The organism is Flavobacterium sp. CECT 9288 (assembly GCF_918731615.1).
Classification (GTDB): Bacteria; Bacteroidota; Bacteroidia; order Flavobacteriales; family Flavobacteriaceae; genus Flavobacterium.
In genome coordinates this window covers 2,451,200-2,566,542 of sequence record NZ_OU957226.1, presented here as the reverse complement: position 1 = coordinate 2,566,542, position 115,343 = coordinate 2,451,200, and the positions used below count along the sequence as shown (strand labels likewise).

Annotated in this window: 90 protein-coding genes (2 of these 90 running past the window's edge); 70 read left to right on the top strand and 20 right to left on the bottom strand. The window is 31.5% G+C overall.

What is annotated here, in order from left to right; translation table 11 throughout:
• The 14 genes from LQ189_RS11265 to LQ189_RS11200 all read left to right on the top strand — a co-directional run.
• Positions 1–299, top strand: partial view of a glycosyl hydrolase family 8 gene (locus LQ189_RS11265; protein ID WP_230157106.1) — the final stretch only. The gene continues 1,111 nt to the left of window position 1, outside the view; 299 of the gene's 1,410 nt are visible here — the last part of the coding sequence; its start codon lies beyond the left edge, outside the window; the stop codon is at positions 297–299.
• A 74-nt stretch (positions 300–373) separates the two neighbouring features.
• Positions 374–1,717, top strand: coding sequence for a sigma-54 dependent transcriptional regulator (locus LQ189_RS11260; protein WP_230158664.1), 1,344 nt, complete (start codon positions 374–376; stop codon positions 1,715–1,717).
• Positions 1,718–1,963: 246 nt separating this feature from the next.
• Entirely contained in the window at positions 1,964–2,245 is a 282-nt protein-coding gene (locus tag LQ189_RS11255; protein WP_086455239.1) for a hypothetical protein, read from the top strand.
• Between the two features lie 156 nt (positions 2,246–2,401).
• Entirely contained in the window at positions 2,402–2,479 is a 78-nt protein-coding gene (gene kdpF / locus LQ189_RS11250) for a K(+)-transporting ATPase subunit F (RefSeq protein ID WP_230158663.1), read from the top strand.
• Between the two features lie 124 nt (positions 2,480–2,603).
• Positions 2,604–4,325, top strand: coding sequence for a potassium-transporting ATPase subunit KdpA (gene kdpA, locus LQ189_RS11245; protein WP_230157104.1), 1,722 nt, complete (start codon positions 2,604–2,606; stop codon positions 4,323–4,325).
• A gap of 8 nt (positions 4,326–4,333) precedes the next feature.
• Entirely contained in the window at positions 4,334–6,367 is a 2,034-nt protein-coding gene (kdpB, locus tag LQ189_RS11240; protein WP_230157102.1) for a potassium-transporting ATPase subunit KdpB, read from the top strand.
• Between the two features lie 347 nt (positions 6,368–6,714).
• Complete coding sequence (locus tag LQ189_RS11235) at positions 6,715–7,269, top strand: K(+)-transporting ATPase subunit C (protein WP_230157088.1); 555 nt, start codon at positions 6,715–6,717, stop codon at positions 7,267–7,269.
• A gap of 158 nt (positions 7,270–7,427) precedes the next feature.
• Complete coding sequence (locus LQ189_RS11230) at positions 7,428–8,510, top strand: porin (RefSeq protein WP_230157086.1); 1,083 nt, start codon at positions 7,428–7,430, stop codon at positions 8,508–8,510.
• A 34-nt stretch (positions 8,511–8,544) separates the two neighbouring features.
• Positions 8,545–9,672 carry a sensor protein KdpD gene (locus LQ189_RS11225; RefSeq protein ID WP_230157078.1) on the top strand — a complete coding sequence of 376 codons (1,128 nt, stop codon included), beginning with the start codon at positions 8,545–8,547 and terminating at the stop codon, positions 9,670–9,672.
• A gap of 2 nt (positions 9,673–9,674) precedes the next feature.
• Positions 9,675–11,405: an ATP-binding protein gene (locus LQ189_RS11220; protein ID WP_230157065.1), complete on the top strand. Its 1,731-nt coding sequence runs from the start codon at positions 9,675–9,677 to the stop codon at positions 11,403–11,405.
• 320 nt (positions 11,406–11,725) lie between these two features.
• The gene (locus tag LQ189_RS11215; protein WP_230157064.1) at positions 11,726–12,325 is read left to right on the top strand and encodes a hypothetical protein; all 600 of its coding nucleotides are present in this window, start codon (positions 11,726–11,728) and stop codon (positions 12,323–12,325) included.
• 176 nt (positions 12,326–12,501) lie between these two features.
• On the top strand, positions 12,502–13,752 hold the full coding sequence (locus LQ189_RS11210; protein WP_230157061.1) for a hypothetical protein: 1,251 nt from the start codon (positions 12,502–12,504) through the stop codon (positions 13,750–13,752).
• A gap of 212 nt (positions 13,753–13,964) precedes the next feature.
• Entirely contained in the window at positions 13,965–14,375 is a 411-nt protein-coding gene (locus LQ189_RS11205; RefSeq protein ID WP_230157059.1) for a hypothetical protein, read from the top strand.
• 368 nt (positions 14,376–14,743) lie between these two features.
• Positions 14,744–16,762 carry a M13 family metallopeptidase gene (locus tag LQ189_RS11200; protein ID WP_230157057.1) on the top strand — a complete coding sequence of 673 codons (2,019 nt, stop codon included), beginning with the start codon at positions 14,744–14,746 and terminating at the stop codon, positions 16,760–16,762.
• A gap of 149 nt (positions 16,763–16,911) precedes the next feature.
• Here LQ189_RS11200 and LQ189_RS16260 read toward each other — a convergent pair whose 3' ends face one another.
• The 3 genes from LQ189_RS16260 to LQ189_RS11190 all read right to left on the bottom strand — a co-directional run bounded on the left by LQ189_RS16260 (position 16,912) and on the right by LQ189_RS11190 (position 18,752).
• The gene (locus tag LQ189_RS16260; RefSeq protein WP_255667836.1) at positions 16,912–17,040 is read right to left on the bottom strand and encodes a hypothetical protein; all 129 of its coding nucleotides are present in this window, start codon (positions 17,038–17,040) and stop codon (positions 16,912–16,914) included.
• Between the two features lie 245 nt (positions 17,041–17,285).
• Positions 17,286–17,831, bottom strand: a complete 546-nt coding sequence (locus tag LQ189_RS11195) for a hypothetical protein (protein ID WP_230157055.1) — start codon at positions 17,829–17,831, stop codon at positions 17,286–17,288.
• A gap of 18 nt (positions 17,832–17,849) precedes the next feature.
• Positions 17,850–18,752 (bottom strand): OmpA family protein, encoded by a 903-nt coding sequence (locus LQ189_RS11190; RefSeq protein ID WP_230157052.1) that lies wholly within the window; start codon positions 18,750–18,752, stop codon positions 17,850–17,852.
• Between the two features lie 679 nt (positions 18,753–19,431).
• Here LQ189_RS11190 and LQ189_RS11185 point away from each other — a divergent pair.
• From LQ189_RS11185 to LQ189_RS11110, 17 genes are all read left to right on the top strand, one after another.
• Positions 19,432–19,761, top strand: a complete 330-nt coding sequence (locus tag LQ189_RS11185) for a hypothetical protein (protein WP_086455080.1) — start codon at positions 19,432–19,434, stop codon at positions 19,759–19,761.
• A gap of 92 nt (positions 19,762–19,853) precedes the next feature.
• On the top strand, positions 19,854–21,818 hold the full coding sequence (locus LQ189_RS11180) for an adenylate/guanylate cyclase domain-containing protein (protein WP_230157041.1): 1,965 nt from the start codon (positions 19,854–19,856) through the stop codon (positions 21,816–21,818).
• Positions 21,819–22,390: 572 nt separating this feature from the next.
• Positions 22,391–22,726 (top strand): NHLP leader peptide family RiPP precursor, encoded by a 336-nt coding sequence (locus tag LQ189_RS11175; protein WP_230157039.1) that lies wholly within the window; start codon positions 22,391–22,393, stop codon positions 22,724–22,726.
• A gap of 91 nt (positions 22,727–22,817) precedes the next feature.
• Complete coding sequence (locus LQ189_RS11170) at positions 22,818–23,150, top strand: NHLP leader peptide family RiPP precursor (RefSeq protein ID WP_255667835.1); 333 nt, start codon at positions 22,818–22,820, stop codon at positions 23,148–23,150.
• A gap of 48 nt (positions 23,151–23,198) precedes the next feature.
• On the top strand, positions 23,199–23,531 hold the full coding sequence (locus LQ189_RS11165; protein ID WP_230157033.1) for an NHLP leader peptide family RiPP precursor: 333 nt from the start codon (positions 23,199–23,201) through the stop codon (positions 23,529–23,531).
• Positions 23,532–23,610: 79 nt separating this feature from the next.
• Positions 23,611–25,500: a type 2 lanthipeptide synthetase LanM gene (gene lanM / locus LQ189_RS11160; protein WP_230156945.1), complete on the top strand. Its 1,890-nt coding sequence runs from the start codon at positions 23,611–23,613 to the stop codon at positions 25,498–25,500.
• An 8-nt stretch (positions 25,501–25,508) separates the two neighbouring features.
• On the top strand, positions 25,509–26,249 hold the full coding sequence (locus LQ189_RS16310) for a DUF3667 domain-containing protein (RefSeq protein ID WP_370634846.1): 741 nt from the start codon (positions 25,509–25,511) through the stop codon (positions 26,247–26,249).
• A gap of 1,134 nt (positions 26,250–27,383) precedes the next feature.
• On the top strand, positions 27,384–27,548 hold the full coding sequence (locus LQ189_RS11155; RefSeq protein ID WP_230156943.1) for a hypothetical protein: 165 nt from the start codon (positions 27,384–27,386) through the stop codon (positions 27,546–27,548).
• A 109-nt stretch (positions 27,549–27,657) separates the two neighbouring features.
• Positions 27,658–29,712 (top strand): sensor histidine kinase, encoded by a 2,055-nt coding sequence (locus tag LQ189_RS11150; protein WP_230156935.1) that lies wholly within the window; start codon positions 27,658–27,660, stop codon positions 29,710–29,712.
• Between the two features lie 5 nt (positions 29,713–29,717).
• Positions 29,718–30,380 (top strand): response regulator, encoded by a 663-nt coding sequence (locus LQ189_RS11145; RefSeq protein WP_230156933.1) that lies wholly within the window; start codon positions 29,718–29,720, stop codon positions 30,378–30,380.
• A 1,032-nt stretch (positions 30,381–31,412) separates the two neighbouring features.
• Entirely contained in the window at positions 31,413–32,066 is a 654-nt protein-coding gene (locus LQ189_RS11140; protein WP_144888997.1) for a helix-turn-helix transcriptional regulator, read from the top strand.
• A gap of 100 nt (positions 32,067–32,166) precedes the next feature.
• Positions 32,167–32,706 (top strand): cyclic nucleotide-binding domain-containing protein, encoded by a 540-nt coding sequence (locus LQ189_RS11135; RefSeq protein ID WP_086454579.1) that lies wholly within the window; start codon positions 32,167–32,169, stop codon positions 32,704–32,706.
• A gap of 7 nt (positions 32,707–32,713) precedes the next feature.
• The gene (locus LQ189_RS11130; protein WP_230156931.1) at positions 32,714–34,279 is read left to right on the top strand and encodes a TolC family protein; all 1,566 of its coding nucleotides are present in this window, start codon (positions 32,714–32,716) and stop codon (positions 34,277–34,279) included.
• A 13-nt stretch (positions 34,280–34,292) separates the two neighbouring features.
• Complete coding sequence (locus LQ189_RS11125) at positions 34,293–35,555, top strand: NHLP bacteriocin system secretion protein (protein ID WP_230156929.1); 1,263 nt, start codon at positions 34,293–34,295, stop codon at positions 35,553–35,555.
• A 9-nt stretch (positions 35,556–35,564) separates the two neighbouring features.
• Positions 35,565–37,763: an NHLP family bacteriocin export ABC transporter peptidase/permease/ATPase subunit gene (locus LQ189_RS11120; protein ID WP_230156927.1), complete on the top strand. Its 2,199-nt coding sequence runs from the start codon at positions 35,565–35,567 to the stop codon at positions 37,761–37,763.
• Positions 37,764–37,773: 10 nt separating this feature from the next.
• A complete protein-coding gene (locus LQ189_RS11115) occupies positions 37,774–40,680 on the top strand; it encodes an NHLP bacteriocin export ABC transporter permease/ATPase subunit (RefSeq protein WP_230156925.1) in 2,907 nt (968 codons plus the stop codon).
• Positions 40,681–40,702: 22 nt separating this feature from the next.
• Positions 40,703–41,827, top strand: a complete 1,125-nt coding sequence (locus tag LQ189_RS11110; RefSeq protein WP_230156923.1) for a hypothetical protein — start codon at positions 40,703–40,705, stop codon at positions 41,825–41,827.
• 1,015 nt (positions 41,828–42,842) lie between these two features.
• Here the strand turns inward: LQ189_RS11110 and LQ189_RS11105 are convergent.
• From LQ189_RS11105 to LQ189_RS11090, 4 genes are all read right to left on the bottom strand, one after another.
• Positions 42,843–43,247, bottom strand: coding sequence for a response regulator (locus LQ189_RS11105; protein ID WP_230156921.1), 405 nt, complete (start codon positions 43,245–43,247; stop codon positions 42,843–42,845).
• A gap of 67 nt (positions 43,248–43,314) precedes the next feature.
• Positions 43,315–44,880, bottom strand: a complete 1,566-nt coding sequence (locus tag LQ189_RS11100; protein WP_230156919.1) for an ATP-binding protein — start codon at positions 44,878–44,880, stop codon at positions 43,315–43,317.
• Between the two features lie 982 nt (positions 44,881–45,862).
• Complete coding sequence (locus tag LQ189_RS11095; RefSeq protein ID WP_230156917.1) at positions 45,863–46,276, bottom strand: response regulator; 414 nt, start codon at positions 46,274–46,276, stop codon at positions 45,863–45,865.
• Positions 46,269–50,315, bottom strand: a complete 4,047-nt coding sequence (locus tag LQ189_RS11090) for a PAS domain-containing sensor histidine kinase (protein ID WP_230156915.1) — start codon at positions 50,313–50,315, stop codon at positions 46,269–46,271. Before LQ189_RS11090 ends, LQ189_RS11095 begins: the two co-directional genes overlap by 8 nt.
• A 1,551-nt stretch (positions 50,316–51,866) precedes the next feature.
• Here LQ189_RS11090 and LQ189_RS11085 point away from each other — a divergent pair.
• From LQ189_RS11085 to LQ189_RS11055, 7 genes are all read left to right on the top strand, one after another.
• Entirely contained in the window at positions 51,867–52,796 is a 930-nt protein-coding gene (locus tag LQ189_RS11085; protein ID WP_230156893.1) for a 5'-nucleotidase, read from the top strand.
• Between the two features lie 76 nt (positions 52,797–52,872).
• Positions 52,873–54,486, top strand: coding sequence for an AAA family ATPase (locus tag LQ189_RS11080; RefSeq protein ID WP_230156885.1), 1,614 nt, complete (start codon positions 52,873–52,875; stop codon positions 54,484–54,486).
• Between the two features lie 2 nt (positions 54,487–54,488).
• A complete protein-coding gene (locus LQ189_RS11075; protein WP_230156883.1) occupies positions 54,489–55,529 on the top strand; it encodes a hypothetical protein in 1,041 nt (346 codons plus the stop codon).
• Between the two features lie 65 nt (positions 55,530–55,594).
• On the top strand, positions 55,595–57,334 hold the full coding sequence (locus LQ189_RS11070) for a class I SAM-dependent DNA methyltransferase (protein WP_230156882.1): 1,740 nt from the start codon (positions 55,595–55,597) through the stop codon (positions 57,332–57,334).
• Positions 57,334–58,677, top strand: a complete 1,344-nt coding sequence (locus LQ189_RS11065; protein ID WP_230156880.1) for a restriction endonuclease subunit S — start codon at positions 57,334–57,336, stop codon at positions 58,675–58,677. The genes LQ189_RS11070 and LQ189_RS11065 overlap by 1 nt, the downstream gene beginning before the upstream one ends.
• A 2-nt stretch (positions 58,678–58,679) precedes the next feature.
• Positions 58,680–61,658: a type I restriction endonuclease subunit R gene (locus tag LQ189_RS11060; RefSeq protein WP_230156878.1), complete on the top strand. Its 2,979-nt coding sequence runs from the start codon at positions 58,680–58,682 to the stop codon at positions 61,656–61,658.
• A 61-nt stretch (positions 61,659–61,719) separates the two neighbouring features.
• Positions 61,720–64,905, top strand: a complete 3,186-nt coding sequence (locus LQ189_RS11055) for a hypothetical protein (protein ID WP_230156876.1) — start codon at positions 61,720–61,722, stop codon at positions 64,903–64,905.
• Between the two features lie 115 nt (positions 64,906–65,020).
• Here the strand turns inward: LQ189_RS11055 and LQ189_RS11050 are convergent, their stop codons facing one another.
• Positions 65,021–66,031: a YafY family protein gene (locus LQ189_RS11050; protein ID WP_230156869.1), complete on the bottom strand. Its 1,011-nt coding sequence runs from the start codon at positions 66,029–66,031 to the stop codon at positions 65,021–65,023.
• A gap of 395 nt (positions 66,032–66,426) precedes the next feature.
• Here LQ189_RS11050 and LQ189_RS11045 point away from each other — a divergent pair, with 395 nt between their 5' ends.
• The 18 genes from LQ189_RS11045 (at position 66,427) to LQ189_RS10960 (ending at position 84,000) form a co-directional block, all read left to right on the top strand.
• Positions 66,427–67,785 (top strand): reverse transcriptase family protein, encoded by a 1,359-nt coding sequence (locus LQ189_RS11045; RefSeq protein WP_230156868.1) that lies wholly within the window; start codon positions 66,427–66,429, stop codon positions 67,783–67,785.
• A gap of 2 nt (positions 67,786–67,787) precedes the next feature.
• Positions 67,788–68,585, top strand: a complete 798-nt coding sequence (locus tag LQ189_RS11040; RefSeq protein ID WP_230156866.1) for a hypothetical protein — start codon at positions 67,788–67,790, stop codon at positions 68,583–68,585.
• Between the two features lie 554 nt (positions 68,586–69,139).
• Positions 69,140–69,586, top strand: coding sequence for a hypothetical protein (locus tag LQ189_RS11035; RefSeq protein ID WP_230156864.1), 447 nt, complete (start codon positions 69,140–69,142; stop codon positions 69,584–69,586).
• Positions 69,587–69,697: 111 nt separating this feature from the next.
• On the top strand, positions 69,698–71,047 hold the full coding sequence (locus LQ189_RS11030) for an ATP-dependent RecD-like DNA helicase (protein ID WP_230156862.1): 1,350 nt from the start codon (positions 69,698–69,700) through the stop codon (positions 71,045–71,047).
• Positions 71,048–71,107: 60 nt separating this feature from the next.
• Positions 71,108–71,452, top strand: a complete 345-nt coding sequence (locus LQ189_RS11025; RefSeq protein ID WP_230156860.1) for a DUF3127 domain-containing protein — start codon at positions 71,108–71,110, stop codon at positions 71,450–71,452.
• 48 nt (positions 71,453–71,500) lie between these two features.
• Entirely contained in the window at positions 71,501–72,382 is an 882-nt protein-coding gene (locus tag LQ189_RS11020; RefSeq protein ID WP_230156858.1) for a hypothetical protein, read from the top strand.
• Between the two features lie 553 nt (positions 72,383–72,935).
• Entirely contained in the window at positions 72,936–73,256 is a 321-nt protein-coding gene (locus LQ189_RS11015) for a hypothetical protein (RefSeq protein ID WP_230156856.1), read from the top strand.
• Between the two features lie 52 nt (positions 73,257–73,308).
• The gene (locus LQ189_RS11010) at positions 73,309–74,373 is read left to right on the top strand and encodes a hypothetical protein (protein ID WP_230156854.1); all 1,065 of its coding nucleotides are present in this window, start codon (positions 73,309–73,311) and stop codon (positions 74,371–74,373) included.
• 135 nt (positions 74,374–74,508) lie between these two features.
• Positions 74,509–75,267 carry a LytTR family DNA-binding domain-containing protein gene (locus tag LQ189_RS11005; RefSeq protein ID WP_230156852.1) on the top strand — a complete coding sequence of 253 codons (759 nt, stop codon included), beginning with the start codon at positions 74,509–74,511 and terminating at the stop codon, positions 75,265–75,267.
• Between the two features lie 156 nt (positions 75,268–75,423).
• On the top strand, positions 75,424–75,570 hold the full coding sequence (locus LQ189_RS11000) for a hypothetical protein (protein ID WP_230156839.1): 147 nt from the start codon (positions 75,424–75,426) through the stop codon (positions 75,568–75,570).
• Positions 75,571–75,600: 30 nt separating this feature from the next.
• Positions 75,601–75,753, top strand: coding sequence for a hypothetical protein (locus LQ189_RS10995; RefSeq protein WP_230156825.1), 153 nt, complete (start codon positions 75,601–75,603; stop codon positions 75,751–75,753).
• A 445-nt stretch (positions 75,754–76,198) separates the two neighbouring features.
• Positions 76,199–76,771, top strand: a complete 573-nt coding sequence (gene pnuC / locus LQ189_RS10990; protein ID WP_230156823.1) for a nicotinamide riboside transporter PnuC — start codon at positions 76,199–76,201, stop codon at positions 76,769–76,771.
• Positions 76,746–77,759 (top strand): AAA family ATPase, encoded by a 1,014-nt coding sequence (locus LQ189_RS10985; RefSeq protein WP_230156821.1) that lies wholly within the window; start codon positions 76,746–76,748, stop codon positions 77,757–77,759. Before pnuC ends, LQ189_RS10985 begins: the two co-directional genes overlap by 26 nt.
• A gap of 23 nt (positions 77,760–77,782) precedes the next feature.
• The gene (locus LQ189_RS10980) at positions 77,783–79,375 is read left to right on the top strand and encodes an AAA family ATPase (protein ID WP_230156819.1); all 1,593 of its coding nucleotides are present in this window, start codon (positions 77,783–77,785) and stop codon (positions 79,373–79,375) included.
• Entirely contained in the window at positions 79,363–80,334 is a 972-nt protein-coding gene (locus tag LQ189_RS10975) for a hypothetical protein (RefSeq protein WP_230156817.1), read from the top strand. Before LQ189_RS10980 ends, LQ189_RS10975 begins: the two co-directional genes overlap by 13 nt.
• Complete coding sequence (locus LQ189_RS10970) at positions 80,327–82,084, top strand: hypothetical protein (RefSeq protein ID WP_230156815.1); 1,758 nt, start codon at positions 80,327–80,329, stop codon at positions 82,082–82,084. The genes LQ189_RS10975 and LQ189_RS10970 overlap by 8 nt, the downstream gene beginning before the upstream one ends.
• Positions 82,077–82,658 (top strand): hypothetical protein, encoded by a 582-nt coding sequence (locus LQ189_RS10965; protein ID WP_230156813.1) that lies wholly within the window; start codon positions 82,077–82,079, stop codon positions 82,656–82,658. Before LQ189_RS10970 ends, LQ189_RS10965 begins: the two co-directional genes overlap by 8 nt.
• On the top strand, positions 82,645–84,000 hold the full coding sequence (locus LQ189_RS10960) for an AMP-binding protein (RefSeq protein ID WP_230156811.1): 1,356 nt from the start codon (positions 82,645–82,647) through the stop codon (positions 83,998–84,000). The genes LQ189_RS10965 and LQ189_RS10960 overlap by 14 nt, the downstream gene beginning before the upstream one ends.
• Positions 84,001–84,080: 80 nt before the next feature.
• Here LQ189_RS10960 and LQ189_RS10955 read toward each other — a convergent pair whose 3' ends face one another.
• Entirely contained in the window at positions 84,081–84,845 is a 765-nt protein-coding gene (locus LQ189_RS10955; RefSeq protein WP_230156803.1) for a LexA family transcriptional regulator, read from the bottom strand.
• Between the two features lie 89 nt (positions 84,846–84,934).
• Between LQ189_RS10955 and dinB the strand changes: the two genes are divergently transcribed.
• Together dinB and LQ189_RS10945 are read left to right on the top strand one after the other, a co-directional pair.
• On the top strand, positions 84,935–86,095 hold the full coding sequence (gene dinB / locus LQ189_RS10950; protein WP_182651288.1) for a DNA polymerase IV: 1,161 nt from the start codon (positions 84,935–84,937) through the stop codon (positions 86,093–86,095).
• 312 nt (positions 86,096–86,407) lie between these two features.
• Positions 86,408–89,467: a DNA polymerase III subunit alpha gene (locus LQ189_RS10945; RefSeq protein WP_230156801.1), complete on the top strand. Its 3,060-nt coding sequence runs from the start codon at positions 86,408–86,410 to the stop codon at positions 89,465–89,467.
• A 1,161-nt stretch (positions 89,468–90,628) separates the two neighbouring features.
• Here LQ189_RS10945 and LQ189_RS10940 read toward each other — a convergent pair.
• The 5 genes from LQ189_RS10940 to LQ189_RS10920 all read right to left on the bottom strand — a co-directional run bounded on the left by LQ189_RS10940 (position 90,629) and on the right by LQ189_RS10920 (position 98,485).
• Entirely contained in the window at positions 90,629–91,936 is a 1,308-nt protein-coding gene (locus LQ189_RS10940; RefSeq protein ID WP_230156793.1) for an HlyD family efflux transporter periplasmic adaptor subunit, read from the bottom strand.
• The gene (locus tag LQ189_RS10935) at positions 91,920–94,124 is read right to left on the bottom strand and encodes a peptidase domain-containing ABC transporter (protein ID WP_230156785.1); all 2,205 of its coding nucleotides are present in this window, start codon (positions 94,122–94,124) and stop codon (positions 91,920–91,922) included. The genes LQ189_RS10940 and LQ189_RS10935 overlap by 17 nt, the downstream gene beginning before the upstream one ends.
• Entirely contained in the window at positions 94,117–95,550 is a 1,434-nt protein-coding gene (locus LQ189_RS10930; RefSeq protein ID WP_230156783.1) for a hypothetical protein, read from the bottom strand. The genes LQ189_RS10935 and LQ189_RS10930 overlap by 8 nt, the downstream gene beginning before the upstream one ends.
• Before the next feature lie 746 nt (positions 95,551–96,296).
• The gene (locus LQ189_RS10925) at positions 96,297–97,091 is read right to left on the bottom strand and encodes a hypothetical protein (RefSeq protein WP_230156781.1); all 795 of its coding nucleotides are present in this window, start codon (positions 97,089–97,091) and stop codon (positions 96,297–96,299) included.
• A gap of 83 nt (positions 97,092–97,174) precedes the next feature.
• Positions 97,175–98,485, bottom strand: coding sequence for a TolC family protein (locus LQ189_RS10920; RefSeq protein WP_230156779.1), 1,311 nt, complete (start codon positions 98,483–98,485; stop codon positions 97,175–97,177).
• 675 nt (positions 98,486–99,160) lie between these two features.
• Here LQ189_RS10920 and xseA point away from each other — a divergent pair.
• From xseA to LQ189_RS10875, 9 genes are all read left to right on the top strand, one after another.
• Complete coding sequence (xseA, locus tag LQ189_RS10915) at positions 99,161–100,573, top strand: exodeoxyribonuclease VII large subunit (RefSeq protein WP_230156777.1); 1,413 nt, start codon at positions 99,161–99,163, stop codon at positions 100,571–100,573.
• A gap of 1 nt (position 100,574) precedes the next feature.
• Positions 100,575–100,772, top strand: a complete 198-nt coding sequence (xseB, locus tag LQ189_RS10910; protein WP_230156775.1) for an exodeoxyribonuclease VII small subunit — start codon at positions 100,575–100,577, stop codon at positions 100,770–100,772.
• A gap of 18 nt (positions 100,773–100,790) precedes the next feature.
• Entirely contained in the window at positions 100,791–101,426 is a 636-nt protein-coding gene (locus LQ189_RS10905) for an SOS response-associated peptidase (RefSeq protein WP_230156773.1), read from the top strand.
• 1,196 nt (positions 101,427–102,622) lie between these two features.
• Positions 102,623–103,381: a hypothetical protein gene (locus tag LQ189_RS10900; RefSeq protein ID WP_230156771.1), complete on the top strand. Its 759-nt coding sequence runs from the start codon at positions 102,623–102,625 to the stop codon at positions 103,379–103,381.
• The gene (locus LQ189_RS10895; protein WP_230156769.1) at positions 103,378–103,887 is read left to right on the top strand and encodes a hypothetical protein; all 510 of its coding nucleotides are present in this window, start codon (positions 103,378–103,380) and stop codon (positions 103,885–103,887) included. The genes LQ189_RS10900 and LQ189_RS10895 overlap by 4 nt, the downstream gene beginning before the upstream one ends.
• Positions 103,888–104,312: 425 nt before the next feature.
• Positions 104,313–104,651: a plasmid mobilization relaxosome protein MobC gene (gene mobC, locus LQ189_RS10890; RefSeq protein ID WP_230156767.1), complete on the top strand. Its 339-nt coding sequence runs from the start codon at positions 104,313–104,315 to the stop codon at positions 104,649–104,651.
• A gap of 1 nt (position 104,652) precedes the next feature.
• On the top strand, positions 104,653–105,603 hold the full coding sequence (locus tag LQ189_RS10885) for a relaxase/mobilization nuclease domain-containing protein (RefSeq protein WP_230156765.1): 951 nt from the start codon (positions 104,653–104,655) through the stop codon (positions 105,601–105,603).
• 5 nt (positions 105,604–105,608) lie between these two features.
• Positions 105,609–105,803: a hypothetical protein gene (locus tag LQ189_RS10880; RefSeq protein ID WP_230156763.1), complete on the top strand. Its 195-nt coding sequence runs from the start codon at positions 105,609–105,611 to the stop codon at positions 105,801–105,803.
• Positions 105,804–106,160: 357 nt separating this feature from the next.
• Positions 106,161–106,574, top strand: a complete 414-nt coding sequence (locus LQ189_RS10875) for a hypothetical protein (RefSeq protein WP_230156761.1) — start codon at positions 106,161–106,163, stop codon at positions 106,572–106,574.
• 282 nt (positions 106,575–106,856) lie between these two features.
• Here LQ189_RS10875 and LQ189_RS10870 read toward each other — a convergent pair whose 3' ends face one another.
• From LQ189_RS10870 to LQ189_RS10845, 6 genes are read right to left on the bottom strand one after another with little or no spacing between them, the layout of a single operon-like run.
• Complete coding sequence (locus LQ189_RS10870; protein WP_230156759.1) at positions 106,857–107,375, bottom strand: general secretion pathway protein; 519 nt, start codon at positions 107,373–107,375, stop codon at positions 106,857–106,859.
• A 1-nt stretch (position 107,376) separates the two neighbouring features.
• Positions 107,377–108,576, bottom strand: coding sequence for a general secretion pathway protein (locus LQ189_RS10865; protein WP_230156757.1), 1,200 nt, complete (start codon positions 108,574–108,576; stop codon positions 107,377–107,379).
• The gene (locus LQ189_RS10860) at positions 108,576–110,717 is read right to left on the bottom strand and encodes a type II secretion system protein GspD (protein ID WP_230156755.1); all 2,142 of its coding nucleotides are present in this window, start codon (positions 110,715–110,717) and stop codon (positions 108,576–108,578) included. Before LQ189_RS10860 ends, LQ189_RS10865 begins: the two co-directional genes overlap by 1 nt.
• 37 nt (positions 110,718–110,754) lie before the next feature.
• A complete protein-coding gene (locus LQ189_RS10855; protein ID WP_230156753.1) occupies positions 110,755–112,158 on the bottom strand; it encodes a GspE/PulE family protein in 1,404 nt (467 codons plus the stop codon).
• 2 nt (positions 112,159–112,160) lie between these two features.
• Positions 112,161–112,649, bottom strand: coding sequence for a general secretion pathway protein (locus LQ189_RS10850; protein WP_230156747.1), 489 nt, complete (start codon positions 112,647–112,649; stop codon positions 112,161–112,163).
• Complete coding sequence (locus LQ189_RS10845) at positions 112,649–113,059, bottom strand: prepilin-type N-terminal cleavage/methylation domain-containing protein (RefSeq protein ID WP_230156735.1); 411 nt, start codon at positions 113,057–113,059, stop codon at positions 112,649–112,651. The genes LQ189_RS10850 and LQ189_RS10845 overlap by 1 nt, the downstream gene beginning before the upstream one ends.
• A gap of 117 nt (positions 113,060–113,176) precedes the next feature.
• Here LQ189_RS10845 and LQ189_RS10840 point away from each other — a divergent pair, with 117 nt between their 5' ends.
• The 3 genes in view from LQ189_RS10840 to LQ189_RS10830 are tightly spaced (at most 6 nt apart) and all read left to right on the top strand, a layout consistent with a single transcriptional unit that may run on beyond the window.
• Positions 113,177–113,710, top strand: coding sequence for an OmpH family outer membrane protein (locus LQ189_RS10840; RefSeq protein WP_230156733.1), 534 nt, complete (start codon positions 113,177–113,179; stop codon positions 113,708–113,710).
• Entirely contained in the window at positions 113,697–114,299 is a 603-nt protein-coding gene (locus LQ189_RS10835) for a hypothetical protein (RefSeq protein ID WP_230156732.1), read from the top strand. Before LQ189_RS10840 ends, LQ189_RS10835 begins: the two co-directional genes overlap by 14 nt.
• A 6-nt stretch (positions 114,300–114,305) precedes the next feature.
• On the top strand, positions 114,306–115,343 hold the 5' end (the start) of the coding sequence (locus LQ189_RS10830; protein ID WP_230156730.1) for a hypothetical protein. The gene runs 4,065 nt beyond the window's last position; the window shows 1,038 of its 5,103 coding nt (coding positions 1–1,038); its start codon is at positions 114,306–114,308; its stop codon lies beyond the right edge, outside the window.

Genomic DNA, 115,343 nt, shown 5'->3' with positions numbered 1-115,343 from the left:
TATTTTTGCTAAGTGGTAATTTTTATTTACCGCCTCCAGTTTTACTGTCTACTGATGCAGTGCAGCTTGATAAAACTCAAATTAATTTATTTCCTAATCCAAATCTTGGGGAGTTTACAATTCAAGCTCCAATATTTTCAAAAATAAAGATAACCAGTTTGTTAGGTAAAGTAATATTAGAAAAAGAGACATTGACAGAAACAAGTCTTATCAACTTAAGTAACAACACTCCAGGGGTTTATTTGGTTCAAATTGAGAGTGATGGTAAAAAGGAAATAAAAAAAATAATTATCAATTGATTTTGAGCTTTAGAAAAAAATGTTCTCTTAATCTTCTAAAATAAATCTATTTTTGTTCTAAATTTATAAAGCTTATTTTGAAAAACATACTTATAATTGACGATGAAGAGAAACTTCGAGGATTGCTTGCTCGAATAGTAAAATCAGAAGGTTTTCATGTCATTGAAGCTCCCGATTTGAAATCAGGGTTTAAAAAATTAGAACACAACGATATTGATGTGGTACTCTGTGATGTTAAACTTCCAGATGGAAATGGTGTAGATTTTGTAACCAAGATTAAAGAATCCTTTCCCGTTGTTGAGGTTGTTTTATTAACCGCTTTTGGAAATATTTCAGATGGTGTTCAGGCCATGAAAAATGGGGCTTTTGATTATATTGTTAAAGGCGATGATAATGACAGAATACTACCTCTGCTATATAAAGCTCTTGAAAAATCAGAATTACAACGCAAAGTTGTGATACTCGAAAAACGAATTTCAGATAAATTTTCATTCCAAACTATAGTTGGAAAATCAAAAGCTTTGCAGCAAATAATAGAACTTGCAAAAAAAGTAGCCGTTACAGATTCAACAGTCTTATTAACAGGAGAAACAGGAACCGGAAAGGAAGTTTTTGCACAAGCCATTCACGAAAACAGCAATCGAGTAGGGAAGTCCTTTGTGGCTTTGAACTGTAGTACTTTTGGTAAGGAAATTTTAGAAAGTGAATTGTTTGGACACAAGCAAGGTGCTTTTACGGGAGCACTAAAAGATAAAAAAGGGTTTATTGAAGAAGCGCATGGCGGGACTTTGTTTTTGGATGAAATAGGAGAAATGCCTATTGATTTGCAAGCTAAATTGCTTCGCGTGTTAGAAACGAATGAATATATTCCTGTTGGAGGAACTACTGTAAAAAAATCTAACTTTCGTTTGATTGCAGCTACAAATCGGGATTTGAAGGCAGAAAGTGAAGCACATCGATTTCGTTCTGATCTTTATTTTAGGCTTAATATTTTCGAGATTAAAATTCCACCTTTGCGCGAAAGAATAAAGGATATAGCTCCATTAGCCCAAAGTTTTGCAATTCAATTCTCGGCTAAAACCAATAAAAAAACAGTTCAAATTGACGCCGATTTTCTTCATAAACTAGAGACGTACCACTGGCCAGGAAATGTAAGGGAACTTAAAAACGTGATTGAACGTTCTGTTATTTTGGTTACTAACGAGATTTTAACTCAAGATTTGCTGCCTTACGAAATACAACATCAAACTGCCAAAGACAATAAGATAGTCTCTGCTTTTTCTATAGGTAGCGTCGAAAAATTGCACATTCAAAAAGTTTTGAATTATACAAAAGGCAATAAAGCCGAAACGGCACGGTTACTCGAAATTGGTATTGCCACACTTTACAGAAAATTAGACGAATACAATATTCATTAAAATCGTATTATTTTGAGAAAAGCCTATCATTTTGATAGGCTTTTTTTATGCTTTTTTTTGGCATAAAAACTTCAAAACCTTAATTGATAAAGCTTTAAAGTGTGCTGTAGTTTTATGGAATGCATTTTGGCATAAGCGATGAAGAACATAATAAATCATTCTTATGAAATCGCCATGATTCGAATTAGAAATAAAATCGAAGAATGGCGATACCATATTCCTTAAAAAAACAAATATTAAATACATATGAAAAATCAAGTCACCACGATTTACAAACAAGCAGAACGCTTTGCCGAAATCACCAAGACTGCCATTATTACGGGAAATATTTCCAGAGCAAAAAAATGTTTAGCACTCGCTGAACGCTTATTGGCAACAGGAAGCAATGAAACAAAAATTGCTATTTCCAATGTCTATCTTTTTTCGGTTTCCTCTTTTATGGAAATGCGTCATTGCAATATTTCAAACCTTTTCCCAAAATCCTTGAAGGCGGAATACATCAAGCAAATAAATGCTTCGGGAGTATAACAAGTGTAGTCGATTGAATTATTTGATCGATTGTCTAAAAGTCTAATAATCCAATAATCTAAAATTATGATCATCACAATCCTTTTACTCGCACTAGCCGTTTTGTTGTTTGCGATTTGTTTTAAATCTGTCGAATTCTTTGAAAAAATCTAAATTATGACTGCACTATTTATTGTCGCACTGGCCGTTTTCGCCTATTTGGTTTACGTATTAATCAAGCCCGAAAAATTTTAAGCATGTGAAATGTAATCAGTGAGAAGTAAAAAGTTGAAAAAATCGCTTTGCAGTACAACCTACATCTCACGGATCACAACTTACATTTCACAACTCATGTTTCACCATTAACAAATTACATCTTATGAATACAGAATTATTTGGTGTCATCAGTATTTTTATCGTCTCTATAGTTTTGGCTATTCCTATTGGAAGGTATATCGCTAAAGTTTTTAAGGGAGATCAAACAGTACTGGACCCGATTTTTAATCCAATTGAGAAATTTATTTTCAAAATAAGTGGTATCAATTCCACCGAAGAAATGAACTGGAAACAACATTTGAAAGCGTTGTTAAGCGTGAATATGGTTTGGTTCTTTCTTTGCTTTTTTGTGTTGTTATTTCAAGGTTCAATGCCTTTGAATCCAGATAACAATCCAAACATGACTCCCGATTTGGCATTCAATACCGCTATTTCGTTTATGGTAAATTGTAATTTGCAGCATTACTCTGGCGAAACAGGCGTTTCTTATTTGTCACAAATGGTATTGATGTTCCTGCAATTTGTTTCTGCAGGTGTCGGGATGGCTGCCGCAGCAATGGTTTTTACTGCAATGAAAGATAGAACCACAGATAAATTGGGCAACTTCTATAATTTTTTTATCAAAAGCTGTACTCGAATTTTACTGCCTCTTTCTGCTCTTGTAGCCATCGCTTTGTTATTTAGCGGAACTCCAATGACTTTTGAAGGAAAAGATACAATTACCACTTTACAAGGGGATTCGGTAGCAGTTTCCCGTGGACCAGCTGCAGCATTTATCGGTATCAAACATATCGGTACCAATGGTGGAGGATTTTTTGGAGCCAATTCGGCGCATCCATTAGAGAATCCTACTTATTTTACCAATGCAGTTGAACTTTGGGCACAATTAATAATTCCGTTTGCTATGATTTTTGCTTTGGGTTTTTATCTAAAGAAAAGAAGGCTGTCCTACGTAGTTTTTGGCGTTATGACGGTTGGATTTTTACTTTTAGTTATTCCAACAGTTATAAGTGAACTCAACGGAAACCCAGCTATCGATAAAATGGGAATTGCCCAAACAACAGGAGCCATGGAAGGCAAAGAAGTTCGTTTTGGACCCGCCATTTCAGGATTTTGGAGCATTGCCACCACCGTGATTTCTACAGGCTCGGTGAATAGTATGCATGACAGCTCGATGCCGGTTTCTGGTTCGATGCAATTACTAGCGATGATGGTGAATGCCTTTTATGGTGGTTGCGGGGTAGGATTTTTGAACTTCTATATTTTTATCATTCTAGCGGTCTTTATTTCGGGATTAATGGTGGGACGAACACCAGAATTTTTAGGGAAGAAAATTGAAGCCCGAGAAGTCAAAATTGCTGCTTTCATTGCCATTCTTCACCCTTTATTGATATTGTCAGGCACCGCATTGGCATCTTATTTTGCTGCAAATGATACTGCAATGGGCTACTGGTTTAGCGGTAATGCCACTGGCTGGTTGAACAATCCTGGACATCACGGATTTTCGGAAATGTTATACGAATATACTTCGAGCGCTGCCAACAACGGTTCTGGATTTGAAGGTTTGGGCGACAATAATCCTTTTTGGAATATCACCACAGGAATCGTGTTGTTATTGAGTCGTTTCCTTCCTATCATTGGGCCATTGGCTATCGCAGGATTGTTGGCAAATAAAAAATATATTCCTGAAAGTGCTGGAACTTTAAAAACAGACACGACCATTTTTGGAGTTATGGTTTTTGCCGTAATCGCCATTATTGCAGCCTTATCTTTCTTCCCAGCATTGGCTTTAGGACCATTGGCAGAATATTTTACATTAAAATAATAATAAAAATGAATAACAATAAATCCAATTCATTATTCGAAAGTAAGCAAGTAAAAGATGCCTTAGTGCAGTCTTTTGTAAAGCTAAACCCGAAAATAATGTTCAAGAATCCGGTCATGTTCACCGTTGAAATTGGAACTGCCATTATGCTTGCTGTGTGTATTGCCATTTTATTTGGCGCACAAGACCAAGGCAGTTTTACTTACAATTTCATAGTATTTTTAATTTTGTTAGCAACGCTTTTGTTTGCCAATTTTGCCGAGGCTATTGCCGAAGCAAGGGGAAAAGCACAAGCGGATAGTTTGCGAAAAACTCGCGAAGAAACCCCGGCAAGACAAGTCTTAGCCAACGGCGAAATTAAGAATATCAGTTCTTCTGAATTAAAGAAAGGCGATATTTTTGTTTGTGAAGCTGGTGATTTAATTGCCACTGATGGTGAAATTATCGAAGGATTGGCCACTATAGATGAAAGTGCCATTACAGGAGAGAGCGCTCCTGTAATTCGGGAAGCGGGTGGAGATAAATCATCAGTTACCGGTGGAACTAAAGTATTGTCAGACAAAATCAAAGTCATTGTGACAAACGAACCTGGAGAGAGCTTTCTGGACAAAATGATAGCTTTAGTAGAAGGAGCAAGCCGCCAGAAAACACCTAATGAAATTGCCTTAACAATCTTGTTGGCAGCATTTACGCTAATCTTCGTGATCGTTTGTGTGACTTTAAAACCTTTTGCCGATTATGCCAATGCACCGATAACCATTGCTGCCTTCATCTCTCTATTTGTATGTTTGATTCCAACAACGATTGGCGGTTTGTTATCAGCGATTGGAATTGCAGGAATGGACAGAGCATTGCGGGCCAATGTGATTACTAAATCAGGAAAAGCGGTAGAAACTGCCGGAGATATTGATGTATTGCTTTTGGATAAAACCGGAACCATCACCATTGGAAATAGAAAAGCGACTCGTTTTTATGCTGCCAAAGGAATTTCACAAGACGATTTTATCAAATATGCAGTTTTGAGTTCGCTGGCTGATGACACGCCCGAAGGCAAAAGTATTGTGGAACTGGCAGGAATTGAAGTGGCAAACAAACTATCTATTGAAGGTGCTACTTTAATCAAATTTACTGCTGAAACCAGAACCAGTGGTGTTGTTTTAAAAGATGGAACCGATATTAGAAAAGGTGCTCAGGATGCAGCAAAAAATATTGCACTGAAAGCGGGAACTATTTTCCCCGAGGATATTGCACAAGCAGTGATTGCTATCTCATCACAAGGTGGAACGCCATTGGTGGTTGTAAAAAATGCTCAAGTTCAAGGGGTTATTGAATTGCAGGACATTATCAAAACGGGGATGAAAGAACGTTTTGAACGTTTGAGAAAAATGGGTGTAAAAACGGTGATGGTAACCGGAGATAATCCGTTGACAGCCAGGTTTATTGCCGAAGCGGCTGGTGTAGATGATTTTATTGCCGAAGCCAAACCTGAGGATAAGATGAATTACATCAAAAATGAACAAGAACAAGGCAAGCTCGTAGCGATGATGGGCGATGGAACTAATGATGCACCTGCTTTGGCACAAGCCAATGTTGGTGTGGCCATGAATAGCGGAACTCAAGCAGCTAAAGAAGCTGGAAACATGGTCGATCTGGACAATGATCCCACCAAGTTAATTGAAATCATTGAAATTGGAAAACAATTATTGATGACCAGAGGAACGCTTACTACTTTCTCTATTGCGAATGATGTGGCCAAATATTTTGCCATTGTTCCTGCGCTTTTCATTACGGCAATTCCTGCTCTTGAAGGATTAAATATTATGGGATTACACAGTCCAGAAAGTGCGATTTTATCTGCGGTTATTTTCAATGCGATTATCATTCCGATATTGATTCCGCTTGCGCTAAAAGGAGTTGATTATAAACCGATCGGGGCGAGTGCTATTTTAAAGAGAAATCTTTTGATTTATGGTCTTGGTGGCTTGATCATCCCATTTATTGGAATTAAAATAATTGACTTGGTTGTAGCATTATTTATGTAATTAGTGAAAAGTGATTTGTGAAAAGTGATTAGTAAGAAGTGATTAGTAAAAAGTAATCAGTAAAAAGTAATCAGTAAAAAGTAATCAGTAAAAAGTGATTAGTAAAAAGTAATCAGTAAAAATTGATTTGTGAAATGTAAAAAGTGAAATATTAAAAACAAAAAACACAGAAAACATTTTACATCTAACATTTTCACATCCAACTTTTCACATCCAACTTTTCACATCTAACATCTAACATTTCACATTTCACATCCAACTTTTCACATCTAACATCTAACATTTCACATTTCACATCCAACCTTTCACATCTAACATTTCACATCTAACATTTTACACAAAGAAAAATGAAAAATATATTTTCAATATTAAAATTCACCTTATTTATGGTGATATTGTTAGCGGTTATTTACCCAATGGCAATTTTTGGAATAGCACAATTGGCTCCCAATAAAGGAAAAGGAGAAACAATTACCGTAAACGGAAAAGTGGTGGGGTATCAAAAAATTGGGCAAAAATTCGATAAATCCAACTACTTTTGGGGAAGACCTTCAGCTGTGGATTATAACGCTGCAGGAAGTGGGGGAAGCAATAAAGGACCGAGTAATCCTGATTATTTAGCATTGGTGCAAAAAAGAATCGACACTTTTTTAATCGTGCATCCTTATCTTAAAAAATCAGATATTCCTGCGGATATGGTGACGGCTTCGGGAAGTGGGTTAGATCCTAATATTTCTCCGCAAGCAGCGCTGATTCAGGTAAAAAGGGTGGCGAAAGAGAGAAAATTATCAGAAAATAAAGTAAAAGCTTTGGTAAAAACTAAAATCAATACACCAGCAGTAATAGGAACTGCAACCGTAAATGTTCTAGAGTTGAATGTAGCCTTGGACGAATTGAAATAGGAATGATTTCAATAGAAAAGAGAATGACAAATAAAAAAAATAACGTCTTTAAAAACGAGATGCCCTAGCCCCGATAGAAGGGAAAATCCTTTTGTCTCGTTTTTTTACAAGACAAAAGATTGGAATGATAGCGGGATTAGCTTCTAAAAATAATAGAAATGAAAAAAATAATAAGTAGCGCTTTAATAGCTTTTGGGATAACAACAGTTAGTGCACAAGAAACTGAAAAAACACAAAGTCCTTTCACGTTTTCGGGTTATGTAGAAACGTATTACAGTTATGATTTTGGAGAGCCAGACAACCATGTAAGACCCGGATTTATTTACAGTCATAACAAACACAATGAGGTCAATTTAAATTTAGGATTGGCGAAGGTAAATTATGCTAAAGAGAATGTTCGCGGGAATTTTGCCTTAATGGCTGGAACGTATGCCCAGTACAATTTAGCAACAGAACAGGATTTACTAAAAAATGTGTATGAAGCGAATGTGGGTGTGAAAATTTCGTCGAAACACAATCTGTGGGTTGATGCGGGAATTATGCCGTCACATATTGGTTTTGAAAGCGCAATTGGTAAGGACTGCGCCACTTTGACTAGAAGTATTTTGGCTGATAATTCTCCGTATTATGAAGCGGGTGTGAAGATTGGATATACGTCAAAAAATGAAAAATGGTATTTGGCTGCGATGTATTTAAACGGTTGGCAACGCATCCAGAAAATTGATGGCAACCAAACACCGGCTTTTGGTACACAGGTAACCTATAAACCTACTGCCAAAACCACATTAAACTGGAGTACCTATGTGGGGAATGAACAACCAGATAATGTGAAAAAATGGCGTTATTTCAATAATTTTTACGGACAATTTAAAGTGTCTGAAAAAACAAGTTTAATTGCTGGTTTTGATATTGGAGCGCAACAAAAAGCAACAGAAAGTGACCAATATGATATTTGGTTTGCACCGATTTTAATAGCGCAATACAAACCGACAACTAAAATCCAATTGGCAGCAAGAGCGGAGTATTACGCCGATGAAAAAGGAGTAATAATAGCAACCGCATCACCAAACGGATTTAAAACATACGGATTCTCCACAAATTTTGATTATTTAGTTGCCGATAATGTGATGTTTAGAATAGAAGCAAGAACTTTGAATAGTAAAGACGATATCTTTTTGAAAAACACTGATCCTAGCAATCAAAATGTATTTTTAACTACAGCATTGGCTATTTCTTTTTAATTTTTTTTCTAAAATTTAAAATCCTAAAACCAAATTGGACAACGAAAAAGAAAATAATGTCAAACACTTTCTTGATTTAATTCAGAAATCACGCAAAGGAAAGTTTAAAGTCTACATCGGTATGAGTGCCGGTGTGGGCAAAACTTTCAGGATGTTACAGGAAGCACATACCTTGTTGAAAAACGGGATAGATGTAAAGATTGGGTTTATAGAAACGCACAATCGGAAAGAAACACACGAACTACTAGAGGGTTTACCAGTCATTCCAAGGCGAACCCTTTTTTATAAAGGGAAATTGCTTGAAGAAATGGATTTACAAGCAATTATCAATTTGCGTCCAGAAGTGGTTATTGTAGATGAATTAGCGCATACGAATATAGAAGGAAGCAAAAACGAAAAAAGGTGGCAGGATGTTTTGGAGATTTTAGAAGCAGGCATAAATGTGATTTCTGCAGTGAATATTCAGCACTTAGAAAGTTTAAATGCAGATGTAAAAAACATTACAAATATTGACGTTCAGGAACGCATTCCAGACAGTGTTTTGAAATTGGCGGATGAGGTGGTCAATATTGATTTGACTTCAGATGAGTTGATTACCCGTTTGAAAGAAGGTAAAATCTATACTTCAGATAAAATTCCTACGGCGCTGAATAATTTTTTTAAATCCGATCAAATTTTACAATTGCGGGAACTGGCCTTGAAGGAAGTAGCGAGTCAAGTCAATCGGAAAGTGGAAAGTGAAGTACCCAAAAACATTGCAGTAAAACATGAAAGATTGCTGGCTTGTATCAGTAGTAACGACAAAATCGCTAAGACAATCATAAGAAAAACGGCCCGATTAGCGAGTTATTACAACAGCAAATGGTGTGTTTTGTATGTAGAAACGCCCAAAGAAAGCAGCGACAAAATTGCACTTGACAAACAGCGGCATCTTATTAATAATTTCAAGTTGGCTACACAACTTGGTGCCGAAGTAATTAAAGTTCAGAATACTCATATAACAGATGCTATTTTAAATATGGTCGCGCAAAAACAAATCACCACCGTTTGCATCGGGAAACCGCATTTGAGTTTATTTAAAGTAATTTTATCGACAACTGTTTTCAATAAATTGTTGAACAACCTAACCTCATCCAATATTGATCTTATAATTCTATCTTAAAAATGAAAATTAAAACCAAATTAAACCTGGGTGTTGGATTGCTTTTTATAATGATAATCATACTTTCATTAGTAGCGGCATTTTATATTTTTTCGATAAAAAAAGACACCGAAAATATTCTGAAAGCCAATTACAACACGCTAGAATATTCGCGAAACATGCTTCTTTCGTTAGATGAAATTAATGGGAATGAAGAAAAGGCAGTTATTATTTTTGAAACCAATATTACCAAACAAATTGCCAATATTACAGAGGCTGGCGAAGACAAAGCGACCTATAACTTGCAGAAAAATTTCGATTTATTGAAAGATAGCAGAACTGATGAAACCTTGAAAAGCCAAATTCGTCAAGACATTTTCAAGATTATGAAATTGAATATGAATGCGATAAAAGAAAAAAGTGATATTGCAAAACACACAGCAGAGACTGCTAATTTTTGGATTGCAGTAACAGGAACACTTTGCTTTTTGATTGCGTTCAATTTATTAGTGAATTTGCCCAACAATATTGCCAATCCAATAAAAGAACTCACGGACAGTATCAAACAAATAGCCAATAAAAACTATTCGCAACGAGTGCATTTTATGAACCACAATGAATTTGGAGATTTGGCCAAATCATTCAACACCATGGCCGAAAAACTGCAGGAATACAACAATAGTAATTTGTATAAACTGTCATTTGAAAAGAAAAGACTAGAAACTTTAATCAACAACATGCATGACCCAATTATCGGGTTAGACAATCAGGGTTTGATTTTATTTGCAAATGATGAGGCTTTGAAAATAATTGGTTTAAAATCAGAGGACGTTATGGGTAAACTCGTAACAACTCTTGCTCTGACCAATGATTTGATGAAATCGTTAGTAATTAAAGATCTGTCAAACGAAAAACAAAAATCGCTTCCCATGAAAATTTTTGCTGATGGCAAAGAAAGTTACTTCGAAAAAGAAACCATAAACATTACCATTAAACCCACAGGAGAAGATCAAATTATTGACATTGGTAATGTTATTATTTTAAGAAATATTACTGTTTTTAAAGAACTGGATTTTGCTAAAACCAATTTTATTGCTACCGTTTCACATGAATTGAAAACCCCGATTTCATCCATAAAATTAAGTTTACAATTACTTGAAAAAGCAGAAACAGGCAACATTAATGAAGATCAAAAGCAATTAATAGAAAGCATTAAAGACGATAGTCAGCGGTTATTAAAAATTACTGGGGAACTATTGGAATTGTCGCAGTTAGAAACCGGGAATATAAAGCTGAATATGGAGAATAGTAATCCCTATGAAATTATGAACTACGCTGCCGAAGCCGTAAAAGTGCAAGCAGAACAAAAACAAATTGAACTAGTTGTCGAGACTGATCAAAATTTACCGGATATAAAAGCGGATAGTGAAAAAACTGCTTGGGTTTTGATTAATTTTTTAACCAATGCAATTACGTATTCAACAGAAAACAGTACGATAATTGTAAAGGTTATAAATGAAAACCATCAAGTTGTTTTTCAAGTGATTGATACTGGAAAAGGAATTGATACCCGTTATAAAACTAAAATTTTTGATAAATATTTCCAAGTTCCAGGTAGCCAAAAATCTGGAACGGGCCTTGGTTTAGCCATTAGCAAAGAATTTATTGAAGCACAAAACGGAATTATTGGAGTAGAAAGTGAATTAGGACTTGGTAGTACTTTTTATTTTAAGCTTCCTAGTAATGTTCATTAATGAGAATATCTCAAAGATCAAAGACGTTGAAAACATTGGTTATCGGATAATTATGAAAATGAAAGAGCTTGAGGAGATTTTCTTAAAAGGAACAAGGGTACAAACCATGTAAGATTAGATACTTAAAAATATTTTTATTTGTAATGTTTTAATTATAGATTAGCAAAAGCAAAATGATAACTTTAGTCAGACAAGCCAACCCGGTTTTGGTGTGATGTGTTTGATTTTGTGAGGCCTATTTACAAGCTAGGTGCAATTCACCCGCAGACGTTGAAAAAAAAATACTTTTTATATAAATCAAACTTAACATTTAAAACAGTATGTTAACAAACAAAGAAATCAAAGAACAATTAAAAATTGAACTTGAAAGAGTTATTTCAGAATTTAAAAAAACAAATAGAAACGAAAATTTAGCTTTATGTTTTGATAACCTTTTAAATTTCAACTTTGATTCATATAAAGAAAGTTTAAAAAAAGAAATTAAAACTAATCTAAAAAGCTATTGGACTAATATCGAGAATGGAATAAATTCTGAAGAAAAATTAGACGCAATATTATTAGAACATTATGTTCCAGATTCAATTAATTTAGAAGCATATGCTTATGGGATAATTGATTGGGAAGAAAAAAACTTTGAAAATATTAATATAAATATGGGTTTTGAATACGATTTTGCTGAAAATTTTGAACAAATAGACGGAATTACTCTTAATTTTTTCAATTCTTATGTTGACAATTGTGAAATTGATTTAACCTGTGAATTAGCTGATTGTTACAGAGTTAAAGGTGTAATTGCAATTCATGAAACTTTTTATGAATTACATCAAGAAAATGAGTTTGAATGCATAAATAAAAAGGATGAGTTTTACTTTATGGTAGGAGAACACGACTCTTTTTGTTACCCTGTTTTATCAATATAATGACCATAGAACTGCACACAATAGGCGTTTGGCAAGATTGCGAATCTTGTAGTAAATTCACGTTTACATTTCACAAGAAATTTTATCTTTAATAGAAAATAATCGGTTCCAAAGTTCGCAACCTCGTCAAGCGCCAGAAAGTTGTGCGACAGTTAATGAAAAACGAACATAATAGCATGAAAATTAAAACATTAGTATTGTTGGTTCTATTTATCCAATCAGCATTTTCCCAATCAAAAAACGAATATTTAAAAAATAATCGTTTCGACTTAATGAAATCAGATTTTGAATTTCCTCAAAAAAATTTTAAAATAATGGGTTTTGGTGCTTATCATGGAAGCCAGAAAATAGAAAATATAGAAAATATTTTACTTAAAAATCTCATCAAAAATAAAAAAATAAAATATTACTTGCCTGAAACCGATTTTGGAATTGCTCATTATTTTAACCAGTATTTAAAATCTGGTGACACAATTTTATTGAAAGACTTGGTAAAGCATTATGGAAATAGAGTTCCACAAGAAAAAACTATAGAAACTTATAATAAATGGAAAAATATCAAAAAAATTAATGATAATCAATTAGCAAAAGATAAAATTGAAGTTGTTGGAATTGACTTTATTGTAACATATAAATATACATCAAAACTTCTAATCGAGTTATTTCAAACAGAAAAAGGCAAATATGAATCGTATGATAATTTAGTCGCAATGGTGAAAATTGACACAACCGATTATTCGCCAAACTATGACAGCTATTCTAAAACTATTTTAAAAAACTTTTTGGCTGATTATGAAAATAACAAACCATATTTTCAATCTATTTCAAAAAATCAAAAAATCATCGATAACTTAATTGAAAACATAAATCTAACATTTAAAAAACGAGATAGAGAAAAAACAATTTATGATAATTATTTATTTTTAAATACTTTGTATGATTTTAAATCTAATCCTCATTTTGTAAGAATGGGATTTTTCCACATTGAAAAAGACAGAGAAAATAATTATCCATCATTGTTTACAAGGTTGATAGAAAACAGCATTTACAAAAAGGAAGAAATTATTTCAATTGCGGGATTTTTAACTAAAAGTAGAGTGCTTTGGGATTTAAAATATGACGAAAACAAGAAATATATTGGCTACACAACTGAAGGTGGTTTTGGCATTGGTGATTATTGGAAAGAATATTTCAAAGGAATAAATAAACTTAAAATCAACAGATTATCAAATTTAACACTTTATCGTTTGAATAATGAAAATTCACCTTACAAAAAAAATCAAACTGATTTAATGGAAATAAAATTATTTCTTAAAAAGTCAAACAAAAACGATTTGAAAGGTAAAACAACGACTGATTATTTTGATTATGCAATATTAATAAGTAATTCAAAAGCGAATAAACCAATAGAAGAATTAGACAAATAAATAACCGATCTCACAACAGCAGTTTGCAAAAATGGCAGGTTTTGGGCTTAATTTAAAGTTGGTTTTGTATTTGCAAAGTCAGTGAAAAACCGAAAATAATTTCTTTATTTACCCCGACCATCGCGTACTAGCAAGGTGTTGGATTTCAATATATTTATAGACCTAAAAGACAGTCGTTAACAAAATAAAGTAACTATTTAAAAAGTATAAAAATGAAATTTATAAGTTTAAAAGAGAGTAAATATGTTTGGCTAATTATTATTGCATTGACAATAATTGCAATCTTATTTAAATCTATTTATAGACAATATATAACAGAGAACCATATACAAGATTTTGGAATATCAGACACATCACCAAACTTTTTTGCGGGACTACTAATTATGTTTTTTTATTTCACTCAAAATTTCTATAACAAAAATAAATTCATAAAAAATGCTTTTTTTGCCTTAGTAGGTCTAATTGGTTACGAACTTGTACAAGGAAACGTTTTAACATACAGAACTTTTGATTTTAGTGATATTGTTGCGTCAATAATCGGAGTAATTTTCGGTTACTTTATATGTATAGAATTAAATAATAGATCAATATTGCTCCCGAAAGAAAAAAGCCTGAACCGCTAACCGCAGTATGGCAAAATAGCGGGTTTAGTGCTAAATTGAACATTAGGAATTCTAATAAACATTAGTGTTTAGTTGAAAGTAAGTGATTATAAATCTGCCACTTCGCCAAGCTGAAAAACATTAAAAAATGACTAACTAACTTAATCACAGCATTTTTGAAGTTTATAAAAATTGTTTATACCTCCAAATGTTTAAATGTTTAAAATTTTTAAAACCTTAGTTAAGATGATAGTCTCGAATAAAGTAAATCACTCATTAAATTCCATAAAAATACAATTACTACTTTTTAATGTAACAAATTGCTAAAAAAGCAACTAACTATTAAGAAAGTAAGAAAATATATTAAACCAACTAATAAAACTTCAACAATGAAAAACCTAAAAATTTCTTTGGTTGCTGCAGTCGTTCTTATGGCTTCGTGCAATAAAAAAGAAGAATTAATTTCGGGTGTTACCAAAAAAAATATGGACACGCTTGTGAATCCTGGTGACAACTTTGATGCCTATGTAAATGGAACCTGGGTAAAAAACAATAAAATTCCAGCAGATAAAACGTCTTACGGTGCTTTTGATATTTTGTATGATCAATCTCAAAAGGATGTAAAAGCAATTATCGAAGAAGCATCAAAAGGTACTTTTGCCGAAGGTTCAGACGAACAGAAAATTGGCGATTACTACAGCTCTTTCATGAACAGAAAAGACCGTGATGCCAAAGGAATTGCGCCAATTCAACCAGAATTGAAAAATATTGATGCTATTGCAAATTATACTGACTTGGCAGCTTATTTTGGAAAATCAAACAGAACAGGTGTCTCAATGCCGTTCTCTGTAGTGGTTACCGAAGATTTTAAAAACCCAAAACAATATACGTTAATGACTTGGCAAGGCGGATTAGGTCTTCCTGAAAGAGAATACTATTTGCAAGCCGATGCCAAAATGGTGGAAACACGTGCGAAATATGTAGCACATATCGAAAAAATGTTGCAGTTGGTGGGGCTTCCAAATGCAGCCGAAAGCGCTTCTAAAATCATGGCTTTGGAAACCGTATTGGCTACCAGCCACATGAAAAAAGAAGAAACCAGAAACACTGCAAAACTGTATAACAAATACAAGGTAGCCGATTTAAAAAAATTAATGGCTGATTTCGATTGGAATGCAATGCTTAAAAATGCAGGTATCGATAAAGAAAAAACAATTGTAATTTCTCAGGTGGAATATACCAAAAGCTTAAATACTATTATCAAAAACACGCCAATTGATACTTGGAAAACGTACCTTAAATGGAGTTTGATTAATAATACTGCCAATTATTTAACAACAGCTTTAGACAAACAAAATTTTGACTTTTACGGAAAAACACTTTACGGTACAGAAGCTCAGGAAGAAGATTGGAAAAGAGGTGTAAGCAGTGTTAACGGTGGTTTGGGAGAGATTGTGGGTAAAGTATATGTGAAAAAGCATTTCTCGCCAGAAGCTAAAGAACGCATGACCGGAATGGTTAAAAATCTTTTGAAAGCGTATGCCGAAAGTATCAAGAAGCTAGATTGGATGAGTGCAAACACCAAGAAAGAGGCGCTTGCCAAAGTAGATAAATTCATGATTAAAATTGGTTATCCAGACCAATGGAGAGATTATTCCGCTTTAAAAGTGGCTAAAAACGATTTGTATGGAAATGCAGAAAGAGCTAGAGTATTTGAATACAACAGAATGTTAAACAAGTTAGGAAAACCTGTTGATAGAACAGAGTGGGGAATGACACCGCAAACAGTAAACGCTTATTACAATCCTACCTTGAACGAGATTGTATTTCCTGCAGCTATTTTGCAACCGCCTTTCTTTAATTTAAAAGCAGAAGACGCCGTGAATTATGGCGGAATTGGAGCGGTAATTGGTCATGAAATAGGTCATGGTTTTGACGATCAAGGAAGTACTTTTGATGGTGAAGGTGTTATGAGAAACTGGTGGACACCACAAGATTTAACAGCTTTTAAAGCCAAAACAAAATCATTAGTAGATCAATACAGTGCTTTCAAAGTATTTCCAGATTTAAATCTTAACGGAGAGTTTACCCTTGGAGAAAATATTGGAGATTTGGGAGGATTAAGTATTGCAATTAAAGCTTACAAACTAAGCCTTAACGGAAAAGAAGCACCAGTAATGGATGGTTTCACAGGGATTCAGAGAGTGTTTTTAGGTTGGGGACAAGTATGGCTAGACAAAAGCCGTGAAAAAGCAATACGCAATCAAATTGCTTCGGATCCACATTCGCCAGCTAAATTCAGAATTAATGCTGTTGTACGCAACGTTCCAGAATTTTACGAAGCATTTAATATTAAGCCAACAGATTCACTTTATTTAGCAACCGATAAACGTGTTAAAATTTGGTAGTCTATTTGATATCAAACGAAAGCCCAGCAGAAATGCTGGGCTTTTTTGTTTTAAAAAACATTTTGGCAAGTTCTATTTCAATTCAATTACAGTAGAATCTAAACTTTTAATTTATGTTGATTTTTAATCGGAATAGAAAGGTTCCCTCATTATGGTCCAGCAGAGTTTTTTATTTTTTCTACATACAATGGGGAACCATAGATATCTCCTATGTGCGTTCGAATGGTAATTTTGCTAATTTTACCATCATCGGTACAGTCTTTGGTTTTAGTATACATTCCTGTAGTAGCTGAGTCAGAATTATCGACTACAAATTTTAAGAATTAAATTTCAAAGTCCTAAAAATTTAATGTACTACCTAGCGTGTAGAACGTTACTTTTTTTTCCATAAAGTAACTCAATTAATGAAATCGTTATCAAAAAATGGAGTGTTAAAATGTACAAATAAAACAACTCAAAACAAACAAAAAAGCTACAACAAATACGAGTATCGTTGCAGCTTTTAAAAATAAAATAATGTTTTTTATTCTTTTCCTCCGTCTAATTTATCTTGCCAATCTTTTAATTCTTGCCATTTGCCTTGGTATGCTAATGCAGCTTGTCTTGCCCAAGTTCCGGGAGTGTGAACAGAAAATCTTTCGCCACCTGAATCCAAAACAGCTTGGAGTTTTTCAACAGAGGATTCAGACATAGCTTGCCAAGTTTTGATGTCTGCTGCGTGAAATAATTCCTCGATTTTTGGACCAATTCCTTCTACAATTTTCAAATCATTTTCTTTGATTTTTTTTCCAAAAACCGAAGCCGCTAATTCGGAATCGAATAAAAATTTAGGAGCATCGGGTACACTTGCAAAAGATTGAAAAGTTGCTTTTTTGGCATTTGCCAATTCAGCCTCTAAGTCGGCAATAGTTTTAGAATATTGATTTGATTTTTGCAAACAAGCATCCAAATCATTTTTTAAAGAACTTGAATCGGAATTGTTTTTGGACAATAACTTTCCTAACAAATAGCCTAATAAGGCACAAATTAACCCTACTATTAAGGGTATTAAGATACATGGTATATTCATAATTAAATGTGTTTTTGATTATTTTATAGTAACAACTGTTCTTCTGTTTTTTGATTTTCCTTCTTCACTTGTGTTGTCCGCAATAGGATTGTCTGGACCTTGCGAACTTGTTTCAATTTGTTTTGAATCAATTCCTTTTTTTATTAAAAATGCTTTAGCAAATTCAGCACGTGATTGTCCTAAAACAATGTTTGCTTCTCTCGCACCAACACTGTCGGAATGTCCTACAATACTTACTTTTGCGTTAGGAACATTTTTTAAATAAGTTGCTATTTCAGCAATTTTAGTTTGCTCCTCGGTACTCAAGTTCTCTCGAGATTCATTCGTGTTGAAATACAATATGAGAGGATTTGCATTAATTTTTGCTTTTAACACCTCCCATTGATTATTGCTTGCGGGTTCGTTTTCAATGATGTTAAAAGATGCAGGACCAATAAGCGTGTCTGAAATCATTTCCCATTTATCTTTAATTTCTCCTTCTAAAACAAAAGAATTGGCATCAAAACCTGTTGAAATTAAATACTTTTTTAGATCATTAGCTCGAGCTAAGGCTAAATTCGGAAAAGTAGTGGTGTTTTTTTCGTCGGAAGTGGCATAACCTGTAATCTTAATTTTTTTATTAGGATTAGATTGTAATGCTGTTTTCAGATTTTTAAATCCAATTGCTACAGAATCAGAAAAGGGCACAAGAGCCGCCGTTTCGTTTTTGACAAATTTTATATTGTCATTACAGTGGTAGTCGAAATCGCTACCTTTAATAGTAAAAGGAACTAGACCAGTTCTCTTAATATTGACAACAGTAGTTGAGTCGTCTAATTTCGGAGGCTTCATACAGCAATTGCAACAATAGTTTTGGTACAAAAACATACCTAAAATAATGGTAAGTGCAATTCCTAAAAGATAAAGAATTTTTTTTGACATAATTTTTGGGATTAAGATTCTTATCAAATTTAGTTAAAATTCATAAATAACTAACAGTCAGCCGTTTGTTTTTTTAAAAAATCCTTATTTTGAAAAAATCACAAAAAAACCGCAAAAGCTTAGCAATTGCTGTTGAGGATTAATTAATAGTAGGTGGATACGAGTTGTAAATACAAGTTTTTGCTGATTTGTCAATATATTTAAATGAAATTGCTTTGGTGTTTTATATCCAAATTTTTTTCTAGGTTTATAGTTTAGTTGATGCTCTAAATCTTGAACCCGTTCTTTTGTAATATATCTAGTTGTAGCATCAATAATTTCAACGGCGATTAAAATTCCTTTAGCTTATGCCATAAATTCTTCTACTTTAATGGTGTTCACATGACAATTATCGCAACAAATTATACATTAAAAAGAGGTGATGAATTGCTTTAATACCGCTTAAAATGTAAACTTTTTGATTTTTAAAACTTGTAGAAAAATCGAGATTTGAACATGGTACCTCAGAAGAATTTTAGTAGTGAATCATTCAATTTATAATAATTAATAAGATAAAAACTGTTTTAAGAAACTTTATGTTGATCAAGTATTAATCTTTTGTCAGCATTTTTGGCATTTCTGTTCGTAAATAAGAGCTTAATTTCACAATTCTAAAAATGAATTAACAAAAACGATAAAAATGGAATTAACTAAAGACCAAAAAATTCTAGATGCAATTATTAAAAAGGCATGGCAGGATCCAACTTTTAAAAGCAATTTAATAGCTAGCCCCATCACAACTATAGAAAATTTTTTAGGGCAGCCTTTTCATTTGCCTGAGGGTAAGAATATTGCGTTTGTTGATCAAACAGATTTTTCAACAATTTTTATCAATATTCCAGCTGAGGTAAATATGGACGATGTAGAATTAAATGAAGAGCAATTAGACATTGTATCTGGTGGGGATGGAGATATAATACCCCCAGTTATAATTAAGCCTAACAATTATACAGGGGATATCTTTAAATAAATTTAACTTATTTGCAATTTTAAATATTAAAAACGTACCTATTCTAAACTTGAATATGTACGTTTTCATATTTTATCATAACCAATATACTCATGAAAAGAGTCATACATATTGTTTTCTCTATTTTTCTATTATTTAATGGAATATCTTTTTTTGGGCAATCAAGAATTAAACAAAAAATTATTCTGACAAAAAAGGAAAACATTAAAATGGCTGATTCAATTCTAAACCTTGGTATGAAACATCAAGATGCAGGAGAGTATTCTAAATCATTACTCTTGTTTGACAAGAGTTTAAGGATTTATAATCATTTGGGTAAAAGCAAAAATGTGGGTGACTGTTTTAGTTATAAAGCAGTAACCTTTTATTATAAAGGAGATTATTCAAATGCTTTACTCTTTTTTAAGAAAAGTATTGAAGTTTATAAAAAAACAAAGTACAAAAAAGGAATTTCTTCTATTTTAAATAATATCGGAGGGGTTTATTATTATTTAGGAAACTATCTAGAAGCCTTAAATTATTATAAACAAGCAATTGTTGTTCAAGAAGAGCTCAAAGATATGAAAATGACTGCAGGAACCTCTCAAAATATTGGTGCAATATATTCACAAGTAGAAGATTATCCAAATGCACTTAAATACTTTCGTAAATCTTATTTGATTTATAAAAATAGTACTGATTTAAAAGCAATCTCTCAAAACTTAAATGCGTCTGGGATTGTTTATATAAAATTATCCAATTACCCAAAAGCACTAAAAAATTTAAACCAAGCATTAGACAATGCAAACCAAATAAATGATAAACAATTAAAAATTGAAATTTTATCGAGTTTAGGCGAATTGTTTTTTAAACAATCAAATTTTGAACGTGCATTATTTAACTACAATCTTTCTTTAAAATATGCTTCCGAAATTAATAGTCTACAATATATAAGCATAGCAGAAGTTGCCCTTGGAAAAATACTAAATAATTTAGGTAAAAATAAGCAAGCAATTACAAAATGTTTAAAAGGTTATAGTACCGCCCAAAAAATAGGAGCTATATCTGTAAAAAAAGAGGCATGTGATTGTCTTTATAAAGCTTATAAGTCTAGTCAAAATGATAAACTGGCTCTTCATTTTTATGAAAAATCAATAAATTTTAAGGACAGTTTAAAATCTGGCGAAACTTCAAATAAAATGATGAATATGGAGTTTCAACGGCAACAGTTATTAGATAGTATCTCTCATGTAAATAAGGAACATGCTGTTGAAATCAGACATAAAGAAGAAGTTCAAAAAAAGGAAACGCAACGCAATATTATCATTATCTCATTAGGCTTTATTGTTCTTGTAGCTCTTGGATTATGGAATAGATTAAACTATACACGAAAATCTAAAATTGCTTTAAAAATAGAAAAAGACCTCTCTGAAGAGCTATTGCTAAATATTTTACCTGAAGAAATTGCACAAGAATTAAAAGAAAAGGGTTTTGTAAATGCCCGAGACTTTAATTTAGTTTCGATCCTTTTTTCAGATTTTAAATCCTTTACTCAAACTGCCGAGAAAATGTCTCCTCAGAATTTAGTTGAAGAAATAAATACCTGTTTCAAAGCTTTTGATTTAATCACTGAAAAATACAAAATTGAAAAAATTAAAACAATAGGTGATTCTTATATGGCAGCTGGTGGTATCCCCAAACCTGATAAAGAATCTTTAACAAATATTGTACTAGCAGGATTAGAAATGCAGGATTTTATGTCTAAAAGGAAAATTAATAACGAAGCAAATAATAATCCAGCCTTTGAGATGCGACTAGGAATTCATGCAGGACCCATTGTAGCTGGTATCGTAGGAATAAAAAAGTTTCAATATGATGTGTGGGGCGATACGGTGAATACGGCAAGCAGAATTGAAAGCAATGGAATTGTAGGTAAAGTAAATATAAGCGAATCACTATATGATTTAATCAAGGATGATGAATCTTTTGTTTTTCAGTACCGCGGCAACATCCACGCAAAAGGGAAGGGAGAAATCAAAATGTATTTTGTTGAAAAGAATCCTATTATTTCCAACTAAATAACCACTAGTAATAAAACTAATTTTCAAATTCAATTTTGTCAGTCTAATTGTCAGTTTTACAGGAATTAGATACTTTAAATTTACATTAATGAAAAAGCAAATAAAAGATCAGTAACAAATGATCTTTTTGATTAAGCTTTTTTAAATGATAAACTGTTCTTGAATTTATTGTGCTTAATGTCGGGTCTAAATTATTGAAAATGATTTAATTGTTGATTTTGATATGCTGTGGTTTATCAGCTTATTTGGCAATTTCATCAGAATTTAACTCACTAATTTTACATTAATAAAATAGAACGGATTATGAAGTTAAAGCAAAATGAAGTTCACATTTTATAGTTGTAAAGAGTACAATTAAGATGTTTTTTTGTCGGTTTATTTGGCAATTTTATCAGAAATAGACTCACTAATTTTACATTAATAACGAGAATGATTTTAAGAGTAAAAACAAAATCAGGTTTGTAATTTATGATTTAACAGGTTGCAACCAGGATGTTTTTTTGTCGGTTTATTTGGCAATTTTGTCGCAAACAGATCAGCTAATTTTACATTAATTAAGAAATTGAGTCATGGGGCAAAATAAAAATAAAGAAGAAGTTTTACGATTAATAATCTCAAAAGCATGGGAAGATATTGATTTTAGAAAAAACTTAATAAGTGATCCAATAATAACAATTGAGAATCTTACAGGAGCAAAAATCATATTGCCAGAAGGTAAAACACTAGTGGTAAATGATCAAACGGATAAATCAAAGGTTTACATGAATATTCCAGTTGAACCTAGTATAGAAGATATAGAACTTAATGAAGAGCAATTAGAAATTATTGCAGGAGGTGGACAAACGGTATGGGCTGATTTATTGAACAGCTTATTCCCTGCTTTTAGGGATTATATAAAAGTATAAACTTTCCTAGATATTCTAGAGAAGATTAACATATACGATAGAGATACATAGGTCTTTAATAAATTTGATTAACACTAAACATTTTAATATTATGGAATTAACAAAAAATCAAGAAGGATTACAAAAGGCAGTTATGACTGCGTGGGAAGATGCGGAATTCAAAAAAGAATTATTAGCTAATCCCGTTAAAGCAATTGAGTCGCTTACAGGAGAGAAGTTTGAAATTCCTTCTGGAAAAGAATTTATAGTGATAGATTCTACAGATAACTCTAAAATATATTTTCATTTACCTACTAAAGAATCTATCATGGAGATAGAGCTTACAGACGAGCAGTTAGAAATGGTAGCTGGTGGTGGAATGACTATACCTACAATTACAACAATTATAGACTCCTGTTTTTGTAGTGGGGATATGTTGGTATAAGTAACAATTATAAATAAATAATAAATTAACCTTTAAAACATTAACATTATGAACATTTCAGAGAAACAAGCAAAATTTAACGAGTATCAAAACAAAATAATTAATCTTTGCTGGACAGATGAAACATTTAAACAAGAATTAATTGCAAACCCAGCCGAGACATTATCAAAATTAGGAGCAACGATAGATTCTAATACTAAAATTGTTGTTAATGACCAATCAGATGCTTCAGTATTGAATATTAATATCCCTCCTAAGCCAGATATGGCTGATATTGAGTTAACAGAAGAAGAGTTAGAGATTGTAGCTGGTGGGCAGGAAGCCTCAATAAGATCATATTTTTGCGATTGGACAATTAACATTCCAATAACTATATACTAATTGTAAGTTATTCATTTTTTAGGCATAGTAACTATGATTACTATGCCTTTTTTAATTAAATTCAAATTCTTTAGAAATAATGACTAATTCAAAATTCTTAAAAAAACTATACATAAAGTCTTTACTTCCGCACGAAATATTAGAGTTAAATAAAAAGGAAAGTTTCACTTTTGATTCAAAAAAAGAGCGATTACATGTAAAGTTATTAAAATCAAGTACGGGTTTAAATGTCTCCGAAGAATCTTTTGAAAATTATTGTAATCTTTGTAATTTGAATAATAGAGATATTTCCTTAATGTTTTCATCTATTACTAATTATAACGCAGAAATAGAGTCCCCTTTTTGGATAACTGCTTTAGAAAATATATTAAGTAGGGTAGGAAACGGAGTTGAAATAAATGATGAGAAAGCAAAAAAAATACCGTTTTACCATTTACTTTTCCCTTTTGTAGATTTTTTTGAATACTCATTGACATTAACTCTAAAACCGTTTAATAAAACCGTTATAAATCAATTGAATTCGGCCTTGTATAAGGAGTTATTTAAAGTTTCCCATTTGGTTTTATTAGAAGAATTTTCAGAATTTTTGAAAGAAAACAGGAGCGATGATTCTGAAAGGGACAAAACAGAAGATGATTTCTACTATAAAGAATACACACAAAGGATATTGATGAATAAATATCATACTTTATTTCTTAAGTATCCCATGCTTGCTAGAAAACTAGCGACTATAACATATCAGTATATTAATTTTATAACAATACTATTTAAAAGGCTGAAAGAAGACAAAAATGAAATAGAATATTATTTCAAAACTAGTATAGGAAAAATTACACAAATATTTTTAAATGCAGGAGATCAACACAGCGGGGAATCAACTGTGATAATTGAATTTGAAAATTCGTATAAGATAGTATACAAACCTACAAGTGTAGATGTAACCAATGCTTATAATAACTTTTTGGGTTGGGTAAATGAAAGCTTAGGGGAAAAATTAATAAAATTTGAGGTTATTGATAAAGGAGATTATGGATGGTTAGAATATGTAGCAGATTTAGAATGTAATAATGGTAATGATGTCAAAATATATTATGAAAGGGCAGGAATATTGACAGGGATAGCTTATTTTTTTAGTACAAGAGATTATCATTTTGAAAATGTCATAGCTTCCGGCAATTCACCTGTCTTAATTGATCATGAAACAGTTATTGGGCCGAAGACTAAATACAGAATTAAAAATGATATCAAAAATTATGAGCATTCTGTACTTGAAAGCTTATTAATCCCCACTGATAAAACAAAGGATAGAGAAATTTGTGGTTTTGGTTCAGTAATACAAAAAAACAAACAAACATTTATTTCACCAAAACTTATAAATATTAATACAGATTTGATGATGAAAGTTCCTCAATTAATTGTTCAAAATAATGATTTAAAACATATTCCACATTTAAATAAAATACCTCATTATATTGAAGATTATAAAGACGAATTTAAATTAGGATTTAGTAAATTGTACAACTTTATTTTGGAAAACAAAACGTTTCTATTGTCTGATAAATCGCCAATTTATAATTTTGAAAATAAAAAAATACGGTTTTTAATAAGAAATACGGATGTCTATGCGAAACTATTGATGATTTTATCTAAACCAGAATATTTGAAAAATAATCTTTTGTATGGTATTAAGCAAGAAGCATTAGCGAGAGCTTACATTGTTGCTGAAAATTTAAATATTGCACTTTTCAAATCAGAAAGAGAACAAATGACTTTGGGAGATATTCCAGCTTTTTATACTAATACTTTATCGGATGATTTAACATTAGAAAATGGAGAAAAAGTTGATTTGTTTGAAATGAATGCTATTGATAGTTTGAAAAATAAAATAAAATTTGCAAGTATTGAAAATCATAATGAGCAGCTTTATTTAATAGAAGAGTCATTATCTTTGCATGTAATATCTACATAATTTATACAATGGAAAATAAGAAATGCTTAAATTGTAATAGCACTGTAAATAAAAACTTTTGTCCAAATTGTGGGCAAAAAACCTCCACTCATCGCTTTACCTTTCAACACTTTTTACATGATTTTTTGCATGGTGTTTTTCATTTAGACAAAGGTTTCTTTTTTACTTTGAAAAAATTATTTACCAGGCCAGGTCATTCAATAAGAGAATACCTACATGGTAGTAGGGTGAACTATTTCAATGCATTTACACTAATAATCATTCTTGCTACTATCTCACATCTAATTACAGAGTATTTTAAAATGGATCAGACAGTACTTTATGAAAAAAAAAATCAAATTAATGGATATATAAAGATAGCAAGAGATCATGACAAAATAATAAGATTATTCCGAATTCCATTTTATGCATTTGCCAGCTATTTGCTTTTTAAAAAAAGCAAGCAAAACTATATAGAACACCTCATTCTCAATCTGTATGTAGCAAGCGGAGTAATAATTATAACTATTTTTGGTAATGTGTTTATGGAATGTAGCAACAATATTATTACTCTGAAGATTATAAACTACCTGATAGTTTTGTTGATTCTAATTTATTTTTATTGTTTTTTTTACCAATACTTCTCGGTTTTTGGATATAAAAAATATGCCCTCATTATTAAGTGTACGCTTATTTCGTTCCTTATTCTTTTTATTATGTCTTTTTTAAATAATTTTATAAATAATGTTGGTTTAATGCATTTCAAGTAAATGGGATTATTACTTACAACCCATTTTATAACCTTTTGAACCGTTATGACAAGGCCCATTTTCTGCATAAAATTTTAAATTAATACAAAATTGTTTTTAATTTAAAAAATTCCAATCTTTTTTAAGTATGTTGTAATTTAATTCACTAAATCTTTAACTATAATTACTTCAAACTAATTGTAAAGTTTACCCAATAATTTTAGGCTTTGTAGAATTTAAGATTTTTAATTTTAATAACTTGATTACCGAAAATTCGTGGCTAGATATTTTGTATATTCTAAATTTTAACATTTCATGATTTTACTGTTTAAGAAAAAGAAAATTGCGTCATCCAAAAAAAACTACCTTTTTTTTTAAAAACATATTCTAAAAAACTCTCCCTTTGCCCAAAATCTCCCGATTTTGATTATTTTTTCAAAGTTATAAATAAAAAGGTATCCCAACTTTTTTAGAAATATCTCTCAAGTTCAACACATTTTCTTAAATTACGAAATGCAACCTTTTAAAAAAGCACAAAAAGTAAAGCTATATTAAGTTGGAGTTTTTTATCAGTTTTGAAAAAAGTATGTACTTCTAAAAGCATTTACGAAAAAAAATAGAAAAGTTCAATCCTGTTTAATATCATTAAAGAACTTTAAACATGCCTAAATTATTTAGATAGAGCGTTAACTCGAACGCCAATTGTATTTGTTTTTGATGCAGTTTTCTAAGATCATTTTTCTCATCGATATTAATTAAAACGTGTTAATTTTTATTATCATAATTACACTCCTTTATAGTATTTTGTAAAAAAAAAATCGAGTCACAAGTACTGGATTAGATGACTTTAAAATATTTTATTATTTATTTCATTGGCAAAGTGAACCCTTTTTTGATGTCAAAGTCACATATATTACTTAACAGTATATAGTTTACATAGACAGTTAGACTACTTTCAAAGACGACCATCCTTAAAAGTACGAATTTTAACATTTTTTACACTTTTAGTCTAAAGCCATACTTTAGAATCGACATAGCTTTGTAGTGTAATATTACAAGTACAAGGAATTGTTTATTAGCAATTTCCATAGCGTAATAGCCTTGAAAAAGCTGTTATTCCAAAAAAAACATTTATTAAACATAAACCAAAAGACCATGAAACATTTATTTTATAGTATCACCATTTTCGCCCTAGTTGTTAGTTTGAATTCTTGTACTGCTGACGAAATTGAAACAGAAAAACCTAAAGTTCAAGTACAAGCTCAAGATGATGTTGATCCAAAAAATACAAGTGGTGGTATAATACCACCAAAGAAATAATATAGCTATAATAAAACGTTATTAAGAGGTTATTATCTGAATTGATATTCCTTTTTTCGTATAAAAAAGTATAAAAAATGTACTTTTACAATTATTTAATTCTTCTGTATTGAAACTATTTCACATAGCATTGATTTTTAGTCTATTTTTTTTGGGGTGCCAACGTAAAGATGAAAAATTTTACGCTCCGACCACTAGTAATGTAGATTCCTTAATTTCAAATTCCAGAGACAAAACTAAAACTAAAAAGGAAAGACTAGAAAAGGCATTATTAGCTTTTAAAATTATTGAAAACAATAAAGCTTTAATAGTTTCCTCCGACTATTATTTTGAATTGGCAGATTCGTTTTCACAGCTTGGAGAAAGCCATACTAGTCTTTGCTTATTGCAAAAATTGTATCGCAAATCAATTTTATTAAAAGATAATGAAGGCATTCAAAATGCAAGCTACAGTATTGCAGGTGTGTACAATAATGAAACAAAATATGATTCCGCCTATTATTATTACACAAAATCTGAAAAAGTCATTTTAAAAGAAAAAAATGACAATTTGCTAGGAAACGTTAAAATCCAAAAAGCAGAAATTTTATCATTTAGGAATGATTATATTGGAACCGAAAAACTAGCCATTGAGGCATTAAAAATTGGCATTGCTAAAGAAAACAATTTATTGATTTATAATTGTTATCTTACTTTAGGTACTGCACTCATGGGTTTAAAGAATTATGACAAATCATTAGACTATAACAATAAAGCTATTGAAGCCTCTGAATATCTAAAATCAGAAGCAATGTATTTGTCATATAAATGCCAACCCTATAATCAAATTGCAAATATTTATGTAAAAACCCAAAATTATAGTAAAGCTATTGAATTTGCAAAACAGGGATTAGCTTTAGCTGATTTTAAAAAAATAGATCCTCCAATTTATTGTTATCTTATCAATAAATTGGCTTACTCTAAATTTAAACTGGGTGATAAATCATCATTTAAACAATTTGAAGAAACTTTAAGAATTGGCGACAGCATTGGAAGTACACCTATTCAAATAACTTCTAAAATTTATTTAGGCGAATATTACTTCAATCAAAAAAACGATTCAAAAGCGAATTACTATTTAAAAGAAGCGCAATTACAAGCTCATAAAAATAACCTTTTTGAAGACGAGCTCACAATTCTTAAATTATTAGCTCTTGTTAATCCTCAAGAGGAATCCTTTTTTTCAAATAAATATATTCAGCTTACTGATAGTCTTCAAGATGTAGAGCGTACCTCTCGAGATAAATATGCCCGAATTGAGTTTGAGACTGACCAAATAGCTCAAGAAAAAAAAGTAGTTGAGGATAAAAAAAATGAAATTTCTAAACAGTTTTATTTATATGCTGCTTTAAGTGGATTTATATTACTAGTATTACTATTTGTGTTATCTATCAAAAACAAAAACATTAAACTTGAAAAATTGTTCCGTAAACAGGAGCAAGCTCTTAATGATTCACAGATATATAATTTGATACTTTCAAATCAACAAAAAATTGAAGAGGGTAAGCTTATTGAAAAGCAACGAATTTCCAGGGATCTCCATGATGGAATAATTGGAAAATTGTCAGCAATACGAATGAATTTATATGAAATTAAATACGATCAATCTCCAGAATCCATAAAAAAGCATATAGATCATATTGCGGGTATGAAAGATATTGAAGAGGAAATTAGAAACCTTACACACGATTTAAATACTACTGTTTTTTCAGGCTCTGATGATTTTGAAGCTATGATTAAAGCATTATTTACAGAATTAAATCTAAATTCAGCAGCTAAAATAAACATAGAAGTTGATCCAAGAATAGTATGGTCTGTTATTGATAAAAATGTAAAAATGAATCTTTACAGAATTTTTCAAGAGGCATTACAAAACATTAATAAATATGCAGACGCTAATTTAATAACGATTGCAATTACTAAAAATGAAACAAGTATAGGAGTTCAAATTGCTGATAATGGGAAGGGTTTTGAAATACAGCAAATAAAAAAAGGAATTGGTTTAAAAAATATGGAATATCGCACCATGGAGCTTAATGGACAATTCTCAATAGAATCTAAACAAAATATAGGAACAAAAATAAATTTGTCAATCCCGATAGAATTCAATAGATTTGAGTTTTAAATATTATGACAAAAAAAATATTAATTGTTGAAGATCATCCTTCAATGATTACTGCTTATCAGACTATTCTTTCGCACAATAGATTGGGCCATGATTTAGAGTTTTATTCAGCTAATAATTGTGAATCAGCATACGAATGCATTTCAAATGAAATTAATACAATTTCTTTTGATTTGGTTATGCTCGATTATAGTCTACCTGCTTTTCCTGATAAAAATATATTTAATGGAGGTGATTTAGCAGTTTTAGTTCATAAATATATTCCTTCAGCAAAAACACTGATTATTACTTCGCATTTTGAAAGTGTTATTTTGTACAATATATATCAAAAAACAAAAGTCAATGGAATTTTGGTAAAAACAGATTTTGACGATGAGGAATTGTTAATGGCCTACGATAAAATCATGGCTGGTGAAAACTATTTCAGTAAGACTGCTAATAAAGCAAAAACAGATCGTTTACTAGCTGAAGGACATTTTGACACTATTGATCGTCAAATTATAACGTTAATATCTAATGGATGTCAAATAAAAACTATTGCCACAACAATTAAAGTATCAGAAGATACCGTTAAAAAGCGTAAAAGTAAAATAAAGGATATTTTAGGTATTGATAAAGGCAATGACGAAGACATTTTACGGGAGTGTAGGATATTAAGAATGATCTAAATTTTGATGTAAAAATCTCAAAAAAATAGAAGAAACTTTAAAAGAATAAGTTTTGTAAATAACCTGGTTACATAATACGGTATTTCTTGTGTTTTTTCAATTTATTATCCAACCTCATGCTAAATTAACAAAGCTGTATTTCAAATAGATTGGAATAATGTAGATTTTATTTTTTATTGTTTCATTTATCATTTCCCCTCGAATTTAAACTTCAATTATTGTTAAGGTTTCTATTCTTTTAATAATATCCTCTCCATATTTTTATCTAAAATTCCATTTTATTACCATTTAATGTTGATCAGATTTTATATATCATTTATTTTGGCAACTATAAATATTAAAAGTATTCGGATTTCGTATTACGTTGTTTCTTAATGTAAAATCTAAATAACACTAAGTTGCTATTGAACATTCATTTATAGATCTAATATTAGAATATTATATTAAATGAATTCATGAAAGTATTTGACCAGCTCTAAACAAATGGTGTGTCTTATTTAAATAGCATATCAATTAAAAGGAGTTGCATTTTTTCATTCAAAATAGATACAGTTTGTTTTATAACTTTTAACAAACTAAAATAATATCATAATCTCCTTGCAAATTTTGTCGTATTGTTACGATGAATATTTATCTTTTTTTTTAAGTAATCCAAAAGTCTTTAGTTATAATTTCTAATATGTTTAATGTTAGATTTTACAGCAATTAATGCAATTAATTCTGTGTAAAATATTTGTTTTCAGGATTTTTTGATATTTAACTTTATTTACACTTTAAGTGTAAAACTTCACTAAACTTCAGTTGTAGTTTTGGCATATAGAATTTCTTAAGAATCATTTTCAGCTAACATTTTGAAGGGCACAATACCAACAAAATAGAATGTTTACATAGCAATATAGGTATCTCATTTTACTAATAGTTTTATGTAATTGAAAATAATGAAAGTCAATAGACTTTGAGTTTGCTTACGAAAATGTTAGTATCTGAATTTTGAAATTTAGTAATCAATAGAATTAATTACCGCTATAAGTCATGAATGCAACAGTAAAAAAAACTACAATAGATTGGTCTTCGCCAGATATTTTAAATCATTTATTCTTACATATAAAGAACCCATTAGATACTATTATGACTGCTAGCACCCCTAGTTCAGTTGAGAATAAGATAACAAATGAAATAATTTTTTCTAGTAGTAAGCAAATTAATGACCTTATTGAGGAAATATTAAATGAAATTAAATCTAAATCAGTAAGCTTAACCATTCAAAGGCGTCCTGATATTTTTGATATTTATGAGTCAAATAAGAATGTTCAGCATCTATGTTCTAATAAGATTACTCCAGAAAAAGTGACAAAAAATGATCAAAATTGGTTAATCAATTTAGAAAAAGAAATTTATAATTCTATTTCTAAAAGTGACCTTGACTTATATGAATTATCATGTAAAATGGCTGTTAGTGAAAGGCAACTTCATAGAAAAATTTCGAATTTAGTTTTTTTAACTCCTAATAAATATATACGTGTTTTAAGGTTGCATAAAGCTAAGCAATTGATTGAGAACTATATTCAAGATTCGATCTCTCAAGTTTCATATTCTGTTGGTTATAATGATTCTCATTATTTTTCAAAGTTGTTTAGCAATCAATATAATATATCTCCCAAAGAATTAATAAACTCATTGTCTTGAAAACGAAACTGTTGATAAAGTGCTATCAAAACTTGTAGTTAAAATAAAAATTATTTTAAAAAAGAACAACTAAATAACCATAACCTTAAAAATACATACTATGAAACGAGTACTTTTTTTCTTAGGCCAATTAAACGACAGAGATGTGGAATGGATGATCCAAAACGGCCAAAAAATAGAACTGAAAACAGGAGATAAATTAATCCAAAAAGGAAACTATGTGGATAATTTATACATTTTATTATCAGGTCAGCTGTCAATTTTTTCAGATGAGACTGAGAATGAGGAAATAGCCACCTTAGGAGCAGGTGAAATTGTGGGTGAAATGTCTTTTTTAGAATCTAGACCTCCATCAGTTTCTGTTATTTCAAAAAAATCAGCTGTAGTTTATAAAATATCTCGAAATGTAATAGAAGCACGTCTTTCATCAAACCCAGATTTCAAAGCTAATTTTTATTACTCATTAGCCTTATTTCTTTCTAATAGGTTAAGAAAAACTACAGATCAGTTGGGATATGGAGTACCAGAGGAAGAGGATTTAATTGACACAAAAGTATTAGATGTGGTTTCACAAGCAGGTGCGCGTTTTGGTCAAATATTAAATAGATTTTCAGAAGTAAAGTTAAGTGTTAATTATTAAGTTCAATATGAGGAATTATTTTTTGTTTTATATTTTATTTAGTAGTTATACTCTTTTGTACAGTCAGGCTAAAATCAAGTGTGATTTAATTGAGGTTTCAAGTATTGCATTTAATAAAAATCCAACCATTAGAATTTCTAATTACTCCATTCAAAATGCCGAAGCTGATTTACAAGTTCAAAGAAGTATTTTTGATTTTAATTTAAACTCTGATGTTGCATTTCAAAATAGAAAATACAATCTTTTTGATGCAGATCCTAGAAATGATTTCGTCGATAAAACGCTTAGAAATAATTCATTTGATTTTTCAATTGGTTCACAAAAAAGACTACGAACTGGACAATCAATTGATATAGGTTTAAAATATAATTATAATAATTCAAATTTTCCCTACAATACTTTCAATGAACTTGTTGGCAGTTTTTATGGGAATCATTCTAGTACGTTTAACCTTGTTTTCACTCAACCACTTTTAAGAGGAAGAGGAGCTAAGATAGTTACAGCTTCAGAAAAAGCATCTGTTTTTTACATCAATAAAAGTAAATATGATTATGAGTTTGCAAATTCTCTTGAAATAGAGCAAATAGGCATTGCTTATTGGGATTATTATACGGCATATAAAAGTCTATCAATTTATACTCAAAATGAGAATAGAGTGAGAGAGGTGTTAAATATGACTACAGAACTTGTAAAAGCGGATAAAAAACCGCTAAGTGATTTAGATCAAGTCAATGCAGATTTAAGAAATCAAGAAAGGCTAACTGCAGTTGCAAGACAAAATTTGTATAATTCAAGAATTAATTTAGGAAGAGTTATTGGTTTAATTGATGAAGAAAGTCAAAGACTAGATATTCCTGTTAATGATTTTCCCACTGTTTTAGAATCTGGCTACAATGAATTTATTGATAAAAATGCACTAATTAAAATTGCTAAGAGTAAAAGAGGTGATGTTAAGGCAATCGGAGAGGAGTATAAAGCATTAGAACTTCAATATTTAGTAGCAACTAATAATCTAAGGCCTCAATTAAACTTATCAGCTTTTGGTTTTTATGGGAGTGCAAGCGTAGGAAACGGAGTTGATAAATCATGGTCTTCTCTTGTTAATAATCAAGGTCAAGAACTAGGAGGTGGAGCCAAACTTTCATTTTCTTTTCCGTTGAATAACAATTTGGCCAAAGGGAATTATTCGATACGTAAAATTGCTTTGCAAAATCAAACCGTAATAAATGAAAACATTCATAGAAATATTGAATTGAATATTGACATAGCAGTTAATAATCTTATGAATAGTATTTTAATTCTTCAAAAATCAAAAGAGTCTTTTGATTTTTATCAAAATGCATTTAAAAATGAACAGATTAAGTTTCAATCCGGTTTAACTACTCTTTTAAATTTAATCTTATTTCAAGAAAGACTTACTGCTTCAGAATTAGAGAATCTAAACGCACAGCAACAATTCTCAAATGCAATTTTAATACTTAGGCACGAAACAGGTACGCTTATTTCTAAAGAAGATCTTGGGTTTAAAATTACTCAAAATGCATTTTATACTATTCCTAACACAGAAAATTAAAAACATATAAATTATGTCAGCACCTTTTTTTAGAAAATCGGCATTAGAAAAACTTTCAACTCCAGAAAAATTAGATCAATTAATTAAAGTTACTGGTACAAAAGCTTGGATAGCTTTAATTACAATTATAGTAGCAATTTTCACAGCGATAATTTGGTCTTTTATGGGCACCGTAAAAACAAAATTAGATGTAATCGGTGTTGTACTAGGTGGTGACGTTCATGAAGTTGTTGCTACAGCACAAGGGCAATTAGTGGAGTTAAGAGTAGTAATAGGGAGTACTGTTAAAGAGGGTGATATAATTGCTACAATACGACAACCAGAACTATTTCAACAAATTGAAGATGCAAAAGCGGTTCTATCTGATAGAAAATTTGAAATGGAAAAGCTAATGTCATACGGGAATCAAGGCACTCAACTACAAGGTGAAATAATTAGTCAATCCCGTGTAAGTATTAAAGGGGAGATCGAATCAGAAAAAAAGAAAATCATTTTTCTTAATAATCAATTGGAATCAGAGAATGTTTTACTGGATAAAAGTTTAATAACTAAATCGCAAGTTGCAAATACAAAACAACAAATTGAAGTAGCAAAAAATACTATTGAAAGATTAAAAGGACAAATCGTAGAAACCTCTAGTCAACAAAATAATTTAGGATTTGACATACAACAAAAAGTTATATTACAAAAGCAAAGAATTGCGGAAGCTGAAAGAAATCTTCAGTTTTTAAATGAAAAGTATGACAATCAAAGGAATATAAAAAGTCCATATAGTGGAGAAGTAGTTGAGGTTTTAACCGATGCTGGAATTGTTGTTTCTGTAGGGTCTCCATTATTTAAACTTAAGAATACCATTAAAACAAAACAATCTCAATTAAGAGGTATTCTTTATATTCCTTCAAAAGATGGAAAAAAAATCAAAAAAGGAATGGAAGCTTTAATTGTACCTTCGACTGTACAGCCTGAAGAATATGGATTTATAAAGGGAAAAGTTACTTATGTATCAGATTTTCCAATAACCCAACAAGGAATGCTCACATCTGTTAAAAATGATCAACTTACAAAGCAACTTTTAGTAGGTGGTCCTTTATTTGAAGTATACGTAGATTTTGAGAAAGACCCAGTATCGTATAGTGGTTATAAATGGACTTCTGCAAAAGGACCAGATATTTTTCTAAAAGAAGGTACATCATGTTTAGGTAAAATCACAATAAAACGAGAGCCACCTGTAACATTAGTTGTTCCAGCGTTCAAGAAATTTTTTGACTTATATTGATCCATCAAAATGAAAAATATCATAAACTTACTTTTAAAAAAACAAAATAGACCTGTCAAAGTACCTACTGTTCTGCAGATGGAAAGCGTTGAATGTGGTGCTGCTGCTTTAAGTATTATTTTAGGACATTTTGGAAAATTTGTACCATTAGAAAAATTGAGAATAGCTTGTGGGGTATCACGAGATGGATTAAAGGCTACAAATATTCTAAAAGCGGCTAAAGAGTTTGGGTTAGAGGCAAAAGGATACGCTAAGTCTATTGAAAAGTTAATGCAAATAGAAGCTCCAGCCATTATTTTTTGGAATTTCAATCACTTTTTGGTACTTGAGGGTTTTACAAAAAAAAGAGTTTATCTTAGTGATCCAGCTCAAGGTAGGTATTTTGTAACTCACAAAGAATTTGATGATTCTTACACAGGAGTTGTTTTAACCTTTAGTCCATCAAAAGATTTTGAAAAAGGAAATGAGAAAAAAGGATTATTTGCATCGTTAATTTCAAGAATTACAAATTCTAAATTGAGTATAACCTACATTATTATTGCAAGCTTGTTTTTAGTAATTCCTGGTTTAGTAATTCCATCATTCCTTAAAATATTTATAGATAAATATCTAGTGAATAATTTTTCAGGTTTTGTAATGCCGCTTTTATTAATTATGGGTGGTCTTCTTATTGTTAATGCATCTCTAGTCTATCTGCAGCAATATTTTTTACTTAAATTAGAAACAAAACTTGCATTAGTAACATCTAGTAAATTTCTTTGGCATGTTTTTCATTTACCTATTGCTTTTTTTACTCAGAGATATAGTGGTGAAATAGGTAATAGAGTTTCATTGAATGACAAAGTAGCAAAACTTTTAAGTGGTGATTTAGCAAATGCGGCTTTAAATGTTATTGTTGTTATTTTTTATGCAATTTTAATGTTTTCCTATGATGTTACCCTGACATTAATAGGTGTTTTTATGGCACTGTTAAATGTGTTTGCCTTAAAATATGTTTCGACTGCTAGAAAAGACGGAAGCCGAAGATTGAGCAATGAAACTGGAAAGTTATTAGGAACTACTACTTCTGGAATTAGCATGATTGAAACATTAAAATCTTCTGGTAGAGAAAATGATTTTTTCACGAATTGGATTGGTTATTTGGCTAAAGTTATGAATGCTCAACAAGAATTTGGGTGGTTGACTATAAGACTTAATATACTACCAAACCTAATTTCATCTTTAACAAATACTTTAATTTTAGGTTTAGGGGCTTTGAGGATAATGGAAGGCGAGATGACATTAGGAGCTCTAGTAGCCTTTACCTATTTAATGAACAATTTTATTACACCAGTAAATCAATTAGTATCAGTAGGAGCTATGTTGCACGAAACAGAAAGCGATATGGCGCGTATTGATGATGTAATGAACTATGAAATTGACAAACAATTTATAAAAAACGAAGATAAAAATATCCAGCAGCCCAATAAGGAATCCATTAATAACAAATTAATTGGATATTTTGAAATGAAGAATGTGACTTTTGGATATAGTCCTACAATGCCAGCGCTAATTGAGAATTTTAATTTAAAGTTAAGACCCGGAAGTAGAGTAGCACTAGTAGGAGGTTCTGGAAGCGGAAAGTCTACTGTGGCAAGAATAGCATCAGGGCTTTATGATCCATGGGATGGTGACGTATTGTTAGACAATAAAAATAGAAAAGATATTCCTAGACATGTCATTACAGAATCATTAGCAGTAATTGATCAGGAAGTTTTAGTGTTTAATGGCACAATTAAAGAGAATATTTCTTTTTGGGACGTGATGATCCCAGAAAAAAACATTATAAATTCCGCAAAAGATGCTGATATTCATGATGTTATTGCGGCTAGAAATGAGGGTTACGATAGCTCTGTTTTAGAGGGTGGATCAAATTTTAGTGGTGGACAACGTCAACGAATTGAAATTGCTAGAGCTCTAGTTTGCAATCCTTCAATTTTAATTATGGATGAAGCTACCAGCGCCTTAGATTCAACCACAGAGAAAATTGTGATGGATAATATTAAGAAAAGAGGATGTACTTGTTTAATTGTTGCCCATAGATTAAGCACTATAATGGACTGTGATGAGATAATTGTAATGGAGTTTGGTAAAATCGTAGAACGAGGCTCTCATAAAGAATTATTAAAATTAAATGGTGTTTATGCAAAATTGATTGAAACAAAATAAAAATTAAGATATGTCAACGAAAGAAAAAATATATATAGGAGTTGAAGAACCATTGATACTAAATAACACAGATAAACTCTGGATGGTAGTTTCTGGTGAGGTAAATGTGTTTTATGTAAGAGTTGATGAAAAAGGAGATTATTTATGTGCGTTAAAATATTTATACTCCGCTAAAAAAGGAGACTTATTATTTAGTTTACTTTCAACTGACTGTAAAAATGATACTCGTTTAATTGTTTTTTCAAACGATGCAACTTTGTTATCAATAGATAAACATAAACTTATTGCTATTGATCATTTTTTTCTAGCCAGTATGATTGATAAATGGATACTAAAAACTTCATTTAAAATCAATTCAAGTAATACTCCAAAAACTTACAAAACGATTGATAGTTATAATTACTTTGTTTTAAATCAAAATACAATTGCATACCCTTCTCATGGAATAAACTGGATAAGTTTAATTGATGGAGAGCTTTCCATTTTTTCAGATCATGAGACCATTAATTATAATGATGGACTTAAATTTCCTATTCCTGTTTGTAATAAGTTATGGGTTAAGTCCTTGTCTGAAAGTTCTGAGTTAAAATCTATGAGTACTAGAGAAGTTTTAGAGGATGAAATTAATTTTTTAATTTCTTTAGAAAAACTACAAGGTCATTTTTACAATCAACTTTGCAAGAATATAGAGATCAGTAGTTTATCAGAAAGTGATATTCTTAATGATAAATTAATTTATCAAGAAGAGGAATTAAAAAGCACTTTAGAGAAAATAAAATCGATAGTTACTGGTTCTAAAAAAGAGTTACATCACTCCAAGAAAGATAAAGCAAAAAAGCAAAATATACTTTTTTTGACATGCCAATTAATTGGAGAACAAACAGGTTTTAAATTTGAAGAGCCCAAATATTTTGAGGCAGATAATTACAATACAAATAATTATTTGTATGCAATTGCTCAGAGTTCTAAAGTAAGAATACGAAAAATTATTTTACGAGATGTGTGGTGGAAAGATGAAAATGGACATTTGTTAGCATTTGTAAAAGAAACAAATGAACCTGTAGCTCTCATTCAGAAAAATTCTACCACTTATTTAATTAAAAACTTTTCTAAGGGTACCGAAACTATAGTTAATAATGAAATAGCCGACACTTTAGAACCTATTGGGTATATGTTTTTTTCTGGATTTGATGTAAAAATGGATTCCATAAAAAAAGTATTAAATTTCGCTATGAATGGCGTAAAAAAAGATGCCAGACTATTACTAGTTGCTTCTTTACTTGTAAGTTTAATAGGTTTATTAATTCCTATTTTATCAGGAATGATATATGATGATGTAATACCCACTGCAGATAAATCTATACATTTAGAAATTTTCATGATCATGATAATTATCGGTTTTGTATCAGCTGGACTGCAACTTGCGCAAGGAGTTTTGCAAATGAGGTTAGAGTCAAAATCAAGTATTAACCTTCAAGTAGGAGTGATGGATTATATCCTTCGCTTACCAGTAACTTTTTATAAAAAATATACAGCTGGTGATCTTACAAATAGAGTTTTAAGCATTAATTCAATTAAACAAATTTTATCTAATACATTGATGACTGTTGTACTTAGCGGGGCATTCTCATGTGTTAATTTATTACTTCTTTTTTATTATGATTCAAGTTTAGCATTGGTAGGAGTTGCGCTTGCTTTAATTGCTATTTCTTTTATGGTTTTGATGGGCTGGTTTAAACTCAAGTACGATAGAGAGGTGTCAAAATACCAAGGAGATATTCAAGGTTTTCTTTTCGAATTTCTATCTGGAATTAGTAAAATAAGGATAACAGGAGGTGAAAAAAGAATTTTTTCTCTTTGGGGTGAAAAGTTTTCAAAATTAAGAAAATTAGGCTTTAGTTCAGGTAGTTACCAAAATTTTGTGGAGGTTTTTAATAGTTCTTACCCTCTTTTTACAAGTATATTATTTTTTTCATTCATATATTATACGGTTTTAAATTCTAAAGATACGGCAATGATGTCTGTTGGCTCATTTATGGCTTTTATCATTTCCTTTAACAAATTTTTAAATGATAGTTTAAAATTATCTATGGCATTTATTTCTTCACTTAGTGTTATCCCTCTTTACGAAAGGGTTAAGCCTATTCTAGAGGAAAAACCAGAATCGATAGAGGAAAGTATTGATCCAGGTGAATTAATGGGTGAAATTGAATTGAATTCTATATCTTTTAGGTATTATGAAGATCAGCCTTTAATTTTAAAAAATATTACATTTAAAATAAAACCTGGCGAAATGGTTGCTTTTGTAGGGGCTTCAGGCTCTGGAAAATCTACTATTATGAGACTCCTTTTAGGATTTGAACATCCAGAGTTAGGCTCAATATTCTATGATGGTAATACATTTGACGCAATGAATAAAGAGCTGACAAGACGACAAATAGGGGTAGTATTACAAAACGGAGCGCTTATGTCAGGTAGTATTTATCAAAATATTGTTGGAAATTCAGAATTAACATTAGATGATGCTTGGGCTGCTGCCCGTATGGCTGGTATGGAGGATGACATAAAAAATATGCCAATGGAAATGCATACGTTTATTAGTGAAGGAGCAGGAACCTTTTCAGGAGGTCAAAGACAAAGATTAATGATTGCAAGAGCAATTGCGCATAAGCCAAGATTACTATTTATGGATGAGGCTACAAGTGCTCTTGATAATAAAACTCAAAATATTGTTGCAGAAAGTTTAGATAAACTTCAAGCTACTCGTATAGTCATAGCACACAGGTTGAGTACTATAAAAAATGCTGATCGTATTTTTGTATTAGATAAAGGGGAAATTAAAGAGTCAGGAACTTATGAAGAATTAATTCAAAAGGACGGATTGTTTACGGAACTTGCTAAACGTCAAATTGCTTAATGCTGTTCCATAAAATTAAGATATGTTAAAAGAAGTTGACCATAATAGCAGTCTTTGTATTTCTGAAAGACTTAAAAACTACTTGGAGAATAAATTTTTAGTAAAAAAAAACGTAACATCACCTTTTTTTGATGAGATTGATCTTGAATATTGGAGAGGGATTTCAACACGAGTTTCACAAGGGAAAATGGTGTTTAATGAATTAAAAAAATGCTATCCTCAATTGAATTTCCCAATACAATTAGGCATAGAAAAAACAGAATTTTATAAAGATATAGTGTTAAGAGGAAAAACAGTCGATATGAATTTTCCTTTTTTACTACATTTAAACGATTTTGAAAATATCACATTTAAAGTTCATAAAAGTATTGCTGGTTCAATACCCATAGTAACGGTTTCAAATAGTGAAGACTTCACTACGATTATAAAGTCACTTTTATATAAAAACAACCCTAGATATGTTCCCCAATCTATGGGTGCCGTGTTAATAAACGGCATCAATAATTGGGAGAGATTGACCATTTTAAAAAACAAATGGTTAGCGACCAATACTTTTGGAAATTGGACAGAAGAGTTTACTTGTAATGTATTGCCTAGTAAGAAATTATATAAGGATAATTTAATTATTTTGAGTACAAAACCCTATAGTAATGTAGCAGCAAAACAATTGGGTTTGGCGGAAGATATATGGTTATCCTATTCCATTTCGATAAGAGAAGAACATGAATGTACACATTTATATACCCTTCAAAAATATGGGATAGCATCAAATAATTTACACGATGAGTTAATTGCAGATTATATAGGAATTGTAAAAACAATTGGATATTACAATAAGTCATGGATGTTGCACTTTATGGGGCTTGAGGAGTATCCTAAATACAGAAAAGGAGCTAGATTAGAAAATTATATTTTAGAGAATGAATTTTCCCAAGATGATTTTAAACAACTAATTAAAATGATTAAAAGCGCAATTGAAAACATTTTTATTTTTGATAAAACCTCTGGAAAATTACTCTCTACAATAGATCAAATGTTTAGGATAGATGCTCTTTGTGAAACAAGTTTAGAAGAATTGTCATCTGCAAATGGAGCCAGTATACTTATTAATAATTACAAAGTAATTTCAAAAAGGAGCAAAATTTGATTTCAAGTAAAAAACTTTTTTTTCAAAATTTGAACAATTTTATTTTATAAATGTGGATAGAAAAAACTAACGTATGATTTAAGTTATATTTTGATAAATAATCCACAGTTAATTTTTTCAATAGTTGCATAATTCAAAGCAATTTGACTAAAGTTCAAAAGGTGTAAATAAAAACTACAATTCATTTATACCTTTTCTGTTTAAAATCGATTGACATTTGAATTTCAATATGTAAAATTCCTCAGTTCCTTGCCTCGCTTTAGCATTTTAAAGTCTGCATTATGGAATGCATTTTTAATAAAAAAAACTTTAAACAATTGATTTTTAAGGGTTTGTCTTGGTAGCGAGACCGAGATTTGAACTCGGGACCTCAGGGTTATGAAAATTGGAATTTAACTGTTTTTGTTTTCTAAAAAATTGATTTTAAGTGATTTAATTTTTTGCAAAAATTTATTTATATCGTTTTTTACCGTTTTCTTAATGCTTTTTCCTCACTCATAATATGGAAGATGTTTTTGATCTCTCACTTGTTTAATTACTGTAATGATTCAGTTTGTTTATTTCAGCTTTAATCCAAAAAGTACTTAAATATCATTGCTTCAGAGTTTTTTTTATGCTTTTTCTCATTTACAGCAGCGAAAAAATAGCGGTTTCATTGGTTTTCTCAGGCATTCTGACTTTGGATTTAAGCATCAAAGGACAGGTCCTTTTTTGTTTTATCAAAGAAAAAATAGTTTTTCAAACTGCCATAATTAAGTCGAAATGATTTATTGAATTTTTGTGATAAAGAATGGGTATAGTATTTCTAATTTCATCTTTTAATGATGATGGAGGTATTTAGTGTAATTCATTATTTGATAACAGTAAACAGCAACGGAATGTAATCCCGAGGAAACAGAATTTGGTGTTTAGTTTAAACCTAAACACTTTATATGTAATTTTTTTTAAAAAGAACTTTTTTTGTACGGAAAGAAGATCCATGCGGTAGGATTTAAAAGTTTATTTACAACAAAATTTAATCAAAAAGCCCTGAAATAACTTCCACAATATTTTCGCTTGATATTGGTTTTACCAAATAACCTGACAATGCACTAATATTTTTAGCTCTTAAAACATCTTTTTCATCTACAGATGAAGTCACCATATAAATTACTATTGTTTTAGGCATCATGGGCTTAATTAATAGGTATTCTTCCAAAAACTCCCACCCATCCATAACAGGCATGTTTACATCTAAAAATAGAATGTCAGGAATGTTTTCTGAATTTTCCATCTCTTCCTTTAGAAAATTAATAGCTTTCAGTCCATTTGAAAACACGATAACCTTATTAACTAGGTCAGTTTTTTTAAGGAAAAGTGATGTAGTGAACTGATAGATATCATCATCATCTACAATACAAAAGGTATTAATCTTTTTCATGATTTTTTTTTTAAGAATTGAACTGTTTCGTTCAACATTTTTTTCAATTACTATATTTTATTAAAATTTAAGAATTATTGATATTGAAATATATAATAAATTTGGATCCTTTGTCTACTTCACTCTCAGCATAAATTGCACCTCCCATTGTTTCGATTTGATTCTTGGTGATGAACAAGCCTGCACCTTTCGCATCAGGATGCTCGTGAAATGTTTTATTTAGCCCAAAAAGCTTTGCGCCATGTTTTTCTAGATTAATGCCCATGCCGTTGTCTTCGCACGTTAAGCTAATCATTCCATCTTTGTCAATACACGATTTAAAAATAATTTGCGGTGCTCTTTTTGGTGAGCTGTATTTAATCGCGTTAGTTAATAAGTTTAAAAAAATACTTTCAAGGTATACTTTTGGATAATCAATTTTCTCACATGCATTGAAATCGTAAGTAATTGTGGTAGCCGTTTCGTTAATCTGTGTTTCCAGATTGATTAGATGATTTGATAAAATATCTTGAAAGAAAAGTTCTTCTTTCGGTATTTCAGCATCTTGTCGTATTCGCACAACATTTGTCAAATCGTTTACCGTCGTAGAAAGACTTTGAAAGGCAATGTCGATTTTTTCAATGAACACGTTTCGCATATCATCATCTGTTTCGTCTTTTAGCAAATTTAACAAAGCGGCTAAATTGGCAACAGGTGATCTTAAATTATGTGAAACAATATAAGTAAAATCTTCTAATATCTTTCTCTTTTTCTCTATTCCATCAGCTAATAGTTCGAAATGATTAATATTACGCTTAAGTTCCTGTTCATATAGTTTTTGATGTGTAATATTTCGGGTTATTGTTAAGACATCTTCAGGTAATTCTCCCACTTGATTTTCAAGTGGTATGATTGATAATTGAAAATAGTTATGTTGATTTTCATTGGTGTTCATTTCAAATTCAAACGTTTCGGTTTTATTTGTTTTGAAAACAGATTCTACATGGCCAATGAATGATTCATTTATCTGGTTATCGGCCTCCCCACGCACTTCTCGAATATTCTTACCAATAATATTTTCAGCATCCATGTTTTGTATTTTGCGAATCGAATTATTGATGAATTGATAGGTTAAATTTTTGTCAATCCGAGTAATGATATCCGGATTACTATTAACTAGAGTCTTAAATTGATTCTCACTGATTGATAATTTTTGATAAGCAATGGCCAAGTCTCTCGTTTGTTCCTCAATAATTAGTTGCAAATCTGCAGGAGATCGATATTGTGATGCTATCGGAAGGAAACGATAAAGCACCAAAACAGTAATCCAAGATATCAATGCTGTCATGCTTAAGACTACTGCATTTAGTCGGTATAACGGAAACCAAAATATAATAGCGTCCACAAAATGCGTAGTGCCGCAAAAAAAGATAAAGAGCATAAAGCATATGAACACTCTATTAAATATTTTTTCTTTTCTTTTTTTGACAAATTTGTATAAGAAGATCGGTATAGATAGGTAAGCTAATCCAATAGCTATATTTGAAATAATGTAGAGCCAACCGAGTGTTTCTGACCATTGCCCGCATATCCATCGAGGCATAAAGCCACCAGAACTGAAAATATTTTCTACGATTTCAAAAATTTCATCCATATTTCATTTTTTTTTTTTTTCTGTAGGCAGTCTAATTTTACAGCATGTAGTGCATAAAGAACCATTTTTCAAAAAATGAATACATGGCTTGTAGCTAACAACAATTTGTCTAAAAATCTCTAAACAAATATTATGTGGTAAATTACAAAATAATTATAAGTGATTTCACTTACAATAAAAAAAAATTTATGAAATTCGCTTTGAGATAATAAAAGTATAACTAAGCTTTAAAAACAGCTGTTAAAGTTCCAAAATATAAAGCCAATACTTTTAAATATTGTTTTAGTGCGTCTGTTTGGATTCATTTATTAGTAACGATATACTTTCTTAGTATATTGATATCATTGTACAAAACGATTTCCTAATTTTTTATGGTAAAGGACATGGAGCTTTTTTCCAGTTTCATTTTTTAATAATTGTAGAGTTATTTTTATTACTTCTTCATTTGTAAGTTTTAAAACGCACGGAAAGTAATACGAGCGAATGGGTAAGAGAATTTATGTGTAAAAGGAATAATAAACGATAGCAAACCAAAAATTATTTCTCAAAAAAGAGGAAAGTAAAACCTTTTGAGACACTACCCATTTTGAAATTCTCTATTAAATCTTTACGATAACTCCATAAATGTTTACGACATCTAATCAGTTCTCCCGAAAAAACGGGACAGGCTATTTAACACACACTTTACAGAGTTTTCGCTGATGAATAGGTTTATGTATGGGATTGTAAAGTGTTAGAATTGCTGTAATTTTATAGTGGTTTCCCCAAATATTTTTTCATTATCTAACTTGTTTGGAGCAATTTTTAGTTTGGGTCAAAGTAGCATACTAAAAATTATCGATGATTCCATTTTAAAAGGACTAATCCCGAGCCCATAAGTAGTTTAGAAACTTACAGGTTTTTGTCTTTGGTTTCAATTTTACCTCACTAATTAGGTTTCTAATTCTATGAGTATGGTATTATAGCTTTTGTTAACAAGCCATTAAAATCTTTCTGATTGTATAGTATTAAAATTAAAGTTCAATATTTCTACAATATCAACACTGCTTAATGGTTTGCAGTAAAATTTTTTAACAATTAAATGTTGGCTGGACCTCTCAATATCTACTTTGTCTGTAGATGATGATAAAATATATAATGGTATATTGTGGTACTCACTAAACTGTTCTGATTGTATTTGGTCTAGAAACCCCCACCCATCTAGTACAGGCATATTTATGTCCAAAAGAACAATACACTCTGATAAGTCGCCTTGATGCCCAAATATTTTTTCTAAACCTATTTTACCGTCTTTACATAAAATAATTGTCAAAGTGCTGTCCACTTTTATCATCATTTTTTCTACAATAAAGCTAAATACGGGATCGTCATCAATAATAAATATTGTCTTACTCATTGATTTTATTTAATTGAATTTCTTGAGCTTCTTCTGTGATTTTCCTTATAATAGCATCCATTTCATCGGATGAAACTCGTAGTTGCACTAAGCAAAACATCAAATCATCGAGATTGTCTTGCTGCATTTCTATTAAGTTGATGATACCTAATATTCTGGATAGGGGTGCTCTCACAAGGTGAGATTGCGTCCATGCAATATTTCTAAGTTTTTCATTTTGTGCTTCCATCTGCATAACGTATTGGCTTCGGCTTAATGCAAATTGTTCAAGTTGCTCATTAGAACGTTGTAATTCTTTGGTTTGGATATTTAACTTTTGATTTATGTCCAACAGTTTTACTTCGCTTTGCTTTCGCTCCGTAATATCCAAAATTACTGCCAGAAATCTTTTATTGTTGCCTTCTACGATGAATTGTAAATGGATTTCCACAGGGTAAAGGTTCCCGTTTTTTCGTCTGTGATTTGTAAAAAAGATAATTTTTTCTTTTTCTTTTGTAATTAATTGATTTATAAGTTGGTTATAAGTTGTTCCGGTAAATTCTGGGTTTAGATCAAGCGGAGTAAGTTCCTTTATTTCTTGTTCTGAATAGCCGATGTTATTAAGAGCACATTGGTTGACGTAAGTGAATTTTAATGTTTTTGCATCAAAGACATAAATTTCATTCAAACTTTTTTCCAGCGTTGCGAGCAAACTGTTTTTTTCTTGCTCTGCTTTTTTGCGTTCCGTGATATCTACATTAGATCCGAGATAACCAATATGTTCATTCTTATCATTAAATAGTTTTTTAGCACTTCCATTGACCCAAATGATGTTTTTATTGCTACTTAAAAAGCGATATTCATAATTCCATTCATCATTAGATTCAATTAATTTGTACCAATTGTCAGTTACATAGTCCATGTCCTCAGGATGAAGAGCGTTAATCCATCCTCTACCTAAGGCGTCTTCCAATTGCATTTCGGCCATTTTAAGCCACGTTTCATTGGCATATATACAATCTCCATTTATATCAGTTGTATAAATAGCAATTGGTGACTGTTGCGTATATGATTTAAATCTAGCGTCGCTTTCCTGTGCTTTTTTTATAGCAGCCAATAATTCTAATTGAGACTCTTTACGCTGATGAATATCCTGATAGCTACCATATATGCGGATACATTTTCCATTTACCATTTCTCTTTTACCAATGCATCGATTCCATCGCTCATTTCCTTTTGGTGAACGAAGGAGTACTTCCTCATCAAACTCGATACCATCAGAAATTAAAAGGTCCAGTGCTTTCTGGATGCGTTCTTTACTTTCTCCAACATGAAATTCTATACCACCTGTTAATGTAGGATTGTAGTTATCATCCACCTCCACTATTTCCCTCAGAATTGGAGACCAATAAATGCTTTCTCCGTCTTGGTTGATTAAGTCCAGCTCCCAACTTCCGACTCTCGCCATGTTTGTCACCTCCTCTAGCAATTCTTCATTTTTAGCTTCCTGTGTAATGTCTAGTACCATTACATGGAATAGAATGGTTCCATCTGCCAAAAAAATGGGAGTTCCACTGCCAAAATGAGTCCTAATTTCGCCTGTATGATTAACAATTTTAAAGCGACAAGTCCACTTTGATTTTGTTTCGATAGATTTGGCTACACTCGATTTAACCTCTTCTATATCACCACCTTGCTTTATTTGATCCCATAATAAATCAATATTCTGCATTACTTCGTTGGTTGTATAACCCCACATCTTCTCAACCATTCCAGAAATAAACTGCATTGAGTCAGTACCGTCCGGATGAATGATATAGGTGTAAACTACCCCTGGTAAATTATCTGATAAGGATTGCAAGCGAATCTCGGCTTCTTTACGTTTATGGATATCCTGAAAGCTGCCATAAATTCTGACGCATTCCCCATTTATAAATTCAGCGTTACCAATGGCTCTTACCCACAATTCGTTTTTGTTTGCGGTTACAATTACCGCCTCAAAGTCAAAAGAAGTACCTAACTGAATGCATTGATTGACCGCTTCGGTAATCATGGGTTTGAAATCTTCACGGTAAAAATTGATGCTCTGGGCAAGGTCCGGTTTAAAACTCTGGGGATTGGTTTCGTGCAATTGATGCACCATTTCAGTCCACAATATTTTGTTTTTTTTCAGATCTACTTCCCAGCTACCTATCCTTGCTAGATTAGAGGCTTGTTCAAGTAGCTCTTCGTTTTTAGCTTCTTCAGTGATGTCTAGCACCACTGAATTATATTGCACAGTACCATTAGATAAAAATTCCGGTGTTCCCAATCCTTGGAGCATGCGTTTTTCGCCATCCGCTTTAACGATGCTAAACCGCATATACCACTGCGATTTATTTTCTATTGAGTCGCTAATGCTTTGCTTCATTGCTTCAAAATCACCTCCGGCTTTTACTTGATTCCAAACCAGATCAGAATTGTCTTTTACCTCTTCCGGGCTATACCCCCAAATTTTTTCAGATCCCTTACTCACATATTTAAATTCATCTGAACCGTCTGGATGAATTAGGTATGTAAAGAAGACTCCTGGGATGTTGTCAGACAAACTTTGCAGACGGCTTTCAGCTTCTCTGAGGTCGGTAGTGTCTTGGAAGCTTCCAATGAACTTGACACATTTACCTTCAATGAATTCGGGGCTACCAATCACTCTTACCCATTTTTCTTTATTACTTCTAGTTATAATAACAGCCTCATAATCTAAATAAACTCCTAGAGTTAGACTTTTAGTGATTTCATCTGTAACATATGATTTATGTTCATCCTTATAAAAGTCTATTGCAGTTTCAACATTTGGCACAAATGTACCAGGGTCTACATCGTGCAAATAGTATACCTCATCTGACCAAAAGAGTTTGTTTTCAATCAGGTCGTATTCCCAGGTTCCAATTTTGCCTAAATCATTGGTTTGTTTATTGAGTTTCTGTAATTTTTTCTCTTCGGTGATATCTCTCGAGTTGGCCACAATACCATTCACAGCAAGGTTGTCCAGCATATTAGTCAATACTGTTTCTATCCATCGCCATTCATTTTTACCATCCCTCAATCTAAAAGGCTCAACAATCACTTTGTTTTCGGTACTTATTCGCTGTATGTATGCGGCTGATTTTTCGATATCATCGGGATGGATAAAGTCGAATATGGAATTGCCGTCAAACTCCTCTGGGGTAATCCCTAAGATTGCCGTTGTGTTAGGACTGGTGTAGATATAATTTCCAGCCACATCGATAATACTGATCATATCAGACCCCTCTTGCACTAGTGCCTTAAAGCGGTTTTCACTCTCAATCAATAATTCTTCTTTTTGGATTTTTTCCCTTGCATCACGCGCTACGCAAAACATAATTTTGCTTTTTGGATCATATCGTACTGACCATAAATTGAAAGCAATACAGCCATCTTTTCTTTTATACCTATTTTCAAAAGTTGTTACGTTTTTGCCTGAATGAATTTCTGCAGCGGCTGCATTAGTTTTTTCTACATCTTCATCAATAACAAAATCAATGTATGCTCTACCAACCAATTCATGCTTTTCATATCCCCATAATTCTTTACAAGCTGCATTCACCTTCTTGAAGAATCCCTGCTCATCAATAGAACAAATCACATCCAAAGAAGCATCCATAATTATTTCTGCTTCAGTATTTGATTTTATAATCGAAGTAATATCTCTTGATTGACATGCTACACTAGCAACAACTCGGTTTTCATCGATTATTGGATGAAACGATATTTGACTGTATTCAACTTGATTCGTAGTAGGGTTGTAAAACTGATCCTCAATTTCGAAATGTTCGCCATTCAGCCCACGCACAAAATAGGATTTCCATTTTTCTATAGAACCATCACCAAAACCTTCTGTAAAGATCGGTTCGTCCAATTTTTTTTCTTTGCCATTCACTTGTGTCATGGCGTTTTGATACGCTTTATTGGCGTATATTAAATTAAAATGAGAATCGATGATCCAAATAAGGTCCTTCGACTGTTCAACAAAAAGATTGGCAAATTGTTTATCAGTCATTTATATTTGTTTTTTTAAAGTCAAATATAAATATATTTTATTTTAGACTTGAGTTTAATACATTAATAAATTTTGTGATAGTTTCATTTTTTATAACTATTTAACATTATATATTGAAATAATGTAATAAAATATTGGATTTTGACCCGGTATGGATTGAAGTGTAATTTTTCGTCCGTGTAATTCTTCTATTTTTTTGCACACTTAAGGCCTTACACCATTGTTGACAGCATTTTAGTCAAACGTTTTGATATTTTTTGATATATTTTCATGTTGATCAGCAGGAATACCAATACCATTGTCTTTAATATGGAAGTTTATGATTTCATTTTCCTGAAAACAGAAACTTTTTTTATAATTATTATTTTTTGGATGATTTTTTTGAATACTCAGGTATGATGATATTATTGAGTCTGATGGATTAGGATTTGTTTAAATTTTGATTCTTGTCTAAAAATCAAAACACTCAAAAAACAACAGCAACCTTTGACATTTTGGTCAAAGGTTGCTGTTGATACTATTTGGCTCTGGTTAAGCCAGTATTCAAACTTATGTAAGAAGGCTTGTACTGCATTTCTAATACAAGGTTTAAAATAATTTCTGCGCAATATATTAAAAGGGTCTGTTTTTTTCTTTTTTGCTAAGACATCTATTTAGGTTTTGTTATAAAATTGTTTGTCATGTCAGTTTGAATTGCTTGTTGCTTGATATAAATAAGAAAACAAAAAAAGGACTGGTGTGATTGAACCTGAGGTCTGGTTACTTATTGTTCATATTATCAGAGTTATATATAGGTATCTTTTTAAAATTCCTCACTCCATTTCCTCACTAAGTGAGGAATTGATTTAAATAAAAAACCCTTAAACAGTTGTTGTTTAAGGGTTTGTCTGTAGCGAGACCGAGATTTGAACTCGGGACCTCAGGGTTATGAATTGCGCAGACCCTAAAATTTAAAAGTATTTACTGGGCTTGCGAGCCATAAAACCATATGTTTTTTATAAAATCGTGTTCAATTTCGTGTTCAGTATCAAAACAAAAATTAGTAATAATTTCAACTTGTTTTTCTGTCCACAAAGATAATCAGATTTAGTGTTTGAATGCATTATTTTATAAAAGTAAAGCCTTAAATTATTTTGATGGTTCAATAATTTAGATGCCACGAAGCGCGTTGTTATTTACAGAACGTTTTTAAGAAGTGTTATGAATTTTGTCATCTTTAAATCTGTTTTACTTCAAATTTAGAATTTCAAATGTTTTAGAAAAAAGTAAAATTTAATCTATTCTCAGATCAATTCTTCTTTTGATTAATCAAAAAACTGAATTTCATATTGTTATGGTTTTGTTTTAGTTTTTTTGAAAGAAAAAGAGATGGCTCAATATCACTAAAAGTGGGTATAGTTTACGAGTGTAAAAATTCGTTTATTTACATTCATACATTTGAATTTTTTGAGAGAGACTGTAAGCTCTTTTCATTAAAGGAGTATTTAAATACCTAGGCTTAGTTTCATTTTGATTCACTTTTAAATTACACATTACAATTAATATGTTTTCATGGCAGTAGATTTATCAGAAATATTAGTAGTTGGAGTATCGACTAGAGCCTTATTTGACTTAGAGAGAGAGAATGAAGTCTTTGAAATGGACGGTATAGAAGCATTTAGAGAATACCAACTTAAAAATGAAGAGGAATTACTCAAACCAGGTACTGCTTTTTATTTGGTACAAAGTTTACTACAATTGAACAAAATTGCTGATAAAAAAATCGTAGAGGTTGTCGTAATGTCTAGGAATAGTCCTGAAACAGGCGTAAGGATTTTGAATTCTATTCAACAACATGGTTTAGATATTACACGAGTTGCTCTAACTGGAGGAGAACCTTTAGCTCCTTATATTGATGCCTTTTATGTAGATCTATTTCTTTCTAAAGATTCTAAAGATGTTCAAACCGTAATCGATAGTAAAGAATGCGCAGCTGCATTATTATATGCTCCGCCGACTGTTTTCAATCCAAAAGATGCAAGAGTTAAAATTGCTTTTGATGCTGATGCAGTTCTGTTTTCTGATGAATCAGAATACCGATATAAAACAGAAGGAATGGGATCATTTCATCAATATGAAAAAGAACATGAAAATGATGCGCTTGCTGAAGGTCCTTTTGCTAAACTTTTGATTAAATTATCAAAAATTCAAGAACATTTACCTACCAGAATTGAATATTCTCCTTTACGATTAGCAATTGTGACAGCGAGAAATGCGCCTTCCCATATGCGAGTGATAAAAACATTACGTAAATGGAATGTATACGTTGATGAAGTGTACTTTCTTGGAGGACTTTCAAAAGATAAAATATTAGAAGCCTTTGGGGCTCACATTTTCTTTGATGATCAAGAAACTCATTTAGACGGAGCTTCGAAAGTAGTTCCCTCTGGAAAAGTGCCATATTTAACCTCATCGCCACTAAACGAAATAAAGACTAATTAAGCTTTTTATTTCTATGCACTATATTCGCACAGGATAAAATTAATATTGCACAAAAAAAGTTTGATATAAATACTAAATGGAAAAAATAACAATACAGAATTTCAGAAAAATAAAAGAAACATGGGAACTTAATTTAGCTCCGATTACCTTTCTGACTGGAACCAATAACTCTGGAAAGTCTAGTGTAATGAAAGCGTTAATGCTTTTAGATAGCTTTGGAAATTCTAAAAATCATTTTGAATTAAATTTCAATCAAAAACATTCCAGAAACCACAAAATTGATTGTTTTTCAAATGCTATTAATCGTCAGAACTTAAAAGAAAAATTATGGGACATTAATTTTTCTATTGAAAATAAAGATTATTATATTGATTATCATTTTTACCCTCAAGAAAATAATGATAATAGATCTGAAAAAGGAAAACTCAAAGCAATAAAATTTAAAAGTAAATACGACAATTCACTTTTTAGCATCACAAACTTGGCTGATGATGAATATCAATTAACAATTGATAATAGTTTTATACATTTCAGAAATAATGATCCTGATATTTTTGATGAAAAAGAAAATAAAAATGAATTGGATAGTATCAAGATCGTTATTGAAAAGGATTTAAAGGAGAGCGAGTCTATTTTAAAAATTTTAGAGAAAACCAGTCTTGAAAGAGTACAATTTTTAGACAAAGTAAAATCGTTAAAAGCAAAACTTAAAGAGGTAAACAAAAAAATAAAAGACCTTGAAAACAATAAAATTGAGGACGATTTACAGTTCAATCCAACTTTCAAATTAAGAGATTTTGGGGGCTCAGAATCTATAGATAAAATTATACGTAGAGTACTAAGTAGCTATTTTAGGGATAATGAAAAAGGGATTGGATTAAGTAATAGCAATCGAGATTTGTTTAGATTAACAATTATTGCTGACATAGTCGTTGATGCCTTGAACCTAAACATAACGCACCTAACTCCAAACCGCAATACTCAAACCCGCTTGTACGTAAATGACAACGGTAATAATGACATCTACGATATTATCAAAAGGCTATCAGAAAACCCAATTAAAAAAAAGAGCACAGCTGATGCCTTCCTCAAAAAGTGGATGTCAAATAAGTTCTTTGATATAGGGGAAGACTACAATATTAAACCCATTGAAGGCTTAGCATCTAAAATAGAAATAAAAGAAAATGGAGACTGGATAAATCTTGTGGATAAAGGTTTTGGTGCAGGACAAATTTTTACCATTTTACTTCGTATCGCTAATGTGATTAATGAAGAGAATGACATTAAAGATCACGGAAGCGCCAGAAGATTCAGAAAATCAACTCCTATAATTCTTATCGAAGAGCCGGAAGCCAATTTACATCCAGCTTTTCAATCCCTACTTGCAGAATTATTTTTAGAAACATGGAAAGAATTCGGTATTCAGTTTATTGTAGAAACTCATTCCGAATATATCATAAGAAATTCACAGTTGCTATTCGTTGATTATTCAAAATCGGATGGAAGTCTGTTCCCAGCCATGCGTATACAACACAACCCATTTGTAGTCTATTATTTCGATAAAGATGGCCCTTATGAAATGAAATATTTAGCAAACGGCAAATTTGATAAAAACTTTGGTGAAGGTTTTTATGATGAAGCATCTAAACATTCTATGAAACTTATTCTAAATCAAAGAAAAAAAGACTAACTATGTTTACAATTTACTCTGACAAAGATATTTTTGAAAACATGATATCTTCACCTGCTATTTATCCCAATTGGAATAAAATAATAAATAATCATTCTGACATTTGCCTAGACATTAATGAAGTAGATTTAATTTCAGAATTAAATAATACGGAGTCTATTTTATTTTTATTTTTACAATCAAATGCAAGAGCGATTGATTTAATTCCTTTAGATAATTATTTTAGAACAATATATGCAAATCCTGAAGCAGAAGTATTAGAAAAACCACGTAGTGTCTTTTTTTTAAACATTGATACCGATGTTGCAAATTCAATACAACAACAAACTGGTATAATTGTGAATTCCAATGATGGCATTAATGACACAATTCTTTTAGGTTCATATTTTAAAGATTTACCTAAAAATACTGTTTGTAATGATCATGGTGTTTTAGGATGGAAATCTTTAATTACTTTCGATTTACCTCCTTCTAATTCTTTAATTATATCAGATAATTATTTATTCAAAAATGAAGAGAGAAATTTACCAATTGGAGAGCCTAATGTCATTAATTTAATAGATGCAATTCTTCCAGCTTCATTAGGCGTAGACTATCATATTTTAATAATTGCAGAGGACAATAGAAAAACACAACAATGGTGTGAAAATTTAAAAACACGTATTTCAACGGTAATCAAAGCCTTGAGGCCATATACAATAATTATTGAATTTTTATTTTCTGCTACAATACACAAAAGAGTTATACTTTCAAATTATTTGAATGGTTCCTGCGACAAAGGATTTTCTGTTTTCAACCCACGCGATAATAGCACTGTTCGTGAAGACAATGACTTTAGATTGGATCGGGTTTTTAATAATTTAAACTCGCTTGGTGGTGATGTTGAATTTACTATAAAGGAAAATGCTTTAAAAGGAATAAATAAAAAATCTACCGATGTTTTTCAATGGCTTCAAGGAAATCAACCAATTGAAAATAGAAGGGTTGTAGGTGATTGTAATGATGATTTTTCAATTATCAATAGGTTATTGAATGATATTTGAATTCCTCTGCACCAAACCCGCACACCAACACCCTATATTTGCAGCATAAAATTAAAACAACAGTAATGAGCAACAATAATAACACTAAAGTAGAAGTAGGTTTCATTTGGCAAATCACCGATGATGTATTGCGTGATGCGTTTAAGAAAAATGAAATTGGTGATGTCGTACTACCTTTTGTCGTTATCCGACGTTTAGATTGTATTCTTGATGGACTAAACGAAACCGTTCGATCTACCTATCATAATTTCAAAGACAAAGTAGCTGAGGACAAACTTGATCCTATTTTACGCAAAGCTGCAGGAGGGTTAAAGTTCTATAACGTCTCTAATCATACCTTACATTCTTTAAAAGATGATGCTCGTAATATTGAAATCAATTTCAATAATTACCTCAATGGTTTCAACAAAGAGGTACGCGATATTTTAGAAAATTTTCAGTTCGATAAAATCATTGCCCGATTAATCAAAAACAAGTTGTTGTATGAAATGATTGATGCCATATGCAAAATCGATATGCACAGCGACAAAATTGACAATCACGACATGGGTTATGTTTTTGAAGAGCTCATTCGTATCTCAAACGAACAATCAAATGAAACCGCGGGAGAGCATTTTACGCCTCGTGATGTGGTTGCTTTGATGAACAGCATCATGTTTTCGACAGAGAAAGACGAGTTGTCTCAAACAGGTATCATTCGTACGATTTTTGATCCGGCTTGTGGTACCGGTGGTATGGTTAACCTTGGTAAAAACTACATTTTAGATACTTTGCTAAAAGACAGCAAAAACAAACCGACTATTCAAACGTACGGACAAGAATTGAATGAGCAATCCTATGCGATTGCGAAATCCGAAGCATTGATTACAGGTGAAGAAGCGAACAATGTAAAACACGGTAATTCTTTCTCTGAAGATCAATTTCAAGGTAAGTATTTTCATTACATGATGGCCAATCCTCCTTATGGGGTAACTTGGAAAAAAGACCACCGTTTTATTGAAAACGAAGCCTTAAATCCAGCAGGTCGTTTTTATGCAGGTACACCACGTTCGTCTGATGGGCAACTACTGTTTTTACAGCACATGATTTCTAAAATGGAGCGTGAAGGAAGCCGCATTGGGGTAGTTACAAATGGTTCCCCTTTATTTACAGGTGATGCGGGTTCTGGCGAAAGCGATATCCGCAAATGGATTATCGAAAACGATTGGTTAGAATGTATCGTGGCCTTGCCGAAGGATATGTTCTACAACACCGGAATCAACACCTATATTTGGTTTTTGACCAATAAAAAACAAAAACACCGCAAAGGCAAAGTGCAATTGATTAATGCTGCAGACTACTGCCGTTCTAACAAAAAAAGCTTGGGTAACAAGCGTAACGAAATTACCGAAGACCACATTGCTGATATTTTAAAATTGTATACCAATTTTGAAACCACAAAGGATTGTAAAATCTATAACAACGATGACTTTGGTTTTTACCAACTCACGGTAGAGCAACCGTTGTACGACGAAAAAGGAAAAAAAGTTTTGGATAAAAGCAAAAAACCTAAGCCGGACAGTAAAAAACGCGACAAAGAAAACGTGCCTTTAACAGCCGATATCGAAAAGTATTTTGAAAACGAAGTACTGCCTCATGTGCCCGATGCTTGGATTGATTTTGACAAAACACGCATTGGCTATGAAATCAACTTTACCAAGTATTTTTATGAATACAAAGGCTTACGTGCTGCCAGTGAAGTGAAACAAGAAATTGTAACACTCGAGAACGACATTGCCACTTTGTTAAATGAATTATTGAACTAATGAAAGGATACGAGAGTTATAAAGATAGCGGTAATAAGTTTATTGGTGAAATACCACATCAATGGAAATCTTCTAAATTAAAATATTTTGTTAATGTTGTAACTGGAAATACTCCATCTACAATTGTAGAAGACTTTTTTTCAGATGAAAAGGGTGTTCCTTGGGTTAAACCAAGTGATTTAAATGGGTTTAATAAAATAACAACTTCCAAACAATTTTTAACTGAAAGAGGATTGTCTCAATCCCGATTAGTTAGAAGAGGGTCGGTGCTTATTGGTGGTATTGGGGATATTGGGAAATTAGGAGTTGCAGGTTGTGATATTACTACAAATCAACAAATTCATTCAGTTGAAGGAGATCTCAAAAAAATTGATGATGAATTCTTAAAATACTTACTTTATTTTTCAATCGAAGAGTTACAAAAAAACTCTTCAAGTGTAGTTCTTTCAATTCTTACCAAAACAAAGCTTTTAGATTTAGATATTGTTTTGCCTTCTCTCAAAGAACAAACCCAAATCGCTGCATTCCTTGATTACAAAACGAATCTTATTGATGCTACCATCGAAAAGAAAAAGCGTTTAATTGCCTTGCTCAAAGAAAAACGCCAAGCCGCTATCAACGAAGCGGTAACTAAAGGACTAAACACAAATGCCCCTATGAAAGATAGCGGTGTAGAATGGTTGGGGGAAATTCCGGAGCATTGGGCAGCAATTAAGTTAAAACATATCGCATCTACATCTTTCAGTAGCGTGGACAGACATGAATATACAGAAGAAATCAAAGTTTCAATCTGTCATTATCCAGATGCATATAAAAATGATAAAATAAATAATCTAACTTCCTTAAGCACTGGTACTTGTACGGAAGCTGAATTCGAAAAATTTCAGTTAAAAAAAGGGCAAGTTATAATAACTAAAGATTCTGAATCTGCAAACGATATTGGGGTACCAACTTACATTGATGAAACATTAGAAAATGCTGTCTGTGGTTATCATTTAGCTATTTTAGAACCTCAAGAAGGTAAATTAAACGGTGAATTTTTATTCAGGTTTATTCAAACATCAAATGTTTCAATTTATTTTGAAAATAACTCAAATGGAGTAACAAGATTTGGACTAGGTAAACCGAAAATTGAAAATTTATTTGTCATATTGCCTTCATTAGAAGAACAATCAATAATAGTTGATCACATCAATTATCAGTCAGAACTCATTGATAAATCAATATCTAAAATTAAAATGGTGATTGAAAAACTCCAAGCCTACCGTCAATCGTTAATTTCAGAGGCGGTAACGGGTAAAATAGATGTTCGTGATTGGGAATCGACTACTAAAAAAGCATAATTATGGCGCAAGGCACGAGAGAAATTCATCTAGAAGAAGATATAGTAAAATACTTGGTAGAGCAAGGAGGATTTCATGAAATCTCTCCTTTGGTTTATGATAAAGAATTGTGTCTCATTCCATCTGAGGTCATTTCGTTTATACAGGAAACCCAAGTAGAACCTTATAATAGCCTCAAAAACAAACAACTTGGTGACAAAACAGATGCAACTATTCTACATGATATCTCGTACCAATATAAAAAAAGTACCCATAAAACCCTTGATTTACTTAGGAACAAATTAAAAATTAGAGGAGAACGATTCGATATGGTTTATTGGCAACCTGCCAATAACAAAACGCCGGAGCATGAAGTAAATTATCAAAAAAACCGTTTGGCCGTGGTACGCCAATTGAAATATTCCAAAAAGAATAATAATTCAATTGACCTTGTTTTGTTTGTCAACGGAATTCCTGTTGTTACTCTTGAACTAAAAAACGAATTGACAGGGCAAAATCACCATAACGCGATCAAACAATACATACAGGATCGTGATCCTAAGGGAGAACCGTTTTTGGAATTCAAGCGATGTTTGGTGCACTTTGCTGTAGGTACTCAGAAAGTTTTTATGACCACAGAACTGAAAGGAAAGAGCACCTTCTTTTTGCCTTTTAACCAGAGTTTAGAAAACTATAACGACAACGGCTTTGCAACTTCTTACTTATGGGAAGATGTATTAAAAAAAGATTCTTTATTGGATTTATTGCAAAACTACATCAATATTCAAACTGATGTAGAAAAGGAATACGACCCGCTAGCTAAGGGATTAAAAGAAAAGAAATCAACTAAATTATTATTTCCACGTTTTCACCAACGCAGAGCGGTGCAACGCTTGCTAACAACCTTAACAGATGAAGGAGCTGGAAAAAATTATTTAATTCAGCACTCAGCAGGTTCTGGAAAATCAAATACAATTACTTGGCTAGCCTATCGCTTAGCGGGTTTTTACCAATTCGAATCTGATAATAAAGCCTTATTCGATTCGGTGATAATTGTGAATGACCGTAGGGCTTTAGACAAGCAAATTCAAAATAACATTCGTCAGCTAGACAATACACCAGGATTAGTAGCTTATATTGACGAGAACAAAACAGCGCAAGATCTTAAAGCAGCGATTGAAGAGGGTAAGCGAATTATAATCACAACCATTCAAAAGTTTCCGGTGATATCCCAGACGATTGCCAATATGCCCGAGCGCAAGTACGCGGTTTTGATAGACGAGGCACATAGTTCACAATCTGGTGAAACAGCACGTCATTTAAAAAAATCATTATCCCTTGAAGAAGCGGAGAACCAAGATGTATCAGAAGATCTGGACGATATTATTGCCGATGAAATCAAACGAAAAGGGAAACAACCTAATATTTCGTTTTTTGCATTTACAGCAACCCCAAAACCAAAAACTGAGGAATTGTTTGGCCGTAAAATAAATGGTGATCTAAAAGCTTTTGATTACTATACCATGGAGCAGGCTATCAAAGAGGGTTTTATTCGAGATGTCTTAAAAAATTACATGTCTTTCAAACGGTATTACAAAATCATTAAGCGATCTGATATTGATGATAAAGAATACGAAAAAAAGAAAACGGTTCGCCTCTTAGGTTCGTATGCTGACTTGCAAGATCATGCTATAGAAAGAAAAGCACGTATTATGATAGAGCATTTTGTGAGTAAAACGCAAAATGAAATTCAAGGAAAGGCCAGAGCAATGGTGGTAACTAAATCGCGATTGCACGCTGTGCGTTTCAAGCGAAAGTTTGATGAAATCATGCAAGAAATGAAGCTGCCTTATAGCGCATTGGTAGCTTTTTCGGGTACAGTAAAAGATCATGAAGCCAATGAGGAATATACAGAAACAAGTATGAACCAGCTAGCAGGAAAAACATCGATTCCTGAGGCTTTAAAGCTACCTCAATTCCGTTTTTTAATTGTTGCCAATAAGTATCAAACAGGTTTTGATGAACCCTTGTTGCACACCATGTTTGTGGATAAAAAATTAGGTGGTGCCTCTTCAGTACAAACGTTAAGCCGACTGAATAGAACTATGCGTGGTAAAGAAAGTACTATGGTGCTTGATTTTGTTAATGATCCCGAATTGATACAGCAAGATTTTCAACATTTTTATGGAGAAAATTTTATGGCAGAAGACAATCAAACAGATCCCAACAGCTTGTATACAGTACAAACCAAAGTGGATAGTTTTAATGTGTTTTACCAAAACGAAGTAGAAGCTTTTGCTAATATCTTTTTTAGAAAAGGAAATAACTATGAAAAGCTCAATCCGATTTTAGTAACCGTAAGCAAACGTTTTCAAGAATCTTTAGACGAGGTAGAGCAAACAAGTTTCAAAGCAGAAGCGCAAACCTTTTTAAAATTATATCGATTTTTAAGTCAAATCATCACTTTTACAGATGTAGAGCTAGAGAAATATTATGTTTTCTTGACAGCATTGGTAAAAATGTTACCCTACATAAAAGCAAATCTTCCATTAGACGTTTTAGGCGAAGTTGAATTGGATAGTTATAAAATTCAACATCAATATACTACTGACTTAGCATTAGTTTCCGAAAATGGAGAAATGTATGGTATGACTCCTGGAGGAGCAGCAGGAAAAGATGACGATGAACTAGATTTGTTAACGAATATCATAAAAGTGCTCAACGATACTTTTGGTATTGATTTATCAGAGGAAGACAAAGTAGAATTTAAAAAGATGAAGGATAAAATTTACTCCAATCAAGAGTTGATGGGATTTTTCAATAAAAATAATTCAAGAGACAATATTCAGGATAAATTCAGCGAAGAAATCGATAATGAATTACTGAATTTCATTAACACTAAGCTAGAACTCTACAATAAACTATCGGAAGATCGCGTGAATCTTATGTTCAAAAAAATGTGGTTCAATGATTTGTATAATAGTAAGGTAAGGGGGATTTAAAAAGTACTTAATTACTAAAATAAAACTATTGCCGTTCTTAGAAAAAAAATAAAAGTCAACTATGAGAATTAGTGAAATACTTATTGAATTAAATATTAAACTGGAAATATTAAAGCTATACTTTAAACATGTAAACTACACTTTTTTTAATATAGATCAGCAAGTTCCGGAAGAAACGTACAATAAAATAGTAGCAATCCATAGTAACGATATCGTAAAAAAAAGGATATTACGTAAGCAACAAGAAGACTCGATACTTGCCTATGTGGATAATGAAAACTATCGCTTTATTGCAACAGTAAAGTGGTATTATAATCAACAGACTAAAGGAGAATATGGATTTTTAGAATTGAAAGGTATGCCCGACATACATTTTTCTGGCAAGTCCTACCTGTATAATAATCCTGAATATTTAAAGCCTGGTGATGAAGTAGTAGTAACCTTGAACAAAAAAGAAGTTGATACAAAAAAATCAAATATTAGAGCTATTGCGGTAAATGACATTGCTCATGAAAAAGACATAAACTATCTGGTTTTTTACCTTTTGAATTATTTTCAAAGTTTGTTGAGTAAAAAAATTGATATTGTAATTGACCAAATCTCAAAATTGTCGGTGAAGTTGACTGATGATGATAGAACAGCAATTAAGGTTTTTTTAGAGGATAAAATACGATTACAAGACATCAGAATAGATAAGCTACAACACATTCCTTCATTCATAAAAGCTTGTCGAATTGACTTGACTTATTTTAATAGCTTTTTATTGGAATTAAAGCCAGATCAATTATTCGAGTTATGGAAAGATAATAACGATATTGAAATCGAATTTAATCAGCTTAAAGAAAATCTTACTAGTTACGTAAAACAAAATTTAAATAAAGAAAATATAACTCATCAAACATTAGCGCTGGTTAAAAACTTCACACATATTTCGATAATTGAGAATACAATTAGATTCCTTTCTCGTCTTAGTAATGAACAAAAAAAAGAAGTTTTAGATTTAGTTTTAGAAGATGCTATTGACAAATATGAAGACTATAAGGTCCATTATTTAAGTTCACTTTTGGTTATATACCAAACATTTAATATACCTGTTAATTTTAAGTATATAAGCCAAAAATTAAACCCAACAATAATCTTTAATCTTTGGGTAAAAGTAGAAAAACTAGAGATTGCTTATGAATTAATTGAGAAAGAACTTCGTGAGTATTTAAAACGGGATTTACATAATGCAACCAAATTGTTAGTTCGATTTAGTATTGAACAAAAGAAAGAAATTTTAGACCAACTCTTTTTGGAAATTTGCGCTTTAAATGAGAATAGCAAATATGATTTTTTAGTTTCAGTTATTAAAATCTATAAAGAATTTAATTTACCAATAGATTATAAATTTATCCCCCAAGAACAACATTTAAGGCTTTGGGAAGACAATTTCATTTTTGAATTTCCATTCGATCAAGTTTTCAACAAACTGATGATCCTAAAAAGGAAGTATTTCGAAAGAAAAACTCAAGCATACTTTCATGTCACTGAAAAAGAAAAACATAGCGAATATGAAGAATATATCAACCGAATAAAAGAAGATGATTTAATAAACATATTAGCAAAGACATACTATAAAAATGGTTTAATTAATAAAGAAGACGATTTTAAAACGGTAGTATTTTTTATTGAAAATATTCCTCAAAAATATAAATCAGAGTACATTAATTCAGCCTTTAATAAAGCATCCGATTTTTATAAGTTACAGCTATTTGTTTTAAACTATGTAGATGATATAGATTATAGTACGGTTGTTATTTATACCGGTTTATTGTCAGCTAAAAGTCAAAAACTTTTTTTCAAAAAAATTATTAAACTAATAGCTGAAAATAAAATTAATATTGGTTTGGATGATTTGAATAAAATCACAACCATAGATTTCCAAACAAGTGAATACGCCAAAGAAATTGATGGCGTAGGATTGGATTTTACATTGAGCGTGATTTTAAAGGTAGCAAATGATCTAAAAAATAAGATTTCTACAAGTAGGACTACTATATTTGATTTAGTAGCAAATCAAATTAGAAATCCAAAAGATTTATTGGTGATTGATGGTTTCTTTGAGAAATGTTCTGGCAAAACTGTAATTGAGGAAAATGGTATATATCAATTAGCGGATGGTACTTCAAAAATGCATTATCAAAAAACGAAGAAGGAACATTTCAAACCAAGGTTTTCAACATTTTGTGATGGTAGAAAAGCTTTAAAAACAGAAACACTCGAGCCGATATTGTGTAAAAAATCAGGCTTTGAATTTTGGTGGTGTGAGAATACTCAATGCTATGAGGTATGCAGAAAAGCTCATACGCCAACAGATTGGCAAAATTATACTTTAGAAGACATTTTGAATGTTTTAAAAATTCCGTACGAAGAAGTTCAATACGAAATTTTATTAAATGTAATCAATCGTGTCAATCGATTTTTAGAACATTTATCTTGCAGAAAATGTAATTCTATTTTAAAACCTAAAGGTAAATCTAAATATGCTTTTTACGGTGTTAGTATGTTTTCTTGTGAGAACAAAGATTGCCAAGAATACGCAAATGACATTTACCTATCCCATTGCTTAAATGGTCAATGTGAAGATATTATAGATAGCAGAGATAGTGTTAAATGCAAAACGCATGGTTTTGATGATGAATGCGGTTGGTACATTTGCAAAAACTGTAATGCTTGTTGTAGCTCTCAAAAATTAAAAGCTCGTGCTGGTTATTTGGAAAATTTCGGACAAGAATATAAATGTCATTTAGAAGGCCATCGTGACAGAGGGATTGTTTGCTGTAGTGATTGTGGAAATGAAATGATAGAGTCCATAGCTACTAATGAATTATACAAAGAGCAATTAGATTGGTTTATTAATCAAAAAGACAACCATCCAAATATTATAAAATACGGTGAAAGAAAAAACGATGGTAAATGGTGGTTTATATGGGCTAGAGGCAACATAACTTATGAAGTGTATCGTAAGCAAATACAGGGTCTATTTTCCAGTGGTTTTTCAATTCCTGATTTTAACAATAAAGAAAAAGATAATCAACTCATAGCGGAACCATTTGAGAAAAAGGCATTAGGAACTGATAAGGTATTTGTATGCTTAAATTGTGACAAACATTTTGATTTAAATAATAATGATGATTTTAATTTTGTTAGAAAAAGAGCAGTTCAGATATTTCACAATAAAGTTTTTCCTAAAATTGATCTATAATAACAGCTGACCCAATCCTCTTTAAATAAGCAACAGGATTAGTCGGGAACTTTTTTTCAGAAAAAATAACATTAGGCTCAAATTCAAAAATGATTTGTATCAATGCAGATATAGCTTAATATTGATTCATCCCATTCAAAAGTCTATTTTTTATCCGTTCCTTCAATTGTTGAGGTTCTACAACCCTAACACTATCACCATAACTTAGAATTAAGCGTTCTAATTCGTAATTGAGTATGACATTAATTTTAAGTTCCAAAGTGTCAGTATTAATCCATTTATGCTTTTGTGTTTCGTGAATAGATTTGTTCTCCATATATTTTCCGGTCAATTGATTGAAATGCAAAACAACGTTTTCTAAAACGGCACCTTCTGCTTTGCTAACTCCTATCATATCCGAAAAATACTCTTGCCAATCAATAGTATCATTGTGAATAAAGGGAACGTTAAATGGTGCAATTGCTACAATCCTGTCAATAGCAACATTCCAGTCTGATTTCCAACTTTCTACATGCAGCCCAAACAAAAACCATCGATGATTGTATTCTTTTAGATAATAAGGATGAAAAATATAGGTATAGGGATCTTCAGTTTTAAAATCCTTATAAGTGATCTGTAGAGGTGTTTTATTTTGTACTGCATTATATAGTGAACTGAAGTGCTCGATACCTTTTAAATCTTGCGAGCTATCAAAACCGATGAAGGGTTTTTCGTGGTTAGTTATTTTTAAATCTGTTTTTAATTTGGCTATTATAGCTTGAATGCCTTCAAATTGTGGCATACCTTCAAATTGTGCTAAAACTTGTATTGCCGATTGGAACTGGTCCATCTCAACATCATTTAATGGCGCATTGTTAATCGAAAAGTTCAAATCTTCATATCGATAAATTTTCTTTTTTCCTTCAAATAGTTCCGCTAATTCGATGTTCCATCCCTCAGGACTTCTCATGAAAGCAATATCATCCCTCAGCTGACGTGTCTTTATATGTTCTTCAACACCAGTAATTTCAAAAAGAGCTTCGTTTACTGTTTCTAATAATGTGTCGAAATAATAATTTTTATATGGATTTCGAAAACACTTATCTAAAATTTTGTAACGAATTAAAGGGTTTTTAGTGATGGCCATTGTGGGTTTTTATTTATATTTACCAAGTTAAGAATACGCAAGGTATAAAATAAATTTATGTGTGCAGCAAAAACGCACTCTTGAATTATACGTTTGCAGAGTCAAACAAAAGTTCTTTGAAAAACCGTAGTGAAATATTGAAATGTCTATCGCAAGATAGGCTTGCCTGCTGGAAATATTATTTTTAATATTTTAAATTGGCTGGTAGTTTCAGAGTAATCTGGAACTGAATGTTAGTGATGTGATTTTAGGAACATTGATACAATGTTGTTTCAAAACCCTCACCTTTTTTGATAAATTATTTCTTTAATTATTTTAGATTTTAATTTATGATCTTTGGATACATAGAGAAAGAATAACAACTACGGTTTTGAAAAGACTTACAAAAAAATCAAATGAAAATTACTCTAGAGCAAAGTAAGACTATTCAAGAAGCTTTTAAAAAAATGGATAGTAAGAATGATTTTCTCGCTTTATTGAATGAAGCGAAGAAATTAATGTATGGAGATAAAACGATTCCTTTTGAAGAAAAGCAGTTGAATTACTACATAAGTAAGGATTCAATAAAGAACAAATCTGTAAAGTCAGAAAAAAATATATCAACTGTTTTGCTTAAAGAAGAAACGAGTTTTAAAGCTAGTGTGAGAAAACCATCTTATACTTCTTTTACCATAAAAAAGAAGTCTGGGAGTGATAGAACTATCTATGCACCAGTGAAAGGATTGAAAGAGTTGCAAAAAGCTCTGAATATAATATTGCAAGCAATACATGAGCCTCACATTGCTGCTACAGGCTTTGTCTTGGGTAAATCAATAGTTGATAACGCGAAGGTGCATGTTGGTCAGATTTATGTTTATAATTTAGACCTAAAAGACTTTTTCCCAAGTGTTGATAAAGCACGTGTTTGGGGTAGATTATTGGTAGCTCCTTTTAATTTAAATACTTCAGATGAAAGGAAAAAGATTGCAAATATGATTGCAGGATTATCCTGTACCCCAATGGAGGTTGAACGTTTTATAGATAACAATTGGGTTAAAATAACAACTGCTGTTTTACCACAGGGAGCGCCTACATCACCGACTTTGACAAACACAATTTGTGAAAGAATGGATAAACAATTATCAGGTGTGGCCAAACGTTTTGGTTTGAATTATACAAGATATGCAGATGATATAACATTTAGCAGTAAACACAACAGCTATGAGGTATCTCCTAACAAATTTGAAAAGATATTTGTTTCCGGAAGTACGTTTGACAAAGAAGTAAGAAAGATTATTGCCAACCAAAATTTTCATGTAAAGGAAAGTAAAGTACGTTTACAACAAGAAGGATTTCGCCAGGAAGTAACTGGTCTAGTGGTAAATGAAAAAGTAAATGTGACCCGCCGTTACATCAAACAATTGCGTCTATGGTTATACTATTGGGAAACGTATGGCTATGATAAATCTTATTCTTTCTTCCTTCAGAAATATTGCAGGGAAAAAGGGAATGTTAAAAAAGGGCAACCTAATATGGCCATGGTTCTTGATGGAAAGCTATTGTATTTAAAGATGGTGAAGGGAGAAAAGGATGAAACGTACCTGAAGATGAAAAATCGATTTGACGTTTTAGTTCTAAACACAACTCCTTCAAAATCATTAGTACCTAATAAATTATTAGAAGTTAAGGACACAAAAGAGAACATAGGTAAAAACATAGTTGATTTAATTTTAGAAATTGGATTAGAAGGAGCTATGAAAAATTATAAATCGTAACTATGCCAAAATACAGCAAAGAAAGTTTAGAAAAGCTTCTCGTTCTCATTGATGAAATATGCAAAGAGGAGGAGAATTTGTGGTTTAAGGATGAAATCCAAAAAAAATATTCAATAGTTTCATTAAATAAGCATAACCCTGATGAATCTCTCAATAGAATTTATGAATATTGCATAAAGGAAATCATTGAAAAACAGGCTATTAAATTTTATGAAGATTTTAAACTTGATGAAATTAAGCCAAAATTAATTGAAGATTTTATAAGAATGGAACATTTTCGAAGGGATGATAATTTTGAAGATTTTTGTTTAGCGATGTTCCAACAGATTGAAAATATTGTTATCTATACTTTTAATTCGTATCGGATTTTAGAAAAAATTAAAGATAATAACAATCAATATTTAATTTCAACATACAATAAAGATTTAAAAAAGTTTACTCGGTCTACATATGGAATAACATTAGGTAGATTTATTTTTCAAAAGTACAAGCTAGATGAACCATTTAACATTCATTCTCAAACTTGGTACTTTTTGAATAAACTGAGATCAATCCTCTATTACTTTTATTTTAATAGTCAAATAGAATTTAACACTACTAAATTTGAACATATTTATCAAATTGCTAATGAGCTATATCAAGTTAGAAATTTGAATCATAGAGGGGGTGAAAAATCTGAATTTCAACAGAAAATATTCGATGAAATTATTCCTAAACACAATAAATATTATTTTAAATTTCTTGGTTTTTTAGAGGACTTTGTTTCGGCAACTAATAAAAATTTAATTTCTATGGATTAAGTTTGCACACTTCCTTATTTCCTTTGTGGTGTTGAAATACTAATTCCAACATGCGATAAAAAAATTCTTGAAATAGAAAATCTGTTAAAACTTTTTGTTAACCTAGTAGATTAAAAGTTTAGGAGAGTAAGTGAAAAATATCGGTGATATCACCATTTTTACTAAAATCAAGGTTTTTAATAAAACGTATTATTCAGAAGATTTTATTGGTTATCTGATAGAAAATTTTAGAATCATTAAAAACGAAGGGTTAAATCTTTGTAAGTTAATAAAAAATTTAGAAAACGAGATTAAAAGCCTAAATGATTTTTTAAAACAAGTAACATTCTATTATGTGAATTGTCTAGTTTATTATTTTGGTATAAAAATCAAAGAAAACTTGTAGCCAATATCAAATATTCTCAACTCAAATCAACAATTTAACTTGATATAGCGATCTTAAATCAGATATAAGACAAAAAACCTCTAATAAAATATTTTAATGTTTAGGAAATCTACTTTAAGTTTCGACCACTATTCAAAACAACATAAACTAACTTTAAGACTTTTATAAAATGGAAGATATAAATAATAAATATCTGGTAAGCTTAGTAAATGGTAATTTCATTCCGACAGGAAACTTCCTCGCTACAAATAACGGAGGTGTAACTTATTTTGCAAACGAGCATTTTGTAAATCAAAACAATATTCATTTTGCTGATTTACAACAAAATATTTCAAAATTTGCAGTTATAGTAGATGAAGATGGCGTTGGAAATTGGCTTGGGACAACTTTTCGTAATATAAATTTCATTTCAAATTCAGAAGATAAATGTATTAAGTACATTGAATTAAAATCTTTAGAAGAAAAAATGAATTATGATAAAATGGATTTGGTAGAAAAACTTCTTGAACTAATTCAAAAGTCGTCAAATACTCAAGAAGTAAACTCTAAAATTATAGAAATAGAAAGAATTTTAATTGAAGTTAATAATCAATTGATTCAATTACAAGATGAATAAGGATAAAACATTTTGCATAATCAATTAAAAGAATAAAAAAATTAGCCCTGCACTAAACCTGCACACTTCCTCATTTCCTTTGTGGTGTTGAAATACTAAAGCCAACATACTATGGAAAATGCACTTACAATTTTAGACCATTTACAATTTGATTGCCCAACAGCACAACAAAGATCTGCTTTACTAGGAATGAGTAATTTTATTGCAGAAAGTAATAAGAATGATTTTTACATATTATGTGGTGCAGCTGGAACAGGAAAAACATCTATTACTACGGCACTAATCGGGTATTTGAACTCCAAAGCTATTAATTACAAAATTGCAGCTCCAACGGGCAGAGCAGCTCGAATTCTGGGTCGTAAATCTAAAACTGTAAACAGCACCATTCATTCTTTAATTTACAGTACTAAGCCAAATCCTGAAACGGGTGAAGTAATATTTGAATTAAAAGAAAATACCATTAAAGAGACCACAATATACATCATTGATGAAGCTTCGATGGTGTCATCAACTGTAAACAGAACAGAAGGAAGTATGTTCACATCTAAAAACTCATTGCTAAGTGATTTAATAATTTTTATTAAAAATGGAAATCCTGAAAACAAGATTGTTTTCCTTGGCGATAAAAACCAATTGCCTCCAGTTAATGAAACAGACTCAAAAGCCCTTTGTTTGGAGTACCTTAAAGCAAAATTTCAATTAAATGGAACTGCCCATTTGCTTACAGAAGAAAAACGTCAAGAAGACGGAAGCTATATTCTCAAAAATGCAGTTTCTATTAGAGAAGGGATTGATGCTAACATTAAGAAGGTTAAGCTACAAGGAGTAGAACAACAAACTATTTCACAAGCATCATCAGCGTATGTAAAAGAATATCTAAATAATGGTTTTGAAAGCATAGTTTCAATTGGAGCAACCCATAAAATGAATAAAATGTTCAATAATGTGGTCCGTGAAAAATTGTTTGGCAGTAGAATCAATACCTTAGAAACAAGTGATCTTTTAATAGTAACTAGCACCTGGAGAAGAAATGACTTTCAATTATACAGTGGTGATCATGTTACAGTCGTAGAAGTAAAAACAAATGATACAGAACAAGTGGCTGGTTTGCATTTCGTTCCAGTAAAACTGCTATCAAAGTCCATTCAGGGAATAGACGAAATTATTGAAGACTATATATTATTGGAAAGTATTCTAAATCCCGAAGGATTAAAATTAGAACAAGAAAACAGATTACGACACGAACGATTTACAAAAAACAAAGTATATCGCGAAAGTGGAAATGCTGCTGATGATCGTTATATTGGTGCCATTCGAGCAACCTATGGCCATTCCATTACCTGTAACAAAGCACAAGGTGGCGAATGGGATAAGGTATTTTTGAACTCATTTTTTATTCCTTCATTAAAATACCAATATACCGCTGTCACTAGAGCAAAATCGAGTCTAATACTATATTGATTCATGAATGTTGAATAAAAAGAAAATCATTTTAACTACAATCACTGCAAAATAAAAATTATGATCATAACAGCAAAACTTATCCAATTACTTCCAATACAAACTGGATTAGGAAAAAACGGGCAATGGAAAAAACAAGACGTCATTGTTGAAACTGACAGTCAATATTCCAAAAAAATATGCGTAAGTATTTGGGGAGATAAGATAATTGAAAACCAACTTCAAATTGGTAATTCTCTAACCATATCATACGAGTTAGAAAGCAGAGAGTACAATGGTAAATGGTATACCGATGTAAAAGCTTTTAAAATAGAAGTTGTAAATAATCCATTGACAATTACACCCAATAGCAGCTTTGAAAACACAGTGGATCTAATAGAAGACGATGAGGATTTGCCTTTTTAAGGAATGTGAGTCTAAATTAGTTATTAAATTCCTAAATAAAAATACAACATGGATTCAAACACAAAAGACATCATTCAAAATCATCTTTATTGGATAGAAAATGGATTAACCAAAGAAGATATAAGTAAAATACATAGTTTAGTTACTAATGAAGATCCTTTCCAGAATGTGACGATGAAAAAATTGCAGAAAGAAATGGGTGGCCAAATTAAATACAAAGACAATTTGCTTTCTTCTCATTTTGAGAAAATAACATTTCTATATTTGAATTACTCAGAGCATATCCTAGATCTGTCTTTCTTGAAATATTGTGTAAACTTGGAAGAAATTAAATTTGGCAATCAAAAACTTAAAAACCTTAGCGCTTTAGCAAATCTTGAAAATCTCAGAATTATTGACGCAAGTTGCAATGAAATTGAAAATATTGATATGCTTTATGCATTCAAAAATTTGGAAAAACTCAATCTGGAATACAGTCCAATATTATCATTGAAATCTATAGCACATCTTAATAGATTTAAAGAAATTAGAATTGATGAAATTAGCGATGAAAAGTTGGTCTATCAAATACTTAAAAGCAATAAAATTTGTTCAATTGACTATATTATCAAAGGGGATGTTTTAGATTATGGAAATTTTATATTCCCTAAATATCATATTGGATTTTCTATGAAAGAAGATTCTATTTCAATATTTTTAACAGGAATGAATGATAATTACAAATATTGTTATTCAGCAGAAGATCCAATCGATTTCCCTGAAAAATTAGTATCTCAGCCCGATTTCTATGAAAGGCACCTCAATAAAATTAAACAGGATATAACGCAAAGATTAGAAATTATTTTGGAAGAAAAAATTCAGATAAATGATGCTCAATTGTATTTTAGTACAGAAAAATATTCGTTTGAATACACACATTTTTTTGGATAGTACATACTGCGTTTTCAACTAAATGGTTATCGAAAATGATTACATTAATTTGTATTTATTACAATTTTTCCAAATCTTAATATACAATGGGCAACTATGCAAAATACATAATATTAAGACATCTAAATTGGAGATAAAAAGGGATGACAGAGGAAAATATTTGTAATTCCTAGCGAAAGTTAAAGGTTAAAGATATTTTTTCTAGTGTGAACATACATCTAATCCAAGATAGTAAAGTATATCAAATAAATTACAAAACAAATAAATAAAAAAATTCCAGATCGTTTAGAAGTAAAAGTGGAATAGCCAATAATATTTAATTATAATGATTGCTATACTTTTGGTTATTCTTATCATTTAAGTTGTGTTCATAAACTATGATTTTACCTTTAGTTTTTGGGTAAATAGCTTAAATTTCACTTCGATTAGAGCTAAATAATGTATCCGAATGATAACTGATTAAATCTGTAGAATATTAGCCTATCTACTGATTTAGGGGCTGAATATTAGAACAAAATAACAACTAATGTATAATTTCAAATATTAAAATCAAATGGGAAATATAATAAAATCAAAATGCCAGTCATGTGGTTTTTCTAATGAGTTTAGATTTGGGGGTGGCAGATTTAATTATCTAACCAATTGTCCAGTTCCAGCAATTAATAAGGAAACCTTAGCGTTTGAAAATGTAAATTATTTAGCAAGCAAAAATTCAGAAAAATATCTATTTTATACAGATGATGTTTTAAAAGGAGATAATCTCGATTACAATACTATCAATAACTTTGATTTAAAATTAAACATGGCCAATAATTATTGTCCTAATTGCAAGGAAAAAGCGCTAGACTTTCGGGTAACTATGTTTGTTGATTAAAACAAGTAATAACAATAACTCAAGACTAAGGAATTCTAAATTTTGAACATCAATGAAACCCGAACAACTAAGATTAATTCAAAAGCTTGCAGAAGTAAGCGAAGATGCCATGGTAAATAATGCTCCAGCAAGTCTTATTGATGCTATTTCAGAAATGAATTGCAAAGCCATAGAGTTAATTTTAGAGGACAAGATTACTTATCAAGATACTACCAAAACTATTTTCCTTCAAAAATTACAAGAAGTCTTCAAGGAATTCCAAAAGAAGGATAATAAGCTAATTGCTTATGAGGGTAAATATAATTCTGATGAATGTATCAATATAAATAAAAAAGGGATTGCATTTGTTGGCAATAAATCAGGTCGTTATATCACATTTATAATAGAAGAAAACGAGGATGGATCTTTAAAAGACATATACAACTGTTCTGATTTTTACACAGATAAAAGAGTTATAGATGAAAATAAGAGACAATTAAGTTTTACTATTTATGATGATGAAAAAGTAACTTTTGTCCCATCAGCTTCATATGACGATTTAAAAAACAAATCGATTACAGCTCTAAATGAAATACAATTATTTAATGATTGTGAAATTTCAAAAGATGAAATATTCACTTGGATTAAGCGATATGAAGAATTATATATTTCTATGAACAGGATAAATAATTTTTACAAATATCATTATTCATTTTATTGGCTTTATGAGCATATCAATCAAATTTATAAATTCTTAATGATTGAAAATGAAGCTAAAATAGCGATTGATGAATTTAAATCTATTTCTCTTATTGACGAAATAGATCTATTAAAATGGTTAGTAAAACAGGAACATTTATATAATCTTTTGATATTGTTGTTTGGTAACGTTGTATCTGAGGAAAGTTTGAAAACCGGCAAATGTGTTTTACATCAAGACTATACTGTTTACTTCAAAATAGATATATTAAAAAACTGTATCAATTTACAAGAATTACTTGAAAAGTATTATTACGAAAAATTGAATAAATACAATACACTATCTCCAGAAGAACAAGAAAATCAAATACCTTTTGATGATGGTTACGAAGAAACTTCATCCTTAAAGTATCATTTACAATTACGAGGGATTATCTAAGTTTATCTCATTTAGCTGCATACAGTTCTCTTATGTTCGAAAGATAGAAAACTTACGACTTTGTTTACTTAATTTCACAATGCAAATATTTACAAAATATAGAAATCAACAAAACTAAAATAATTAATTGAAATTATGTCTAGAATAAAAGCCGCCTTACTCGACGATAATAAAGAACAATTACAACTAAACCAGCAAATGCTTGAAAGTATTGGTAGGGTAGAGGTGGTGTCTTCTTGTGTTTCTGCAAAAACATTTCTAGAGAATGTAAAAACTTCACAACCAGAAATATTGTTTTTGGACCTAAACTTGGGAGATTCCTACATGACTGGAATGGAAGTAGCCTTTCAATTGAAATTACCAGTGATGTTTGTGAGCAGTAATACTTCGCAATACATTAAAGAGATAGAAAGATTGAAAAGAGATTACGATATCTGTGTGGATCATATCACCAAACCATTTACAGAACAAGAATTTATAAAAACTACACAACGCTTTTTGAAGGAGATTGAACTTTTTAAAAAAGAAGCATTCATCCATTTGGATTTTGGAGCAACGAAGCGCAATAAAATAGCCATTAATAGCATCGTATACCTGTCCACAGATAAAAACAACGGCTCTGAGTCCAACAACAAACTAATTCACTTTACAAATCGTAAACCCGAGAATCTAATCAATTTTTCATTTTCTAAAATGGAAGAAAAAGGATTGCTAAGTGCTAATTTTATTACCATTCACAAATCGTTTCGTGTAAACTCAAAACACATTAAAGCCTACCACAAAAGTACCGAATCAATAGAGATAGAAGTTTTTACAAGTCAAGGAAAATTAGAAACAAAGCAACTTCAAGTTTCTGAAAATTACCAGCCATTGATTAAGAAATTAAAAAAATAAACTGCTCTTACTGCCCTAAAAACCGATTTTGTTCCTCAATATGGGCTGATATGATTCTATATTATATCAGCCTTTTTTTATTCCTGAATTTTGAATCATAATAAAAGCGGAAGCCGAAAAGCTAGATAGAGTAGGTAAATTTTAAAATTAAAAATTATGAAAAATGCAAATCAAAATTCAGGAACAAACACTGGGAACAGTTCAAAATCATCAGGAGTGGCAAGGAGTAATTCCAATCCCAATTATCCTAGTACAACGGGGAAACCATCTGGTTTAGGTAGAGGAAACACACCAAAAAAGTAATTCGTAATCAATTAAAAAAAACTAAACAAAATGGCTAAAAAAATCAACCCTGCAAACAATGCAGCTAATATGCAAAATACGAATAAAGGTACTGCTGGCCAAAATAAACAGTCTGCCCAAAATCAAGGTAATACGGGTAAGCAATTGAATCCTAATCAATCGGCTAGTAAGATAAAAAAGTAGATTAGTTTTTCTAAAAGTACCTATTTAAATACCTCCATAATCTGAATACAGGTTTTGGAGGTTTCTATTTTTTACATTGTCAATGTTTAGTTGCTACATTAAAAAAACAAAATTCTAAAAAGTGAATTCATTTGTGCGATATATCAATAGCATGCAGAATTATATTATAGGCAAAGAATTTAAAGAAATAACAAACCTATACAAATCCCTAAAACAATAGCAGTAAAAAATGAAATGAAACTCCGTAAAATTTATCCAGCATCTAGCAGAAAGCAAGTCAAAGAGTATTAAACAAGATCGAATTTTTTACGCCCCTTTTTTTAGCAAATTCATTCGAGCTACTAATTGTAAATGAGTTCATAAATGAGTTGGGACATTTTTTTCAAATGTTATACGTCATCTTGTAATAGTTTCCCACATTATTATATCTTTAGCATTATATATTATGGATACAACTTTAGAAATTTTTGGTGCCGTTTTCGGTTTTTTGGCAGTTTATTTTACAATCAAGCAAAATATTATCTGCTGGTATTTTGGTTTAATTCAGGTGATTCTGTATTGCTTTGTCTTCTACACAGCAAAATTATATTCAGATATGATATTGCATGTTATTTATATATTTCTGCAAGGATTTGGTTGGTACAATTGGAAATATGGAGGTTCTAATCAGAGTGAATTACGCTTAACATTGCTGACAAACGCAATTTTTTGGATTGGCTTAACAATTCTAGCTTCCGTGCTTTTAGGCTACACTATGCAAACAAAAACCGACGCATCCTATCCTTATGAGGATGCTTTTATAATGGTTGCAAGCTTGGTTGCTCAATATTTGATGATAAAAAAAGTAGTAGCGTCTTGGATCTTTTGGATAGTAGTCGATGTGGTTGGCATCACCATATATAGTTATAAAGGTTTGTACTTTACAGCAGTGCTGTATGTACTTTTTTTGATTATGGCCATCATGGGTTACTGGGAATGGAAAAAAGCTTATAATGAAGAGTTTGCACATGAGAAATGAATATAAAATTGGACTGACATTGGGTAAGTATGCTCCTTTTCATAAAGGGCATCAATTTGTAATTGAAACCGCGATAAAAGAGGTGGATGAATTAATCGTGCTTATTTATGATGATCCCATATTAAATATCCCTTTAACAACTAGAGCTTCTTGGATACGTAAAATATATCCAAATATAACGGTTATTGAAGGTGTAAATTCGCCTAATGATAGTGGGTACACGCCTGAAATCATGAAAATTCAAGAAGACTATGTTTCAACTATTCTAGGCAATCGCAACATCTCTCATTTTTACTCCAGTGAGCCTTATGGGGAGCACATAAGTAAATCCTTGAAGGCAATTAATAGGCAGGTGGATGTAAGTCGAATTAGTGTTCCTATATCTGCAACGGAAATCAGAAAAGATCCATTTAAAAACAAAGAATTTTTGGATCCCATTGTCTATAAAGATTTGATTACAAAAGTGGTACTACTTGGTGCTCCGTCAACAGGAAAAACAACTTTGGCCGAAAAATTAGCATCCCATTTTAATACTCAGTGGATGCCAGAATACGGAAGAGAATACTGGGAGAATCATCAAGTAAATAAAAGACTAACCTTAGAAGATCTGTTGAAAATTGCAGAAATTCATTTGGAAAGAGAAGATGCTTTGGTGTTACAATCAAATCGCTTTTTGTTTTCTGATACCAATGCTATTACTACCTACTTATTTTCGTTAGATTACCATGGGTGTGCCCTTGAAAAATTAGAAAATTTGGCAAAACTAGCCGAAAGCAGACACGATATTATATTTGTGTGTGATACTGATATTCCTTATGATGATACTTGGGATAGATCTGGTGATGTAAAAAGAAAAACATTTCAACAAAAAATTATCAAGGATTTGAACACTAGAAATCTTAAGTATTACATGCTTAATGGGACTGTTGAGGAAAGAATAGAACAAGTATCAAGTGTATTGTCTGCTAAAGAATATAGTAAATTTTAAGTAACTTAGAACAAAATAGAACTATGTCTGATTTATTAAATAGAACGATGGGATTTTTTAAGAAAGTTCCAGAATCACCAACGAATCCGCAAGAGGAAAAGGATATACATAAATTCCAAATAGAAGATTTGTATTCAAGCGATACTCCGCAAAATGAATCTGATAATTCAATAGCCCTAGATGAGAAACTCCGTCAAGCGTATTTTTGGATCACGAACACCGCCATCATCAGTCCGTATTATGATATCGAATTCAATGAGGGTGATCCTAAAAAGTTTTTATTTGGAGACAGTAAAGTTCCAGTTTATTTACCGACTGACCAAAGCTACTCTAGTTTTGTATTAATGCCTTTACTGAACTTAGCAGCAAGAGGAAAATGTCTCATTGTGGGCGGTCCTGGTCGTGGAAAAACAGCTACTTCGGTTTTGATGGGATTGTTAGCCGGTTACGATAATAAAGATGTATTGCGTGCCATACAGCATGGGCAACCTCAAATGACAATTTCAGATCTATTAGGACATCCATTACCTTCAGATATGGTGAAGGCCGAAAAGACGTCCGACATTAGAATTGCTTGGCGCAAATGGTTGGGCATGCGGGTAAAAATTATTGATGAATACAATCGAATTCCAACTAGAACGCAATCGGCCTTATTAACCGTATTGGCAGATAATTATGCTGAAATATTCGATCAAATTTATGAATGTCCAGATGGGGCTTGGTATCTCACCGCCAATGATGACGCAGGTGGAGGAACGTACCAAGTTATTGAAGCTTTAAAAGACAGGATTGATATCGTGATTAGAGCGATGCATTTCAATACGCGGTTCATTGATGATTTATTACAGCGAATTGAACTCAATTTCAAACCAGAAGCTATAATTCCTGAAGAAATTATTTTTACCGAAGAGGAGCTGAATATCATAAACAAGCAGATTAGAGGTGTAAAAATAGATCCTCAATTACGAAAACGAATCGAGTTTTTTTGTCGCCAGTTTGAATTTTTTGAACCTGCTTCCAATCGATTGGAATACATGACCAAAGACACCGCAAAATTATCCGGCATGGATATGCGTTCTCTTTTTAGAAAAGAAACAGGAAAAGATCCAATTAAAGATTTAGGCTCACAGGCGAAAAACGGTTTGTCGGTTAGAAAAATCATGACTTTATTGATGTTTTCTAAAGCATTGGCGTATTTCAGAGGGAATAAAAAAGTAGAATTAGAAGACATCAGACAGGTCCTTCCTTTTGTTTTACACGATACTTTAACGCCACATCTAGAATCACCATTTTTTGACCAAGTTGGGAATGAAGTATATAGAGTGGATCGAATAGTATGGTTGAGAAACTTATTTGATTTATCGTGCGATGAGTATGTGAGTCAAGATTTAGATCGTAATGATCCTGTAGATACTTTTGAAGCGGAATTTAAGAAAGGACTTGAAAATATATCATCTAAAGAAATTGATAACCGACTATTGAGTATTGAGAAGCAACTTCAGAAATGGTCTGAGGAGAAAAAGTTATACGGCTACAGAGCAGATGATATTTTAAAATTAAAGTACCTACACCAACGGTATACCAATTACAAAAGATGGCTGCAATGGAAAAAATAAGTCTTCCTCAACTTATTGCAGAATTAAGTGATAATAGTGCGTTATACAATCAATGGTACAAGGAGAGCGAAATGAAATACGGGACTATCCCTTCTCAAACGTTAGCCAATTGGATCGTTGAAGTTGTAGAACCTATTGTGGAAGCAACAGTGACTCTAAATTCGGTCTCAGAAAAAGTACATGAAATAGTAAAAGCGCTGTATCTGGAAACATTGAAATTAATTGGAAGTGGTTTAGCAATCCGTTATGAAGATGAATATAAAGCGGCTTGGTTACTAATGGCAAAAATACCGAACTTAGTAGTTAAATTTCCAATAAAAACCATTTTATTGTTGAATGATGTACTTTTAAATTTGCATAGTTATGCTCCAGAAAAGACAAGCGACTGGTGCAAACTTATTGAATCCAGTGCTATTGAAATCAAAACCATAGAAGATTTTAAAATTGTGGGACGTATTTATGCGTGGAAATGTGGTTTGGCACATATGAGAACTCGTTTAAAAGCAGATTATGCGGCCCTTTCTGAAAACCTTCAACATACCATTTTACAAAACTTAAGTTCAGATATAACCGCCTATGATTTATTTGAAAATCCATGGTCGAATAGAAATACCAATTTTGAAGGAGTAGAGGGTGGTTTTGTGGGTACCACGGGTTATTTTGAACATCCACCAAGGTTGGCACAAATAGGAGAGCATATATTTGTTTCCGATTCAAAAAGTAGTTATGCCCTTTTTGCAGATCAATTTGGCAAGGTCTTACTTCCTGCCAATGCTGTTGATGCAGCCTATATTGTTTCAAAGGCCAAGCAATTGGATACCTCTGAAAAATGGATTGAAAAAGTCAATGCAGAAATGGATACAAGTACTATTTCATCTGTCGTAGCAACAAAAGATACTCTGTTTTTTACGTTGCAAAACTCCTATTTTTTATACGTATACAGTCTTGGAAATGCTTAATCTAACCGAAATAGAACAAACAGTAGCCTTGTGGAAATCACATTGGCAACAAGCAAAGTTGGAGTGGAATCCTTTGTTGCGTTTGCAAGAACCGATTTGGTGTTTATCCCATCAAGAGGCCAAAAGAGAGGGGCTTACAGGCAGTTTTGCAATGATTCGATTAACAGATCATCGCATTGTGATTAATATAGAAGAAATTGTAGAGCGGGGTATTACAGATTATGCGATTGAAGTATTGGCGCATGAAATAGGGCATCATATTTTTACTCCTGCAAATTTATACGATAATGCTATTTTATTGAATAGGATTCGTTTTGCATTGCCAGGTATTGAGGATAGAGCCCCGATGGTATCTAATTTATATGCAGATTTTTTAATCAATGATAAATTACAACGCATCAATAAATTAAGAATGCCAAAAGTGTATCAAGCGATTAATTCAGAGGATAATTTTTCTGAGTTTTGGACACTGATGATGCGAACTTATGAATATTTATGGCGTTTAAATCGGGGCGAATTAGCAACTAATTTATCATTTCATAGTAAAAAAATAGATGCAGATGCTTCATTATTAGCCTCTCTGATCAGAAGTTATGCAAAGAATTGGATTCACGGTGGTGGTCGCTTTGCCGTGATGGTATACCCTTATTTGATGGATGACAAAACCTTTCAAGAGGCTCGAAAAAAGATTTTAATACTGTTGGACGCTGAAGATGCAGGTGCGGGTGCTATGGATATTTCTGGTATGACCGAACTGGATCTAGAAGGCTACGATGAGGTAATTGATATGCGAAAAGAAGCTTTGGGGCTACAAGAAGGCGAAGGTATTAAAAGTGACAGTTTAGGTTCAGAAAAAAATGAATTGGGTGGTCAAGGACCAAGGAACGGATATATGGGTCCGGGGAATTATATTGATTTGATGAAACAAGTCAACCCAAAAGCGGATGAACAGCGTTTAATCAACGCCTATTATAAAGAAATTGCTTTGCCTCATTTAATAGATTTTCCTGTAGAAATTTCTGAAAATGTGTCCCTGGATTTACCCGAGGGATTGGAAACTTGGGACATTGGCGACGCCATTGAAGAAGTAGATTGGTTGCAATCTGCCATTTTATCGCCCGCTCTTATTCCAGGATTAACTACTCAAAAGAGAACCTACGGCTCAGATGCTGACAACGCCATTGCAGAAAGTCCTTTAAACGTTTACATTGGAATAGATTGTTCGGGGTCGATGATGAATCCAAAGCAAAATTTTTCATGGCCTGTCTTGGCAGCCACCATCATTGGATTATCTGCTTTGCGTGCTGGAGCATCCGTTATGGGATGTCTTTCTGGTGAGCCCGGCGACTATTTGGAAACAGATGGTTTTATTACAGACGAAACAGATCTACTAACAACCTTAACCTCTTATTTAGGTACAGGCTATGCCTACGGAATAGAACGTTTGCGAAAACCATTTGAACAAGAAGCCACTAAAAAATCGCATATTGTAATCGTTACGGACAACGATATATTTAGTATGTTGGATTCTGATACGCAAACCAAACAAACACATTGGGAATTAGCCGAATTGGCATTAAAAAATGCAGGTGGCCATGGCACTATGGTCTTACATTCTCATCCAGATTACAACAAAGATTTTGTAATTCGATTAGAAAAAATGGGCTGGAAAGTATACTACGTTACAAATGAAACGGAACTTTTAGAGTTTGCATTTGAATTTTCACAACAAAATTATGCCTATGTCTAAATACGATGTTTTTGAGTTGGTAACTCATTTAAGGAAATGTCCAGATATCTTTTTAAAACCTTCTTCAAGTCTTGAAAATGAGGGTCTAAATTCGGTAGCTTTAATTAGTGATACGTATAGATTGGTTTGTAACGATTTTTTAAAAAAAGAATTTAAGATACCAAGTAATTTTGATTTAGCGTACATAGAGGATAACCATTGGCGCGCAATTCATATTTCGATTTGGTTACTGAGTCATCCTAATTTTATAAAGAGTGCTTTAATAGAAGATAAATTATATGATTTTTGGTTTGAAGAATTAAGTGAAGCCTCGTTATATGTGAAATTTAAGGAATGGATTAGTGATGAGGAACGTGCAGAGGAAATGGTTCGCTTATTATTACATTGTTGTGAAATTACTCCAGAAGGCGAAAATCAGGATGAAGCTGCAGATAAATTATCCTCTTTGAGCAGTGCAGATCGGCAGAAAGTTTTAAAACAATCCTACGAGGCACATGAAAGAATTATGAAAATCAAAAAAGAGATGGCTGAAAAAAAAGCTAGAGAAGCAGCAAATACCTATGGACGAGAGTAGTGATCCGCAAATAGCATTAACAGACGCGGAACGTTTTCCGCTGCTTGAGGATTTAAGTTTTTTAAATACACTTAAGCAAGATGCGCTTGCGCCAAAATTTAATTTTAAAAGTGGTGATCGTTTAGATGCAGTGCAACTTTCAAAAGTGAAGTCTTACAAAAAGAAATACTGTGATGAAAAGATATTTTGGAACGAAGGGCAAACTCCAGTTTGGCTAAATGACTATTTAAAATGGTGCCATACAACAGTACCGTTTTACCAAAATAGAGATGAGGAATTAAATGCTTCCCCAACCATTTCTAGAGAAGATATCAGAAAATATCCTCATTTATTTGTATCGAATGAAGCTAATTTAGAGGAATTATTAGTGTACTATACTTCAGGTTCTACGGGCCCGAAGTTAGATGTTCTCTTTGATGCCGTTACTCAAGCCAGTTGGTTGCCCCAAATAGAATCCGTGCTAAAAGATTTTAATGTTTCTATAAGCGAGGGCAAAAATACAACAGCCATCGCCTTGATCTGTGCCCAAGAAAAAACATTGACGTATGCCTCTTTATCAACTTATTTAGAGGGAGCTGGTATCTTAAAAATAAACCTCAATCCATCAGAGTGGAACCATCCTGATGATGCTAAAAAATATCTGGAAAAATACAATCCGCAAATTCTTACTGGGGATCCAATAGCATTTATGGCATTGTTGGATTTTAAGCCGCAATTGAGTCCAAAGGCGCTAGTATCTTCCGCAATGAAGTTAACAAAAGGCACAAAAAATAAATTAGAAAATTATTTTAAATGCCCTGTGATTGATCTGTATTCGATGACGGAATGCAGAAATATAGCATACGCTACAGAAATGGGGCATAAAGCAATCCGACCCGATTTATATTTAGAAATTTTTGAGGAACATGAAGATGTTAAACTTTCTAATGGTGAAAGAGGTGAATTAGTGATTACAGGAGGAAACAATCCTTTTTTACCATTAATACGCTATAGAACGGGCGATTTTTGCCGATTAAAAATAGAAAATGGCGTTCCCCATCTAATTGACTTAGAAGCAAGAAATCCAGTAGTTTTTTATACAAAATCAAACGTGAAAATAAACAATATCGATATTTCTAATGGTTTGTCTCGGTTGTCTTTGGCTGGTTTCAAAATGCATCAAACAAAAGATAAGCTAATTCAGTTTAAAGGATATTCTAACGATTGTACTTCGGAAGAAATTCTTGAATTATTGAAAGTGATTTTTAAAAATGACATTGACATTCAAATAGACATCCAAAAAATATCCCAAAATAATATGGTAGAAAAATCACTATACTCGTCAGAATTAATAACTGATTAAAAAATATATCCGCTACCTACATAGGTATGAACTCCTTTATTTCCTTTATTTCCTTTAATTAGAATAGCTTTCAGTCACAACTACTGCTTATTTTTCAAATCACTAATATCTCTTTTCAACTCTAAAAACAGGTCCTTTATACTGGCAGATTCCGTTAATTCTTGTTTTTCATCTGTGAGTCCAATGTTACACACGTATTCCCATATCTCAAGGATAGAAGAAACCTTGACTTCATAAGGAGGATAAAAGCTGTTGTCTGATGAAACAACAAGTGCATTCTTTTTGTTTTTATTCAATCGCTTGTAAACCATGCCCTCATTTTTGGTGATCAGTATATAGGTTTTACCATCATTAACATCTCCTAAATTTTCTACATAACGCCCAACGATGATAGAACCATCTGCATGGGGTGGCATCGAATCGCCTTCTACCGGAAAACCCCTGTGCTTCCCAGTTCCCAAAAATGGCAAGGATATTTGCTGCAGACTTTCAATATATTCTGGATCAGCATATCCATTCAAATACCCTGCTTTTACTTTTTGTGTAACAACTTCTATAAAGTTTTCTCCCTTTTTATCTACCGTAATGGGCAACACCAATCGGTTATTTTCCAATTGCAACAAATCATCTACGGGAATTTTCCGAACATCTACAGAGAGCAACAGGTCAATACTGATGTGGTAATAATACGCGATTTTCTTCAATATTTCATACGGAGCTTCAGAGGTTCCATCTTCATACTTCACGTATCGGCCCCTGGTGATCCCTAACGATTGCGACAGCTTTTCTTGCGAAATTTTATGTTGTACCCTAAGGTTTCTAATATTATCAGAAAATAAAGACATAGCTATTTTGTTATAATTTGTAACAACAAATATACTAAATTTTGTTAGTATCTATACTAATTTTGTAATGTATAAAAATAGAAATGATGATGAATAGAGCAATCGTACATATGGACTTAGATACCTTCTTTGTTTCCTGCGAAAGATTAGTAAATCCACAATTAATAGGATTGCCACTAATTGTTGGTGGTAGTTCTGATCGTGGCGTGGTGGCTTCGTGCTCCTACGAGGCTAGAAAATTTGGAGTCCGTTCTGCAATGCCAATAAAATATGCCTTACGCCTTTGTCCACAAGCTTCGGTTATCAAAGGCGATATGGAATACTACTCAAATAAATCACACGAAGTAACCTCTATTTTAAAAGAAGTAGCGCCAATTGTTGAAAAAGCAAGCATTGATGAGTTTTATTTAGACCTAACCGGAATGGATAAGTTTTTTGGTTGCTACAAATGGACCACAGAACTATCCAGTAAAATTCTAAAAGAAAGTGGTTTACCAATCAGTTTCGCCCTTTCGGTAAACAAAACAGTTTCTAAAATTGGCACTGGCGAAGCGAAACCTTTAGGCAAAATAGAAATTATTGGTGCTAATGTAAAACCTTTTTTAAATCCATTGCCTATTCAAAAAATTCCAATGTTGGGCGACGTTACTTTTCAATTACTATCCAGAATTGGCATTAGAAACATTCAAACACTATCCGAAATGCCCGTCGAAGTTTTACAACAAATGATTGGTAAAAATGGAGTGGAAATCTGGAAAAAAGCAAACGGAATAGACAATAATCCGGTAGAACCGTACACCGAAAGAAAATCCATTTCAACCGAACATACTTTTGAAACCGATACCATTGACGTTTACAATATTAAATCTCTAATCACAGGAATGGTCGAAAAACTATCCTATCAATTGCGTTCAGAAGGGTTTTTAGCATCAACAGTAGTACTTAAAATACGGTACAATAATTTTGATACAGAGACCAAACAAATTAAAATCCCATACACTTCTTTTGATCATATTTTAACTAAAACAGCAATAGACCTTTTTGAGAAAGTGTACACCAGAAGAATGCGCTTGCGGTTGGTGGGAATACGGTTCACAGGATTGGTTCGTGGTACCTATCAAATCAATATGTTTGAAGACACAACAGAATTGTTATCGCTCTACCAAGCCATTGACAAAATTAAAAATAGGTTTGGTTTTGATGCGGTTTCACGATGTTCAGGCACCATTATAAAACAAAAAACAAAGTAAAAAAAATTTACTTCGTCAGGTTGCACGTTCAGGGTTAGTTGGGCGTTTCCCGCCGAAAAAGGCGGGTCGGGCTGTACGCTATATCTTTTGTTCCGCTAGCGCTGCACAAAAGGATGCCGCTTCCATCCCTAACGCACAATGTTATTAAGTCAAGGAATTACTCTTTTAGTTTTCACGTAGATTTCGCAGATTTATGCAAAAAAATCAGTTAAAATCTGTTGAATCTGCGTGCTATTTTTTTTCCTTCTTAACCTAATGACATTTCCCTAATGCAAAAAACTATAAATCAAAAATTGTTAATTTTCAATCACAATGTATCTCAATTGCCATTCTTATCATAGCTTGCGTTACGGAACAATTCCGTTGAACGAACTTGTTCAACAAGCTAAAATTTCAGGCCTTACCTCAGTTGCATTGACCGATATTAATACGGTAACTGGTATTTATGATTTTACAAAACAATGCAAAGAAGTTGGCATAAAACCCATTGTGGGTGTTGAGTTCAGACAAAACAACAGATTGCTTTTTATTGGCTTAGCCAAAAACCAAAAAGGCATTGGCGAAATGTGTCGTTTTCTAACCCAGCATAATCTATCCAAAACACATTTGCCAGAGGTTGCGCCAGTATTTGAAAATGTATTTGTGATCTATCCAACAACTAATATGCCTAACGAGTTACGAAATTTTGAATACATTGGCATTCGACCAGAAGAAGTTATAAAATTATTCAAAACCGAATGGAAACCGATCATTCAAAAAGCGGTAATCCTGCAACCCGTTACTTTTAGATCCAAAAAGGAATTTAACTTACATAGAATTCTGCGTGCCATAGACAACAACACCTTATTGTCAAAATTAACCGAAGAGGACATTTGCAAAACTTCTGAAATACTGATAAGCCCAGAGGAGTTGCTTAAAAAGTACAGTGAGTATCCAGAAATTATAAAAAATACCGAATTACTTATTGAAGAATGCAATTTTGAATTTGAATTTAAAACGCCTCGAAACAAAAAATTCTACACCAAAAGCAAAGAAGGCGACCGCTTATTATTAGAAAACTTAGCAAAAAGTGGTTTAGTAAAACGCTATGGAAACTCGAACAAAGAAGCGCAAGCTCGCGTAATAAAAGAACTAAAAGTAATCAACGATTTAAACTTTAGTGGTTATTTTCTAATCACTTGGGACATTATACAATACAGTAAAAGTCAAGGTTTTATGCATGTAGGACGTGGTAGTGGTGCCAACAGTATCGTGAGTTATTGTCTTGGTATTACAGACATCTGTCCTATCGAACTCGATTTATATTTTGAACGATTCCTAAATGAAAACCGAAAATCGCCACCAGATTTTGATATCGATTGGTCTTGGCGTGAACGTGATTTTATTTTAGAATATATTTTTAAGCGTTTTGATCCAAATCACGTAGCCTTTTGTGGTACAAATGTAGAATTCAAATACCGATCTATTTTTAGAGAAGTGGGTAAAGTTTTTGGACTGTCTAAAGACGAATTGGATGGATTATCTAAAGCCAAAGGACGACAAAGAGAGAGTAATTCGGTGGTAAAATATGTCGAAGAATACGGAATGATGCTAGAGAAATATCCAAATCAAAGAAGCATGCACTCCTGCGGCATCATCATTTCGGAAGAACCAATTACCAATTTTACTGCACTAGAAATGCCACCAAAAGGCTTTCCAATTGTGCAATTTGATATGCATGTGGCCGAAGATATAGGCTTTGAAAAATTCGATATTCTAAGTCAGCGTGGTTTGGGCACCATTGATGAAGCCGTTAAAATTATTGAAAAAAACAGAGGAATTAAAGTGGATATCACGGATACTTCATTGTCTAAAAACGAAGCCAAATGCAATGAGTTGCTCAGTATTGGTAAAACTTTAGGGTGCTTTTATATAGAAAGTCCCGCCATGCGTGGTTTGTTACGACGTTTAAAATGCGACAATTACAAGACACTAGTTGCCGCGTCAAGCATCATTCGTCCTGGAGTGGCTCAAAGTGGAATGATGCGAGAATATATTTTTAGGCACAATAATCCTGATAAATTTGAATATTTTCATGAGGTTTTCAAAGAGCAGTTGGGCGAAACCTATGGTGTCATGGTTTATCAAGAAGATGTAATTAAAATTGCGTTGCATTATGGCGGGTTGACTGCTGCGTATGGCGATATTCTCAGAAGAGCCATCAGTGGAAAAGGACGTTCGTTAGCAGAATTGCAATCCGTAAAAAACCAATTTTTTGTTTCTTGCAAAGCCAAAGGGCATCCAGAAAAACTGAGTGAAGAGGTTTACAGACAAATAGAAAGCTTTGCAGGATATTCTTTTTGTAAAGCGCATTCGGCAAGTTATGCCGTAGAAAGTTACCAAAGCTTATATTTAAAAACCTACTACGGTATTGAGTTTATGGTAGCGGCTATCAATAATGGTGGTGGTTTCTACAGACCCGAAATTTACATTCACGAAGCCAAAATGAGTGGCGCAACGATACACAATCCGTGTATCAACAAAAGCGTTTATCAAACTACCGTTGATGGAACAGATGTGTATTTGGGTTTTATGCTTTTAAAGAATCTAAACAGCGAGTATATTTTCAATATTGTTGCTGAACGAGAAAAAAATGGTGCATTCAAATCGATTGAAAATTTCATCACCAGAGTTCCATCAGGATTAGAAAGTATCCAAACATTAATATTTATTGGAGCCTTCAGGTGTATTGGCAAAACAAAAAGTCAATTAATTATCGAGGCACGAATGCTTTTGATACATCATAAACTGGAGGTAAATACTCCTTTACTAATTGAAGAACCCACTAAGGAATACAAGTTTCCAATTATAGAACGTTCCATTTTAGAAGATGCTTTTGATGAAATTGAATTATTGAGTTTTCCTGTTTCGTGTTCACCATTTGATTTATTAGAAACTAAATTCAAGAGTGGTATTTTAGCCAATAACCTCATTAATTACCTAAAGAAAGAAGTAAAATTGATTGCTTACTTAGTATCTATAAAACAAGTCCCTACAAAAATGGGAATGATGTTTTTTGGCACTTGGATTGATGCAAATGGCGATTATTTTGACACAGCACATTTTCCTAAAAGCCTTATCAACTATTCGTTCAAAGGCGGTGGATGCTATTTACTTTTGGGTACGGTTGAGGTAGATTATCATTTTCCAACCATTACTGTTTCAAAAATGGCCAAAATGCCTTTTAAGCCTGATCCACGATATGCCAATTCAAAAACACTTCAATTTAAGGCAACAGAACAACTGCGAGGCGATATTAGCACCACCGAACGAGCTCCATATCCGCAAGAACACGAAATCAATTTACCAAGAATAAAGATGGTCAAGGAGTAATAAAACCGCAAAGAAGTATAGTGACCGTTTTAACAGTCAAGTTTAAAGGATGCACTAACGAAGTACTATACATCGATAAAATATGTAATTCAAGCCACCAAATAAATTCCTGATGTTAAGGTTTTTTGCTTTTCACCGTATACAACTTACCTGGGATCCTGAACCCAATTGACTCAATTGAGTTCAAAGAATATTTAAAAATTCGGACCTTATTTTTCATGTTCATACGATGCATTTTTAGGCTTTTGCCGCTCTGTTATTCGCGTAAAACAAGAAGTTAGTTTTTATAGAAAGATATTTTTTTGTAGTTTAAATACACTTTGTTTACACTGAAATTATAGCAAAACGGAGCTTTTATGATAAATTGAAGTTGGTAGATAGTTAATTAATAATCCCAGTAAAAAATTTTATAATAATCTCATTTTAAGATAATTTAAAATGTCAAGAAGAAGAAAAGATTATAACAAATTAAATAATGCTGAAAAAAGAAGAAAACGCAAGAAATTCTTTTTCGTATTAATTGCTTTTTTACAATTATATATGTATTCTTTGGAAATATAAATTGCCAATATGTAACTCATTGTTAGAAAATTATTGTGTTTGACTAATTCAAAGATAATAAGTAAAGAAAACATCATTAGGATAGGATTAATTTTCTAAATGTTAAGTAATTCTTATGAATTTTGGATTATCGATAGACGTTACCGCGAAAATTCTATAGACAGTGAGTATGAAATTGGAAACAAATTGTAACACGAATATTTGGACCACTCCCGGAAGTGAATTCAAAGTATTAATCTTGAAGAATAAATTAAGCCTAACTAATAATCGGATAGACAGTTCTGTCACAAATCGATAGCGTGCGTTTCGCACACCATCGTATTACTGTTTACCGTATTTTTAAACTAAAGTGGTTCGCAAAGTGATGGGTTATTCGATATTTACATTAATTGTCAATATATAATACTACCATCGCACGCCCCCTTCATGTTGTTTATTACCGATTAAAGAAAATTTAATTCTATGCTTATTTTTAGGGGCAATTGTTGAGTTTCTCTAAATCCCGAAACTACTACTTGAAAAGTTATATCAATGATTACCGAGAAGAAGAGCAAAAAAGGAAAAAAAAAATTAAAGAAAACCAACCGTGTCTAATAAATATTATGTTTTTTGATTTTCTTTATTATCAATTGGTTTTTTATCAAAAGTAGAAATTATTTTATTAAATAATTTTGACAACAAACTCCTTTTTTCAGTAATAATTTCTGCAGAACCTACCATATTTTTTGAAAATGATAAATTCTGATTAGTGTCACTTTTTAAACCATTTGGTAAATCAACTACAATTAAATAGTAATTTTGAGTAGGTATAAGTGAAATAGATTTAACTTTACCAACAAGTTTACCAAATTCTTGGTAAGGATAAGTTGCTAATTTAATTATCACATCTTGACCAATTTTTATTTTGCCAGCTCCTTGTGGAGGAACAATTAGATGGGCTACAACTTTATTATCATTAGGCAAAATACTAAAAATAGGATCGCCTTGTTTTATAAATTGATAAGATGTAACAAACTGCATCATATCGACCTCACCATCTTGCGGTACTTTAAAAACATACTTGGATTCCCAAAAGTTTATGGCTTGAAAAAGTTGTTGAAATGAGCTGATCAACTTCATTTCTGAATGGGTTATATTTTCGTTTTTTTCGAGGTCTAGAATGCTAATATTTTGTTTGTTATCGTTTATACTAAACTTGTTTTCAATGTCTTTTGACTCATAAGCTTTTAAATTTTCTTTTTCCCTATAATAATTTCTGCTTGTTTGTTCATATTCGCCTTTTAGAATTAATCCTTTTGAAAAAAGGATGGAATCTTCAACTAGCTTGTTTTTTACCAATTGAATATCTGATTTTTTGATTTCTTTAATGGCTTCTCGCTGGTTTAACATTTCATAATATTTGCCAATTTGTTTACTCAGCAGCATTTTTTTCGCATCGTTTTCAGGATGTTCTCTCGCATCTTCACAGCTATGTAATACATTAATTAAATTAAGGTAATATTCCTGGATTTCGCCAAGTTGACTGCTTAAAGCAAAACTTATATCTTTTGTTTTTAATTCTAAAATGTTACTTTGAAATTTCTTCAAAACATTTTTTAATTCCTTTACATCTTCTTCATTTGCTGGGTTTTCAATCACAGCAAGAAAATCATCTTTTTTCATTACTTTATGAGAAGCAAATTCTTTAAGAATTATTTTTCCTGAGTTTTGCGCAACCAATTCAATAGGCGGTTTTACTGCTGTTACTTGGGCTTCGCCCAATATAATTTCAGGCGATTTAATAATGGCTAAAAGTGTAAAAGAAACAATTATAATGACTAAAAGTGAATACAGTAATATTGCATTGAATTTTGGAAATTTATTTACAGTATCTGCAAATTCTTCCGAGTATTTAATTTTGGAGCTCATCTTTTTCTAAAATCATTTGGTTTTTAAATAATCTGGAATAATATCCGTTTCTTGATAGTAACATTTTCTCAGTTCCCATTTCGACAATATACCCTTTGTCAAGTACAATTATGTTGTCGGCATTTTTAATGGTTGCCAGTCGGTGGGCTACTAGAATAACTGTTTTGTCTTTAAAGACTTCATTCAAGTTGTTCACAAGGATATTTTCATTGATTGAATCTAATGAATTGGTCGCTTCGTCTAGAAATAAATAATCAGGATTTTTGTATAAAGCTCTTGCAATCATGATTCTTTGCTTTTGACCTTCGCTCAATCCTCTGCCATTTTCTCCCATCAAAGTATTGAAACCTAAAGGCAATCCTTCAATTTCTTGCGATAAGTTTGCATTTCTGGTCGTTTCGGAAAATTTATCAATATCATATTCCTTACTTAAAATAATATTGTCTTTTAGTGTTTCTTTAAAAACTTCTGAGTTTTGATTTACGACGCCTGTTTTATCTCTCCAAGCACTTAAATCGACGGTTAACATATTGATATCGCCAATTAAAAACTCACCCGATGTTGGCAGGTATAGTCGTGACAATATTTTGAGTAATGTGCTTTTGCCGCTGCCACTTGCACCAACTATTGCCGTTATTTTTCCTTCTGGAATTTTTAAACTAATGTTGTTTAAAATATAGTTAGCCGAGTTGTTGTATTTAAAATAAACGCTTTTTAATTCTAAGGATTTGTTTTTTGGTAACTCTCGATAGGCTATTTTTTCTTCAATTTGTTCGTCTGGTGTGTTGCTGGATTCATTTATTCTTAAAAAACTGATATACGCTGATTGATAAGATGAAATAAATTGAATTATTTCTGAAAGAGGCCCTTTTAGTTGTCCTAAAATATATTGTACGGCAATCATCATCCCCAGTGTCATTTCGCCTTCTATTACAAAATATACAGTAAGAAAAGTCAGTGCCACATCTGTTAATGTATTAATTAAATTGCTTCCTACAGAATCCACTTGGTTTACTTTTAATATTCTAAGATTAATATTATACAATTTAACTTGTATTTTTTCCCACGACCACCGTTTGCCTTGCTCGTAATTGTTATTTTTAATTTCTTGAATATGTGTTAGAAGTTCTATCCAATGGCTGTTGTTTTTTGATTTTAAAGAGAAATATTCCATGTCCATTTTTTTTCGAACGTTCCAAAAAAACAATGTCCAAGAAATATATAAAAATGCTCCGACAAAAAAAACAGCGAGTAATATAGGTTGATAAATAAAAAGAATAATACCAAATACAAAAAGATTGAAAAATGCTAGAATAATATTGAAAGCAGAATTCATAATGAAACTTTCCATTCTATCATAATCTAATGCTCTCTGGAAAATATCACCTACTAATTTGTTTTCAAAATAGGTGAGGGGCAACTTTAACAGTTTTATAATGTAATTGGAAAGTATCGAAATTTTAATTCGTGAGGATATGTGAATATTGATAGATTGCCTAATCCAGTTACCTAAACTTACGCTGATGACTAAAACGATATTGGCAATAAGAAGCAAGATAATGAAACTAAAATCTTTGGTAGTAATTCCAGTATCAACAATAGATTGAGTGATAAATGGCAGCACTGCTTGAAGCAATGTTAATGCGAACATAGTTAAGAGCAATTGCATTGCTTGGGTTTTATAAGGTTTTAAATGACTTATAAAATAATTGAAAGCATATATTTTTGAAGGATTTGCAGATGGTTTAATATCGTTGAACTTGTCTGTGGGTTCAAGCAATAGTAAGACTCCTTTTTCTGATTCCTTTTCTGTTGGCTTAATCCAGTCTTTTAAAAATTCATCATGATTATATTTTAAATAGCCCAATTGCGGATCAGAAACATAAATGTAACTTTTTGTTACTTTGTAAATAACTATGTAGTGTTCATTTTTCCAGTGAGCAATACAAGGCAAGGGAATTTCTTCTAATAAATTTGATAAAGTGGCTTTGATTGCTAACGATTTTAACCCCAATCTTTCAGCGGTTAAACCCAACTCATGAAGTGATAATCCTTCTTTAGAAACTGCCGAATATTCGTTTATATCTTGCAAGGATAAAAACTTACCATACTGTTTTGCTATTATTTGTATACAAGTTGGTCCACAATCTTTGCTGTCTAGTTGTATATAATTGGGGAATTTATGCATGTGAAGATTTTTTGTAACAATTGATATAAAATAATTTTTCAAAATCATTTTTTAGAAGAGTACTTATTAATCGGTCAATCACTTGAAAATGAATCCATATAGGTGCATTTTCAATCACTGTAAAATCTATTGCTTTAATTTCTTTTTGAATAGTTGTAAATATTGAGATTAATTTTTTTTCAGCTTCTTTATTCGCTCCAAAAAAATGAGCTTCCGTTTCTTTTATTTTGTTATTGAAATAGTTTGAAGAACGACTTTTAGTATTTAATTTACCCAGATAAAAATTATAAACATCATCTATTTTAGTATTTGTTTTTGAAGTATAACTTTTTAGAAAACTGGCTAAAAATAGTTCTTTTGATAAGGATTTCTTTTGAATAAAACTGATCCATTCAATCAATAATTGATTGACTATTTTTTCATTTTGTTTTCCCATAAATTTTATTTCAGGGAAGCAAAACATATTGTTGTATGGAAAAGTATATTGGTATTTCTCAAAATTACTTTTTATAAAATCAACCCATCTTTGTTTGTTTTTTTCGACAATTGTGTCAGTATTTTCAAAAACAATATAACATCCCACTTTTTCTTGATTGTCTTCGTCTACTTGATAAATATGGAATACTATTTTATTGTTTTCGGTTTTAATCTTGGCAATAATTTCTTTTATATCTTCAAAAGAGAATAGATTTTCTATGAATAAAACCAATTGCGGTTGTGAATAATCGTCAAGTATTAAATCGTTTGAATATTTACCATCAATAGGAATATTGTAATCATTTACTAAAACAAGTAACTCAGAGTAAAATTTATTTTGATTATTCTTTTGTGAATAATTAATTAAATTTTGAATTCTGTCGTTTTCAATAGGCATATTTGTGTTTACAAACCTACTTTTTAATTTGAGAGACTTATTAGGATATATAGCTTTTGTTACCAAAAAATAATCTAACAATCCTGATATAGCATCTGCCGCTACCATATAAAACTCAATAGGTGGCAATTCTTTTTTAAGAAAAGTGGTGTTTTCTGTCAGTGTTAATAAAACATCATTTAAGGCTAATGCCAAATCATTTTGCCTCGTTTTAGGATGCGAATTTGAAATGTACTTTTTAATAAAATCGATATCTTTATTTTTATCGACAAAAGCTATACCTTCTTGAAAAACAATTCTATAAAATTCACCTTGCTTATAGTTTATTGAAAACACATCAAAAATTTGTGAAGGATTAATTTTAATTGGGTTAAACTTTACATTCTCAAAAATATATGACTCTTCGCTTGATGAGACAAATTTATTGCTAATAAGCAATAAATCGACATCGTTTGCTTTTTCAGGATTGATAACATAACTACCAAATAGAAGTACGCCTTCTATGTTGGGGAAATATTGGTTTAGAAAATTATGGATTAGTTTTGGATTCATTATTTAATTATCGTTTATCTTTTGACGGTTTTGTCAAGAGGGCAATCAAAAAGTCTAAATTCGTTTTCGAAATATTAATCATATTCTTAATTTTATTTAAACTTTTTTTACTGTCAGATTTCTCTTTTTTAAATATTTCGATACTATTGTATTCATATTTATTTTTAGCAAACTACCATATTTATAAAATAGTTAGATAAATTCATGTAGATTTTACAGTTTTGAAATTTTTTATTGGTTAAAAGTTCTAATAAATTCTGTATAAAGTATATTTAAAGTATTAGGAATAATAACCCCCGTTAATAAGTATTTATTTTTGGTTTATCCTATTTTTGTTTTAGATGAAATAAGTCTTAAACTTAAAATCTATATCATATACTTTATTTTAGAAATGTTTTATTGGATTGAGTTTGTTTTTAATTAACTCATTAATATCTTGATTCAGGGTTTGTTTTTAAATAATTTTGATTTATCTAATAATAAGGAATATTTACGACCAACATTCAAAAAAACTATCCTTTTTTTGAATTAATTTTTTTTTATCATTACTATCAAGCTCCGTGTGATACACATGTAATACTTTTGCGTTTTCAAAAATAATTTATTTGTTTTTTTATATGTTCAACTTTTTGAATTATTATATCTTTTATATAGAATCCATATTGATTCGTATACATCATTTACTTTTATTCTTCAGTTAAAAAGTATACACAGTTGCCTGCAAGCAGACAACTGTGCATATTGGTCTAACGTAATCCTGTTACTTCAAACCCTCCAAAACTATAGTTAATTTCCGAGTTAGCAACATATATGTAACTGCCAGTAGTGCTATCAGCACATGTGAATAATCCTGATGAATGATTATACTCTACAATAACAACTGAATGCGAAAGACCTTGTATTGTTTGTCCTTGACTGTCACGAACATAAAGGCTTGCAAATACTCCATGATTAGTGTTGTTAACTGCATTAGCTATTTCATTAGCAGATGATAATGCAGTAAGTTGGAAATATGATGACATTGATGTTACAACTTGATCAAAACTTAAATCACTATTCAAAGCTTCTTGGACAGTTATATTCAAAAATTGAGCATTACGAATAGCCATATCTGCACCAGTAATTGGATGTCCTAAATAGCTTGACATAAAGGCCATTGCAAAATTAACAGATGCTCCTATTGAACCTGAACCTAATTGTTGTTCAACAGTTGCTGGTAAATAAGTCAAACCGTATGGATCTATATTATCATGTACCCCATCTCCATTAAAATCAAGCCAGTCGGTCATGTCCGATGAGCCCCCAGATCCGCCCCCCGAATTGCCCCCTGAATTGCCCCCCGAATAGTATGAACCAGACATATTCCAGTCGGAATGATATCCTCCATTTAAAATGTAATTTGTATTGGAAAACATATTACTAGAACTCCCCCCACCAATAAAAGCACTTAATGATTGACCGCCCCATTGCATACCGTCCATTGGACCGCAGTCACAATATGAAGTATTCACACAACCTCCAAAAAGGCTCTTACTCTCCACAGGGTTTACTATCTCAATATCTAGAGATAAATTTGACATTTTTTTTCTGCTTTTTTGCATTGTTTTAATCATAGTTTTATATATTAAAGTGTTAATGTAATTTCGTCTATTTTGAGTTTTAATAAGTATAGGTTGTTTATGGCTTTTTGATGTTCTATGGTAATATTATAGGTTTCTACCAGTTGTGCTTTATACTCTGTTATTGTTTTTCGTCCTAATTTTAAAAGCTCAAATAACATTTCGGTAACACTATTTGATAATTTTGATTGCATAGACAACGAACTTACTTGCGATTTAAGCGATGTGTGATAGTTTACTAAATCGTCAATTTGTTCTACCAGTTTCTTTTCTTCTTCTTGCAATTTGTATTCCATGTTTTGTTTTTCAATTTTTGCTATGGCATAATTACTTTTGGCTTTGCCCCAATCTAAAATAGGGATTTTTGCACCTAAGGTTACAAACTGACTTTGGGCTGGTGTGTCATATAAATTTTCTAAACTGTTTGCTGCAGAATTAAGTCCCATGCCCACTTGTAAATTCAAGCCAATAGCACCTTCTTTTTTGATTTTATCAATGTTAGATTCTAATTCAATTAGTTTTATTGTCTTTGTCAACTCAAAGTTGTTTTTTAGTATCGCTTCTTTTAAAGCCTCTTTATCAATTTCATAATTTTGTTCTTCGATTGCTTTAAGCACATACAAATCGTCATTGGAAATGTTTAAAATATTTTTTAGCGATTTTATTCCTGCTGCATGTTCTCGAGTATTAATATCTAATTGCCTTTTGAGTTGTTCCAAAGTAATTTTGGCTTGGTCTACATCTAATTTTAATACTCTCCCAAATTTCAATTTTTCTTCTATTTCAGTAAGAAACTTTTCAGTTTTAGCTATGTTTAGGTTGGTCAGGTCTATTTTTAGCTGTATGGCATGTACTTCTGAGTACATTTTAGAGACTTCATGTTTCAGTTTTATTTTTTCTTTTATAAAACTTGATGTTTCTAGTTTTTGATTCAATGGTATTATTTTTTTGTTCCATTTATAACTATTGAATCCGTTTATAGTTTGCTGGTAGGATATATTTGCCCAATTACTGGAATAATTTGATGTTTTATTGTTAAAGTCTCTATTGTTATTTAGCGAACTTGTAATGCTAAAATTTCCTCCTGTAAATGGCACCACTTGTGAAATATTCAAGTTTATGGATGGATTTAAAAAATTTCTTTCAATAAATTTTTGACTACCATCTGATTGGTTTACCTCTGAGATAGATCTTTGATAGGGAAAAGAAATCGAAGTTGATATTTTAGGTAGTAATGATATTTTATAAAAACTGGATTCTATATTAGATCTTGAAAAGTTATTATCAATTATTTTTGCTTTATTTGATTGATTCATAACTATTTTATTCACTTCATCAATTGTTATTATTGTCTGTGCACCTATTTTACATGTGATTAAGCACAGAAAAAATATTATTAAATATATTTTGTTCATTTATTCAATTATACTTGTCTTTTATATCAACTTTATATATCCGCTAAAAGAGGTTTGTTGCAAAATTATTTATACGTTATCACTCAAAAATTATCAAAAAAATATATAATTCATGTTTTGAAAAACTTTATAGTTTTAAAAAAATGCAAATATATAAGCTTTTTATTATTAAAAAAAAATAAAATAATTTACTAAAATGTAAATAAATTATTAAATCTTTAATATTGGCTTTAACCAACTACAACTAATAAATTAAGTAATTTGATCAAAGCCTAAATTTAAATTAGTATAAAAATTCTTTTCAAAAAATAATATAATTTGCAAATATTAAACAATAATAACTAAGCCGCAATACCTAGTTTTAGTGATATTTTATTTGGCTCCCCCACTAGAGCTTGTCTGTAAATAACGCCTGCTTTTTATATATAAACAAGTCGTATCGTTTGAAACGCTGCTCATTATGAACAACCCATTCACTCATTCACCACAAAAATTTATTAAATCATTTTGAGCCATTTATAACAATCTTAAAAAACTACTTTATCTTTGATAAAACATAAAAGGAACCATCCTTTGATGCATAAATCCAAAGTCAGAATGCCTGAGAAAACCAATGACAAAACTATTTTTTCGCTGCTGGAAGTAACCAAAAGCATAAAAAAAACGCTGGAACAACGGTATTCAAGTTCTTTTTGGATTAAAGCGGAAATGAACAAGCTGAACCATTACAGACATTCAGGGCATTGTTTTCCTGAAATTATAGAAAAAGTAGATGGTAAAATTGTCGCACAATGTAAATCAACCCTGTGGCGTGACGATTACCAAAATATAAATCGCAACTTTCTAAGAATTTTACAGGAACCTCTCAAAGACGGTATTAAAATATTGTTTCTGGCTAAAATTTCCTTTGACCCCGCTTTTGGACTGTCACTCCAAATTATAGATATTGATCCACAATTTACCTTAGGAGATTTAGAGAATGAAAAGCGACAAACCATCAAAAAATTACAAGAAAAAGGAATTTATGATGCAAACAAAAAGCTAGATCTTCCTTTATTACCACAAAGACTAGCAATTATTTCGGTAGAAACCAGCAAAGGCTACGGTGATTTTTTAAATGTAATTGACAACAACAATTGGAATTATAAGTTCTTTTACCTCTTGTTTCCATTCATATTACAAGGTGACAAAGCTGTAACGGGTATTGTTGCTCAGTTAGAGCGAATAAAGAAAGTGATCCATCATTTTGATGCAGTGGCGATTATAAGAGGCGGTGGTGGCGATGTCGGCCTATCCTGTTATAATAAGTATGAATTAGCCAAAGCAATTGCACTATTCCCCATTCCTGTCATTACGGGTATTGGTCATGTTACCAATGAAACCGTATGTGAAATGATCGCGCATACCAATGCCATAACACCAACAAAACTTGCGGAGTACCTCCTTCAAAAATTCCACAATATTTCGGTACCAATTCAAAAAGCAAAGGACAAAATAATCGACAAAGCCAGACGATTGATCAGCGAAGAGAATGCCACATTGGAATCCGAACTTAAATTGTTTCGTTCTTTGACAAATACCATACTTAACAACAATGAAAACAAAATCAAAAATGCGAGCTATGCCATAAAGCAACAATCCCAATTTATCATTAAAAACAACAATAACGTTTTAGAAGCTTTGTATCATAAAACTCAGTTAACTGCGACCGATAGGATCAGGCAATCACAAGTAGCGGTATTATTATTGCAAGAAACTATAAAAACGGCATCCATCAAAAACATTAAAAATGCTGAACTTGCATTGGGAAACATAGATAAAAATATCCAAATCATGGATCCTGTCAATGTGTTAAAAAGAGGTTTTAGTATCACCTATCATAATGGTAAAGCAGTCAAAGATACAACCCACCTTCAAGAGGGAACTACTATAGAAACAGTGCTTTTTAACGGAACGATTGAAAGCACCATCACAAAAATCAAAGAATAAAATGGAAGAAGAACTAAATTATACAAACGCTTTTGAAGAATTGCAAAGTATCGTATCCGAAATAGAACAAGGCGAAATATCAGTTGATGAACTTTCTGAGAAAGTAAAAAGAGCCACAACACTAATTAAATTTTGCAAGTTAAAACTAACCACAACAGCAGAATATGTGAATGCAATTTTAAAAGAACTCGAAAATTAAAAAGTTAAAGGGAAGAGTATGTGTTATCATTCCAAACAAACTAAAATAGCTTTAGAAGTACAAAGTAGGTTCAAGGCTACAATTGACAATCTACTAGAATTCAAACCAGCAACTCATGCCAATGGTTTTGAATATCTCAAAACTCCAGTAATCATTGATGAAAAACCAAGCATCATTACGCATTACAATTGGGGCTTAATACCAGCGTGGGCTCAAGATGAAGACATTAAAAAATTCACCTTAAACGCCAAAATAGAGACAATCAGCGAAAAACCTTCCTTCAAAAACTCCGTAAACAAGCGATGCCTTGTGATTGCCAATGGCTTTTATGAATGGCAAAGGCTTGACAGCAAAGGAAAAAATAAAAACAAATTTGAAATCGGAATTGGGAATGATGATCTCTTTGCTTTCGCTGGAATTTATGCGCAATGGACCAATACAATCACAGGTGAAATCAAAAACACCTATGCTATTGTTACCACCCAAGCCAACACAGTCATGTCAGAAATACACAATATCAAAAAACGCATGCCGGTAATACTAAAACCAGAAGACGAAGCAAAATGGTTGCAACATCATCCTATAGAAGCATTCGCATTTCCATATGAAGTCAATTTGATGGCTAAAAACCTGAATCAAAATTCTCTTTTCTAATAAACAATAAAGCATTATGCTTTCCCAAAAGGGAACGATTACTCTACCTCATACAAAAAGGCGCATTAGATAAACTAGAGTAGACATTCCTAATGTGGCAAATAATAGGAAATCAAGAAAAATTGACTTTACAGATAAAATAGAAACGTATCACTGTTGACGGATCTATTTCAATAATCAATAGCTATTATTTCAATTTTGAAGAGGTCATAAAATGTACCTATACTTCCAATTTCATTTTACGTAATTGTTTTATTTTGGGTTCAATAAAAGAATTAAATGCTCTGGAATGGATGCCTTTACGATAGTCAAGTTTTTAAAAAAGTAAAAAGAAGGATACTGTAATCAGGTTTCAGAATAGCTTTCAGATATGCTAAGAATAAATATTTTGTTAGAACTCTTGTCTATATAGAAAAAGTATTCAATTCTTGATCTTAAACCCCATATTTTTCATCCCATAATAAGAGATAAATATTACTCTATTTTATCTTTCTTTATAATCAATAAAAATTTAAAAACACAAATCCACTCTTGTATTTATTAGAAAACAAGATGCAAACTAGTTTATTAATTAATTAAAAACTAATTAATAAACTAATTAATAAATTAATTAAAAACTAATTAATAAACTAATTAATAAATTAATTAAAAACTAATTAATAAATTAATTAAAAACTAATTAATAAATTAATTAAAAACTAATTAATAAATTAATTAAAAACTAATTAATAAATTAATTAAAAACTAATTAATAAATTAATTAAAAACTAATTAATAAACTAATTAATAAATTAATTAAAAACTAATTAATAAATTAATTAAAAACTAATTAATAAATTAATTAAAAACTAATTAATAAATTAATTAAAAACTAATTAATAAACTAATTAATTAATAAATGTTAGAATTACTAAATGTTAGAACTACTAAATGTTAGAACTATTAAATGTTAGAACTATTAAATGTTAGAACTATTAAATGTTAGAACTACTAAATGTTAGAACTATTAAATGTTAGAATTAATTAATGTGAAAACTAATCAATGAATACACTACCAAATATTCTAATTCGGAATATTATTGTCTTGAATATTACATATGGGATATTTCTTAAAATACATCAATATTTTTAAAAATTATATTTTTTATTTAAATAAATTCAGCTTTTTTTTGTTTTAAACTTAAATAATCAACAATATGATATTAAATGAATTTGAGGTTCTTTCACCACTAAAATCAGAATATGTAATATATGATGAACTAAAGGAAAAGCTTGTCAATATTGAGTTTGTGTCCTTTTCGGAGCAAGATTTTAAGTCTCTGCTTGCACTTTCATTTTCGATTGAATTACATGGTAACTACTTGGAACAACTACCGGGAACAGATCCAAAAAACTTCAATTTAGATTCAAATCGTTATTTTAAAATCACCATTAACTTCGGATTAATACTCTTAGATAATTTATCAGACTTTAAAAAAGAATGGTTCAATACATTACTTTCTAAACCCTATAGATTAGGAGATTTTTTTAAATATCCAGAGATTAAAGAGTTTACTCAAGAGGCATTAATTGATCAATTAAATGTACGACAATGGGAATATGGTAGGTATTTTTTAGAATCATTTTCTAAAATTATGGGTAGCTCTATTGTTAAACAACCTATTAAATCAACACAAAGTAGAGGTGAATTTTGGGATTTAATGTATAAAAAAATGGACGCTATAAAGGAGCCAATAGAAAATTACGAAGCGGTTTTACTTGCGTTTTTTATTAAAAAACATATTGAAAAACAGGATTTAAACATGCGGGATTATTTTTTATTAGGAAGTATCGCTTGTCAAAAAATGCATTTAATTTTTAAACGGGAGCTAAATTTAAAACAAGCTATCAAAGAGATTGTTTCGTTAGATCAAAATTTAAACAAAGGTAAAAGAAGAGGAGGGCCTAAAAGATGATAAAAGCTAATTTAAAAGAAGTATTCGATTACTTGAATAGTGATCAAATTTTGGTTATTTCAATTAAAATTAAAGGAGTAGTTTTTACGTCTGAACAATTAAAACTATTACACGACCATTTAGTTAAAGATAAATCTATTTTTAATTGCATTGAGTTAGATTTAAAATATTATCTATCAAGAAGAAAAGCTTTAATTGTGGTTTTAGAAGAAGATTTTTATGATAGACTTTCATATGATTTTACTGATTTAAAGAAATATGAAAATAAAGCAGCTTTACGGTTTGAAATAAGAAACAAAGAAAAAAACGTTCTCGATACTCCTCAAAAAGTACATCCAAAAAATCCTTGTAAATATTTTAATGGCAAAGATATGGCGTATAAAAAACGACATTATAAAGATGCTATTTCTGAAATTTTGAAAACACCTTTTCATTTTTTTGAAGTAAAAGAAGCTGAGGAAACTTTAAAGGAAACCTATACCAAAATGATCAGTGATGATTGCTAATCTAAAAAGTAAATAGGTCTAACCTTCATCAAAAGTGAAGGTTTTTTTTATGCTTATTTTTTTCCCCTTAAGGCCAAACTAAAATTATAGGTTGTCACGAAGCAAGCCATGTTTTTGATAGCAAAAACCTCCCTTTGGTCGAATGGCTTGGCAGGGTTACACCCCACACCCCGTTTAATTTGTAATCTGGCAGAGCCCTATTTTTAAATGATGCTTTTTCTCTAAAATTTAATCGTTTTTTTATTTTTTGAAAAGTTTAAATCTTAGTGTATTACTCTTCAAATTATCTTCAAATTAATTGGAATCAAATTTACCGTATCGTTTTTTTGATTACGGTAAATCTTTTTTGCTAGCAATTACCCTTATAGATTTGTCATCAGGTAAACGAACAAATGAGTTTTCATTTATCCTAAAATTGAATTGCTATGACAAGACCAAAGAAACATATTCAAGATTTAAAAATGTTCCAAATCAATATCAGATTTACTCTTGATGAGCAACTTCAAATTGAAGAATTTTCTAGATCTTATGGTCTTTCAGTTACTCAATTTATACGAATTAGGTCTTTGAAAAAACAGTTACCTAAATTTTCTATGCTTGGTCTAAATAGAGATTACCTAATTGAACTTTCTCGGATAGGTAATAATATTAACCAAATGGCCAAACTAGCGAATCAAGGCAATCCAAATTTGAAAGGTTTAGAAGAGGATTTATTGAATTTAAAAGAAAAGTTAAATACGATTAAAAATCAATTGTTGGATTAGTATGATAGCCAAGCAAATCATCGGAAAAGATTTTTATGGGGTCTTGTTATACAGTCAAAAGAAGGTTGATAGAGGAGAGGCTATTGTTTTAGATTCTAATTTATCGGCACATTCAGTGGTAAAACAAACCAAAGAGTTTAATGTTATTAGGCAGTTGAAACCCAACCTTTCCAGAGCGGTATATCATGTAAGTTTGAATTTGCCTTATTCTGACTCAGAAAAACTTTCTAATGAAGATTTTGCAAGCTTAAACCGTGATTTTTTAGAGGGTATGGGTTTTGATGACAATCAGTATGTAATTTTCTTACATCGGGATACGGATTTATTGCACACGCATGTTGTGGCAAATAGGGTTAAATATGATGGAAATGTGGTTAGCGATTCTCAAAATTACAAACGGAGTGAGGCACTGGTTCGCAAATTAGAACTAAAATATAATTTAACTAAACTTATACTTAAGGAAGAAAGCAATGTTCTCAGTAAAGGTGAAATAGAAAAATGCTTGAGAACTGGAGACGTTCCTGCAAGATTAGAGTTGCAAAATATCATTTTTGAAACTCTGAATGCGAATATCAATCTTGAGTTATTTATCAAGAAATTAAAAGAAAGAGGAGTAGATACCAAATTAAATCAAAGTAGCACCGGGTACATTTCAGGTATATCTTTTCTGTATAAAGAGATACCTTATAAAGGAAGTGATGTACACAAAAAAATATCTTGGCAAAATATAAAATCTAAACTTAATAATTATGAACAAATCAGAGACCATTCTACTGTTCCAGAAATTGATGCTGGAATTAGAGCAAGTAAAGAAAATGCAATTGGAGTTGAAAACACAGATACAAAATGCGACGAGAATAAGCATCGACAATCAAGTAATCATCGACAAGAAGTTAATCAAACTATTGGAAAAAAGATAGAAAGCAAACTCAAGAAAGGTCTTAAACCATAAACTTCATGTTAGCAGAAACCGCATATCAAGTTATAGAAGCATTAAACGAGAAAGAGAAATCTCGTTTATTTGCTATGCTTGGTGTGCAATCTGAATTGGTGAATAAGACCAAAACAGCAACTAAAAAGATAAAAATACTTTCAGATGCTGAAGCTGTCGAGTATTTATTAAGAAAATTTAAAAAGTGTTCCTATAAGTAGCATATAATTTTAAAAATACAATAAAAATGTTTTGAAATAAAAATCTAATTTTACACTTAGAAAAATATTATTAATCGCGTAAGCTATTGATTTGGTCAAAGAAAACTCGGAATCTTCTTTAACAACCAAAATTGATAGACTTTCGCCTGTGCAAAATACTTGCGTGGGCGTAGTCTTCTGGTTGTTGGGTTTCCGAGTACCTCTTTGACAGTTGACTATTGCTTCACGCATTTTTTGTACACTATGAAAAAGAAAAAAAACACCGCTCGCCGAGATGAAAAATTATATGTTTTCGTCCCTTTCGTAAATTTATTGTTATTTGAAAAATTTGAGTCCCCGAATTTTAATTCAGAGAATTTGAAATTATCTGAAAATTTTATTGAAGCTGTTAATAAAATTCATGAGACTTCTATAGATAGTAGCGACTACTTTAAAACGAAAGTTCAATACTTTATTACAGAATTGTCTGAAGTCAAAAGGCAACTCATTTTTGATTCTATCATTAAAAATGAATTGTTTATGAGCACTATGTCATTCACCTATACTATTGAAAACAATTTACCGATGAACAATGAGAGCTCATTAATTAGTCACACCGAAATCTTAAAAAACTTGCTTGATTTTACTATTAAAGGGGAAATGAGTAAGGTATTATTTTACTTTTTTGGTTTATATTTCGAGCACATATTTTACGTAGAATCTTCAGATGAAAATTATATCTCGCAAACAGCATATGACAATTTATTTAAGAATCTATTGAAAAATCCGTAGGGAAAATAAGATGATAAGTAAAGAAAAAATGAAAATGAAAGATTTGATACAGTTTGGCCTAAATGATCTTTAATTGAAAGTAATATAGGAAAAAGAACATTTTTTAGCATTATCAGTAGTCATTCCTGTGCAATTAATAATGAAATGCACAGGACGTCCTTCTGACAACAAAGCTATTAAGCCATCTACTGATTTTTATGATAGTATTAAGGCAAGTTCAATGAGTAAATTAAATGAAACGTAATATTATTTTATTCTTATTCAACGTTTTTAAATTTGTCTTTAATTATTTTTTTGTAGAATTACTTCAACATAAAGTTCCTCTTTATTGGTCTTATAATTTTTTTTCTTGACAAATTGTAAATGTTTGACAACACCTAATTCTGGTTTGTTTTCTAGAGTATTGATCGTTTTTAGACAATTAGAAAAGGTGCCTTCGAGTGAAAAAATATAACTGGTTGTTGTATTATTGGTTTTGTTGATAACTTGGTGTGGAGCTTTGAAATCGGTTATCTTAACATGATTCTGATTGGTGTAAAGGGTTAACTGTTTTAATAACTCATTTTGAAAAGAAGCTTTTGTTTTGATTTCATGAGCGTTTAAATACTTGTCCAATTGTTTTTCTTTGTACTTTAATTGAGGTATGAGTGTTGGGAGTTGGATCGAATTTTCGATAATTTCTTCTTTAGATTTAAGATCTTTATAATAAGTTATGGTATTACTAATAGCAAAGGAATAGCAAAGATAAAGTGCTACTCCAAAACCCAATAGTAGTATTTTATTTTTTCGATTAAAAGTCATATTACTTCAGGTTGATTTTTACACCAAATTCGGTTTCGTTGTTTTCATTCTTTCCAAAGTGGGTGATAACCACCTTTGAAGTCCAATACTTTTTTTCGATGGTTTCAATCCAATTAGTAAAAGCAGTATTGTCTTTAGTGATCCCATTGATTAGAATTGTTTTGTCAGTGTATATAATAGATTCTTCATTTTTCACCTTTTTTTCAAGTGGATTAAGTTCTATTTCAGATAAGAGAATGGAAGAGGGGATAATTTGGGCTATAGCATTACAATAAAAACTACTTTGAGACCCTTTTTTCAAGAAAACATTTTGAACGATACTCTCTTTAAGTTTAACTCTTTCTTTTATGGAAGCTAAGTTTTGAAGATCCACTTTATGCATGGCAATTTTTTCTGTTGCTTCTTGAGAGGCTTTATAATAATGTGAAAAGCAAAGAAAATTTATAAGTAGAACGATAAGCAACGCTCCTAGTATTATTTTTGAACCTTTTGAAAAAAAACGCTGTTGAAGGTATTCTTCTTTTTTTAAGTTACTTAGTGTAATGATTGATCCCGAGTTAGATGTAAAATTAGATACTAATCTAATAATCCCAGAAAAAGCTAGCAGTTGCGCATTTGGAATTGCAAGATCGTTAATAGCATAGTTTACCTGGGGTAATTCTTCTAGAGATGAATTTATTGTAGTATCATGCTCGTTAATAGTTATAATTTGATGATTTGTGTGTAATTCATCATAAGTGGAATACTTTTTTAAATCAGCTATAGCACAAGTTCCAAGACTAATACTTGTTATATTAATTTGCTGGTTTTTGTATTCTTGAATTAACTCGTCTAAGTAATTTTTACGGGTTATGGCTACAATAGTTTTGGATTTTAATCTCCATATTTCGTAATAGAAAGTTTCCCAATTAGTATTTGGGAAAGCCTTGTTTATTAATTTTTCATCCGAGGGATCGGTATAGAGTACTTCTTTTTGGAGGACTTGATTGGTATTTAGAACTAAAAAATAGGGTAGAGATTTGTCCCATTTTTCAGCAATCTCTCCTTTGTAATGAACTTTATCTTTTTTTTCGATTAGTAATCCTTCTTTCGTTTTCTTTACCGCTACAAGTGCAATTTTGTTTACATTATTACAAGTATAATGCTCAATACTGATGTATTGATTCCCCATTAATAAAGTATCTATTTTTGGTATTTTCATTAGTAAATTACTATTGGCTTTATTAAAACGGATAGTTTTTTCTTTGATTCTTCTTTTTTTCTAGAGCTAAATAACCATTTTAGAATTGGAATTCTAGAAAGTAGAGGAACACCACTCCCGGAGTCATTTTTAACCGATTCTTCAAGACCTCCCAATACTATTATATCTTGATCTTTTACTCTTATAATAGAGGTGAATTCTCTTGAATTTATTCCTGGAGGTGCATCTTTGTCTACTTTTTGACCGTTGAAGCTAGATTGGATAACTTTAATATCCATAGTAATTTGGCCATCACCAGATACTAAAGGCATTATGGTAACAGATAATTCAGCATCTATAGGCTGGTAATTTTTTATTTCAGAAGCTTGTGGTATTTGAGATCCATAAAAACTTTGATTGGTTACCACATAGTAAGTAGTTTCGCCAATTGAAAGAAACGCTTTGTGTCCATTTAAGGTTGATAATCTCGGGGACGAGCGTATTTTTAAATTCCCGTTACTTTCCATCGCTTTTAAGCTTAAATAAAAGTTAGGAACTACTTTTCCAATATTCAAAGAACCAAAACCGTTAAAACCGTCTATAATTTTATTAATAGTTTGTGCTCCTAAATTTATATCGGCTGAAGGATAAACAGTTCCTGCTGTTGTGCGGGGCTTATCACCAATTCCGGCATTAATCCCAGTCTCTATAGTTGTATTTTTGTTAATCTCTAATAACATAACTTCAATTAGGATAACTGGGACTGGTTTATCAATGTATTTAATAAAATTTTCAAATCTTTCAATATTAATAGCAGGTCCTGAAACAACAAAGCTATTTAATTCTTTATCAACTTTTATATCCAGTTCCTTGGTAATTTCAGCAGGAACTATTGTTAAAATAGATTCAGAGCTTTTGGAACTTGAATTTGTGCTAGATTCCTCTGGTGAATTAAAATTATTGTTTTGTTGTTGTTGCGAATCATTATTAGTTCTATTATTGTTAGAATTAAAATTTGAAAAGTTATTTGTGTTTGCTATTCTACCGGCACTTCTTCCTTCTTTTGAGGGGTCCCCTAAAATGTCGATTGAACGATGCATTAATGGTATCGTTTTGATATTTCTTACCACCAACTGGTTTTTGGTGCCAAAAAAATACATATTTCCATTTCTTTTATAGGTGTAGCCTTCAGTAGGTGTTGAACTGTTGTTTTCTGTTGGATTAAATTGGTTTTGCTGATTGTTGGGTATTTGTTTTGTTTCTTGTTTAATTTCAAAAAGTTTATTTAGCAACTGATCAAAAGTGATGCTTTTTGATTTCACTGTAGCAATACCAATATTATTCATAGGACTTGAAAGGAAGAGGTCAATATCTAGTGCATTACCGATATCAAAAATCACATTTGCAATTGGCATATTTTCAAAATCAACTTCTAATAGTTTTTTTTCAGCATCAAGGACGTTAAAGAAGAAGTTGCCTTTTCTATTTTTGTTTGTTTTGGTTTTACCCATCCCGTTATCATTAGCACTCACAGAATCAAAGCTTTCAAAAACATAAAAATTATCTTTTGACTTTGTAACATTAAGATTACTTGCCAAAGCTAATTTGTCTAGCGCAGCATCAAATGGCATATTAATTATAAATGAAGTGAGTAACTTGTTTTCTAGACCTGGGGTAAAAACAAGATTTTTATTGCTGACCTCGGTTATTCTTTTAAAAACATCATATAATTTATCTTCTTTTACATTTAAGGAAAGCAAATCGTTGTTGTAACTAACTTCAATAGTTTTAGGAATTTCTCTTTCAATTGGTTTCTCATAACTTTTTATAGCCAATATAGTTCCTGAGAAGTCTATTGACAGATTGTATTCTTTGGCTAAGAATACCAATAAATCTCCTACGTTTACATCAGTAAAATTATTAACAATATTAATTTGGGCTAGGTTAGGGGCAACACTTATATTGAGTTTGTGTACTTCTGCTACGGCTATTAAAAAACTAGCTAAGGAAGCTTCTTTAATATTAATGTTTATTTTTTCTGAAAGCCCCGGTTCAGAGGTGCTTATAGCTTCAATGTTGTTTTTAATTTGTTGAATTCTATTCTCTTGTCCCAAGAATAATTGGGTAGATAAAAGTAATAATAAAGAAAGTATTTTTTTCATAAGAATATGTTGGTTCTATTGGCGAATATAAATGAAATTATAATAGTAAGGAAAAAACTTCTTCTACAGAAGTAGTTCCTTCTTGGATTAATTGAATAGCATTGCTTTTAAGGGTATTGATTTTATTTTCGTCTAAGTAGCTGTCAATAGAAAGTTGATTGTTTTTTATTTTCTCGGATAAAATAACGTCAATAGGTAGTAGTTCATAGATAGCCTTTCTACCTGAATATCCAGTATGATAACATCGATCACATCCGACTGCTCGGTGATGTTTAGTTAGGGTAGTTGGTACTTTAAAACCTATCGGGAATAAATTATTATCAATAACATTTTCAACTTTACAATAATCACATAGTTTACGAATCAATCGCTGAGCAACACTTATATTCAGTGTACTAGCAATTAGAAAAGGGGGTATGCCCATATCAATTAATCTTGATACAGTTGCCCAAGCAGAATTTGTGTGTATGGTAGAGAGTACTAAATGCCCAGTAAGAGCGGCTCGAATGGCCATATTGGCGGTATTAACGTCTCTAATTTCACCCACCATTATAATATCAGGATCTTGTCTTAAAAAAGTCCTCAAGGTGGCAGCAAAGTCAAGTCCTATATTTTCTCTTAGCTGCACTTGGTTGATGCCTTCGAGTGTATATTCAATGGGGTCTTCAACTGTAAGTATATTGGTATTAGGAAGGTTTAGCTTTTTTAAGGTAGCATACAAAGTCGTCGTTTTCCCTGAACCCGTTGGTCCTGAAATTAAAATAATACCGTTTGGTTTTCGTATGTTTTCTTGGTACAGTGTTAATTCATTTTCTGTAAAACCTAATGCATTGATGTCTATATGACTGGTATCCTTGCTTAGGATACGTAGCACCACCTTCTCTCCATGTAAAGTGGGGAGTATAGAGACACGAATATCAAAATCTTCCGTGTTAGTTTGTATGGTTATTCGGCCATCTTGTGGTAATCTTTTTTCAGATATATCCAGTTGTGCTCGAATTTTGATTTTATTAATAAGAATAGGGTATTCATCAAAAGCAATATTAAACTGTTCTTTCAGTTTTCCATCTAGCCTAAATCTCACCCTTGCATTTTTTTCATAAGGCTCAAAATGGATGTCACTGCTCCCAATTTCCTTTGCATTAATAACGATTTTCTCCAAAAAATCAGTAGTATAATGGATTTCGGTGATACTTTCGGATTGGGTTTGCCTGTAATTCGTACTCAAATAACGATTGATGTTCTCGGTCGTATCAAATACTATTTCAATAGGGGTGTTCCATAAAATTGTCAATTCCATTTGCAGTTGATGCAATTCAGGATGATCCGTTTTTAGTACAGTAACTCCTTGTTGGAGCGCAAAAGGAATAATTCGGTAATGAAAAGCTTGTTCTGGAGTGACCAGTTGTTGTATAGAAAAGGGGAGGTTGAAATCAATCATAATTAATAAGCATATACGGAATAATCCTTAGTAAAAAAGAGCACCGCATATACGATTCCAAAAAACAACGCCATATGACCTGCTAACGGAACTGTTGCTGCTTTTTTTTTATGATTTAGGAATAAATGAAGGACTAAGGAAAATAGCAATGAAAAAACAAAAAGAATAAGAAATGAAATAGGAGCAAAAGCAAAAGAAATGGCAATAAAGAAAAGGATGTCTCCAAGACCTAAGGACTCATTAATTAATCGTTTTTTGAACCGAATTTTAGAATACAGAGCGGCAAAAAGCAGCAAGATACTAATAAAAATAAGATTGCTTAAGCTGTTAAAAAGTGCCGAGTAAATAGGGTTTTGAATCAATTGAATTCCAAATACCAACAACCCAACTAACCCATATAAAAACCAGTAGACACTTCTATCTTTGTAATCTTGTATGGTAATTAATGCAAGGGTGACCCATGTTAGCGTTAGTAATAGCAGTAGCATCATTAGTCGCTAGTAGTTTGTTTTGGAGTTCCATTTTGATCGATTTCCCATACATTAAAAACTCCATTGCCATTAAAATCTGTCAAGGCTGTGGCTCTTACTTTGAATTCGTTAGTAGTAGCTTGAATAATTTCATAAGTGTAATTGGCACTACCATTTTCTTTGACAGTTTTGGGAATTTCAAAGTCAATTTCTGTCAGGTTTTGGCTGTATTTTGAATACATGAAAAAATATTGTTTCTCCGCATTGTAAATTGCTTTGAGTTGTACTTGGGCTTCTACACTTTTAGCTTTGGTAATCAGTGGCATCAAGTTAGGTAATGCAATAAGCAATAAGATACCTATGATAGCCAACACGATTAGCATTTCTTGTAGGTTGAAGGATGGTATTTTGTTTTTTGATGTAGTGTTCATTTTAACAGCGAATTGGTTTACAAATATACACGAAATAGTTTTAAAATAAAGTAAAAATTAGTTTGTTAATATTGTTAATTATTGCTAAAATTGTAAAAAAAATAACATTTAAAAAAAATGAAAAAAATTCCTTTATATTCTTCAATTGCAGCGCTGGTTATAAGTTTGTTAGCTCTTTATTTTTCTAAATCAAGTTCAGAATTAGTTTACGTTGATGTTAATAAATTGATTACTGGTTACGAAAAAACAAAAATTGCTAAGGCCGAATTTGATAAAAAAGCGAATCTAATGAAAGCAAATGTAGATTCATTAGTTGGTAATTGGCAAAAAGAATTAAAAAATTACGAAAAAGAAAGGACTTCATTATCTCCAAAAGAGTTGAAACTAAAACAAGAATTGTTATCAAATAAACAGCAGCAAATTAACGGCTACCAAGAAGCGATTCAAAAAAAGATTCAGGAAGAAGATAAAAAGGTTACCCAAACCGTTATCAATGATATTAATGACTACATCAAAGAATATGGTAAAAGCCATAGCTATAAAATTATCTTTGGAGCCAGTGGTGGTGGAAATATCATGTATGCTGATGAATCCACTGATTTGACAGAAGAAATTTTAAAAGGCTTGAATGCGGAGTATGGTAAAAAATAGTCTTTTAACAGTATTACTAGTGTTGATTATTACCTCCTGTTCCAAAACTTTTGACACGCAGGAGGAAATGAATGAGTATTTAAAGGATGAGGACAAAGGTTATAATTACCGTAAAACTGTTGTAGGAGTTGATTATGTTTTACAATACCGACCAACTGATCTATTAGTAAAACAAGAACTTGGGGATAAAGCCGATGCTAGTCAGGTAGATAAATTAAGAGAGAAATACAGTAAGTATATGTATTTTAATTTGTCCATGTCCAAAAATAACCAAGAGCTATTGAATGGCGTTGCTAGGGACAAAGCTAAGTTTGGACAGATGGTCAATGAGCTGGCTTTTGGGATGGAAGAAAAAGTTCATGTTTATACTCCTGAAAAAGATACCCTAGCCATGGCTGATTTTATCTACCCCAGAATGTATGGCATGAGCAATGCTACCTCTATACTCATAGTGTATCCTCGCGATGTTAAATATCTAAACCAAGATCACCTCAATTTTGTTATTCAAGATTTAGGACTTGATACGGGAGACATCAAATTCAAATTAAACTCCAAAGCCTTACAGAAAGAACCCCAATTGCAATTTTAAGAATTTATGATAACCAAATACAAAAAACACCATAGGATTATAGCAACTATTTTCTTGCTGATTTTTTTTCCTACACTAGTTCCTAATAATTTATTTGCTTCTAATAATGGACCTAAGTCTCCAGAAGCAGCTAGTTTTGAGCCAGTAGATGCAACAGACATGGTGAATTTAATAACTGGACAATACAGTTATGTCTTGCCTTTACTCAATGTTCCAAGTCCTGAAGGAGGCTATCCTATCGCTTTAGGGTATCATGCAGGAATAGCTATGGATCAGGAATCATCATGGGCGGGACTGGGCTGGAATGTTAATCCAGGGGCTATTGACAGAAATGTTAATGGGTATCCTGATGATTATAATGCCTCGGAGCTAAATGAGTATTTTTGGGATAAAACAAGTATAGATTCGAGATATACAGCTTCTTTAGGCTTTACTTCTCTAACAGGAATATCAGTGGGAGTAGGATTTAATTGGGGGAATAACCAGGCTTTAGGTGGGTCTGTTAGCGTAGGTGTTGGTCCGGATTTAGGTGCTGTTGGTACTGGGGTAAATGTTTCTGTAGGAACAAATGGCGCATCTATTGGTATTGGCGTGTCAATGAAGGGAGGTTTATCCTATGGAGTAAGTGTAAATACTAATGGTGATGTAGGATTGAGTGCAGGGTTTAGTAATAACGATGCAGGTTTCTCAATAGGATATAACACAAATGGCACAACCTCTTTAGGAATAAGTGGAGGAACTGGAAAAGATAATAATTTTGGTCTAGACGTTTCTTTATCTTCTAGAGGCATAGGTATTTCAGGAGATGTTACAAATAAAACTGGCAAAAACATTGATGGAGGTGCAGGAGCTGGAATGTTTTTATCATTTAATAATTCGGTTGCAATTGGCGATTACGCCACTTCGTCAACAGGTTGGATGATCCCAATTTTTGTTCCTACACCTATTGGAATCTTTAGTGCCAGCTTTGGAAAACAAGAATTTAAATATTGGCTAGGTAAAAATGTAAAAAATTATATTACAGGACCTATAAATTTCAAAAAC

Coding starts and splice junctions, on each gene's coding strand:
- LQ189_RS11255 (WP_086455239.1), top strand. CDS start 1,964: ATGAAAAATCAAGTCACCACGATTTACAAACAAGCAGAACGCTTTGCC.
- kdpF (WP_230158663.1), top strand. CDS start 2,402: ATGACTGCACTATTTATTGTCGCACTGGCCGTTTTCGCCTATTTGGTT.
- kdpA (WP_230157104.1), top strand. CDS start 2,604: ATGAATACAGAATTATTTGGTGTCATCAGTATTTTTATCGTCTCTATA.
- kdpB (WP_230157102.1), top strand. CDS start 4,334: ATGAATAACAATAAATCCAATTCATTATTCGAAAGTAAGCAAGTAAAA.
- LQ189_RS11235 (WP_230157088.1), top strand. CDS start 6,715: ATGAAAAATATATTTTCAATATTAAAATTCACCTTATTTATGGTGATA.
- LQ189_RS11230 (WP_230157086.1), top strand. CDS start 7,428: ATGAAAAAAATAATAAGTAGCGCTTTAATAGCTTTTGGGATAACAACA.
- LQ189_RS11220 (WP_230157065.1), top strand. CDS start 9,675: ATGAAAATTAAAACCAAATTAAACCTGGGTGTTGGATTGCTTTTTATA.
- LQ189_RS11215 (WP_230157064.1), top strand. CDS start 11,726: ATGTTAACAAACAAAGAAATCAAAGAACAATTAAAAATTGAACTTGAA.
- LQ189_RS11210 (WP_230157061.1), top strand. CDS start 12,502: ATGAAAATTAAAACATTAGTATTGTTGGTTCTATTTATCCAATCAGCA.
- LQ189_RS11205 (WP_230157059.1), top strand. CDS start 13,965: ATGAAATTTATAAGTTTAAAAGAGAGTAAATATGTTTGGCTAATTATT.
- LQ189_RS11200 (WP_230157057.1), top strand. CDS start 14,744: ATGAAAAACCTAAAAATTTCTTTGGTTGCTGCAGTCGTTCTTATGGCT.
- LQ189_RS16260 (WP_255667836.1), bottom strand. CDS start 17,040: ATGTATACTAAAACCAAAGACTGTACCGATGATGGTAAAATTAGCAAA.
- LQ189_RS11195 (WP_230157055.1), bottom strand. CDS start 17,831: ATGAATATACCATGTATCTTAATACCCTTAATAGTAGGGTTAATTTGT.
- LQ189_RS11190 (WP_230157052.1), bottom strand. CDS start 18,752: ATGTCAAAAAAAATTCTTTATCTTTTAGGAATTGCACTTACCATTATT.
- LQ189_RS11185 (WP_086455080.1), top strand. CDS start 19,432: ATGGAATTAACTAAAGACCAAAAAATTCTAGATGCAATTATTAAAAAG.
- LQ189_RS11180 (WP_230157041.1), top strand. CDS start 19,854: ATGAAAAGAGTCATACATATTGTTTTCTCTATTTTTCTATTATTTAAT.
- LQ189_RS11175 (WP_230157039.1), top strand. CDS start 22,391: ATGGGGCAAAATAAAAATAAAGAAGAAGTTTTACGATTAATAATCTCA.
- LQ189_RS11170 (WP_255667835.1), top strand. CDS start 22,818: ATGGAATTAACAAAAAATCAAGAAGGATTACAAAAGGCAGTTATGACT.
- LQ189_RS11165 (WP_230157033.1), top strand. CDS start 23,199: ATGAACATTTCAGAGAAACAAGCAAAATTTAACGAGTATCAAAACAAA.
- lanM (WP_230156945.1), top strand. CDS start 23,611: ATGACTAATTCAAAATTCTTAAAAAAACTATACATAAAGTCTTTACTT.
- LQ189_RS16310 (WP_370634846.1), top strand. CDS start 25,509: ATGGAAAATAAGAAATGCTTAAATTGTAATAGCACTGTAAATAAAAAC.
- LQ189_RS11155 (WP_230156943.1), top strand. CDS start 27,384: ATGAAACATTTATTTTATAGTATCACCATTTTCGCCCTAGTTGTTAGT.
- LQ189_RS11145 (WP_230156933.1), top strand. CDS start 29,718: ATGACAAAAAAAATATTAATTGTTGAAGATCATCCTTCAATGATTACT.
- LQ189_RS11140 (WP_144888997.1), top strand. CDS start 31,413: ATGAATGCAACAGTAAAAAAAACTACAATAGATTGGTCTTCGCCAGAT.
- LQ189_RS11135 (WP_086454579.1), top strand. CDS start 32,167: ATGAAACGAGTACTTTTTTTCTTAGGCCAATTAAACGACAGAGATGTG.
- LQ189_RS11130 (WP_230156931.1), top strand. CDS start 32,714: ATGAGGAATTATTTTTTGTTTTATATTTTATTTAGTAGTTATACTCTT.
- LQ189_RS11125 (WP_230156929.1), top strand. CDS start 34,293: ATGTCAGCACCTTTTTTTAGAAAATCGGCATTAGAAAAACTTTCAACT.
- LQ189_RS11120 (WP_230156927.1), top strand. CDS start 35,565: ATGAAAAATATCATAAACTTACTTTTAAAAAAACAAAATAGACCTGTC.
- LQ189_RS11115 (WP_230156925.1), top strand. CDS start 37,774: ATGTCAACGAAAGAAAAAATATATATAGGAGTTGAAGAACCATTGATA.
- LQ189_RS11110 (WP_230156923.1), top strand. CDS start 40,703: ATGTTAAAAGAAGTTGACCATAATAGCAGTCTTTGTATTTCTGAAAGA.
- LQ189_RS11105 (WP_230156921.1), bottom strand. CDS start 43,247: ATGAAAAAGATTAATACCTTTTGTATTGTAGATGATGATGATATCTAT.
- LQ189_RS11100 (WP_230156919.1), bottom strand. CDS start 44,880: ATGGATGAAATTTTTGAAATCGTAGAAAATATTTTCAGTTCTGGTGGC.
- LQ189_RS11095 (WP_230156917.1), bottom strand. CDS start 46,276: ATGAGTAAGACAATATTTATTATTGATGACGATCCCGTATTTAGCTTT.
- LQ189_RS11090 (WP_230156915.1), bottom strand. CDS start 50,315: ATGACTGATAAACAATTTGCCAATCTTTTTGTTGAACAGTCGAAGGAC.
- LQ189_RS11085 (WP_230156893.1), top strand. CDS start 51,867: ATGGCAGTAGATTTATCAGAAATATTAGTAGTTGGAGTATCGACTAGA.
- LQ189_RS11080 (WP_230156885.1), top strand. CDS start 52,873: ATGGAAAAAATAACAATACAGAATTTCAGAAAAATAAAAGAAACATGG.
- LQ189_RS11075 (WP_230156883.1), top strand. CDS start 54,489: ATGTTTACAATTTACTCTGACAAAGATATTTTTGAAAACATGATATCT.
- LQ189_RS11070 (WP_230156882.1), top strand. CDS start 55,595: ATGAGCAACAATAATAACACTAAAGTAGAAGTAGGTTTCATTTGGCAA.
- LQ189_RS11065 (WP_230156880.1), top strand. CDS start 57,334: ATGAAAGGATACGAGAGTTATAAAGATAGCGGTAATAAGTTTATTGGT.
- LQ189_RS11060 (WP_230156878.1), top strand. CDS start 58,680: ATGGCGCAAGGCACGAGAGAAATTCATCTAGAAGAAGATATAGTAAAA.
- LQ189_RS11055 (WP_230156876.1), top strand. CDS start 61,720: ATGAGAATTAGTGAAATACTTATTGAATTAAATATTAAACTGGAAATA.
- LQ189_RS11050 (WP_230156869.1), bottom strand. CDS start 66,031: ATGGCCATCACTAAAAACCCTTTAATTCGTTACAAAATTTTAGATAAG.
- LQ189_RS11045 (WP_230156868.1), top strand. CDS start 66,427: ATGAAAATTACTCTAGAGCAAAGTAAGACTATTCAAGAAGCTTTTAAA.
- LQ189_RS11040 (WP_230156866.1), top strand. CDS start 67,788: ATGCCAAAATACAGCAAAGAAAGTTTAGAAAAGCTTCTCGTTCTCATT.
- LQ189_RS11035 (WP_230156864.1), top strand. CDS start 69,140: ATGGAAGATATAAATAATAAATATCTGGTAAGCTTAGTAAATGGTAAT.
- LQ189_RS11030 (WP_230156862.1), top strand. CDS start 69,698: ATGGAAAATGCACTTACAATTTTAGACCATTTACAATTTGATTGCCCA.
- LQ189_RS11025 (WP_230156860.1), top strand. CDS start 71,108: ATGATCATAACAGCAAAACTTATCCAATTACTTCCAATACAAACTGGA.
- LQ189_RS11020 (WP_230156858.1), top strand. CDS start 71,501: ATGGATTCAAACACAAAAGACATCATTCAAAATCATCTTTATTGGATA.
- LQ189_RS11015 (WP_230156856.1), top strand. CDS start 72,936: ATGGGAAATATAATAAAATCAAAATGCCAGTCATGTGGTTTTTCTAAT.
- LQ189_RS11010 (WP_230156854.1), top strand. CDS start 73,309: ATGAAACCCGAACAACTAAGATTAATTCAAAAGCTTGCAGAAGTAAGC.
- LQ189_RS11005 (WP_230156852.1), top strand. CDS start 74,509: ATGTCTAGAATAAAAGCCGCCTTACTCGACGATAATAAAGAACAATTA.
- LQ189_RS11000 (WP_230156839.1), top strand. CDS start 75,424: ATGAAAAATGCAAATCAAAATTCAGGAACAAACACTGGGAACAGTTCA.
- LQ189_RS10995 (WP_230156825.1), top strand. CDS start 75,601: ATGGCTAAAAAAATCAACCCTGCAAACAATGCAGCTAATATGCAAAAT.
- pnuC (WP_230156823.1), top strand. CDS start 76,199: ATGGATACAACTTTAGAAATTTTTGGTGCCGTTTTCGGTTTTTTGGCA.
- LQ189_RS10985 (WP_230156821.1), top strand. CDS start 76,746: ATGAAGAGTTTGCACATGAGAAATGAATATAAAATTGGACTGACATTG.
- LQ189_RS10980 (WP_230156819.1), top strand. CDS start 77,783: ATGTCTGATTTATTAAATAGAACGATGGGATTTTTTAAGAAAGTTCCA.
- LQ189_RS10975 (WP_230156817.1), top strand. CDS start 79,363: ATGGAAAAAATAAGTCTTCCTCAACTTATTGCAGAATTAAGTGATAAT.
- LQ189_RS10970 (WP_230156815.1), top strand. CDS start 80,327: ATGCTTAATCTAACCGAAATAGAACAAACAGTAGCCTTGTGGAAATCA.
- LQ189_RS10965 (WP_230156813.1), top strand. CDS start 82,077: ATGTCTAAATACGATGTTTTTGAGTTGGTAACTCATTTAAGGAAATGT.
- LQ189_RS10960 (WP_230156811.1), top strand. CDS start 82,645: ATGGACGAGAGTAGTGATCCGCAAATAGCATTAACAGACGCGGAACGT.
- LQ189_RS10955 (WP_230156803.1), bottom strand. CDS start 84,845: ATGTCTTTATTTTCTGATAATATTAGAAACCTTAGGGTACAACATAAA.
- dinB (WP_182651288.1), top strand. CDS start 84,935: ATGAATAGAGCAATCGTACATATGGACTTAGATACCTTCTTTGTTTCC.
- LQ189_RS10945 (WP_230156801.1), top strand. CDS start 86,408: ATGTATCTCAATTGCCATTCTTATCATAGCTTGCGTTACGGAACAATT.
- LQ189_RS10940 (WP_230156793.1), bottom strand. CDS start 91,936: ATGAGCTCCAAAATTAAATACTCGGAAGAATTTGCAGATACTGTAAAT.
- LQ189_RS10935 (WP_230156785.1), bottom strand. CDS start 94,124: ATGCATAAATTCCCCAATTATATACAACTAGACAGCAAAGATTGTGGA.
- LQ189_RS10930 (WP_230156783.1), bottom strand. CDS start 95,550: ATGAATCCAAAACTAATCCATAATTTTCTAAACCAATATTTCCCCAAC.
- LQ189_RS10920 (WP_230156779.1), bottom strand. CDS start 98,485: ATGAATCAATCAAATAAAGCAAAAATAATTGATAATAACTTTTCAAGA.
- xseA (WP_230156777.1), top strand. CDS start 99,161: ATGCATAAATCCAAAGTCAGAATGCCTGAGAAAACCAATGACAAAACT.
- xseB (WP_230156775.1), top strand. CDS start 100,575: ATGGAAGAAGAACTAAATTATACAAACGCTTTTGAAGAATTGCAAAGT.
- LQ189_RS10905 (WP_230156773.1), top strand. CDS start 100,791: ATGTGTTATCATTCCAAACAAACTAAAATAGCTTTAGAAGTACAAAGT.
- LQ189_RS10900 (WP_230156771.1), top strand. CDS start 102,623: ATGATATTAAATGAATTTGAGGTTCTTTCACCACTAAAATCAGAATAT.
- LQ189_RS10895 (WP_230156769.1), top strand. CDS start 103,378: ATGATAAAAGCTAATTTAAAAGAAGTATTCGATTACTTGAATAGTGAT.
- mobC (WP_230156767.1), top strand. CDS start 104,313: ATGACAAGACCAAAGAAACATATTCAAGATTTAAAAATGTTCCAAATC.
- LQ189_RS10885 (WP_230156765.1), top strand. CDS start 104,653: ATGATAGCCAAGCAAATCATCGGAAAAGATTTTTATGGGGTCTTGTTA.
- LQ189_RS10880 (WP_230156763.1), top strand. CDS start 105,609: ATGTTAGCAGAAACCGCATATCAAGTTATAGAAGCATTAAACGAGAAA.
- LQ189_RS10870 (WP_230156759.1), bottom strand. CDS start 107,375: ATGACTTTTAATCGAAAAAATAAAATACTACTATTGGGTTTTGGAGTA.
- LQ189_RS10865 (WP_230156757.1), bottom strand. CDS start 108,576: ATGAAAATACCAAAAATAGATACTTTATTAATGGGGAATCAATACATC.
- LQ189_RS10860 (WP_230156755.1), bottom strand. CDS start 110,717: ATGAAAAAAATACTTTCTTTATTATTACTTTTATCTACCCAATTATTC.
- LQ189_RS10855 (WP_230156753.1), bottom strand. CDS start 112,158: ATGATTGATTTCAACCTCCCCTTTTCTATACAACAACTGGTCACTCCA.
- LQ189_RS10850 (WP_230156747.1), bottom strand. CDS start 112,649: ATGATGCTACTGCTATTACTAACGCTAACATGGGTCACCCTTGCATTA.
- LQ189_RS10845 (WP_230156735.1), bottom strand. CDS start 113,059: ATGAACACTACATCAAAAAACAAAATACCATCCTTCAACCTACAAGAA.
- LQ189_RS10840 (WP_230156733.1), top strand. CDS start 113,177: ATGAAAAAAATTCCTTTATATTCTTCAATTGCAGCGCTGGTTATAAGT.
- LQ189_RS10835 (WP_230156732.1), top strand. CDS start 113,697: ATGGTAAAAAATAGTCTTTTAACAGTATTACTAGTGTTGATTATTACC.